Below are 115,343 nucleotides of genomic sequence, written 5' to 3' on the forward strand. Positions count from 1 at the left end.
GTACACCTGGCTGCCCTTGAGTGCCTATCTCTCGTTTGAACGTCTACATGAAGAGGTACACCGCTTACTCGGTGGTTACGGAACTGATCACGCGATTAATTTTGAATAGGCACTTAGAGAAGACGAATAATATCCTGCATGGCTATAAGCTGCAGTATAAGAAAGGCGATTTCTCGGGAGAAAAATGGCTTCCGTTATTTCAAGACTCGCTTGAGCAACTAAGTAAAGCTGCAAGCGATTTTGAGAAGCAAGTTCAGGAAATTGCGAAAAAAACATAACAAGGCTAGGTACGGCGATAGCTTTACCGTTGCGGCTTCGCCTTCAGGACAAAGCCGCACTTGCTGGCGGCGTTGAGACTGTAGAAAGCCCCCACTGATGCCTAAGTTTTGGTAGGATCGAGAAAAAAGACGAGGAGAGGTCAGCATGCCGCGCTTCAATTTCTATAAACACGATCAGAACGCCATGGTGATGACCCAACTACTAAGATCAGCTCCAACCCGATATCTTTGCGCACAAGATAGACCTATCCGTTTTCAATGCCAAGTGCCGTAACGATGCGACTGCTCGCTGTTTATGATGCAGCTATTTAATAAATCCATTACTCTATAAATTCAGGCTATTAAAGGCGTTCCATCTATATTATGACGAGAAAAACACTAAGTTTAAAGGCGAAAAGAGAATCAGATGCCAAGCCCGCCGACGAGGTTGAAGATCTATTCCCAAATGATCCCGAAAAGCGTTTTTTAAATGGCGTCGCTATTCATCCTTCCCCACGCATTTATTTAGAACCTGGCTCTCAAGAGCGTACTGTGCGGGCGATGGATTTGATTACTCCCATTGGGATGGGGCAGCGTGGGCTGATTGTTGCGCCGCCAGGCTCTGGCAAAACGACGATGTTAAAACATATCTGTCAGGCCGTGGCAGAAGCTCATCCTGACATAAAGCTGTATGCCTTGCTGATTGATGAGCGCCCTGAAGAAGTGACTGACTTTAAGCGCAGTGTGTCGGCAGAAGTACATGCCTCGTCTTCAGACGAAAGCTACACACACCATGTGCATATGGCTAATAAGCTCCTTGAGACGGCGCGTAGGCAAGCAGGCGAGGGGCATGATGTAATGATCGGGATCGATTCTCTTACCAGACTCTCGCGCGTTCATAATGCCGAGCAGCGAGGCAATGGTCGCACTATGTCGGGTGGGCTGGATTCCCGAGCGATGGAAATACCCCGAAAACTATTTGGTGCCGCGAGAAAGATCGAAAACGGCGGATCGCTCACCATTCTGGCCACCGTGCTGGTGGATACGGGAAGCCGTATGGATCAGGTGATTTTCGAGGAGTTCAAGGGCACGGGTAATATGGAACTCGTGTTATCCCGGGATGTGGCCAATCAACGGCTTTTCCCGGCGATCGATATTGCCAAAAGCAGTACCCGCCGCGAAGAGCTTTTGATTGATGTAAAAGATATTGAAAAAGTAAGGGCATTGCGTAGAGGTTTGACAACGCTTAAGCCAGTAGAAGGCGCGCAAAAGTTGCTTGCGTTGTTGGATAAATATCCCACTAATGCCGAGCTATTAGATGTGTTTTTACCAGATTCGTGAAGTGCCTATAATAAAGAAGCTCACCTTTTTTAAGAGGTGAGCTTCTTGGGTAAATTTTAACGATTACTTTGTTTATTATAATTTAAGTTTGACTCGGGTACTGCTTTTCGAACAGGGAAGCCTGCAATCTCTTTGCGCTCAATAATGCTTTTTAAACGCCGTTCAATGGCACAAAGATTTTTAAAGTCACTCATGTCGACTAACGAGATGGCTTCACCTGAGGCGCCCGCGCGGCCGGTTCGGCCAATGCGGTGGATGTATTCTTCTGGCTGAAAAGGTAAATCGTAATTCACCACACGACTCAGTTCATCAATATCCAAACCCCGCGCGGCAACCCCCGTGGCGACCAAGTATTTTAGCTCACCAGATTTGAACTGAGCCAAAATCTTTTCACGCATGGCTTGGCTTCTATCGCCATGAATGGAATCCGCTGTGATGCCGCGTTTTTCCAGTTGAGCAACAAGCTTGGCCGCATTGTGTTTTTTCTCGGTAAAAATAAGCGCCTGATCCCACTTTTGTTCGTTAATTAAGTGACTCAACAAGGCTGACTTAGTGTCTTTGTCGACGGTGATTAGCCACTGTTTGACATTAGCGGCGGCGCGGATGTTGGGAGAAATGGATATTTCAGCCGCCAGATCGGTCATCTGGCGATCTGAAAAATCGTAGGCGAGGGCGCGAACGTCGTCTGTGATGGTGGCCGAAAACAGTAGGTTCTGACGGTTTTCAGGTAGGCGTTCTATGATTTTACGGATATCGTCGGCAAAACCCATGTCGACCATTCTGTCCGCTTCGTCCAATACCATGACTTTAAGTTCATCAAAATGCAGCGCACGCTGATGCGCCAAATCAAGCAATCTGCCCGGCGTGGCGACCAGAATATCAACGCCTGCGATTAGGCGCGCTTTTTGAGCTTCCGTATCCACACCGCCATACATCGCCATCGAGGTTAAGTGTGTGTGTTTAGCGTATTGAGCCACATTGGCTTCGACCTGAACCGCTAACTCACGGGTCGGCACGAGAATCAGCGCACGTATGCGTTTTCCGCGTAACGTTCCCGCGTTACTGAATCGTTCTAGCAGAGGCAGAACAAAGGCAGCGGTTTTGCCTGTGCCCGTTTGTGCGGTGGCGATTAAGTCCTTACCCGAAAGAATGGCAGGAATCGCTTGTTCCTGGATGGGCGTTGGCGTTTGGTAACCTAGTTCGGTAATCGCTTGAACAAGAGAAGGGGATAATCCTAGTTTTGCAAATGGCATAAGGCGCCCTGACAGATTGTCGTAAGGTGTGTCGAAAATAAAAGATGAGGCAGTATAAAGTAAAAGCAGTCGTTCGATGCAGGAGAGGCTGATTGAGGCGCTAGAAGCCAATACTTGGCGTCACAATTCTAACATCAACCATCATCAGGCGGTTTGTGTACGTTAAATGGTCTAACAATCCAACCCAGCCCGCTGCTCAGCCTGATCTAAAAGCACTGGCCCGCTACCGAGCTCAGCCAGTTTGTCATCCGGGTTATAGAGCGGGCAATTGGTCATGCTTAGGCAACCACAGCCGATACAGCCTGCCAGGTTATCACGCAGCTTTTGCAGGTAAGCTATACGGCCATCAAGCATTTGCTGCCAGTTTTTTGAAAGATGCTGCCAGTCTTCCACCGTCGGTGTGCGGTTATTGGGCAGTGATTCAAAGGCTCGTTTGATCTCTTCCAAGCTAACGCCGACTTTCTGCGCGGCTTTAATCACTGAAATGCGCCTTAGCACTTCTGGTTTATAACGGCGCTGGTTGCCCGCATTGCGCCAGCTTTGAATTAGCCCCTGCTGCTCGTAAAAGTGCAGGGTGCTGACGTTGATACCGCAGCGCTTGGCCACCTTGCCAACACTCCAAATTGCCTCTGCCATCACGCACTCCTGAATCTTTTTTGCCATTTTTTCCAAAAACAGCTTTACCTCAAGTGAAGTTGAGGTTTTATCCTGCCATTTCACTTAATGCAAGGAGACACTTATGTACTTGGAACACGTGAATCTGGTCGTTGATGATATGGATGCCATGTTGGATTTTTATCGCGCCGTATTCCCGCATTGGCGGGTACGCGATGAAGGCCATGGCGAGTGGTATGGCAAACCGCGTAAATGGGTGCACTTTGGTGACGATGAGCATTACCTGGCATTAAGCGATCACGGCGAAGGGGCCAACCGCGACCTGAAAGGTCACAGCGTTGGGCTGGCCCATTTTGCCTATGTGACCGATAACCTGGATGCCGTGGTTGCCCGGTTAAATAACGCGGGCTATGCCATCGCCAAACCAGGCGCGACGGAGCCATTTCGCAAAAATGTCTATTTTGTCGATCCGGCCGGTTTTGAGGTGGAGTTTGTCGAGTATCTAAGTGACATCCCGGCCGAGCGGAATTTAAACCGCGATGCTCAGTAATAAGCAGGTCAGCGCCCTCCAGGGTGCTGGCTTCTTATGAGCAATTTAGATTTTCCGCGCCTAAAAATATTGTTGAATAATCTGGTAAAATTCCTTTTTGCTTTCGGAAGAAATTGTAGGAAGATACTTCATTTTCTTGAAGAATCAGATTTACCTTAAGGAAGGCAACGTATTTCCGCCTTATTTTATGAAGCTGCCTAGCCCTGGTATCGGTGCAAACCTATCCAGGGCTAGGCAGCTTTTCAGTAACGCCTTTGGCGCCGATGACCATCATTAGGAACATCTAGATGATTCGTGAATACCGAGAGGCGGATATTGAGCACATTTTGGATATCTGGCTTTCAGCCTCGATTAAAGCTCACTCCTTTGCTGGGTCAGAATACTGGCAGTCCAAAGTTAGTGAAATGCGTGATGTGTACATCCCCGCATCGGAGACCTTTGTCTATGAAGCGGGTGAGCAGATAGCAGGGTTTTACTGCCTCTATGGAGATACGCTGGCAGCCGTTTTTGTGTCACCAAGCTTGCAGGGCAATGGTATAGGGTCAGCGTTGATTGAGGATGCCAAGAGCAGAAGGTCGTGTTTGCAGCTCAGTGTCTACAGCCAGAATGCGCCCAGTATCAGCTTCTATAAACAGCATGGCTTCATTTCAATCGGTGAGCAGATTGATGAGCAAACGGGTCAACCTGAATTCATCATGGAGCATTACTGTTAATAGCGGTAAGCGGTCTGGTCTTGCTACAAAAACCGAAAAATGAACGTCCGTAGTGCTATCCGCAACGGGTATAATGTCACCGGCCACGGTGAGTTGGCGGTTCCACAAACGTTGTTTTTAGCAGGTTTTTTACTTGTTACTGATTTTAATAGAGAAAAGGTAGCCGTTCATGATTAACACCAAAATATACAAAGCGGTTTACGAACTCGCTGAAAAGCTCATGAAGGCTGCTGATAAAGAGGATAGAGAGGCGTTTGACGCGCTTTATGCGCAGTTGGAAGCGATCTGCACCGAGAACGAAAACACCGATAAGGACCATCCAGAGCAGTGGGAAACGCTGGCTGACTTCACGGAAGAACTGGATGAGGCGTTGGCTGTCTACGAAAAAGCCTTTGAGAAAGCCGTTGCAGTTAACTCGAAAGACCATATGTCATCCATCGCCTTTTCCATGGCGAAGCTGCAGGTGGAGTTGGGCCAGGCTGACGCTGCGATCAACAATCTTAAAAAGGCCCAAATTACCGCCAACAAGATTGAAGATGGCGAGCTTAAAGACGAAATTGATGAGTTGCTTGGAAAGCTGACAACAGGTTAGTTGTTAAGCTGCTGATGTTAGTGGTATTCACGATAAACGTAGATGCACATAAAGCCTGATTGTGCTGGTTTTGCCTAAGACTAGGGATACAATTTTGACCAATAACGATATTTTCCGCCGCATACGTTACGCCTTTGACTTAAAAGACAGCACCATCGTGGATATTTTCGCCTTGGCAGAGGTCAGCGTGGCTCAGGAGCAGGTAACTGCCTGGTTGAAAAAGGATGAAGACGACGCCTTTGTGACGATGAAAAATAGAGAGCTGGCAGCGTTTCTGAACGGCTTTATAAGCTTCAAGCGTGGTAAGCGCGAAGGCCCGCAGCCAGCGCCAGAAACGCAGTTGAACAACAACATGGTGTTCCAGAAGCTGCGCATTGCCTTAAACCTAAAGGCTGACGATATTCTGGCTATTTTTGAGCTGGCAGGCTTCCGTATCAGCAATCATGAATTAAGCGCTTTTTTCCGTAAGCCAAGCCACAAGAATTATCGCGAGTGTAAAGATCAGGTGCTGCGTAACTTTTTACTCGGCGTTCAGCGCCAACTTCGGCCCAGCTCTAACGATTCAGATTCAGAAGCCTAAATCGTTAGGACAGAAGGTTAGCGCCGATGCGCTTTCAAGCGTTAACGCTTCACACAGACAAAAATCGCATTGCCCGAGACGTTATCCCACGGGGTAATCGTCTCGTAGTTATGCTCAAACACGTGCACCTCGAAGTAAGGCGTCAGCAGGGCGATGAGCTCATTAAAACTCACTGCCACCATAGAGTGCTCGTCATTCCAAACCTGCTTTTCTTCTGCGTTGGTTTTCTCGATGCTTAGCCTAAGCGACTGCTTTTCACCCTGCCCACTGTAGTGCCAGCCTGAGCGGAACGTGAATAAATCGTCTGCTTGTTTGGCGCTGTGTTTTACCGATAAGCCGTTATCGATTTTGTCTTTATCGACTGCGTTAAAACAGAAAATTCCGCCAGGCTTGAGCGCGCGATGAGCGCTTGAAATACATCCATCTAGCTTCTCGATCCCGTCGCTGTAATGAATCGAGTATAAAAAACAGGTGATTAAATCCAGCGGCTCGCTGACGTCAAAGCTACTCATATCCTGCAACGAAAAGTGTGCTTCTGGGCAGCGTGTGGCGGCGATATCCAGCATCGGCTGGTTGATATCCAGCCCGCCGCTGGCGTAGCCAAAATCAATAAAGTGGCGCACGTGGGGGCCTGTGCCGCAGGCTAAATCCAGATGGGCGGTGCCGTCGTTACCGAAAAGCTGATGCAGCCGTCGAATGGCGTTGCTTTGCGCTTGGTAGTCGATATCTACGCACATCAAATCGTAGTAGCCGGAAAGGTCGGTATAGAGTGCGTTGACGGACATGGTCGCCTAAAGGTGAGGGCTGGATAGGTTGGGTGGCGCATAGTAAACGAGCAGGTGGGATTTGAGAAGCGCGGACCACGACAGGTGAATCCCTTTCTATCATTAGTCGCCGTTAGGCGGGATTAACGTTAAAGAAATCCCCCCAGCTTCCGATAATGACTTAAGACGCACGATTAAACCTGGCTGCCACAAGAGTTTGCTATGTCCAAAACAGTGACTTTTATCATTGCTACCGTGCTTCTCGTGCTAACCACGAACGCGTATTCACATACCGATGCGGCTGAAGCGGCAGCGCTGGCGTGGCTAGAAGCCATCGATAGCGGTGAGTATGAGCAAGCGTGGGAGGCATCCTCAACGTTGCTGCAGGTGCCGCTCTCTTCCAATATGCTGGCCCGTACCATCAACGCTGCCCGGCGTGATTTTGGGGCGGTTGAGTCCAGGCGGCGAATACGTGTTATCCGTGAAACATCCATGCCTGGCGCGCCTGTTGGTGATTATGCGGTGTTTACGTTCCAGACCCGTTTTGAAAATAAGCCTCAGATTACCGAAACTATCACGCCTCACCTAGAAGGCGGCGATTGGAAGGTAAGCGGCTATTACGTCAACTAACCAACTCCCAACCAACTCCCTCGAACGTCCTTCCAGCCATCGCTATTGCTTAGAATAACTTCCTGCGGTTAGGCGTTATCACGCTTAACCGCCCGCTATCATATTGTTCATGACTAAGCTCACTGCGGGTGCTACGTTGAGTAGATACCCTTGAGCGTATTGATAGCTGCTGGAGCGGATATGCACTCCCTTTCTCACAAATCGCACTGGCTGTGGCTGTGGCTGTTGGTGGCGGGATTGCTGATGGCGGCGCTGTCGCTCACGTGGCAGGCCAGGTCACAAACCTCGCCCAGCGCTTTAATCCTCAATATTGAAGGCGCTATCGGCCCTGCGACCAAGGATTATTTTGAGCGTGGTCTTCGTAAAGCCCGAGAGCAGGGCAGCGAAGTAGTGATTGTTGAGCTTGATACCCCCGGCGGATTGGTTGATACCACCCGCGATATGATTCGGGAAATGCTCAATTCAGACCTGCCGGTGGTGATGTATGTTTCCCCCAGTGGCGCGCGCGCAGCCAGTGCAGGTACCTATCTGCTTTACGGCAGCCACGTAGCGGCCATGGCGCCTTCTACCCATTTGGGCTCTGCGACACCGGTGCAAATGGACGGTGGCGGACTGACTGGTGATGATGAGGCGGGCGAGGAGTCTGAAGGCGAGCAAGAAGGCAGCGCCATGGAGCGCAAGGTGATTGAAGACGCGGTAAGTTTTATCCGCAGCCTAGCAGAGCGCCACGGCCGCAATGCGGATTGGGCAGAAGAGGCGGTGCGCGATGCGGTCAACCTCACCGAAAGTGAGGCCTTGAAGCAAAATGTCATTGATGTGGTGGCGCGTGACATTAATGACCTGCTCGCTCAGCTTGACGGTATGACCGTGGTGATGGAGCGCGGCGAGGAGTCATTGGCGACGGCGAATCTTGTCATTGAACGTTACGACCCGGACTGGCGTACTCAACTGCTCTCGCTGATCACCAATCCTAACGTTGCCTATTTACTGATGATCATCGGCTTTTACGGGCTGATTTTCGAGCTTTCCAGCCCCGGCAGCCTTTTTCCCGGCACCATTGGGGTAATCTCCCTGCTGCTAGCGCTGTTCGCTTTTCAGGTTCTACCCATTAACTATGCGGGCCTGGCACTGATGGTGGTGGGAATGGCACTGATGGTAGGCGAGGCGTTCATGCCCAGTTTCGGCGTGTTGGGGGCGGGCGGCATTATCGCTTTTGTGCTGGGGTCGGTGATGCTGATGGATGCCGAACATTTGGCTATCTCGTTACCGCTGATTGGCGGGGTGGCCCTGATTTTTGGCGCCTTGATGCTATGGACGTTAACGCGCTTTGCAACGCTGCGGCGGCGTCCGGTGCACAGCGGTGCGGAGCAACTAATTGGTGCAACGGCAGTGGCGCTGGAGGATTTTGAAACCAACGGCCATGTGCGCCTGCATGGCGAGCGCTGGAACGCGGTGAGCGATGCGCCCGTAAAACAGGGTGATGAGCTTGAAGTGGTGCGTCTTGAAGGCTTGACGGTTTATGTGACGCCCCGGTGATGCTCGCAACGGTGGCGTGCTTTCCCCATAACGAACCATCTGCAAAACGAGCCATCTGCAAAACGAGGTGCCCAATGATTATTTCGTATTTAGTCCCTATGGTGCTGGTGGTGATGTTGATTGCTGCCTCCATTCGCATATTGCCGGAGTACAAGCGCGGCGTGGTGTTCTTTCTGGGCCGTTACCAGAAAGTGAAGGGGCCAGGGTTGGTCATTGTGATTCCTGCCATTCAGAAGATGGAGGTGGTGGATTTACGTGTGATCACCATGGACGTACCCGAGCAGGATGTCATTTCCCGGGATAACGTCACCGTCAAGGTCAATGCGGTGCTTTACTTCCGCGTTGTCGACCCTGAAAAGGCGATCATTCAAGTCGAGAATTTCACCCAGGCGACCAGTCAGTTGGCGCAGACCACGCTGCGTTCCGTGCTGGGCAAGCATGACCTGGATGAGATGCTTTCCGAGCGGGATAAACTCAACGACGATATCCAGGAAATCATTGATACCCAAACCGAAGCCTGGGGTATCAAAGTGGCCAATGTTGAAATCAAACATGTGGATCTGGATGAGAGCATGATTCGCGCCATTGCCCGCCAAGCCGAAGCGGAGCGCGAGCGTCGCGCCAAGGTGATCCACGCCGAAGGGGAGCTCCAAGCATCCAAAAAGCTGGTGGAGGCCGCCAACGTGATGCAGGAGAATTCTACCGCGCTACAGCTTCGCTATCTGCAAACCATGAGCGACATGAGCAACAAAAATGCCTCGACGATTGTGTTCCCGCTACCCATGGACATCATGGAGGCCTTCAAAGATATGAAAGCCAAGCATACTGCAGCAACGCCTGGTAAGACGCAGGATGATGTGTAAGCCAATGCCAAACGCGCATTGTTAAGGTGGGGTTGTGGATGTTTCAACAGCGCCAGTTAAGCAATCAGCCCCGCCAAAGCCTGCATTCCCAGCGCCACCACCAGTACCACTACACCCGCCACCAAGCTGGTTGCTAGGGCTTGTTGCTTCCACAACATCAACACCCGGCTTCCAAAGCGGTGAACGAGCCAGGCCAGCCCGAAGTAACGCAGGCCGCGGGCAATTAAGGCCGCTAGCGCAAAGAGTAGGACCGGATAGCCGGAAAGGCCTGCAGTAATCATCGCGACCTGAAAGGGAATGGGCAGAATGCCAATGGCTAAAATCGCAGCAAAACCATACTGGTCGAAGAAGGTTTGGAACGACTGATAGCTCTGTTCCATACCCATAAACTCAATAAACCAAGTACCTATCGACTGAAAAAGCAGCATGCCAACGCCATAGCCGACCAGCGATGCAATTAAGCAACCTGCGGTAGTGACCGTCGCTAAAAGCCAGATACGGTGTTTATTAGCCGCCATCAGCGGGATCAGCACCAGCTCAAGCGGAATGGGCAGAATAATCGTTTCTAAAAAGGAGAGGGTGCCGAGTAACCACAGCATGTTCTTTGAGCCGTTAATACGCTCAAACCACTGCTTGGTTCGCTTTGTTGTATTGGCCATTAGGGGTCGCTACATCTCTGGATTAATGCGACGATAAATAGCCGCTAATAGGCTGTATAGGCCAAACGCGAAGAGTCCTATAGCGACAACGGCCAGCAACCATTGACCGTATGCTTGGCTGCGCAGCGTACTAAATACTTCAGCCGTACCGCCTGCCTGGTCGGGATTAAACTGATAAGCGGCAATCAGAAAGAAACTACCCACGATGACAAATACAATCCCGCGAATGATTAAGCCAAAACGGCATATGGGATAAGCCCATTTTTGGGTTTGAGGTGGCATCGCGAAGTGTTTGTGAAACTTAGCCTTGTAGCCTTTAAACGCATGGGCGATGCCTACGCCAATCATAACCAAGCCAACAGCCCCTACCAGCCAGCGGCCAAAAGGCTGCTGCATCAACCAGCCTGCCACGCCCTGTGAGCCTCCGCCTGAACCCCCGGAAGAGCCCGTAAACTGGAAGATGAGCGTGGCGGCAAAAAAGGCCAATAACGTATGGGTAATCGCACTCGCTAATAAGCCCGCACGAATAGCTAAGCCTTTAGCACCGTTGCCGTGACGGTCGGCGTCTTTGACCGCTTGAATGGTGCGCCACATGGCGTAGCCAACCAAGCCCACTGCGATGACACCTAATAGTATTTTTCCAAAAGGGGCGATGAGGACTCTTTCCAATGCACCGCGGCTACCTTCTGTTTGGCCACCTTGACCAAAGGCTGCCAGCGCGGCAAGGCCACCCACTAAAACATACACGATGCCGCGGGAGGCGTAGCCCATGCGGGCGAAAAGCGTAATCGCATCACGGTGATCGGGGTTTTTCATACTATTAGCCATGGTGTCCTCCTGACTTGATATGGCGTTGCGATATGTCCGTATTTGGCCGCCTGCCTATACTGTGGGAGTGACTTACTATTGTCTAGCGTAGGAAAAGGGGCGGAGGTGCGTACTTTAATGCCCAAACACCGACCAGCCTGTGCGCTGCACAAACATTTCGAGCGCTTGGGTGCCTAACAGGCTGTTGCCGTAGGCATCTAACCCCGGTGACCAAACGGCAATCGCGCCGTGGCCTGGGGCGATGGCCAGTATGCCGCCGCCCACGCCACTTTTGCCGGGCAGGCCCACCCGAAAGGCGAACTCCCCTGAAGCGTCGTAGTGCCCACACATCATCATCAATGAATTGATACGCCGTGCCCGCTGAGGGGCGACGACTCGAATGCCGCTGGGTTTGTTGACGCCATCCGAAGCCAGGAACAGGCCGGCATGAGCGAGCTGTTCGCAGCTCATCGCAATAGCACACTGATGAAAGTAGGTGCCCAGTACCTTATCGACATCGTGGCGAAGATGACCAAAGGCTTTCATGAAATGCGCTAATGAAGCATTGCGGTCGCGGTGCGCCATTTCGGAGGCGGCTACCGCATGGTCAAAGCAAATGCTGTCGTCATCGGCGATATAACGCACAAAACTGAGAATTTCACCCAGCGTCTCTTTGGGTTCATGGCCCATCATGATCGCATCGACTACCGCAATGGCTCCGGCGTTGATAAACGGGTTACGCGGTTTGCCGCTTTCGTGTTCAAGCTGCACGATAGAATTGAAAGGGTCGCCCGAGGGTTCACGGCCCACTTTTGTCCAGAGTGAGTCGCCCATTTGGCCTAGCGCGATCGTTAGCGTAAAAACTTTGGAAATGCTTTGGATTGAGAAAGGGGTGGTCGCGCAGCCCGCCGAATATACCTGGCCATCGACGGTGGCGAGGGTAATGGCAAATTGTTGTGGGTCAACATGGCCAAGTTCGGGAATATAGTCTGCGACCTTGCCACGCTCCTCTGCTTTCGCCATGGCTGCGGCAATGTCATCAATTAAGTCTTGCATGGGCTTAGTGTGCACTGTCAATGGAGGCGGGGCCTCACCCTAGCGGAAAACAAGTAGATTGTCTTTTTTGCATCACCGAAACAATAACGCTAAAACAGTGGGTGTTTGCCCACAACGCATTGAGCAAGATACGGGTCGGCAACGGGGCCTTGAGCGCTTAGTCTGCCATGATAAGCCCATAAGTAGCCTGAAACGAAACGGCTAGAGAGATAAACATGAACGATTATGCGCGTATCGAAAAAGCCATGACCTACATGGTTGCCAATGCCACTGAGCAGCCTGATTTGGAAACAGTGGCCGCTCACGTTCATATTAGCGCCTTCCATTTCCAGCGGCTGTTTTGTCGTTATGTGGGGATTAGCCCTAAACGATTTTTACAGGCGCTAACGCTGGAGCGGGGTAAGCAGTTGATGCACTCCTCTACTTCGTTGCTGGATATTGCTCATACCCTGGGGCTTAGCGGCGGATCACGGCTTTATGATCACTTTGTTCAGCTAGAGGCCGTTACGCCTGGGGAGTATAAGCGCCAGGGTGAGGGCGTTGAGATTACTTATGGGGTTCATGACACGCCTCTTGGCAGCATGTTTGTGGCAATGACGCCCCGTGGTATTTGTCGCATGGGCTTTATCGATACCACCAGTGAAGAAGAACTGCTAAAAAGACTAGCCATGGAGTGGCCGCGCAGCACCTTCCACCCTAACCGAGTTGCCACGCGCTATGCGGTGGAGGCGATTTTTGCCAAGTCAGAAGAGGCGCCGGCTGCTTTGTCATTGCACGTGACGGGCACCAATTTTCAAATTGCCGTGTGGCGGGCACTACTCACTATTCCCGAAGGCCAGCTGGCCAGTTATTCGCATATCGCTAAGGCATTAGGCACGCCAAAATCCTCCCGTGCAGTAGGCAATGCCGTGGGCGCTAATCCGATCGCGCTGTGGATTCCCTGCCACCGGGTGATTCAGCAAAGCGGTGCGCTTGGCGGCTACCGGTGGGGTGTTGAGAAAAAGCGGATGGTGCAAGCCTGGGAGCTGGCGCAATTGAGTGCTTCAACCCCTGAAGTTGAACTGTCTCTATAAAGCAGTCGCGAAGTAAAGATGAAGTAAAGAAGGAGGTTTTGTATGAACATCAACGCCGTTCAAGCGGATATAACACGCCTGAAGGTCGATGCGATTGTGAACGCCGCGAACACCTCACTACTTGGGGGCGGCGGTGTTGACGGCGCCATCCATCGCGCTGCGGGGCCTGAACTACTGAAAGCCTGCAAGGAACTAGGCGGCTGCGCGACAGGAGAAGCCAAGCTGACGGATGGTTTCGAGTTACCGGCCCGCTATGTCATTCATACGGTTGGCCCGGTGTGGAAGGGCGGAGAACAAGGCGAGGAGGTGCTGCTTGCCTCCTGCTATCGGCAGTCTTTAGCGTTGGCGGCTACGGTCAGTGCTGACACAGTGGCTTTCCCAAGTATCAGCACCGGCGTGTACCGTTTTCCCATCCAGCAGGCCGCAGCGATAGCCGTCTCAACGGTTAAAGCGGTATTGAAGGAGTACCCAAGCGTTGAGTCGGTGACATTCTGCTGTTTTTCGGCTGATGATTTGGCGGTTTATCACGCGTGTCTTAATCAATTAACCGATTAGGGTCGTAAAAAGGAAAAGGGCATGGGTAGAGGTAGATAGTGGTCGTACGATAATCGATATGTCTGAAAATGGTTAGACGCATTGCGCCGTTTACCACCTCCCGCTACAGTCTCGCCCTTGTTCACCTGGGCGGGATAACGTGATGGCTTCACTGATGATTCAAGGCACCACCTCGGATGCAGGTAAAAGCACTGTGGTGGCTGCGCTATGCCGTGCACTGGCAAGGCGTGGCATCTCAGTGGCGCCGTTTAAACCCCAAAACATGGCGCTGAATAGCGCTGTGACCAGCGATGGTGGGGAGATTGGTCGCTCCACGGCGCTGCAGGCCCAGGCATGTTATCTGGCCCCCCACAGCGATATGAACCCGGTACTGCTAAAGCCGGAAACGGATCGTGGCGCCCAGGTGATTTTGCGCGGCAAGGTGCATGGCCATATGGATGCGCTGGATTACCATGCCTATAAACGCACTGCAAAGGCGAGCGTAATGGCGGCTTGGCAGGCACTGGAAAGCCGCTTCGATGTGATTATTGCCGAAGGCGCGGGTAGCCCTGCAGAAATTAATCTTCGCGAAGGCGATATTGCCAATATGGGTTTTGCCGAAGCCGCCGACTGCCCGGTACTGCTGGTGGGCGATATTGACCGTGGCGGCGTGTTTGCTCAGCTGGTCGGCACGCTGGCGCTGCTAAGTGAGAGCGAGCAGGCGCGCACCAAAGGTTTTATTATTAACCGCTTTCGAGGAGATATTGCGCTGCTGGAACCGGGGCTTGATTGGTTGGAAGCGCGTACGGGTAAACCGGTACTGGGCACGCTGCCCTATCTGCAAGGGCTGGTGCTTGATTCTGAAGATAGCATTGGGGTGACCCAGGCCGAGAAGCAGAGCAAGGTGCTTACTATCGTCGTGCCAGCACTTTCACGCATCAGTAACCACACTGATTTCGACCCGCTGCGCTTGCACCCTCAGGTGGCGCTGACCTTTGTGGGGCCCGAGCAGCCGATTCCTGCTGCTGACGTGATTATCCTGCCTGGTAGTAAAAGCACTGCGAGCGATCTTGCCTGGTTACGGCGCCAGGGCTGGGATAAAGCCATTCAGCGCCACCTGCGTTACGGCGGTAAGGTGTTAGGTATTTGCGGTGGCTTTCAAATGCTGGGCGAGTGGGTGGATGACCCTGATGGGCTGGAGGGCCAGCCGGGGAAAGAAGCAGGATTGGGACTGCTGCCGCTCACAACGCGTATGGTGGCGGGCAAACAGCTGCGAAATGTGAGCGGCATAACGGTAACTGAAGGCGCGACAGTCACCGGCTATGAAATCCATAATGGCGTGAGCGAAGGGGCGGCCTTGAATTCCCCCTTATTTACTGTGGATGGTCGCCCGGAAGGTGCCGTTAGCGGTGATGGACAGATTCTAGGAACCTACCTGCATGGCTTGTTTGACCATCCCGACGGCTGCCAGGCACTGCTGAAACAGTTAGGTTTGGTTAACGGTGAACAGAGCGATTATCAAGCCCACCGAGAGCGTGAGCTTGATCGCTTGGCCGATATGCTGGAAGCCCACGTCGATATTGAGGCGGTTATTGCGCTGATTGATGCTGGCGCTTCGCCATCACGGTGATTTCAACATTGCTACCGCCGCATATATGGGGGGATTCGGTACAGGTGCGCGCCGGGTAGCGACCGGGTTCAAAATACTCGGCGTAAACACCATCCATGTCTTGAATAGCGTGTAAGTCAGTAAGGTGGATATCCACGCGCACTACATCGGCAAAGCTACCGCCTTCCATTTCAAGCATGCGCAAAAGTGCGCGCATCACAAGGCGCGTCTCTTCTTTAATGTTTCCCCGTGCGGCGTGGCCGTTGGAGAGGTCGGCGACGGTTAGCCCTGAAATAAACACATAATGATCGTCTATGACCATGTGGCTGCCGGGGAAACTCGGGGTGGGCATGGTGGGGTCATTCGTAAAGGTGGTCATGTTAGCTCCTTCTAAGTCAATGTTCACATTTACAGTGACTGACGACAGCCTGTTGGCAGTCGTGTTCAGTATCAGTATAAATGAATGGGTCTATCGCGTGGCACAAGGCACTGTCCAAACGACGGTGATTGCTCTAGGCTTGCGGCTTTTCAGTCGGCGAGGTTGATTCCAATGAAGGTCGTACACGTTAACGCAGAGGCCCAGCGCAATGCCTGTCTGGCGCGTTTATGCGCTGAAGTTTACGGACAAGATGCCGGTCTAACGCCGCTTGTCGTGTTTACCGGCGCCTGCAGTGTGTTCTTTCCACAAGAAGCTGCACGATTATTTGCTGCCGTTGACGCCCAGGGTAAGCCTCAAGCGTTGGCACTACTAGTGCTTGACGAAGAAGGCGTGGGCATGACGGTTACCCACGCCTGCTCGCTTGACCAAGCAGACGCCCAGCAGCGCTTGATTAGTGAACTTACCTTGAAAGCCCCTTTGCGCGTCGATGTGGATAGCGCCGAGCAGGAAGCGTTCTACCAGAAGAGTGGTATCAAGCGTTGGTTCGGCGGGGCTGGGGGTAAACGCATTGGTTTAGGCGCGCGCCACCCCGCCAAAAGCGTCAATGAGCTGGCACCTACCCTTAGCTTGGATGAAGCGCTGATTCTGCGTCGTTTTAAACACGACCCAAAGGCATTTGAGCAGGCGAAGCAGGCATTTTTAACCGGACTTGATAACTTTCCTACTGCCTTATAGGGCGCTGTATTGCGTAACAGCTGGCTACTTTTTCGCCAGTTCGCGCATGGCGGTTTCTAACCCTTCAAGCGTCATGGGATACATACGATCTTCGATAATCTCGCGAATGAGTTTGGTCGAATAGGTGTACTCCCAGGCGCGGGGCGGCAAAGGGTTAAGCCATGCCAAGCGCGGAAACGTGTCACATAGGCGCTTCAGCCACATGCCGCCCGGTTCGTCATTAAAATGCTCAACGCTACCGCCTGGATGGGAAACTTCGTAGGGTGACATGGCAGCGTCACCCACAATCACTACTTGGTAATCCGCGCCATAGGTGTGCAATACATCCATGGTCGGAATGCGCTCGTTGCCCCGGCGCAGGTTATTTTTCCATACGCCTTCATACAGGCAGTTATGGAAGTAGTAGTGCTCCAGGTGCTTGAACTCGGAGCGGGCCGCCGAGAACAGCTCTTCACACACGCGAATATGGTCATCCATCGATCCTCCCACGTCCAAAAACAGCAGCACTTTAACGGCGTTGTGGCGCTCTGGGCGCATCTGCACATTGAGTAGCCCGGCATCTTTGGCGGTTTCGCGGATGGTGCTATCCACATCGAACTCGTCCTGCGCGCCCTGGCGGGCAAACTTGCGCAGCCGCCGCAGCGCCATTTTAATATTGCGGGTGCCGAGCTCCAGTGAGTCATCGTAATCCCGAAAGCGTCGCTCGTCCCACACCTTGGTGGCACGACGGTGACGCGAGCCATCCTGGCCAATACGAATGCCTTCCGGGTTGTAGCCATAGGCGCCAAAGGGGCTAGTGCCGCCGGTACCGATCCACTTGTTGCCGCCTGCGTGGCGCTCTTTCTGCTCTTCCAGGCGTTTTTTAAACGTCTCGATGAGCTCTTCGAGGCCGCCCAGGGATTCGATCTTGGCTTTTTCTTCATCGGTGAGCTGTTTTTCAAACTCGCGGCGCAGCCAGTCATCGGGGATCAGCGCCTCAATGGCGGCGTCCATGTCCTCAAGGCCTTTAAACCAGGCGGCGAAGGCGCGATCAAAACGGTCGAAGTGGCGCTCATCTTTGACCATCACCGTGCGCGCTACCTGATAAAACGCCTCCATATCGGCGAACACCACGCCGCGCTCCACTACGGCATGAAGGTCTAAAAGCTCGCGCAGTGAGACGGGCACGCCCGCGCGCTTTAACGTTTCAAATAGGCCAATAAACATGGCTTAGCGCCCTGTGTTCTTCTGGCGACGCATCATGAATGCCAAGCGCTCGAGCAACTGGGTGTCCTGCTCATTCTTGACCAAGGCGCCAGCCATGGGCGGCAAGGCCTTTGCTGGGTCGCGGTTATAGAGTGCTTCTTGCGCCAGCTCGTCGGCCATCAGCAGTTTGAGCCAGTCGACCAGCTCGGAGGTGGAGGGTTTTTTCTTGAGTCCGGGCGCCTTGCGAAGCTCGAAAAACACTTCTAACGCTTCGCTGACCAGCTTAGGGGCGATATCTGGAAAGTGAACATCGACAATCGCCTGCATGGTCTCGCGGTCGGGGAATTCGATGTAATGGAAAAAGCAGCGGCGCAGAAAAGCATCCGGCAGCTCTTTTTCGTTGTTGGAAGTGATAACGATGATCGGGCGCTGCTCGGCGCGGATGGTTTCCCCAGTTTCGTAAACGTGAAATTCCATACGATCCAGTTCCTGGAGCAGGTCGTTGGGAAATTCGATATCCGCCTTGTCTATTTCGTCGATCAGCAGCACCACACGCTCGCCAGCGGTAAAGGCATCCCAGAGTTTACCGGGCTTGATGTAGTTAGCGACGTTCTCGACACCTTCCACGCCCAGCTGTGAATCCCGCAGACGGCTTACCGCATCGTACTCATACAGCCCCTGGGCCGCCTTGGTGCTGGATTTGATGTGCCAGGTGATCAACTGAGTATCGAGAGATTCAGCCAACTCTTCAGCCAGCAGTGTTTTGCCAGTGCCCGGCTCGCCTTTGATGAGAAGTGGCCGCTCAAGCACCACGGCGGCATTTACCGCCTGCTTGAGTGCATCGGTTGCGATATACGAAGAGGTGGAGTCAAATGCCATAACGGGCCTCGGCTTGTCGGAAGCATAATAGAAATAAGATTCAAACAAGTGTACGTGAGGCTGGCCGCCCAGGCCAAGCGGTAGGGCTGTCAGTCGTCAGGCCTTATTTGGCGGCACGATGCCCTGGCGCTGCATTTGCCGATACACCGTTGGCCGTGAAACGCCCAGTTCGCGGGCAACGGCGCTGATATTCCACTGATGCTGCTGAAGCTGTGTGATGAGATGACTATCGGCGGTTTCCCTCGCAGGGGTGGTTAGCGAAGGCGTGTGGGTAATGCGCTGGCTCAGGCACTGTTCGGGCAAGTCGTAAACGGTGATTTCATCGCTCTCGGCAGTCACTAAGGCAAACGCCAGGGCGTTTTTAAGCTGACGAATATTGCCGGGCCAGGCGTAGGCGAGCAGGGCGCTGATGGCATCGGCCCGTAGACGGGGCGATTGGCTGCCGCCGCGCTCGCTGACCACATCGTTAAACACCTGACGAATCACGTAGAGCTTGTCGGCGCGTTCACGCAGTGGTGGCAAGCGCAGCTGGGCGCCGTTTAATCGGTAGTAGAGGTCTTCGCGGAAGGCTCCCTCCTCAATCAACTTGTCGATATGGCGATGGGTGGCAGTGATCACGCGGAGGTCGACCTTGACGGGTTTGTTCGCCCCCAGCGGCATCACTTCACGCTCGGCGAGTACCCGCAGCAGGCGGGTTTGCAGGGCCAGCGGCATATCGCCAATCTCATCTAAGAATAGCGTGCCGCCATGGGCTTGAGGGATGAGCCCGCGCATGCCTTTGGCACGTCCGCCGGTAAATGCGCCGGGTTCATAGCCGAATAGCTCGCTCTCAATCAGCGCTTCGGGAATGGCAGCACAGTTCACCGCAATAAAAGGCCCTTTTGCTCGGTTGCCGCTGTCGTGCAGGGCGCGGGCGACGACCTCTTTACCTGTACCGGTTTCACCGCTGATCAGCACGTTGACACTGGCTTCGTTACGCAGCCGTTCGGCCAGTTTTTGCAGCTTGCGTATGGCGGGGTCGTCAGCACCTAGCCGTGCTAGCGGCTTGGGCTGCGTGGAAGTTGTCTTATTCGGTGGGGCAGTGCGCGGCCTGCGGGGCTCCAGAAGGCTAATAAAGTAGATGGCGTTGCTGGCGCGGGCACGGAACGCACGAAGCTGGTCATCAGTGGCGCTATTAATACTCAATACATCGGTAATCTCGCATTCAAACAACTCGCTGAGCATGGTCGCGTGTTGTGCAGCCCAAGGCGGCCAGCGGCGCTGATGGTCGGCGATCAGTTCACGGCCAACGGCATTGGCGGCGATCACTTGGCCGTTCTCCTCAATGGCGATCAGGCCGCGGCCATTCACATGGACAAACTCTCGGGAGGTGTCCAGGCGCACCATCAAACAGTCGCGGTAACGCTGAAGGAAGTAGGCGTCTTCGATCATGCGGGCGTAAAGCGTGACCAGCGATAGGCTGAAATTCTGGCTTTCATGCTGGGCAGGCGATTGCAGCGCCGAGATATCCAGCACGGCCATCACGTTGCCCTGCGGGTCGGCAATGGGGGCGGCGGTGCAGGTGAGCGAAATATGCGTAGCGTCGAAGTGCTCCTGACGGTGGCAAATGATCGCTTGGCGGTCGTAAAGGCAGGTGCCTACTGCGCAGGTCCCCGCGAAGCGCTCGTCCCAATCGGCACCTAAATAGAGGCCCGCTTTGCGCAGCTGCTGGTCTTGATTTGGGTTGCCGCGAAACTCGACGGTAATGCCGCGATGGTCGGTGAGCAGCAGCACGTAGCCCAGTTGGGCGATTTGCCCGTAAAGCTGCTCGACCCCGGCGCGGGCAACGTGCAGCAGCTCATCGACGGATTCACGATGTTCTATGAGTGTTTGCTGAGGCACCACGCGGGCAGGGCGTGGCTGCGTAGGGTCGAGCTGGTATTCGTTCAGGCAGCGCAGCCAAGAGCGCCGAATCATGGGTTGAGCCGGTAGTTGTGGTATTTCCAAGCCTTCGCCGAGCTGGAAAATATGCTCGATATGCTGGCGCTGAACGGATTGAAGCCGTGCAGGTGGCGACTGAGTGGGCATGGCGTTTTACGCTCTGGGGCTTGTTGTTGTTCTTCAAGCCTATGCGCTCTGAGGGTGGTGTCAACGTGCGTGTATTACGCCGTTAGTCGTGCGTTACACCTGTAACGTTTTACTGTAAACGGTGTGACAGGTGTACGTGTTTTACAACGCCTTAGCGAAAGCAGATTAAACTACATTGTTTTTACTTTTCAATTGCTTATTGATAGTTTGGCGTATTTGGCACGGCGGGTGCTTAGGGTTGGATGTCTTATCGACAATTCAACAACAACAACGACCTTGGAGTACCCGCGATGACTGACACACAAGTACGCACACCACAAAACGCTACCAGCACCGTCAACGCATGGCTGCATGATTTTGATGAGGCGCTGCAAGCGCAGGATATTCAGCGTGTGCTATCGCTGTTTAACGACGAGTGCTATTGGCGTGACTTTCTTACCTTTACCTGGAATTTAAAAACCTGCGAAGGCAAAGATGATATCCAGGCGATGCTCGATGCCACGCTGGCCCATACCCAGCCCACCCAGTGGCAGCTGGAAGGGGAGGCTAGCGAAAACGGCGATACCGTTGAGGGGTGGTTCATCTTTAAAACAGCCGTGGCTAGCGGCAAGGGTTACTTGCGCCTGAAGAACGGCAAGTGCTGGACACTGCTCACCACCATGCAGGCGCTGGATGATTTTCCAGAGCCGCGCAATCACCACCGGCCAAAAGGGGCAGAGCACGGTGCCAACAAACAGCGGGAAACCTGGCTGGAAGCGCGGGAGCGCGAGGAAGCCGAGCTGGGCTACAAACAGAAGCCTTACTGCGTGATTATCGGTGGCGGCCAGGGTGGAATTGGCCTTGGGGCGCGGCTGAAACAGATGGGCGTGCCGACCATTATCATCGAGCGCAACGAGCGCGCGGGGGACTCCTGGCGCAACCGCTATAAATCGCTCTGCCTGCACGATCCAGTGTGGTACGACCACCTGCCCTATATTCCCTTCCCCGAGAACTGGCCGGTGTTTGCCCCGAAAGACAAGGTGGGCGATTGGCTGGAAATGTACACAAACGTGATGGAGCTCAATTATTGGAGTGCCACCGAGTGTCAGAATGCACGCTTCGATGAAGCCGCAGGCGAGTGGATCGTGAACGTGAAGCGTCACGGCGAGGAGATCACGCTACGCCCGAAACAGCTGGTGATGGCCACCGGTATGTCCGGGGTGCCTAACGTGCCTCAGTTCCCAGGGGCGGAGAGCTTTAAAGGCGAGCAGCAGCACTCCAGCCAGCACCCAGGGCCGGATGCTTACACGGGCAAAAAGTGTGTGATCGTGGGCTCGAATAATTCTGCCCACGATATTGCCGCGGCACTCTGGGAGCACGATGCCGATGTGACCATGCTGCAGCGCTCGTCGACCCACATCGTCAAGTCGGATTCATTGATGGAAGAAGTGCTGGGGCCACTCTACTCGGAGGAGGCGGTGGCCAGTGGGCTGACCCATGACAAAGCCGATCTGATTTTTGCCTCGATTCCTTACAAAGTACTACCGGACTTCCAGCGCCCGGCGTTTGATGCCATTAAACAACGCGACGCTGAGTTCTATCAAAAGCTGGAAGACGCGGGCTTTATGCTCGATTTTGGCGACGATGAATCCGGTCTGTTCTTGAAGTACCTGCGCCGTGGTTCGGGTTACTACATCGATGTCGGCGCCTGTGACTTGGTGGCCAATGGCGATATCAAGCTACGTAGCGGCCTAGGGATCGAACGAATCAATCCACACTCCATCACTCTTACCGATGGCAGTGAGTTAGAGGCAGATTTAATCGTTTATGCCACTGGCTACGGTTCCATGAACGGCTGGGCGGCGCGGCTTATCTCTCAGGAAGTGGCGGATAAAGTGGGCAAGTGCTGGGGCTTGGGCTCCGACACCACCAAAGACCCCGGCCCCTGGGAAGGCGAGCTACGCAATATGTGGAAGCCCACCCAGCAGGAAGCGCTTTGGTTCCATGGCGGCAACCTGCACCAGTCCCGGCACTACTCGCACTATTTGGCGCTGCAGTTAAAGGCTCGTATGGAGGGGCTGGAAACGCCCGTCTATGGGCTGCAGCCGGTTCACCATACGTCGTAACAGGAAGCGTAAGCCATGAGTCAGACAAGCATGCAGGCAGCGGTTTGGTATGCCGCCAAAGATTTACGCGTTGAGCAAGTCTCGGTTCCCACCATCAGCGATCCCCATGAAGTGAAGGTGAAAGTGGCTGCCTGTGGTATTTGTGGCAGCGACTTGCATGAGTATGCCGCCGGGCCGATTTTTATCCCGGTGGGCAAGCCGCACCCTATTAGCGGCGAACAGGCGCCGATCATCATGGGCCATGAGTTCGCTGGGGAAGTGGTAGAAATTGGCGAGAAAGTAACGCGGGTGAAGGTAGGCGACCGTGTGGCGATTGAGCCGATTCTCTCCCCCAATAAGGATGGCGCTTATCAGATGGAGCGCTACAACCTCACGCCCTTGCTGGGCTTTCACGGCCTCTCGGGTGGTGGCGGCGGCTTTTCCGAGTTCACCGTGATGGGCGAGCACATGGTACACAAGCTGCCGGATGATCTCAGCTTCGAGCAGGGCGCGCTGGTAGAGCCAGCCGCCGTGGCGCTACATGCGGTGCGCCAAAGCTGCCTAAAAGCCGGGGATAGTGCGGCGGTGTTTGGTGCTGGGCCGATTGGTTTGATGACCATCGAAGCGCTAAAAGCTGCAGGGGCCGCGCAGATTTATGCGGTGGAAGTGGCGCCATCTCGCAAGGCCAAAGCTGAAGCGTTAGGTACCACTGTGGTTGATCCGCAGCAAGACGATGTGGTGGAGAAACTGCAAGCCTTAAGCGGTGGCGGGGTGGACGTGGCGTTCGAAGTCACCGGTATTCCTGCCGTGCTCAACCAAGCGCTGCACAGCACCCACGAAGGGGGCGAAGTAGTGGTGGTGAGTATTTGGGAAGGGGAAGCCAGCTTTCATCCCAATGATTTGGTGATTAAAGAGCGCACCATGAAGGGCATTATTGCCTATCGTCATGTGTATCCTGCGGTGATGGCACTGATGCAGCGGGGCTACTTTCGCGCTGAAGATATGGTCACTCAGCGCATTCCACTGGCGGACATTGTGGAGGAGGGCTTTGAAGCGCTGCTAAACGATAAGGCCCAGGTGAAAATTATCGTCACGCCTTAGGGTTACCTTCCGGCATAGCGTAAGGCCATCTTCGGATGGCCTTTTTTGATGCGGCTGTGTCGCTACTCGGCATAAATCATTTTGCGCGTCATACCGCCATCGGCCACAAAATTTTGTCCGGTGATAAAGCCTGCCTCTGTTGAGAGCAAAAAGCGAGTCAGCGCGGCAATATCGTAGGGTGTGCCGACGCGGCCTGCGGGGTGCTGCTCGCGGTCTACCGCGCGATGTTCGACCGGCTGCTGGCGGCTGGGTTTTTGCCAGTCACCGACTTCAATCCAGCCAGGGCTGATCGCGTTGACGCGAATCTCAGGACCGAGGCTGACCGCTAGCGCATGGGTGAGGGCGACAATGCCGCCTTTGCTGGCCGCGTAGGCCTCGGTATCCGGCTCCGATTGAAGGGCGCGGGAAGATGCCATCAGCACAATGCTGCCACCGTGAGGGCGTAAATACGCGGCTCCGTGTTTGGCACACAAAAAAGCGCCGGTGAGGTTGGTGTTTAAGTAAGCTTGCCATGTCTCCAGTGAAAGCTGCTCCACCGGGCCATGGAAGGGGTCTGCGATGCCTGCGTTATGCACGATGCCGTTTAGCTGGCCAAAGTGGTTTACCGTTTTTTCAAGGCTATGCACCACCTGCGCCTCATTGCTGGCATCCGCCATAAGTGTTAGCAGGTTTTCACGGCGGGGCAGCCGCTCAGCGGCCTCACTTAGGGCTTCTTCGTCGATATCAGTGATGGCAACGCGGTAACCGCCGGTGAGCAGTGTGTGGGCGATACCGAGGCCAATTCCCTGGGCACCGCCAGTGATATAGATAGTTTGAGGTGTGGTCATCACTGTTTTCCATAGTAGGTGGAGCGGCTGAAAGTGGCAGCCGTTTGAATGTGAAATATCGATACAACCAGCGACAGCCGACGAATTAATGCATACATTTAGACTAATTAAATAAGCTTAGCTGCACAATTCCCGATAGATTATATGTGCCGTCACCTAACCCGCGGGGTTTGAATATAAAAGCGACACCATCAACGAAATTACTCGTGCCAACCGGCAGCAGTACACAGTAGTGGTAGCGATGATAGATATTGACCATTTCAAAAAAGTTAACGATACGTACGGTCATGCGGTAGGCGATGTCGTAATTGCTTCTGTTGCCACACTCCTGCGCCAGCGTTTGCGTCAAACGGACATCATAGGTCGCTATGGGGGCGAGGAATTTTTGGTCGTTCTTCCATATTGTGAAGCAGAGGATGGGTGGAAAAAGCTGGAAAATATACGGGAATATTTTTCACGTTTGCGCTTTAGACAAGGCGACATTGAGTTTGCCTGTACGCTTTCAGCGGGGATGGTATGTAGTGCCGATGTGCTAGATGAGGAACGGGAAAGGCTGCTTGTGACAGCAGACGAAGCGCTATACCGCGCTAAACGTGGTGGTCGAAACCAAGTTTGCCAGTAACCCTGACTCGTTTTGAGGCAATCAGCCAGTAAAATGCGCGTTGTTGGTGCGCTTTGCAGTGTGTGAAAGCGCTATTTAAATGTTGAATTGCCATTAAATTTTATAAGTAATTGTTTTATATATATTAAAAATATAGTGGCACGCCGTTCGCAATATAAAGAGTAAGCAGCAAATGAATAGAGCGACCTATGATTGAGCTGGTGCTTTCCCTTCTTTGCTACATCGTTGCGGTTTAGCCGCACGATACATCGAGTGAGCTGGCGTGCTCCACCTGGGTCCCCTTCGGGGGACTTTTTTTTATGCCTGAATTTTATGTACAGAAAAACGATCAGGGGCTAATTTACTTATATTAATATTTCACAAGATATTTGGAAACACTGTTTTTATACTATATACTGTATAGGAAGTTGGATAGCAAGAATCGCAATCCCTAAGCGCAAGGAACTGCGCGCTGCATAATGAGGACGACCCTGATGAGTAATATGAAACTGATTTCTGCCGCTGTAATCACTGCTGGTTTCACTCTGGCAAGCTCTGCAGCTCTTGCTTATAACGCTGGCGATGTATTTGTCCGTGGCGGCGTTGCCCAGACGGATACGGGTTCAGATAATGGCAATGTAGCCGGTGATTCATTAAGTGTTGATGAAGCGCGCGGACTAACCTATGGCGTGGGTTACCTGTTTACCGATAAGGTCGGTGTTGAGCTGAACAGCTCCGAAGAATTCGAGCACGACTTGAGTGTAGCCGATGTGGGAGCGGGCAGTATTGATCGCTTGCCGGTTAACCTGCTGGTTAACTACTACCCGCTGGGCGGCTTGGATTCACGCGTGCAGCCTTACGTAGGTGCTGGTCTTAACTACACACATTTCTCCAGCGAGCCGAGCGGCTTGAGCGTTGATGAAAGCTACGGCGCCATTGGTCAGGTGGGTATTGATCTGGCCGTGACTGATAACATCATGCTGAATGGCTACGCAAGCTACGCGGATGTGAACGCCGATATCAACGTTGGCGGTGAAGTCGACATTGAACCGGTTACTATTGGCGGCGGTGTTACTTACCGCTTCTAATCGAGTACTGACATGTTTTGTGGTTATCCAACGCCCGGCCTTGTGCCGGGCGTTGCTCGTTTAGGGAGCGGAAAAATAGCGCATTACGTTAGATTATCAAAACCGCTTTCTGTGACCGCGATGTTATCTTCAATGCGGATGCCGCCACAGGGTGAGAGCTGATCAATTAGTAGCCAGTTAATGGGCAGTGATGTGCTACGCAGAGGGGCGAGCAGCATAGTGATAAAATAGAGACCTGGCTCTATGGTCACAACCATACCTGGACGCAGCGTACGCGTTAGCCGCAGCGCTGGGTGCTTTTCTGGGGCTGGTGCTGGCGTGCCGTCTGGGTGACGCAATCCAGCGACATCGTGTACTTGCAGGCCCAGCGAATGACCTAACCCATGAGGGCAGAAGGCTCGTGTTACCCCTTCAGCAACCGCTTGCTCTGCGGTGCCTTTGAATAGACCGTGGGCCACCAATATCTCAGCTAGCTGTTGATGCATTTGCTCATGTAGGGCAATAAAGCTAACGCCTGGCGCAACGCCTTTCACAAGCTCATCTTTCAAATCATGCATGGCTGTGACCAATTCGCCAAACGCAGCGGGTGCATCGGGGCCAGCGTAGGCGCGAGTAATATCAGCGCAGTAACCTCGAAACCGACGACCAGCATCTACTAACAGGCTGTAACGCCGTTTAGGCGCATTCAGGTCGTAATGCTGGTAATGCAGTACCCCTGCGTGTTCATTTAAGCCGATGATGTTTTGGTAAGGTACGTTTGATTCGCGCTGACGACTGGCGCCTAAGTAAGCCAATTGAATATCCAGTTCACCGGAGGCGCCAATAAACGCTGCTTGCGCTGCTTGATGGCCCGCTATCGCTAGGCGGTTGGCTTCACGAATACAGGCAATCTCATAGGGCGTTTTAAATAGCCGTAATTCATCCAGTGAATTCACCAGCTGCTCAGGCTGACGTTCGGCTTTCATCGTCTGCTGATGACTGGCTGAGAGTTGGTCAGTATCGCCGATAATGGCCGCATTACCGATCAAGGGCGGTGTGATTTTGTCGCTGCAAAAGTGAACATCGAAGGCGGTCACCCAAGGCTCTTCGGGAAGATGAGTGGGTAAATGCCAAAAATCGGCGGGTGCATACAAGTATAGCTGTGGGCGTTTTTCTGGCTGAATAATCAGCCAGCTATGCTGTACATCGGCTAAGCCCACCCAGTGTATGAAATGGCCGTAAGTCTGAAAGGGGGGCGTATGATCGTCAGCAAAATGCACGCTTGCATGACCACTGTAAATCGCTAGGCTATCAAATCCATGCTCGGTCAACATCGACGCATAGGCGCGCTGAAGGTGGGCTATGTGATCGAGTTGCAAGTTAAAAAGAGTGCTCGACATGCAAACCGTGTCCTTTCTCAAGTAAGCTTTCTCGAAGACGGCTTCAAGTGCGTGGAGTGGCGAGTTCACTCCAGAAACCGTCGAGTTCAGCGTGGTGGTGGCTTTGATGGCGATAGAGCCGTAGTTCCATCGGCACATCCCAACGGCTATCGCCCGCTCTTACCAGCGTACCTTGAGCAAGCTCTGCGGCCACGTTGCGCTCTGGCAACCAGCTCATGCCGTAGCCAAGCAGCACCAGCTCTTTAATGCCCGCCGCGTAGAGATTTTCACTCTGCGCAGTTAAGTAAGTGCTTTGTGGCAACCTAGCCAAATGGGCTTTAACCGCTGAGCCAAGCAAGCCGCGCTTTGGGTAAGCAAGCCAAGGCGCTGGTTGATGGCGCGACCCTGGTAGCAACGCACAGGGCTCTCCCTCTGCATTTAACCCAGTCACCGGAATCAGCCTTTCATGACCGATTACCCGGTAGTTGCAGGCACTGGTATCAATATCCAGGTCGCAGCGCCCAATCGGCCAGTAGCAGATGGCAAGGTCGCACTCGGCCCGCGCTAACGCTTGAAAATAGTCATTAGCTACCCAGCCAGTCGCCCGCAAATAGGGCTGTACGCGGTCTTGCCAGCCTGTAGAGGCAAGCCATTCAGGCAAAAAATGCGGCAACAGGCTCTGCGGCGCCGCCACCATAATACGCCGCTGCTGGCCAGCATTGATTTCACGCACCCGGTCTCGCGTAAGCCGCACTCGCTCGGTCACCTGTTCGCACAGGGTTAAAAACTCCTCACCAGCAGGAGTGAGCGAAAGGGGTAGCGTTTGACGATTAATCAGCGTTACGCCCATCTCCTCCTCAAGCAACTTAATCCGCCGAGAGAAGGTGGGCTGGGTAACGTGTTGATCATCTGCTGCGCGGGAGAAGTGCCGCGTTCTGGCCAGGGCAATAAAATCTTCTAGCCAGCGAATTTCCATGCTCTACCTCTCAGCGACTTGGCTCGCTGTATTGTAAAGGGGGGCCTACTCATAGGCGCCCCTCTTCAACAGCGTGGCATGCGACACGGGTTCCGTCATCCTGTGTTTGCAAAAGGGGAATCTCTTGCTTACAGCGTGAATTGGCATGCGGGCAGCGGCCATGAAACACGCAGCCGCTGGGTAAATTAACCGGGGTCGGCACTTCACCGGATAGGCGAATATGCTGAGGGCGGTCATCCTTTAAGCGTGGGATCGCCGAGAGTAGCGCCTGGGTGTAAGGATGGCGCGGCTTTTCAAACAGCGTGGCCGTCGTGGCAATTTCACACACTGTACCCAAGTACATCACCGCCACACGGGTGCCAAAATGCTCGACCACGGCTAAATCGTGGGTGATGAAGAGATAAGTCAGGTTCCGCTCTTGCTGGGCTTCCATCAGCAGGTTGAGCACCTGGGCTTGAATCGAGACGTCGAGGGCAGAAATAGGCTCATCGGCGACGATGAATTCCGGATCCACGGCCAGGGCACGCGCAATCGCGATACGCTGACGTTGCCCCCCCGAGAACTCGTGACCAAAACGCTTGCCCCAGTCGGGATCGATACCCACTGAGTGCATTACTTCTTCAACCTTTTCGAGGATTTTTGGCCGCTTCCAGTCAGGATGATGCAGGCGCAGCGGCTCTTCCAAGGTTTGCTGAATGGTCATGCGTGGGTTAAGCGATGCATAAGGGTTCTGGAAAATCATCTGCATACGCTTGCGATACGGCAGCAACTGACGCGAGCTTAAATTATCGATACGTTGGCCATCGTAGCGAATCTCGCCTTCAGAGGGTGTCAAAAGCCCCATCACCGTACGTGCCACGGTGGACTTACCGCAGCCAGATTCGCCCACCACACACAGTGCTTCACCGCGTTTGATATCCAGGTTCACGCCGTTAATAGCATGGACGTGCTCTTGATGACGCACCAGCTTGCCGCCCTTGAAGCGCAGCTGATCAAGAAAATCACCCGAGAGAGAGAAGCGCTTTTTCAAATCGCGGATCTGCAGCAGCGAATCAGCACTCTCTTCGTTCTGACGAGGAGTAGGCATAGGGTTTTCCGTTATGGCCTCAGCGTGCGCACTCATGAGATTTCCTCCTTCAAACGGCGATCTTCAAGCATTTCAGCCACCATATGGCACGCCACGCGGCAGTTGCCGGAGTCGACAAACTCGGGCACTTGCTGGGTGCAGGCGGGGCGGGGCTGGCCATCGGCGCGATTGATAAAATCGCAGCGCGGGTGAAACGCGCAGCCGCTTGGCAGGTTAGAAAGCGACGGCATACTGCCACGAATCTGATTGAGCTTTTCGCCCGGCGTTGCCATCTGTGGCAAGGCGTTGATTAGCCCTTGGGTATAGGGGTGTTGCGGGTCATTAATGATTTCCCGTGTCGGCCCTTGCTCAATCACTCGGCCAGCGTACATGACCAGAATGCGCTGAGTGACCTGGCTGACCACGCCCAAATCGTGGGTGATCAGAATAAGCCCAACATTGTGTTGCTCGCAGAGTTCAAGCAGCAGCGCCATGATTTCGGCTTGAATCGTCACGTCAAGCGCCGTGGTCGGCTCGTCGGCAATGATAATGTCCGGGTCGAGCAGCAGCGCAATGGCGATAATAATCCGCTGGCGCATACCGCCGGATAGCTCGTGAGGATACTGATCCAAACGCGTTTCCGGTGAGGGAATTTGCACCTGTTGCAGCTTATCCAAGGCAATCGCGCGGGCTTCTTTGGAGGAAATACGCCGGTGCGCTTTCAAACACTCAACCATTTGCTCGCCAATGGAGAGCACTGGGTTGAGCGTCATCATCGGATCTTGGAAGATCATCGAGATGCGATTGCCGCGCACTTTGCGCAGGCCGCGCTCAGACATGCGGTTGAGCACTTGGCCGTCAAAGTTGACGGTACCGCCCGCAATAAAGCCTGGCTTAGCGATTAAATTGAGTAGCGAAAAAGCCGCGACGGATTTACCTGCGCCAGATTCACCGACAATGCCCAAACGCTCACCGCGCTCAAGGCTGAAACAAATGTCCCGCAAGGCGTGGACTTCACCCTGGCGCAGCGCAAAGCGGACATCAAGATTATTGACTTCAAGTAGTGCCATGGTGTCCTCAGCCTTTGTAGAGTCGTGGGTTCATGACATCGCGCAGCCAGTCACCGAGTAGATTGATCGACAGCACCAGCACCACCAGTACCGCACCTGGAATTAAGGTAATCCACCAGGAGCCGGACTGAATATAGTCAAAGCCTGATTTAATCAACGAGCCCAGAGATGGATGCGTTTCCGGCATCCCAAGCCCCAGAAACGACAGCGCCGCTTCTGAAATAATCGCGTTGGCAATCTGTACGGTCGAGATAACGAAGATCGGCGACATGGTGTTGGGCAGCACGTGGCGGAACATAATGCGCTTGCTGCGAAGCCCCATTACACGGGCAGCATCTACGTACTCTTTGTTTTTCTCTGCCAGCACCGAGGCGCGCACGGTGCGGGCATACTGCGGCCATTCGGCCAGGCCGATAATCAGGATCAGCATCATTACTGCGTATTGGCTATAGAAGGCGCTGCCCATGGTCGCTTTGACCAAAGCGCCTACCACGATAGCGACCATTAGCGTCGAGAAAGAGAGCTGAATATCCGCTAGCCACATCAATAGGGTGTCGACACGCCCGCCAAGATAGCCCGCCATCAGGCCGAAAGTGACCCCTAGCAGCGCTTGCAAAATGACCGCGCCAAAGCCGATCAGTAGCGAGACGCGTGTGCCATACAGCACAATCGACCATAAATCGCGGCCCTGGGCATCAGTGCCTAAGGAGTAGCGCTCATCGGCCCCCTCAATCCAGAAGGGTGGCAGCTCTGAGGCCATAATATCGATCTGAGCGAGGTCGTAAGGGTCTGTCGGCGCCAACAGCGGTGAAGCAAAGGCGGCGATAACCATACAAATAAACACGGCCAGGCAGAGCTGTGCGGTGCGGTCATGCTTGAAGCTGTACCACATATAGGAGTCACGCATGCGCTCCCAGCGGCCGGGTGAAGCGCTCGCTTGTGAAGAATTACTTGTGGTGCTCATGCGGGCTTCCCAGTCAGTTTAACGGTGGGGTTCACCAGACCGTAGATCAGATCCACAATCGTATTGGTGACGACAAAAATAACGCCGACAATCATCAGGTAGGTCACGATTAGCGGTATATCAGCGCGGTTGATCGCATCCAAAAACATCAGGCCCATGCCCGGCCATTGGAAAACGGTCTCGGTCAGAATGGTGTAGGCCACCATCGTGCCGATCTGTACACCGCCGACGGTAATCACCGGTAGCATGGTGTTTTTAAGCGCGTGAACAAAATACACGCGGCGCATAGAGATACCTTTGGCGCGGGCGTATTTAACGTACTCCGACTGCAGGACTTCCATCATTTCGGCGCGGATAAGTCGAATAAACAGCGGCAGCATGATAGAGGCCAATGAGACGGCCGGTAATACTAGATGCTGTAAGCCGTTCCAGGTGGCTAAATTGGTATCCCAGTTACCCACCACATTCACCAGATCATAGCCACGGCCAAAGGACGGCATATTGCCTTCGGTAGAGAAGAAGGCGTTTAGCCAAGCACCCCAGCCGGTATTTTCTGGGAATAGCGTCACGGTAACGCCAATCGCGAAAATTTGAATAAGCACGATCGCGGTAAGAAACACGGGGATTGAAATACCGATAATCGATACACCCATGAATAGTCGCGAAATCGGCGAGCGGGGTTTGATCGCGCTGTAGACGCCGATAGGTACTGAAAACAGCACAATTATCAACGTCGCCGCAAATACCAGCTCTAGGGTGGCGGGTAAGTGGCGGGCGATGACTTCTAAGGCCGGTTCGCGGTAAAAATACGAGTAGCCAAAATCACCTTGAACGGCATTTTTAGCAAAGCGCGCGTATTGCACCAGGAAGGGGTCATTCAGGCCTAAACGCTCACGAATTTCTTCGCGTTCGCTTTCCGGCACTGACTGGCCGACCATCTGCTGTACGGGGTCACCCAGGTTGTCCTGAATGGCGAAGGCCAGCACGCTGATGACAAACATCACCAAAATTGCGTGCATCAGCCGCTTGATTAAAAAGGCAATCATGGCGTACGCCACCTATGTGAAGGGTTCATCAAAGAAAGTAGGGGCATGGTTATTCAAAGTGTTTGCAGGTTCGAGCCGCCAAACAAAAGGCTTCGCTCCCTAAACACATAGGGAGCGAAGCATACTGGCAGTTAATATTGCAGTAACTCTTTTGGCACTATGCAATTAATGCGCGATGGACATGATTAGTCGTCGCTGCTTTTAACGACCAAGTCACCCAGGTAAGGGAAGTCGATAGCGTTCACCACCGGCTCAGCCTCAACACCATCCGCCGCGGCGTAGGCAAGGTTCTGCCAGTGCAGCATGATGAAACCGACGTCTTCGTAAAGCATGGCTTCGGCTTCACGCAGCATTTCGTTGCGTTTTTCCAGATCCGTTTCGCTATCCGCTTCGGTTACCAGTGCATCAATCTCTTCGTTGCAGTAGCTGCCGTAGTTGTACTGACCCGCGCCGGTTTCTTCATCGATACAGAAGGTGAGGTACTGGAAGAAGTTAGCGCTGTCTTCCGTATCGGCGTGCCAGCCGATCATTGCCATATCAGATTCACGGGTATCGTACTCAGGCCAGTACTGGGCGAGCGGCATGGTGCGTAGATCAACTTTAATGTTGATTTGCGCCAGCATGTTGGCCACTGCTTGGGCGATCTGAGCATCGTTCACGTAGCGGTTATTGGGGGCGATCATTTCAACGCTGAAGCCCTCTTCATATCCCGCTTCCGCCATTAGCTCTTTGGCGCGTTCGATATCGTAGCGTGGTGTTAAATCAGGGTTGTGGCCTGAGTAACCCTCTGGGGAGAACTGGCCAGCCGGGTTAGCAAAGCCACGCATCAAACGGTCAGCAATGCCTTCTTGATTAATGGCCAGATCAACTGCTTGACGAACGCGGGCGTCTTGGAAGGCTTCTACGCGCTCTTCGTTCATTTGGAAGCCAATGATGCGGGTACCGTCGATCTCAATCAGATTGACGCCATCTGCTTCACGGACACGGTCTAAATCGTTGGGCGGAACGGCATCAATAAAGTCAACGCCGCCAGAAAGCAGTGCTGCAACGCGAGAGGCGTTTTCAGCGATAGGCGTCATGATGATGTTGGATACGTTGCCTTCGCTCTCAGTATCCCAGTAATCTTCGAAACGTTCGAAATCAACCCGAACGCCTTGGCGACGGTCGGTCACGATGAACGGGCCGGTGCCTGAAACGTTGCGTGAAGCGAAGGAGTTGCCCGCTTTGACGATTTCAGCTTTGTCGCTACCGTCGTCGGTTTCACCCGTATAGAACTCGCTATCCATCGGGAAGATGTACGTAGCAAGGTTGAGCAGCAGCGGGTAAGGTTCAGTGGTAACGATCTCAACGGTGTAGTCGTCAACCGCTTCGGCACTGGCAACGGGTTCAAAAATAGCGCGGTAGTCAGGGCTTTCTTTCAGGCGTTCAATAGTCCATACCACATCTTTAGCGGTGAATTCGTTACCGGAGTGGAAGGTAACGCCTTCGCGCAGCGTCATGCGCATAGTGGTTTCGTCTACTTGTTCCCACTCGGTGGCTAAGCGCGGCTCAAACTGGAAGTCTTTGGTCCAGCGTACGAGCGGATCGAACGCGAGGTGAGAGAAACGCAGCACGCCACCAGAGAGTTGTTCATGTAAATCGAGCGTTTCAGGGTCGGCAGAGTAACCAATACGAAGGGTTTCAGCACTTGCCGTCATCGGCAGCAATGTCGTACCTGCAACCACTGCACCAATAACAGAAGCCAGTAGGGTTTTCTTGAACGTCATAATTGTTCCCTTGGGTCATTGTTTATTGTTCGTTTTACAGATGCTTTCCCTCGCTAAAGAGCGGAAATACCCGTAAAACAGACACGGTCAGCTTTAAAGCTATCTTAATAACATAGGCTAACAACATAGAGACTGCCTGTTGCGTCATACAATCGAAATAATGACAGGCATCATTCATCTGCTACATGACGTGGCTAGTAGCGGCACATTGCATGTTTGTAATTAGACGAAAGTGGTAAGAAAAAAGATAGGTCCGAATAGGCGGAGAAGCCGTATGTGGAAAAAAATCGTCGTGGCAGCCATGGCTTGGTACCTTCCCACCTTAGCTGTCGCCGTTGAACCAACGCCTGGAACCAATGCAGAGCAGGGCTCTGAGCATGATTTGCCACCCAACTCGGAAACGGCGGCTCAGATCAAAGGCTTGTTAGATGGTGAATTACGAGAATGGTTTATTTTGAGCCATGGCTATGATTCAAACGCATCATTTATTGAGTCAGGTGATGACCATATCACTATCGATATTACGGGATTTGTTGATGATGAGGCCTGGGAGACTCAAGAAGCGCTGTCTATTAGCCTGACGATAAACGAAGGGGAGCTGATCAGCGCCGTGGTGTTACACCCGCTGGGGGACTCGACCTCACCGCCGCTCTATACCTCTGAAGGGGGCGATGTAGAAGTAACGCTGACGCACTATGAGCGGGCCAGTCAACGAGTTCACGTGGCTGGCAAGATACAGGGCGTACTGGCGCTACAAATACAGCTGGATGAGCCTCCGAGTCAGGAAGAGACCATTGAGATTGATGTGGCGTTTGATGTGGAGGCGCAAAAAATAGAGTTTTGATATACCCGAAACTGGCATCTGCCCGTTTCGGGTAATACATGACGGTATAGCGTCGTTAGTTAGCCAAACTGCTTATGTAACCAGGCATTGATCGTGTCAGATTCGTACATCCATTCTTCCCGGCCATCGTCATGGATAATTTTGAGGCAGGGCACTTTAACTTTCCCCCCGCCTTCCAAGAGCGCCTGCTTATGGTCAGGGTCAAGCTGGACATCGCGCAGTTCAATGTTCAACCCCAGCCGCGCTATCTCTTTGCGTACCTTGATGCAAAACGGGCAGGTGCGAAATTGATACAGGGCTAGCCGCTGGCATGTCTGATCAATAGTGGCTTGCTCTTCAGGCGAGCGTTCAACTGACTTAGGCGTAGAGAGCTTTTCAGAAATCAGCATAAACGGGGCAAGCACTAAGCGAACGCCACGAAAGAAATAGCGGATTAAAATGCGCATCTAAAGGCTCCTTTCGCTGATGATTAGGCTCATATCAGCGTGCCGAGTGGAAAGAGAGTGATGGTTAACATTGATAAACAGTGGCCGCATCCTGCAACAACTGAAAGGATTTGTCACTTGAAGGGTGTTTTGACCCCGTTAATCGCGGTTTATAGTGATGAGTAGATGAGCAAATTGAGTCAGCATGCTAGGCTATTTGGTTATTTTTACGCCATATTTTGGCTTTTTAATTAAACGTCTTTGCGAATAGTTTATTGGCGAATAACGGGGCGAAAGCCATGCATCTGCATATTATTGGTATCTGCGGCACCTTTATGGGAAGCCTAGCGCTGCTGGCGCGTGAGTTAGGTCATCAGGTAAGTGGCTCTGACCAGCATGTCTATCCGCCCATGAGTACCCAATTGGTTGATGCGGGTATTATTTTGAAAGAGGGTTACCACGCGGATAATCTCTCGCTAGCACCGGGTATTGTGCCCGACCTTGTGATAGTCGGTAACGCGATGTCGCGCGGTAATGAAGAGGTGGAGGCACTACTTAATAGTGGCCTGCCATATACCTCCGGCGCGCAGTGGTTGGCAGAGCACGTATTGCCTGGTCGACGAGTGATTGCGGTAGCAGGTACCCATGGAAAGACGACCACTGCGAGCATACTGGCGTGGTTATTGGAAAGCGGCGGATTAATACCAGGGTTTTTGATCGGCGGCGTACCGCGTAATTTTGGTGTATCGGCGCGTTTAGGCGATCCGCGGGCGCCGTTTGTAGTGGAAGCTGACGAGTACGACACGGCCTTCTTCGATAAGCGGTCCAAGTTCGTTCATTACCGCCCGCATATCGCGATACTCAATAACCTTGAGTTTGATCACGCGGATATCTTCCCTGACTTGGCTGCCATTGAGCGCCAGTTCCATCATTTAGTGCGTACCGTGCCAAGCCAAGGCCAACTCTTAGTGGCTGATGAGCAGCCCGCTCTAGAGCGTGTGCTTGCCCAGGGCGCTTGGACCCCGGTCGCCCATTTTGGTGATCAAGCCACGAGTGAATGGCAGCTTACCCTTGAGCGTGACGATGCCAGCCGTTTCCAGGTGCTTCATTGTGGTGGCGAGCCAGGCCAAGATAGCCATTCTCAAAATAACAAGGGCCAAGACGAAGATGGTGTCGTTGAATGGGCGCTTACCGGTGAGCATAACGCTCGTAATGCGTTGGCAGCGTTGGCGGCAGCCAACGTGTGTGGGGTTGATTTAGTCCGTGGCTGTGCAGCGCTGGCGCGTTTTGAAACCCCCAGAAGGCGGCAGGAAGTGCGCGGTGAAATCAATGGTATTCAGGTCATTGATGATTTTGCCCATCACCCCACGGCGATTGCCGCCACGCTTAAAGGGCTGCGCGCGGCGACCACCAAGGGGCGGCTGCTGGCAGTGATTGAGCCGCGCTCCAACACGATGCGCTTGGGCGCGCTGCGCGAACGCTTGGTTGAGAGCGTGGCTGACGCTGATAGTGTGTTTTGGTTTCAGCCCACTGGGCTGGATTGGTCAATGGAGGAGCTGGTAGCCACTCAGGGGGCGCGTGCGCAGCTGCATAATGACATCGATAAATTGGTGGCGGCTGTGGTCATGCAAGCGTCACCATTGGACCGTATTGTAGTGATGTCTAATGGTGGTTTTGAGGGCGTGCATGAGCGCTTGCTGGCCGCTTTGACGACTGCCCAAAAAGCCGCCGCCAGCGAGGGGCATGTGTGACCAATCAAACTCAACCGCTATTCAAAAAGCCAGTTACCGTCGCACTTACCGGTGCCTCTGGGGCGCAGTACGGCCTACGTCTGATTGATGTGCTGGTCGCAGCGGGGCATGAAGTGTGGGTGATGATTTCCAAAGCTGCACACATGGTGATTGCCACCGAAACGGATATCGAACTGCCAGCGCAGCCTCAGCGGTTAGCTCAGGCGTTAAGTGAACGTAGCGGTGCCCAGCCTGGGCAGATTCGCTGCTTTGGGCGCGAAGATTGGATGGCGCCAGTGGCTTCAGGCTCCGGTGCGCCATCGGCAATGGTGGTGTGCCCGTGCTCAACGGGAACACTGTCGGCGGTAGCCACCGGAGCAAGCAATAATCTGATTGAGCGGGCGGCCGATGTTGCGATTAAGGAGCGTCGTACGCTGGTGTTAGTGCCTCGTGAAAGTCCGTTTTCCCCCATTCATCTTGAGCACATGCTGGCGTTAAGCCGCCTGGGCGTGGTCATTTTACCAGCGGCGCCGGGGTTTTATCATCGCCCACAAAGTATTGAGGATCTAATCGATTTTATTGTGGCGCGTATCCTAAACCAGTTGGGAATCGAGCATTCGCTGGTGCCTCGCTGGGGTGAGGTAGAAAGCACTGCTAACCCCTCATCAACTAAGGATAACTAATCTATGATCTCGTGGGCGACGCTCTCGGTTTTTGTACCAACGTTTTTGTTTGTCTCACTTACCCCAGGCATGTGCATGACACTTGCGATGGTGCTGGGTATGACCCAGGGCGTTAAGCGTACGCTGTGGATGATGATTGGCGAGCTGCTCGGTGTCGGCTTAGTCGCGGCAGCGGCGGGTGCTGGGGTGGCGGCGCTAATGCTACGTCAGCCAGAACTGTTTGTGTTGTTCAAATGGGTGGGCGGCGCCTATTTAGGCTATTTGGGCATTATGATGTGGCGTTCCCGTGGGCGAATGGCAATACCTAGCGAGCTGGATACTGGCCCACCAGCCAGTCGGTTACAGCTAGCGACGCAAGGCTTTGTGACCGCGGTAGCAAACCCCAAGGGGTGGGCGTTTTTTATGGTACTGCTGCCACCTTTTCTAGACAGTAATCGCCCATTGCCAGGCCAGCTCAGCCTGCTGATTGCGGTCATTTTAACCATCGAGCTCGCTAGCATGCTGGTCTACGCCACTGGGGGTAAAACGCTACGTAATGTGCTCGGCAAGAGCGGCAATGTGCGCTTACTTAACCGAATCGCTGGCACGTTGATGATAGGGGTTGGGCTCTGGCTTGCCCTTGGTTGAACAAAACGGTGTTAGTGCTTTAAACCGGCGGCAAAAACCCGACGCGGGCGCTGAGAAGTACCAATGATGCCACGCTGAGTAGAGGCCAGGGGCATGGCCGTAGGCTTGGCCGGGGCTGCTGCTGCCAATGCAGCAGGGTTAGTGCGCAGACAACTAAGCCTAACAGCGCGCCTCCCACCAGATCGCTAAACCAGTGCACGCCCACCACCAGTCTCGATAATGCCATAGGCAGTGCAAGCGCAAGCGCACACCAATAGGCCAAAAAGCGCTTATGGCGAGGCATTTCGGCTGCAATAAACGCTGCTGTCAGACCAAATAGCACCACAGCGGTGGATGTATGCGCGCTTGGGTAGGAAAAAGAGCCCATCAGGTAGTCCGGTGTGTCAGGGCGGGCACGTCCAAACAACCCTTTACCAATAATGTTAAGCAGTGCGACCCCTGCAAAGGCGCCGCCCCAGTGCCGTAGGGCATCCCAGCGTTTGCCTAACAGTAACCATACCGCCCACGGCAGTGCGAACGCGATAATGCCAAAGGTGTCGCCAATTTTTGCAAAAATATTCCCTACGCTGTAAACAATATCGCCGTGCAGCCCTGTAAACAGCCGATGAATAAAAATATCCATATCCAGTGGGCCGTTTTCGCCGATAACCATTAGCGTCCAGCCCGAGAGGCTACCAAGTGCTATGACCAGCAGTAGCAGGGAGGCTAATGGGACATCTCCAGATTGGCTCATTGCAAGCCAGGGGCGCCGTAGCAGTGGCAGCCGGCGAGCAGTACCGGCGATCATCCGGTAAAGTCGCCCATGCCGTGTGGCTTGATGGCGGCCCCATGAAAAAATAACCGCGAGAGCGACAACAATAACGGCCAGTATCAGTAAAGCGGCTTCAAGGCCTGGAGGTAGATTCAAATGGTGCTGCCAAGTGCGGCCTAGTAAGTAGCCGGGCAGAATATAAGCAGGTGCCCACAGGGCCGCCGAGGTTAGGTTGGCCCAAATAAAAGTGTGCGGCGGCATGCGCATCATGCCTGCCACTAAAGGGATAATGGGTCTTACAGGGCCTACAAAGCGGCCGATAAAAACCGACCATATACCGTAGCGCTCAAAGAAGCGTGACCCTCTTCCCAGCCACTCGGGATGCTGAGACAGTGGCCACCGCTGGGTAACGTGTTCGCGATGCCTGTAGCCGAGCAAAAAGCTGATGCCGTCACCTATTACAGCCCCGATAAAGGCCGCACCAATCAGCCATGCCAAGGTAATATCCTGATGTCCTGCCATAGAAGCCGTTGAGGTAATTAACACTACGCCAGGTACTAGCAAGCCCACAAGTGCAAGCGATTCCACTAATGAAATGACCAGCACCAGGCAAAGTAGTAGTAGGGGCGATGGCGCTAATGAGAGGAGCATATCGGCTAGCGGCACATACTTCTCCGGCGATAAATGAGGTGGGGGTTAACAATAACTTAAACGTTGGCGAGTGAGGCGCCGCGTGTCTCCAGGCGCTTTAAATAGCGCTCGAAGCTTTCTGCTCGACTGGGTAAGCAGGCCGCAATACGCGCTTCAAGCTGGCCAGTTTCCACTAGCACGCGCTCAGAAAGAGCTCGCTGTAAGCGCTCGCGAACCAATAGTGCGCCGCTTTCACTAGTATCTGGGAGAACCAACCAAAACGTAGCGTTATCGGCGCGGCCCAGGACATCATGATCACGACAGCGGCTATTCACTTCACTACATAGTGCGCCTAATAGAGCCGTCTGCGCGCGATGGCCAAATTGCTCTGCGGCCATATCCAGCTGCGGCAAGTGCACTACTAACACCGCTAGCTGTTGATTGAGCATGGCCGCACGCTGAAATTCGCTATTTAAGCGCTCTTTTAACGTATCAATGTGATAGGCGTTGCAGTCGCTATCGTTAGGGTCAGTCGCCCGAAGCAGTGCGCGGCGACGGGCGTGTTCCCAGCGAGGTAGCGCAAGGAGCAGCGTTAAGGCGGCATAGCCGACAATAATCGCTGGTGGCGCAGCGGCGACGGTGGGAAGCAGCCACCATAAGGGGCCGATAGCGATATTGACCAGTAACGCAGCCCACAACGGTAATAGTAAAAAAGTGGCGGTAATGGGCAGGCCAAGCCAAATGGGCGATGCCCCGGGGTGGTAGTAAAAAGCGCTAAGCACCACTGAGTAAGTGCAACAAAGCAATATGATGCGTGGTAGATAACTTTTCAGCCCTTGCCCGATATGCATGAGTACCGCTGACATGAGCAGCAGGGTCATGAACGTAGGGATCAGCAGGTCTCGGTAGTCACCCATGGCATATAGCCAAAGCGCATAACCCGCCATTAGCGTAATGCTGGAGGCGTAGGCGAGCGTCATCAACCGCTTGGGAATATGGTACTCGGTCATATCGTCTCTCGTACCCGCTCAGTCGGTAACTTACTCATCTCACATACCGATAGGGTTGCCGGTTCGATATCAATTAATTCAAGGTATTCACTCGTGATATTGTCGGGTAGATCGGCGAGCAGCAAGCTGCGTCGTTGAGCAGCTTCTTTCGGTGAGCGTGCGAGAAGGAGGGTGACCAGCGCCGTACTGCTTAAGCGGTATACATTTTCAAAATCATGCGTTAATTCACACAGTTTTTGTGCGGTTGGCCAAAGTTGATGACGCTTGACGTGCAGTATAAATACTTCTGCATGAATGCCTTCACGCTCACAGCGCGTTTGTTCGCGGGCAATGTCGCGCAGTAATTGTTCACCGGCCCATAAATTGAGCCCTGGAATCAAGCGTAAGCGCTGGCGAATAGAGCCGTTCATATCAATAAGCTGCTGTGCTCTGGAGAGGGCCAGCAAGCCAAGCACCAACAGGCAGCAGAGCAGCAGGATAAATTCAGGCTTTTCCAGTTGGGGTGCCACCATGACCGAGCTAACCAATGCGGCGCTGAGATGAAACGCCGCTACCCAATTATTTTGTGGCAGCATCAGCATGGCGGCCCAGGCCCAAATCAAAATGCTGTGCCGTTCAGGAGCGGCCGCAATTAACGCGACCAGCAGCACACCCGGCACAAGCTGCCATGGCAACCCTCGTGAGCGTCGGTGACTGAAGTCGAGCATTAGAGCGGTAATAAATAGCCAGCCGACTGAAAGCCACAGCACGAGTGCTGCGGCGGGCGGCGTAGCGGGCGTCCATAGCGCCAAAGCAACGGCTGCCGCTAAAAGATTGGCACGTAGTAGGCGTATTTTGTACTTGCTTTGCATGGTGACTTACTATTCGTCCTGAATAACCAGAAGTATCTGAGCAAGTGGGTGAGCGCATTATGAAAAACGTACGCGACACACATTAGCGCCTTAAGCATCCTCAGTATAACGTCGAAATGGCGTAACATAAGCACAAACGTAGAAACGGCTGCAAGATTATGTCATTCAAAGATATTGGGTTTATCATTTCATAACCACTGAACAACGTACCCTGGCCCTGCTTAGGGCATTATTCACTTTAGATTTTAATCTTAGTAGTTATTCTGAGCACTCAGTCTGGGTGATTCACCCGATTGCTTCAACATGGGCGCTTGGCTTGAATACATGGCTTGAGTACTGGAATTTCATATTTACACTTAGCACGCACGATGCCGCATGGAGACACTATGAGCGTTTCAACACCGTTCCAAGACGAGGCCCATCAGTACCTAGCGTCCGGAGACGTGCCCGCCTATATGCAGGCGTTGGGGCAGGCGGCACGCCGCGCAGCCAGTGAGCTACGCCGGGCGGATACGGGATTGAAAAACAGTGCCCTGATGGCAATGGCGCAGCGTTTGGCAGAAGCGCGCGGCCGCATTCTAGACGCCAATGCTGAGGATTTGCAGCGTGGCCGCCAGAGCGGCTTAGAGAGCGCGCTGTTAGACCGCTTAGCGCTAAACGATACTCGAATCGACGCCATGATTGAAGGGCTTCAGCAAGTGGCGAACTTGCCAGACCCAGTGGGCGAGATTAGTGATATGCGTTACCGGCCCAGCGGGATTCAGGTTGGCAAAATGCGCGTGCCACTAGGCGTTATTGGCATTATTTATGAGTCGCGCCCTAATGTGACGCTGGAAGCCGCTAGCCTTTGTCTAAAATCGGGTAATGTCTGTATTTTGCGTGGTGGTTCAGAAGCCAGCGCCTCAAATGCTGCGATTAGCGCCTGTATTCAAGCAGGGCTTGCGGATGTAGGGCTGCCAGCGGGTAGTGTTCAGGTGGTAGCAACCACCGACCGAGCGGCAGTGGGCGCAATGATTAGCATGCCGGAATATGTCGATGTCATTATTCCCCGTGGTGGCAAATCGCTAATTGAGCGTATTACCCGTGAGTCGCGCGTGCCGGTCATCAAACACCTTGACGGGGTTTGTCATGTTTACATCGATACTACTGCTGACCCTGCCAAGGCCTTAGCCATCGCCGTCAATGCGAAAACCCATCGCTACGGCACTTGTAACACCATGGAGACACTGCTGGTCGATGCGCCGATTGCTGACTTACTGTTACCCGAGCTGGCACGTGCCTATGCTGAACATGAGGTGGAGCTGCGTGGGTGTGAGCGTACTCAGGCACTGTTACCTCAGGCTATCGCAGCCGATGAGGCGGACTGGTACGCCGAGTACTTAGCCCCGGTGCTGGCGATTAAAGTGGTCGATGGTGTTGATGAGGCGATCGCCCATATCGAGCAGTATGGCTCACACCACACCGATGCGATTGTGACCCAAGATTATTCACTGGCGCGACGCTTTATGGCTGAAGTGGATTCGAGCTCGGTCATCGTTAATGCCTCGACTCGCTTTGCCGACGGTTTTGAGTATGGCTTGGGCGCTGAGATTGGAATTTCAACCGACAAGCTGCATGCCCGCGGGCCGGTAGGGTTAGAGGGCTTAACCACCCAGAAGTACGTCGTATTCGGTGATGGCCAAGTGCGTGAATAAGGGGGTGGTGTGAGTCTAAAGTTTCAGCGTATTGGAATGTTGGGGGGCACTTTTGACCCCATTCACTTGGGGCATTTACGCAGTGCTGTGGAGTTGCATGAGGCGCTGTCGCTTGATCAGCTACATATGATACCTGCTCAGCAGCCCCCCTTGCGGGATCAGCCGCAGGTGTCAGCGCGGCAGCGGTTGGCGCTCTTAAAGGCGGGTATCGGTGACACGCCTGGCTTGTTGGCTGATGATCGTGAGCTTCTGCGTGACGGCCCCTCCTACAGCACCGATACGCTTGCCGAGCTGCGTGCGGAGTATGGTGAGAATACGCGTCTGGTCATGGTGATTGGTTTCGATGCATTTTTGCGGCTTACACAATGGCATCAACCGGCGCGCATATTTGAGTTTGCCCATTTGGTGGTTATTGCTCGACCAGGCTATGGCGATCCATTGCCAGCGCCATTAATGGAACTGGTAGAGCATCGGGTAGTCGATAGCGTAGAGGAATTAATGCAGCGGTCATGTGGGGGCTTTTTGTCGCTTGAATTGCCATCCTTAATGGCCATTTCAGCGACCTATATTCGAAAGCGGCTGAAAGCGGGTAAAAGCGTGCGCTATTTGGTGCCACCCCCCGTTGAACAGGCTATTGCGCGCTACGGACTTTACCAGCAGTGTGAATAGCGCTGGCAGTCGTCAAATAAGCCGTTACAATGGCCGGCTTTATTGACCGATTACCCCATGAGGTTGTCTTTAGGAGTCATGCACATCGATACATTGAAAAATCTAGCGGTTGACGCGCTAGAAGAACTGAAAGCACGCGACATTACGCAGTTAGATGTTGCTAAATTAACCGAGGTCACCGACCTCATGTTGATTGCCAGTGGTACGTCGACCCGTCACGTCGCTGCTCTGGCGCAAAACGTAGTGGAAAAAGCCAAGGCAGCAGGGCTAGGTCCTCTGGGCGTAGAAGGTGGTGATAACGCCGACTGGGTGCTGGTCGACCTGGGTGACATTGTGGTTCATGTCATGATGCCTGAGGCGCGCACGCTCTATGATTTGGAGCGGCTATGGGCCGATCTGCCGACGGATTCGGGCGCGATTGGTGAGTCGCTTGAACGCTTTCAAGAGCGAGCTGGCATGTCATGAAAATCCGGCTGTTAGCGGTGGGAAGTAAAATGCCTGGGTGGGTAGAAGAGGGCGTGGAGACTTACCGTAAGCGGCTTCCGAGAGATTTCAATCTCGAGATCGAAGAAATTACCCTCGGCCAGCGTGGCAAAAATGCAGATATCGCGAAAGCGCGCGCCCAGGAGGCGCAGCGTATTCGCGATAAGTTGCGTGGCGACGAATACGTGGTAGCACTGGAAGTGAAAGGTAAACCATGGACCACCGAGCAGTTGGCACAAGAAGCTGATGTTTGGCGCATGGGCGGGCGGGATATTGCTCTGCTTGTAGGTGGTCCAGACGGGCTTGAGCCTTCGCTCTCAGCCGCAGCCGACAAAACCTGGTCAATCTCACCACTGACGCTACCACATCCACTGGTAAGAATTATGCTGGCCGAGCAGCTCTACCGTGCCTGGACACTATTAGTGGGTCACCCTTATCACCGTTAACGGCTGAATGGTAAGCCATTACTGTTTGTGTCCTGTTGCGCCTTTTGTTTGATTTGAGAGTCTTCGTTGCCATGCTCAAGCGCCCCAACACGCTAAAAAACTCCGAGCAAGAACTGCGTATTTTTCGTGTTAGAGCGCTGCTCGCCGTGTTGGTGGTATTGACTCTTGCCAGCTTGCTAACAGGGCGGCTTATTTATTTACAGATCGTCCAGCACGACATGTATAGCACGCGCTCTGAAAATAACCGGGTTCGCGTCGAACCGCTGCCGCCTAACCGGGGGTTAATTTACGATCGTAATGGCGTCCTGTTAGCCGAAAACCGTCCAACCTATAACCTGACCCTCGTTCGCGAGCGCGTCGATAATCTGGATGAAACGCTGGCGTTGCTGGTAGAGCTTCTTGAACTGCCTGAGGAAGAGATTGAAGCGTTTAACGTGCGCTCACGCCAGCGCCAACGACCTTTTCAACCAGCGCTGCTTACCAGTGATCTAAGCGAAGACCAAATTGCCCGTTTGGCAGTTAACCGCCACCGATTGCCAGGGGTGGAGATAGAGGCACAGCCGCTGCGGTTTTATCCTGATGCCGAAATAATGGCCCATGCGCTAGGTTACGTTGGCCGTATTAATGCTGAAGAGATGGAAACGCTGGATGCAGGTCGTTACGCGGGTACTCACTTTATTGGTAAAACCGGTATTGAGCGTTTTTACGAAGAAGAGCTGCATGGTGAGGCGGGTTTACGCAAAGTGGAAACCAACGCCCGCGGAAGAGTGTTACGAGAGCTAGGGCGCACTGACCCGGTACCTGGGAAGAATTTAACATTAACGTTGGATAAGTCGCTCCAGATGCTGGCTTATGAATTGTTAGATGGTCGTCGCGGTTCTATCGTGGCTATCGTGCCAGGCACAGGTGAGATTCTTGCGATGGTCTCAACACCGGGTTTTGACAGTAATCAGTTCGTCACCGGCATTGATGTGGCTTCTTATCGTGGTTTGCAGGAAGATCTCGATTTACCGCTTTTTAACCGCGCTATCCGTGGTCATTATCCTCCTGGCTCTACCATTAAACCTTTTCTAGCGCTGGCCGGGTTGGTGGAAGGGGTTATTACCCCTGATAGCACGATTAATGATCCCGGTTATTATCAGTTACCTAACGACTCCCGTCGTTACCGCAACTGGTTGCGCTGGGGGCATGGTCGTGTCGATATGGAGCGTTCCCTAGCCGTTTCTAATAACACTTACTACTACACCTTGGCACATGATTTAGGTATCGATAATCTCCATGAGCAGATGAGTAATTTTGGCTTTGGTCAGCGTGTCGCCCATGACGTGCAAGGAGAAAGCAGCGCTTTGATGCCCTCGCGTGATTGGAAACGAGGACGCTTTAACCAGCCCTGGTATCCCGGTGAGACCCTGTCCGTGGGGATTGGGCAAGGCTACTGGCAGGTGACGCCTTTGCAGCTAGCCAGCGCCACTGCAACGCTGGCCAATCGCGGCCACTGGGTGAAGCCGCGCTTGGCGCGTCAGATTGGCGATACCCCTGTCCCCCGTGACCTGCCCGACACCTTGGATGACATTCAGTTAGCTAATGACAACTGGTGGAATCGGGTATTCAGCGGTATGGAGAAGGTGATTAGTGGCACCGAAGGAACAGCGCGTCGAACTGGAGTGGGCCTTGAGTATCGCATGGGCGGTAAGTCAGGCACTGCACAGGTGTTTTCGCTGGGCCAGGACCAACGCTATAACGCTGATGAGTTAGCGGAGCGGCTCCGTGACCACGCGCTGTTTATGGCCTTTGCACCGCTGGAAGACCCTCAGATTGCGGTATCCGTTATTGTTGAAAACGCAGGCGGAGGCAGTACACACGCGGCTCATTTGGCGCGTGCTATGACGGATGCCTGGTTACTTGAGGATGAAGCGCCGGACGTAGAAGAAGTACGCGAAGTGTTAGAAGAAGATAACGCCAATGTGGAGGGGAACTAACCCATGCCTTGGCATTATCTAGCGCGTTCTATGCGTGGTTACCCTGTTCGCCCGCCCGAAAGCGGCATCGCCCGGCGTAAAAGTATTTGGGAGCGAATCCATCTAGACCCCTGGCTGCTTGGCTTGCTACTGGTATTGATGGGCAGTGGTTTAATCGTTCTTTATAGCGCTTCTGGACAATCCATTGATGCCGTGATTGCTCAGAGCATACGGTTTTGCATCGCCCTGGTGGTGATGGTAATCATTGCCCAGTTTTCACCTTCTACTTTTTTGCGCTTCGCGCCGCTAGCCTATGGGGTCGGGGTTGCCATGCTGGTTGCTGTTGATGTAGTGGGTGATGTGGGGATGGGCGCTAAGCGCTGGTTAGTTATTCCTGGTGTCATACGCTTTCAACCCTCGGAAATGATGAAACTGGCAGCCCCGTTAATGGTGGCGGCCTATCTTAATCGCTGTGAATTGCCGCCGCGTCTGCGCGATATACTAGTGTGTGGCGTTATCATCGGCGTGCCCGTCGTGCTGACGGCTATTCAGCCTGACTTGGGAACCTCGTTGCTGGTAGCCAGTGCTGCTCTTATCGTGGTTCTGCTAGCAGGTTTGTCGTGGCGGTTGATCGGATTTATTGCGGCGTTGGGGGCCGCCGGGGTGCCGGTATTATGGATGAATATGCATAACTACCAGCGTCAGCGCGTGTTGACTTTTTTGAACCCAGAAAGCGACCCGCTGGGCTCTGGCTGGAATATCATTCAGTCAACCACCGCCATAGGTAGCGGTGGGTTGTGGGGCAAAGGGTGGCTGCAGGGTACCCAGTCCCAGTTAGAGTTTTTGCCAGAGCGGCATACGGATTTCATTATTGCCGTCCTAGGCGAAGAGTTTGGTTTAGTGGGTATGCTGGTGCTGTTGTGCCTGTATCTATTAATCGTGAGCCGTGGTGTATGGATGGCAAGCGCTGCCCAGGATACCTTTGGCCGCTTAGTCGCAGGCAGTATCATCCTCACCTTTTTTATCTATGTATTTGTCAATATGGGCATGGTGAGTGGCATTCTGCCTGTCGTTGGTGTGCCGCTACCGTTGGTTAGCTTTGGCGGCACCTCAAGCGTGACCTTGTTGGCGGGTTTCGGTATTCTCATGTCCATACATGCTCATCGTCGGCTGCTGTCGCGCTAGCAAAGTTGCCCAGCCCAAACATATAGTTCAGACGCCTGTGTTACTCGGCAATGGAAAACTCAGGAATAGATGGTTCTGGAATTAATCGTTCTGGGATAAAGAGCTCAGGAGTGGAGAGTTAATGAACAAGGTTCAAGGGAAGACGAGCCGCTATTTTTTGGCAGCCATGATGTGCTGGGTAACGCCCATAGCAATTGCTGAGGAGCCTTCTCAGGGTGAACAGCAAGCTGCCCCTCAGCACTTTGCGCCTCAGCAAAATGCTGACAGCCAAGCGCTGATGGAAGAGCTAGTTGAGCAAGGGGTCCCTCAAGCGTGGCTAGAAGAGGCGCTCGGACAGGCTAATTATACCCAAAGTGTACTGGACGCCATGGAAGGGGCCGCCGAGCGACGTCTAAAGTGGCATGAGTATCGCGCCATTTTCATGACTCAGCAGCGCATTGAAGAGGGCGTTGAATTTATTGATAAGCATGCTGACGCCTTGGCGCGAGCCGAAAGTACCTATGGCGTTCCTGCTGAAATAATTACCGCTATTATTGGCGTTGAAACTTACTACGGCCGTCATAAAGGCCAGCACCGTGTATTGGATTCGCTAGCCACGCTGGCGTTTCTTCACCCGGCGAGAGGCGCTTTTTTTCGCGGTGAGCTGGCAGCGTTTTTACGTATAGCGTACGAGCAGCAGGTCGACCCTACTGGGCTGCGCGGCTCTTATGCAGGCGCTATGGGCTATCCGCAATTTATCCCCACCAGTTACCAAGCCTATGCGGTAGATTTTGATGATGATGGCCGCCGCGATTTGTGGGAAAACCCAGTCGATGCGATTGGTAGTGTCGCTAATTACTTTGCCGAGCATAACTGGAAACCAGGGGCTGATATTTATCACCAGGCCACTGGGCCAGACGAATTGTCAAGCGAGCTATTACAGGAACTCTCGTTTAACCAAACGTCGCCTCCTGCAGTGAGTGTCGCTCAACTGGCCGAGCAAGGGCTGACGCCTGAGGATTCTCTAGATAGTGAATTGTTGGTCGCGCCGTTGGCGCTTGAGTTCGCTGATGGCGAGACCCACTATCGGTTCGGCGAGTATAATTTTTATGTGATTACTCGCTATAACCATAGTCACCTGTATGCCATGGCTGTAGCCGAGTTGGCGGAAGAGATCGCCGCATTGCACGATAAGCTGCATGAGGACGAGGCATGAATAGCAAACTGACGATAACCAGGCGTGCTGGCGGGGTAATCGCCTTGCTGGCGCTGGTCAGTGGTTGTGCTAGCAATGATACCCAGCGTATTGATGTGCCTAGCTCGGCCAATCAAGCAGCTGCCCCTAGTTCGTCGGCCGCTACGAGTGACGGTCGTTACGCCATGAGCGGAGATGCCTACCCACTTGAACCGCCGGATGTTACCAAAGTGCCCGATGCAGAGCCGCGCGTTGAGCAGCCCTCCCGAGGTGGCAACCGCTCAACCTATGAGGTGTGGGGAAAAACCTACCATGTGCTGCCTGATGCCACAGACTACGAAAAACGCGGTACGGCCTCTTGGTATGGTGAAAAATTCCACGGCTATGCGACCTCAAACGGCGAAATTTACGATATGTATAAAATGTCGGCAGCTCACCGTTCGTTGCCCTTACCCACGTTTGCTCGGGTAACCAGCTTGGATAACGGGCAATCGGTGATTGTCAGGGTAAATGATCGCGGCCCGTTTCATAGTGACCGTGAAATAGATCTCTCGTATGCGGCAGCGGCACGATTGGGTTTTCTCGACAATGGCACCGGCTCCGTTAAAGTTGAAGCAATCAACCCTGAACAGTGGCTAGCCGAGCGTGGTCGAGGGGGGAGTGGTTCTTCCCAACAAGCAAGCGCTCCAGAGAGGCAAGTTGTTTCAAACGCTCCGTCGGCGGTTGCCCGGCAAGCGGCGTCTAATGTTTCAGTATCAAATTCTTCAGTGCCTACTGCTTCAGCGCCTGCTGCACCCTCACAAGCATCGATATCTCAGCCATCGCCAAACCAAGGCGGGACAGGTGACGCCGTTTACCTACAAATTGCTGCTCTCGGTAACCCTGAAGGCGCGCAGCAGTTGCAGCAGCGGCTGCAGGTTGAACAGCCCCATGACGTACGTATTATGAGTGATGCCGACGTCTATCGTGTGCAGATAGGCCCCATTAGGCCGGGGCAGGAGACTCAAGCACGTGAAACGCTGCGTCAAGCAGGGTTCCCCCAGGTCTTTGTTGTGCGATAATTAGCACCCTATTTATTTCTTGTGGCGCGTTTTACGCGCCGCCTTGTTTTTAAAAAAAGCTTTACAAGTAAGCTTTCAAGTAAGTGAGACTGACGTTATGAACGTGTTTACATCCATTGGCCGCTCTGCACGCCTATGCCTTTTTGCTGCAATGGCGACGGTTGCTGTGCCTGCCAGTGCACAGCAAGTTCCTCAACCGGTAATTCCGCAGCCGCAAACCATTATTCCTGCGGCCCCTCAGTTAGCGGCGAGTTCGTGGATACTCATGGATGCCAACAGTGGTCGCATTTTGGCGGAGCATAATTCGGATGAACGCCTTCCGCCGGCCAGTTTGACCAAGTTGATGACAGCCTATTTGGTTGAGCGTGAGCTTGATCGCGGCACTATTAATCTGACTGACATGATTAATATTAGTGAGAACGCGTGGCGTACCGGCGGCTCTAAAATGTTTATCGAGGTGGGTGATCAAGTTTCAGTAGATGACCTTCTTCATGGAATTATTATTGTGTCGGGCAACGATGCCAGTGTCGCCATGGCCGAGCATTTAGCCGGTGGAGAAACGCCCTTTGCGGACCTAATGAATCAGCATGCCACTCGGCTGGGCATGAATAATACAAATTTCCAAAATGCCACGGGCTTGCCGGGCGAGCAGCACTACTCAACTGCCCATGATATGGCACGCTTATCGCAGCACATTATTAATGATTATCCCGAACATTATGAAATTTACTCCCAGCGTACCTTCTCTTATGGCGGCATCGACCAGCCCAACCGCAACCGTTTGCTGTGGCGTGACCCTTCGGTCGACGGCCTAAAAACCGGCTGGACCACAGAGGCTGGTTTTTGCCTTGTATCGTCGGCTAAGCGTGACGATATGCGCTTGATTTCCGTTGTGATGGGGACCACCTCCGATGAGGCGCGTGCTCAGGAAACGCAAAAGCTACTCAGCTATGGTTTCCGCTTTTTCGAGACCATGAAGCTTTACGAGCGTGGTGCTGTTTTGGCCACGCCGCGTGTGTGGGGTGGCGATATTAACGAATTACGCGTGGGGGTCGATGAAGAGGTCTTTATGACCTTGCCGCGTAACCGTAATGAAGAACTGCGCGCGCGCCTTAATCTGAACCCGGATCTTCAGGCCCCGATTGCTATTGGTGATGAGGTCGGCACCCTTGAGGTTCATCTGGGCGACGAGGTGGTCGGTGAGCGTCGCTTGGTGGCCTTGGAAAACATTGAAGAGGGCGGTCTCTTCAAGCGTTTGTTTGATCAGGTGCAGCGCTTCTTTAGTGGCCTAATCAGCAACTTTACCGACTAAAGTTTGATTAGGTTTAAGCCGTTGGTTTTGTTTTTTGCAATGATGGGGTTGCTATGAAAAAAGGTACGCCACAAGGACTGCGTGATTTGCGCCAACCGGCGGTTCAAGAGCCGCCTAAAATCACTTTTCCTTGTGATTACTCGTTAAAGGTCGTAGGCGATGCCGCCGAAGACTTTCCTGCCTGTGTATGCCAAGTCATTGTGCGCCATGCGCCTGATTTCGACGCCACGACAATGCAGGTAGTTGATAGCCGTAATGGTCGTTTCCAATCGGTTCGTGTGGTGATTAGAGCGACCGGAGAGCAGCACATTAAAGAGCTGTTTGAGGCGCTAAAAGCCACCGGCCGTGTCCATATGGTGGTGTAAGCGTGAGCGACGCCGTGCCAATCAGGCTGCATCACTTGGGGCGCCAACCCTATCTTCCTGTTTGGGAAGCCATGCGCTCGCTGACTGATACCCGCGATGCCAATACCCTTGATCAGTTCTGGTTGGTCGAGCACGATCCTGTATTTACTCAAGGGCAGGCTGGCAAGCCGGAGCATTTACTTCTACCCGGGGATATTCCGGTAGTGCATACAGATAGGGGTGGGCAGGTTACCTATCACGGGCCTGGTCAGGTGGTGCTATATCCGTTACTGGATGTGCGGCGTGGAAAAATTGGCGTACGTGATTTAGTCACTGCATTGGAGAATGCGGTGATTGATGTATTAAGCAGTTACGGTGTAAGCGCGCGTGCACGGCCTGATGCGCCCGGTGTGTATGTAATGACCGACGCTGGTGAGGCTAAAATTGCTTCGTTAGGCTTGCGAATTAGGCGTGGGGCAAGTTTTCATGGCGTAGCGTTAAACGTCGATGGTGACCTAACGCCTTTTTTACGGATTAATCCCTGCGGCTATGCCGGCATGCCCATGGTGAGGTTGGCCGACTTTGCATCGCTACCAAGCAATCATCAGGTCGGGGAGCAGTTGGCGAAAGCGCTAGCCAAACGGCTAAATCGTGAATTGGTCAGTGTAGGTAGCTCGCCGCTGTAAAAGGGAGCCGGTGGCTCCCTTTTTTCAGCTAGCTCTATATAGCGGTAAAGTTAGGCTTATCCTACGTTTAACGCTGGAATAATATTGGGGTTCGCTTCTTGTTCCTGACCAGGAATGGCGGCGGGTGAGGCGAGCCCCAGGTTGTTCTTTTCAAACACACGATCAGCGCGATAGCTGGAACGCACCAGCGGGCCAGAAGGCACTTCCATGAAGCCCTTCTCCAAGCCGATTACACGGTAGCGGTCAAACTCTTCTGGCGTTACCCAGCGCTCTACCGCCAAGTGATTTTTGGTTGGGCGCAAATATTGACCAAGCGTGACGATATCGACACCGATTTCACGCAGATCATCAAAAGCCCGCAAAATCTCTTCGTCAGTTTCCCCTAACCCCAGCATCAAACTGGTTTTGGTGATGATGTCAGGACGGTAGCGTTTGGCATGGGCAAGCACGTCAAGCGTTTTACGATAACCCGCTCGCCGATCACGTACACGGCCTGTTAATCGTTCAACGGTTTCAACGTTTTGGGCAAATACTTGTAACCCAGAATCAACAACGCGCTCAATAGCACTCAGCTCGCCATCGAAGTCAGGTGTTAAGGCTTCCACGACAACTTCAGGCGTGCGCGCTTTAATGGCACTAATACAGTTGGCATAGTGCGATGCACCGCCGTCGTCGAGGTCGTCACGGTCTACCGAGGTGAGCACGATGTAACGAAGGCCCATTAACTCCACTGACTTCGCGGTGTTTTCAGGTTCTTCGTGATCAAGCCAGCCTTGTGGGTTGCCGGTATCTACCGCGCAGAATCGACAAGCGCGGGTGCATACTGATCCCATAAGCATGATGGTCGCCGTGCCGTTGCTCCAGCACTCGCCCATATTGGGGCAATGAGATTCAGCACAAACGGTGCTTAGTCGATGGGTAGCAACGTTCTTTTTGACCGCTTCAAAACGCTCCCCTCCAGGGATCTGTGCGCGCAGCCACTTGGGCTTGCGTTCAAGAGAAGGGGCTTCTGCCTGCGCTTTGCGCTGCTTCATGCCATCCTTTATCACCGACATGCCATGTTCATTACGGAATTTTTCACCGCTAGACACGCGTTGCGGAGGGATATTGCTCATAGGGACAGAGCCTCTCTTTTGTGCGGTAGGCCGAGTACGTTTGCAGGCGTTAAGCCCTTACAAGACCTGCCAATTGGTACCTGATTAATTAATACGAAGTGCATCCGATATTTCATCGTGCTAATAACTACTAATGTAACATATCTCACTGTCAACAGGACACCGCATGGCCCTAGGGGGCAAGCATTGGCAGGCAAGCGACGCCGTGGCTCGGTAACGGGCTTGAAGGTGCTTGAAAGTGGCGGCGATAATCGGGTAAGTGCTCACGGATAAAGCTTAAGAAAAGCTCTGCCACCGGTGTGGGAAAACGCTCCCGCGCATACACCGTGCACCAGGAGCGGTGGATCGGGAAATCGGGAAGCCCAAGCTCAAAAAGTAACCCTTGCTCAAGCTCAAGCTGTACCGCCAGGCGGGGGAGAACGGCAACGCCTAAGTGAGCCATTACTCCGCCTTTAATGGCTTCATTGGTGCCAAGCTCAATACAGTGGGGAAGGGCGACCTGCTGATTGGCGGCCATTTGTTCAAAGGCATTGCGCACGCCAGAGCCCGGCTCACGCATCAACACGTAATGGCGTGCGAAGTCTGCCAGAGAGGGCTCCGGCATGGAAAGCAGGGGGTGTTCCGGCCAAACCACCGCGATTAATTCGTTATCAAGAATTGGCATCACTACTAAACGATCATCCTCTGGCACCATCGCCATAATAACGAGATCGTCCTGCTGTTCAGTCAACCGCTCTAGGGCTTGGCTGCGGTTGCATACCTTTAAGCGAACGTGCACCTCTGGGTAGTGAGCACGGAAACGGGCGAGTAAGTAAGGCACCACATATTGGGCCGAGGATACTGCCGCAATATTAAGTTCGCCGCTTATTTTGCCGTTAATGTCTGATAGGTTCATTTCCAGACGTGAAAGCTGACCAAAAATTTCTCGTGTCGAATGGGCGAGCGTATCGGCGGCGGGAAGCGTGTGGAGCGTTTTACCCGCGTAGTTAAAGAGTGGCTGACCCAAAGCCAGCTCAAGCTGGCGTATTTGTGCGCTCACCGCGGGCTGGGTAAGACCCAACTGCTCAGCTGCGCGAGAATAAGAGCGTTGCCGGTGCACCGCCTGGAAGACCTGTAGTTGCCGAAATGTAAGGCGATTGAGCAGAGTAGGGGATGACATAGCAACCTCGTAGTGAACACCCTTTATTTGTCGCTAGGACTAATGCCAAATACAGGCTTTATCGTCAGCGCAACGCATGCTAACACTGAATCTTTGGCGCTGCTTAAAGAGTGCTTTGTGGCTCCATTAGTCGAAATTACTAGGAGTAAAGATCGACGTTGCGAACGTAGTGGCCTAAACTATATTGCATTGCAGCATCCTCATTGCTGCCCGGTTTGATGCCGGCGCATCGACCCAATGGGAGAACCTATGAACTTTCTCGCCAATCCTTTGCTAACCGCCAGCGCTTTTACTGACGCTTGGCTAAAGCAGCAAAGTGGTTCCACAGTGGTACCAAGTAGTGAAACGATCGCTTCCTTATTCGACCCATTTGGGGTTGGGCGTGCGGCTTTTGATTACTGGCGCGATAGCATGGAGCGTAGCGTTCTGTATTTAGATGTGATGCGTGAGCGTGGTAATCAATACCTTGAGCACATGGAACAAACCAAACCCAACGTATTGGGTTTTGATACTGAAGTGCTAATGGATGGCCGGACGCTGCCGCGACCAACCAACTATGAGTTGTTACGCGTACTACCTCATGAAGGGACTGAGATTGATCTACAAAAACGTCCTTTTGTAGTGATCGACCCGCGTGCGGGGCATGGGCCAGGGATTGGCGGGTTTAAGCCAGACAGCGAGTTGGGGGTGGCGCTAAAAGCGGGGCATCCCTGCTACTTTATTGGTTTTTTGCCATTTCCTGAGCCGGGTCAAACCGTCGAAGATGTAGTTGATTCAGAAATTGCGTTTCTACGCCATGTCATCGAGCTTCACCCCGAAACCACCGAAAAGCCAATGGTGGTGGGCAATTGCCAAGCAGGCTGGCAAATCATGATGGCGGCCGCACTAGAGCCAGATGTGTTTGGCCCGATTCTTATTGCTGGCGCGCCTCTCTCTTATTGGGCGGGCGAGCATGGCAAAGCGCCTATGCGCTATACCGGTGGTATGACGGGAGGAAGTTGGGTTACTGCGCTCGCCAGCGACATGGGTAATGGGCTCTTTGATGGCGCATTACTGGTGCAGAACTTTGAGCGTCTCAATCCAGCCAATACCTACTGGAAAAAGCAGTATCACCTTTATGACAATATCGATACGGAAGCGGGCCGCTACCTTGAATTCGAACGCTGGTGGGGTGGCCACGTCGTATTAGGTGGTGAAGAGATTCAATATATCGTCGACAACCTGTTCATTGGTAATCGACTCTCTACCGCGCAACTGGTGACTAGTGATGGTCGCCGTATCGATCTGCGCAATGTACGTTCGCCCGTCGTGGTCTTTTGTTCACGAGGGGACGATATCACTCCGCCTCCTCAGGCGCTGGGCTGGATTCGTGATTTATACGAAGATGTAGACGACATCATCGCTCATGAACAGACCATCGTATATTGTCAGCACGATACTACCGGGCACCTGGGTATTTTTGTATCTGGTAGCGTATCGCGTAAAGAGCATACCGAGTTCACGGCGAACATGGATTACATCGATGTGTTACCGCCAGGGTTATATGAAACCACGGTAACACCAGCAGAAGAGGGTGAAGACGCTGAGTTATTCGAGCGTGATTACTTACTTGAGTTCATGCCTCGTGACTTTGAAGAGCTAGATCAAGCTGTAAAGCACAAACCTGAGGATGACCGTCGCTTTGCAACGGTGGCTCGTATCTCGGAAATTAACCTGGGTATGTATCGGCTCTTTATACAACCCTGGCTAAAAGCCATAATGACACCCGAGGCGGCGCGCTTGATTCGCCGTATGCAACCTATTCGGTTGGGTTATAAGCTACTGTCTGACCGCAATCCGTTGTCGGTACCATTACCGGTCTTGGCAGATGCGGTACGCAAAAATCGTCATCCAGTATCCCAGGACAATCTGTTTAAAGCGTTTGAGACCATGGGCTCTGATCAACTGGTTGCTAGCCTGAATGCGATGCGTGATCTGCGCGACAGCAGTACCGAAAAAATGTTTATGGAAATCTACGGTCAGCCGCTTTTGCAGGCCGCCGTTGGTCTCTATGGTGATGCCCATGTGCACCGCCGCCGCCCAGGCGCTGAGCCCGAGCATCGCCGCTTTCTCCAGGAGCGCCAGGAAGCGTTGCGCGAGAAAATTGCCCACGGTGGTGCCCATGAAGCGGTTATGCGTTCGCTTATCTATGTGGTGGGCGGTGCTCCAGCCACGGACGAACGTAACTTTAAACGGCTACGCGCCTCGCGTGCTGAGCTTGAGCCAGGTACTGAGTTAAGTGAATTTAAGCGCTTAGTGCGCGAGCAATTCTTTATCTTGAAGCTGGATCGTGAGCAAGCACTGAATTCACTGCCTATTTTGCTCAAGGGTGATAGCAACGAGGATATTGATGGCTATATTAGCCACCTTGAACACGTGTTTGCCGCTAGTGGCGAGCTTTCAGAGCATGCTGCTAAACGCTTTGATCAGATAAAAGCGCTTTTTGATCAGGCACGGCCTAGCAAAAAGGAAGCACCTGCTACTCCTAATGCTGCCAAGGCAAAGGCGAAAACACCAGCAAAGTCAAAAACCGCTAAGGCTGGCGTGGTTGGTAAAGCTGATAAAAAAGTTATTGAGCCAGAAGCTACCAAACCGGAAGCTGCTAAATCAGAAACTATCAAACCCAAGCAAGAAGCTGTTAAATCGGAAGGAATTAGTCAGGCAAAAGATAATACAGGAGAAGCTAAGCCAAAAGCAGCTAAGCTAACATCTGTTGAGCCCTCGGCTGCGCCTGAAGAAACAGAGGAAAAAGCCACTAAACTCTCTGCCACCGATGAGGAAAGCACTAAGCCATCAGTGAAACCTGGCAGCACTAGCGGAGGTGAGAATCCGTCTAACAATCGCTAAAACAGTGTGTTAGCTCACAGCGCCCCCGCCTATATGGTGGGGGCGCTTTGTTTGTCTGTGTGCCTTTTGGGTTGCCGTAATGCCAGTGGCAGTCTAGTGTCTAGCTACTATTTATCTGAAATATAACCTTGGTTGCCTGAAATCTACGTATTTTCCCTGCGCGTTGGTTGCTACTGGCGCTTAGCTAAGGGCTGGGGTAGGGTAGGCGCATTTTTTCATCCGTATCTTTGTTAGCGGGCGGTTTCATCCCGGCGATACGGCACCGAATTTAGAGCACGTGCTAGACAGTCCGTGCATTAGGAAAGTGGAGCACTATGGGCAAGTCACTGGTCATCGTCGAGTCGCCGGCTAAAGCGAAGACGATTAACAAATATCTCGGCAACGATTTCATCGTGAAGTCGAGCGTGGGTCACATTCGTGACCTGCCGACCAGCGGCTCAGGTAAGGCAGCCTCCGATCCTAAGGAGCGCGCACGCCAGGCCGCAGCGACACGCAAGATGTCGGCGGAAGAGAAGGTGGAATATAAGAAGCGTAAAAGCCAAGATCAGCTGATTCGGCGGATGGGGATTGACCCCAACAATGGCTGGGAGGCGCGCTATGAGGTGCTGCCAGGCAAAGAGAAAGTGGTGGCTGAGCTGAAAAAATTGGCTGAGAAAGCCGACGCTGTCTATCTCGCAACGGATTTGGACCGCGAAGGGGAGGCCATTGCCTGGCACCTGCGTGAGACTATCGGTGGAGACGACAGCCGCTATAAGCGCGTGGTGTTTAATGAAATCACCAAAAATGCCATACAGGACGCGTTCAAAGCTCCGGGCGCGCTAAATATTCCCCGGGTGGAAGCACAGCAAGCTAGGCGTTTCCTGGATCGCGTGGTGGGCTTTATGCTTTCACCTTTGCTGTGGGCGAAAGTGGCGCGTGGGCTTTCGGCTGGCCGTGTACAGTCCGTCGCGGTGCGTCTAATTGTTGAACGCGAGCGCGAAATTCGTGCCTTTATTCCTGAAGAGTTTTGGGATGTGCACGCGGATTTGGCCTCTCCCGAGGGTGAGCTGGTGCGTTTTGCCCTGGTTCGTCAAGATGGCAAAGCCTTTAAGCCCACCTCTGAAAAAGACACCCTGGCGCGTATTGAGCAGCTTAGAAAAGCCAAACTTGCGATTACTTCGCGGGAAGATAAGCCCACCAGCTCCAAGCCGACAGCGCCCTTTATTACCTCTACGCTACAGCAGGCCGCGAGTGGCCGGTTAGGATTTTCTGTTAAGAAGACCATGACCATGGCCCAGCGTCTGTATGAAGCGGGCTATATCACCTATATGCGTACTGACTCCACCAATCTTTCAAAAGATGCAGTGGAAGGCGTGCGCAGTTATATCGGCGAAGAGTTTGGCGAGCGCTATCTGCCTGAAGCGCCTAATCGTTACAGCAGTAAAGAGAGTGCTCAAGAAGCCCACGAGGCGATTCGCCCCTCCAGCGTTGAACGTAAAGCATCAGACCTGTCCGGCATGGAGCGCGATGCAGAGCGTCTTTACGAGCTGATATGGCGTCAGTTTGTGGCTTGCCAGATGACGCCTGCTGAGTACCTGTCCAGCACGCTTAGCGTTGAGGTTGATGGGTATGAGCTGCGTGCTAAAGGGCGCGTGCTTAAATTTGATGGCTATACACGGGTGATGAAGCCAAGCGGTAAAAATGAAGATCAGAGCCTGCCTGACTTGCCTAAAGGCACGCCGATGGCGTTGGAAGCGCTTGATCCTCAGCAGCACTTTACCAAGCCTGCACCGCGTTACACCGAAGCAAGCCTGGTGAAAGAGCTCGAGAAGCAGGGGATTGGTCGTCCTTCTACCTATGCATCGATTATCTCCACGATTCAGGATCGCGGCTATGTGAAGCTTGAAAACCGCCGCTTTTATGCCGAGAAGCTTGGCGATATCGTTACCGAGCGGCTGAAAGAGTCCTTCCCTGATTTGATGGATTTCTCATTCACTGCGCGCATGGAAGATAGCCTTGATGAAGTCGCCGAAGGCGAGCGTAACTGGCAGGCTTTGCTAGATGCTTTCTACGGTGAGTTTCGTGAAGAGTTAGCCAAGGCGGAGAGCGAAGATGGTATGCGGCCCAATCAGCCGGTGCCCACTAATATTGACTGCCCGAAATGTGGCCGCCATATGCAAATTCGCACCGCTTCCACAGGCGTGTTCCTGGGCTGTAGCGGCTACAACTTGCCGCCAAAAGAGCGCTGCAAGACCACCATCGACCTGATTCCAGGTGAAGAAGCAGTAGCGGAGGATGCGGGTGAAGAGGCTGAAACTAATGCACTGCGTGCTAAGCGTCGCTGCACCAAGTGTGGCACGGCAATGGACAACTACCTAATTGATGAAACGCGCAAATTGCACATTTGTGGCAACAGCCCTGATTGTGATGGGTATGAGGTGGAAAGCGGTAAATTCAAGATTAAAGGCTATGACGGGCCTGTAATCGAGTGCGATAAGTGTGGCGCTGAGATGCAGTTGAAATCAGGTCGCTTTGGTAAGTATTTTGGCTGCACCAATAGCGAGTGTAAAAACACTCGCAAATTATTGAAGAGTGGCGAAGTGGCACCGCCAAAAATGGATCCAATTCCGATGCCGGAGCTGGCGTGTCAAAAAGTGGATGACCATTACGTGCTGCGCGATGGCGCGAGTGGCCTATTTTTGGCGGCGAGCAAATTTCCTAAAAATCGCGAAACGAGGCCGCCGCTGGTGAAAGAGCTAAAAGCGCATGCCGAAGAGTTGCCTGAGAAGTACCATTTTATTCTCAAAGCACCTAGTGAAGACCCCGATGGTCGTCCCGCTCAAATCCGTTATTCGCGTAAGACGAAAGAGCAGTTTGTAATGACTGACGAAGAGGGCAAAGCCACCGGCTGGAAGGCCATGTTTGAGGCTGGTAAATGGCACGTGGAGGATAAGCGCAAGTGAATGCACGCTCGCGAACCAATCAGTTACTCTACCAAGCGGAGCTGTTAGCCATTATGCCAGCGGGGGAGGGTGAGCATTCCCCTTCGCGGCAGATGGCGCTGGAGGAGAGCGCGTTGGCGCTCTTTGAGCTGGCGTTAGAGTCGCTTCTACGTGAAGTTACTGAGCACGCGCGCTTGCCAGAGCATCGCTGGCGTGTATTGTTATCTCAGCAAGGTCCGGCTTTGGCAGAGCTACAGCGTCTGCGCGACTTAAACGCTCAGCCGGAAAGTTGGTTGAATTGGCTGACAGGTCAGCTTGAACGCCTGCATAGCGATGAAGGGGCTGCGCGGCGTACTACTCATAATCCCGCTATGATTAAGGTGGATAGTCAAGCGAGTTTGCCTCAGCAATTGCTGGATAATCTTCAGGCGGCAAAGCGCGAAATAGCTGCTCTGCGTGAAACCAGCCTGGAGTGGTAAAAGGCTCGATTTTATCCGCTGGTCAAGTAAGCACCACGAAAAGGAGATCATGATGCGCTATAACCAAGTTAAAGATTTAGTCGAATGGGCGGCAGGCTTTCACGCGCGAATGGCGCGTCAATACAGCGAGGCCGCCGATAAAGCCGACAATGAACGCTTAAAAATGGGATTAGATTATCTCGCCAGCCGTGAATTGAAGATGAAAACGGGTCTTGAAGACTTGTTTCATGACGGTACGGATCATTCTGAGGTGCTGGAGACGTGGTTCGACGAGTCGAGCGAATTCCCTGAGCCACCAGAACTGGATCGAATTGCGGATCAAACCGTTACAGGCTCCATAGAAGATGCCATGAAAACAGCCACAACTGCCCATGAGCGTTTGCAGGCGTTGTATAAGCATCGTGCCGCACGTTCGAGAATTGAACCCGAAGCAGAGTTCTTTGATTCGCTAGCGGAAGGGCATAATTCTGAAATACGCCATATGATGGCGAGTATGGAAGAGTTGCAGGGCGTTTAATGCGTATGTGCCACTGGCGAGTGCATCATCGCTTCGGGACGACCCAAAGCGGTGCTATGACGAAATTACTAACGGCGGATGCGGGAATAAGGTATAACAGCCACCCTATGCGTTTAGTTGGTCAACCACAGGCTACTATGTTTCGAGAGCTGTTATGTTTTTAATCAATCGCCGTCGGTTTTTAGCTATGGCGCTGAGCTTGCCAGCGGTTGCTAGCGCTGCTGTCACTGCACCTAACCAGGCTGCTCCCTCTGACCTTATCGAAACAATGCTTACGCGCGCCCATGTGCCGCGCCATAGCAATGAGCTGTGGGTACTGATTGATGATCAAGAGGCTACACTCAGTGTGTTCCGTGGTAACACGCTTTTAGAGCGCTATGCACCCATATCCCTGGGGCGTGCAGGGGCGAAGACTCAGCGCGTTCGTGGCGATAACGTGACTCCTAAGGGTGAGTTTCGTATCAATCGTTTTAATTACGAAAGCCAGTGGCGTACCTTCATGGGGATTGATTTCCCAACGCCAGCCCATGCACGCATGGCGCTTGAAAAAGGGATTTATTCCCAAACCGATTATGAAGATTACTTCGACTACTACCGACGTAACGGTCATCCACCGCAAAATACTGCTCTGGGTGGGGCGATTGGGATTCATGGCTTGGGTAGCGCGGACCCCGATATTCATGGTCGCTATCATTGGACCCAAGGCTGTGTAGCCGTTACCAACGCACAAATTGATCGCTTGGCAGAATTAGTGGGTGTTGGCACCCGTGTAGTGATCCGTTAAGCTAGTGACGTTGAAGGAAGTTCGAGGTTTTAAACAAGTGGCTATAGACAACCGTTGTAGTCTATTATAAAACAGCGTTTGACTTGCGAGCATCGCAAAACAAGTCACTGTAAAGAACCTGCACCGCAGGTAGACAAATTTAAGCTAAGTACGTCAGAAAAGTGCGTAGCCTTATTTTTGTCATACCCTTAATGTAGTACCCAAGGACGACTCAAGGAGAACATTATGACTTTGAAAACTACTCTGAAGATGACTGCTGCTGCCGCTTCTCTGGCAATTCTTGCTGGTTGTGCTTCTACCAGCGCGCTGGAAGAAGTTCGCATGACTGCAGAATCTGCACAGGCTGACGCTGCAGAAGCACGTAGCATGGCTTCACAAGCTATGAACACTGCAAACCAAGCCCAGCGCGATGCGCAGGCTGCTCTGCAGATGTCTGAGCAGAACCGTGAAGAAATGAACCGCATGTTCCAGCGTTCCATGCAGAAGTAATTCTGCTTGGAGCTGCTGGGGAGCCACTAGGCTCTTTCAGCGGTTGCTGTATGCAAGTCGTAGTTGGTAAAGATGTTAGGTAAGCAGTTTTTGCCGCTAGCTACGCAAAAAACCCCGCCTCGGCGGGGTTTTTTGTTACTGCAGTATCAGCATATTAAGTTTCTTCTTCGCCACTAGTTGTAGCGCTGAGCTCAACTTCGTTAATCAGCTCAACAGGTTCTGGCTCAGGCTCCGGTGCCGGCGCTTGTGGGCCATGCAGGGCAATAAAGCGGCCATCGGGGGCTTCAACGGCCCGCTGTATCTGTTCGGCATCTATTTCGATGTCGTTGTCAGTCAGCTCAGTAACGCGCTCTACGGCATTTAGCAGAGGCTCAAAGCCTTCCACGTTCTCTTCCAACTGCGGAAACGACTGTACAAACAGCGTGCCGTCGGAAGCCCAGCCTGCTTTAAATGGCGCATCCATTAAATTAACCTGTGTACCGCTCGGTAAGCGCTCGTAAAGCGATTTGATATCCTCAGGGTACATACGGATGCAGCCGCGGCTAACGCGCATACCGACGCCGTCAGGGCGGTTGGTGCCGTGTATTAGATAGCTCGGCATGGCGAGTAGAATTGCATGCTCGCCCAGTGGATTGTCAGGACCTGGTGGCACCACGGAAGGCGCTGGTTCACCACGTTCAGCTGCTTCACGACGCATGGAGGAGGGGGGCGCCCAGGCAGGGTCTTTAACTTTAACGGTGGTGCGGGTAATGCCCACTGGCGTTGCGAACTCTTCACGCCCTACGCTGACCGGGTACGTTTCAACGATGCCGGGCTTGTCAGCAGGGTAGTAGTAGAGACGTAGCTCTGAAAGGTTAACCACCACCCCTTCGCGTGGGGCAGGCGGCAAAATGTACTGAGCGGGGATCACTACCTCGGTACCCACGCCAGGCACCCATAAGCTGACATCTGGGTTGGCCATGCGAATTTCTTCATAGCCAATGTTATGGCGACGGGCGATATCAATTAGCGTCTGCTTGGGGTCTTCGACCACAACCGTGTAGCTCTCACCAATAATGTCACCGCTTTCGGGTAGGCGGAAGTGACCACGAGGCAGTTCATCTTGGTCAGCAACCTGAGCGGCGCTGTCGACAGCGTCTATGCTGATTTCCTGTTGCTGCTCTTGGTTTTGCTCCTGCTCCTGCTCTTGAGCTAGCTCTTGGGGTTGGCTGTCGGCCTGCTCAGCAGCTGATTGCGCAAAAGCAGGGCTCGCCAAGCTCGCGGCTAATAGCACTGCCAAGCTGGTGGGGCCCCAGAGGGTAAAAGTGTCGCGAATGTTCATGATCATTCCTAATATGTTAATTCACTGCTGATGCGCGTCGTTGGGCCACTGATGCTAATCCACGAGGTGGGTTAACTAGGGCATGGCTACTGTCAAGTTTGCCCCAAGCGTCACGCCGCCGCTACTTTTTGATTAAGCGTACTAAGTAGGTTTTCAAGCTGTTGAAAGCGTTTGTCGACGCTTTCCATTGGCAATTCAAATCTTAATGTGTCCGAACCGTCCAAACGGTAGTGCTTCGGAGAGGTCTGAATGAGCGTCACCAGGGTCAGAGGATCTACTTGAGTTGAACCATCAAACAGTACACGTCCGCGGCTCTCGCCCGCTTCAATCTTGCTGATACCTAGCTGTTCTGCACGATGGCGAAGCTTGGTCTGACGGATAAGATTCTTAAGGGGTGCAGGCAGTAAACCGAAACGGTCAATAAGCTCAACCTGTAGCTCTCGGAGCTCGCCATCGCTCTGAGTGTTGGCAATTCGCTTATATATCACCAGACGTTGCTGCACATCATGAATATAGTCATTGGGGATCAATGCAGGCAGGTTAAGGCTAATTTCCACGCCGGTATTGAAGGGCGCATCAATATTGGGTGTTTTACCCGCACGAATGGCCTTCACTGCCCGGTCAAGCATCTCCATATAAAGTGTATAGCCAATGGTCTCCATCTGGCCACTCTGTTCATCACCCAGTAGTTCGCCCGCCCCACGTATTTCCATGTCGTGGCTGGCCAGGGTGAAGCCAGCACCTAGATCGTCCGAAGCGCTAATGGCTTCCAGGCGTTTGATGGCATCACGGGTCATCGCTTTAGGGGGCGGTGTCAGCAGGTAAGCATAAGCCTGATGGTGGCTACGGCCAACTCGGCCCCGCAACTGGTGAAGCTGTGCCAAGCCAAACTTATCGGCGCGCTCGATAATAATGGTATTGGCGCTAGGCACATCAATACCGGTTTCAATAATGGTCGAGCATACAAGCACGTTAAAACGGCGATGATAGAAATCCGACATGATGCGTTCGAGGCTGCGCTCAGGCAGTTGGCCGTGGGCAACCGCCACCCGCGCTTCAGGAATCAGTTCACGGATTTTTTCGGCACTGTTCTCAATGGTTTTGACTTCATTATGTAGTACGTAGACCTGACCACCGCGCAGTATCTCACGCAGCAGAGCTTCTTTAATGATGCTGGCATCGTGCTGCTGAACAAAGGTTTTGACCGACAGGCGGCGAGCGGGCGGGGTGGCGATAATCGACAAATCGCGGATGCCGCTCATGGCCATATTTAGCGTGCGCGGAATAGGCGTCGCGGTCAGGGTCAAAATATCGACTTCTGCGCGCAGCGTTTTGAGCTTCTCTTTTTGTGCTACCCCAAAGCGGTGCTCCTCATCGATGATGAGGAGTCCCATTTTGGGTAGCTCAACGCTTTTAGAGAGCAGTTTATGGGTGCCAATCACGATATCGGTTTGGCCGCTTTTCACACTCTCTAATGTTTGGGTAACCTCTTTGCCGCTGGTAAAGCGCGATATCAAGCCGATATTAACGGCGGTGTCGGCAAAACGGTCGCGGAAATTTTCAAAGTGTTGACGCGCCAGTAGCGTGGTAGGCACCAGGACCACAACTTGGCGACCTGATTGCACGGCGATAAACGCCGCGCGCATGGCCACTTCGGTTTTGCCGAAGCCTACGTCACCACATACCACGCGATCCATGGGCTGCGGTGACGTCATGTCGCTGATCACCGCTTCAATGGCTGCGTGCTGGTCGGGAGTCTCCTCGAATGGAAAGTTGCTCGCAAAGCGAACATACTCATCGCCTGGCGCTTCGTAGACCACGCCCTGTTGAGCTTCCCTGCGAGCGTAAACATCCAAAAGTTCCGCGGCGGTATCACGAATCTTCTCGGCGGCTTTGCGGCGGGCTTTTTCCCACTGATCGGAACCCAGCTTATGTAGTGGTGCTAATTCGTCACCGGCACCGCTGTAGCGGGAGATCATATGCAGGCTGTCGACCGGCACATAAAGTTTGGCGCCATCGGCGTAGGAAAGCGCCAAAAACTCATTTGCCTGCCCACCGGCCTCCAATGTTTCCAGCCCCATGTAGCGGCCAACGCCATGCGCCTGGTGAACCACCGGCGCGCCTTCGTGTAGTTCTGACAGATGGCGGACCGCAAGCTCGTTATCATCGGTAGCTTTTTCACGCCGCCTGCTCTGTCGTACCACATCGCCAAATAGCTCTGTCTCGCTGATCACTGCAACGCTTGGGTTGTTCAGCCACAGGCCGCTGTCCACCAAACCTTCGGTAATGGCGTAGGTGTAATCGCTGGCGAGAAAGTCGTGAAAGCTGTCGGTATGCGGGAGCGAGAGCTTAAGCGGCGCTAATATCTCTTCCAGCGCTTCGCGGCGGCCCCGTGATTCCGCTACAAACAGCACTCGGGTGTCGGCATGAGACTTCAAAAACGCCGTAAGCTCGCCAAGTGGCTGCTTGGCGCGGGCATTAATCGACAGCGTAGGCAATGGTGCTGCTTCAGGCAGATGCGCATGGCGCTGCTCGCTGTCTTCAGTGAGTTCAATGCGCGGTTGTGCTTTTATAGCCGAAAAAACATCACTAACTGGGAAAAACGCCCGGTGAGGTGGCAGCAGTGGCCGTGTAGGGTCAACACCCAGGTTAACGTAGCGTGCATCAATAGACTGCCAGTGCTGTTCGGCCGCATGAAGCACACCCGGCAGTAGGGCGACCCGGGTGTCGTCGGTTAGGTGCTCAAACAGCGAAGCGGTCTGCTCAAAAAACAGCGGCAGATAGTGCTCAAGCCCCGGTGAAGGAATGCCCTTTAATGCGTCGTTATAAAGGGGACACTGGCGCGGGTCGACATCAAAGAGGGTTTCAAATTGCTCACGAAAACAGGCGATGGCACTTCGGCTCAACGAGTACTCGTGGGCGGGTAGCAACTCTAGCGATTCAAGTTTATCGGTTGAGCGCTGGCTGCCGGGGTCGAAGTGACGCAGTGTGTCGATCTCATCGTCAAACAGGTCGATGCGAATCGGTTCGTCCATGCCCATCGCAAACAGGTCGATCAACGCGCCACGCATGGCGTATTCGCCGGGTTCATACACCGTTTCCACGGCGCGATAACCCGCCCGCGAAAGCGATTCCCGGAACGCTTCGCGATTCAAGCGCTCACCGGTTTTGAGCGTCATTACCCGCCCGGCGATGTACTCAACCGGCGGTAAGCGCTGCATCAGCGTATTGATTGGCACCAATACGATGCCACGAACGCCATCCTGAAGCTGGCGCAGGGTGCGCAGCCTCGCTGAGACAATGTCCTGGTGGGGCGAAAAGCTATCGTAGGGCAGCGTTTCCCAATCGGGGAAAGGCAGTACGGGTACATCGCTATAAAAGTTAAGATCTTGTTCCAGGCGCTGCGCACTAGCCGTATTGGGGGTAATTACCAATAGTGGGGCGTGCTTGGCTACGCGTGAAAGAGCCAGAGCAGTCGCGCTGCCCGGTGGCGATGACCAGTAGAGCGTATCGCGAGTCCCTTGGGGCTGGGGCGGTTCGAGCAGAGAGAAAGTCGGCATAAGCAAGATATCGTTTTGCGCTGAAACGGAAAACAGATCATACACGATCACCCGTTTCAGTTAGAGTGCCGCGGCTTAAGGTAGCGGGTTAATCTGTTGTGAAAGTGGTTTTGTAGTGAGATTGGCATTTCTGTAATACCCCTACATGTTGTGCGACTATCCTTTCATTGCGACGACTGCGCTTGCCCCGGATAATGTGTCTGAAATATTGTCCATTACCTGATGAGGCCGCACGTGAGTCAGCAAGCGCTCGAAAACGTTTTTCAAGAATGGCAAGGCAACGAAGCCTTGGCGGAGCAGATGATCCCATTGGTAGGGCAGCTCTATCGTCAGAATAATGTTGTTGCCACCATGTTCGGACGCTCGCTCATCAAACGGTCAGTCATCCGTATTCTCAAAGACCACCGCTTTGTACGCAAACTGGAGGGAACCGAACTCTCCGTTGAAGATACCTATCCGATTCTTAAAGGCATGGTAGAGTTGAATCTTGGCCCTGCGCATGTCGATGTGGGCAAGTTGGGGGTAATGTTTAAGCGCCAGGGCGGGGGCGATGTTGAAGCCTTTCTGCGCAAAGAGCTGCAAGAAATTATTGATGGTTATCAGCCAGGCGCTAGCACCGGTGAGCCACAAGATGTGGTGCTTTATGGTTTTGGCCGTATTGGCCGGTTATTGGCTCGGGTGATGGTTGAAAAAGCCGGTGGTGGCAACCTGCTACGCCTGCGCGCTATTGTTGTACGTGGCCGTGGCGATGTGGCAAAGGACCTTGAAAAGCGCGCCAGTCTGCTGCGACGCGATTCCGTACACGGCCCCTTTGACGGCACCATCATGGTCGATGCAGAAGCGCGCACGCTAACCGTCAATGGCAATGTCATTCAGGTAATCTATGCCGATTCACCGAGTGAAATCGACTACACCACCTACGATATCAACAACGCCGTTATCGTTGATAATACTGGAATTTGGCGTGACGAAGAGGGTCTGGGCCAGCACCTGAAGTGTAAAGGGGCTGCCAAAGCGCTGCTGACCGCGCCGGGTAAAGGCGATATCAAAAATATCGTTTATGGTATTAATCACGAATCGATTGGCGACGATGATCTTATTGTTTCTGCCGCGTCGTGCACCACTAACGCGATCGTGCCGGTGTTGAAGGTGCTTAACGATGAGTATGGTGTGGTCAACGGTCACGTTGAGACCGTGCATGCTTACACTAATGACCAAAACCTGATCGATAACTACCACAAAGGCGATCGTCGTGGCCGCAGTGCGGCGTTGAACATGGTATTAACCGAGACGGGCGCGGCTAAAGCTGTCTCTAAAGCACTGCCAGAGCTTGAGGGTAAGCTGACTGGTAACGCGATTCGCGTACCCATCCCGAATGTCTCCATGGCCATTCTTAACCTGACACTGGACAAAACGACTGATGCGGCTGCGCTAAACGATTACTTGCGCCGCATGTCAATTGATTCTGCTTACCAAAAGCAAATTGACTTCGTTGACTCGGCAGAAGTGGTCTCGTCGGACTTTGTAGGCAATCGTCATGCTGGCATTGTTGACGCCAAAGCGACTATCGCCAACGGTCATCATGCGGTTGTCTATATGTGGTACGACAACGAATTTGGTTATAGCTGCCAAGTCGTGCGTATTTTACAACAGATGTCTAATGTGCGGTTTTTAAAGTTGCCGCGCTAATAAATAGCTAAATAATAATATTGCTAAATTAGCTTCTCCGCGGGGCTATCAGGCGAAATAATGATGCAGCGCCACCTTCGGGTGGCGTTTTTTTGTCTCTATGCCTTCCTTTTGTCAATGTATATAGCACTTTTGGAGATCATCAGGGATGTGGTCATTGGACGCGCTTATCTTTATAATACGATGGATTTTTCGGGGTGGTTCAAGTGCTGCTTGGGCCGGACTGGTAACAATCTGAGCAGAAAATAACAATTCGCTGAGCAGAAAATAAGCATTCGAACCCCATACCTTCGTATATCCGATCCAACAACTGGGCGAGACTATGATCGAAGTCAAAAAAGGCCTGGATCTCCCCATCGCGGGAGCGCCCGAGCAGCGTATTGAAGATGCGCGGCCTGTGCGCCACGTGGCAATCCTGGGTACCGACTACGTTGGCATGAAGCCGACGATGGAAGTCCAGGAAGGGGATAAGGTCAAACTAGGCCAATTGCTCTTCACCGACAAGAAAATTGATGGTGTGCGCTATACAGCGCCCGCTGCCGGTGAAGTGCTTGCAATAAACCGTGGCGAAAAACGTCGTTTACTATCTGTTGTGATCAAAGTCGACGAGACTGAGGAAGCGGTTGAATTCGCTGCTCATGATCGTAATGCCTTAACGCAGCTTGAACGTCAGGTCGTTGTTGACCAACTGGTAGAGTCGGGACTCTGGACGGCGTTACGCACGCGTCCTTTCTCGCGCACACCGGCAATCGATAGCACCCCGGCCGATATTTTTGTAACAGCCGTAGATACCCATCCTTTAAGCCCTGATCCTGCACTGATCATTAATGAGCAGCCGCAAGCATTTGAAGATGGCCTCAAGGTGTTAGCGCGCCTGACCGAGGGCAACGTCTTTCTTTGTACAGGGGAAAATGCCTCAATTCCGGGCGGTGAGGTGGAAGGTGTTAAAACCGAAAGCTTTACGGGTCCGCACCCAGCTGGGCTAGTGGGCACCCATATTCATTACCTTTCTCCCGTCGCCCTGCATAAACAGGTTTGGCACATCGGCTATCAGGACGTTATCGCGTTCGGTAAGTTCTTTGTAGAAGGGAAGCTGGATATGAGCCGCGTGGTTGCCATTGGTGGCCCACGTGCTGAAAATCCTCGCTTGGTGCGTACCCGTATCGGCGCTAGCACGGATGAACTCCTGGCAGAAGAAGTCATCAAACCCGACGACACCCGTGTCATTTCTGGTTCTGTATTTTCTGGCTTTACTGCAGAAGGCAAACTTACCTATCTGGGACGCTTTAGCAATCAAATTAGCCTGATTGAAGAAGGCAATAAGCGCATCTTACTTGGGTGGCTATCACTGGGCGCAGATCGACATTCTGTCCTGGGGATCTATCTTTCCAGAATTAAAGGCTTGCGTAACTACGCACCCACCACATCAACCAATGGCTCAGAGCGCGCGATGGTGCCCGTTGGCTCATATGAAACGGTGATGCCGCTGGATATCATGCCAACTCAGTTACTGCGTTCGCTGATCGTGGGCGACATTGAGGTTGCCATGCAGCTTGGGTGTTTGGAGCTGGACGAAGAGGACCTGGCGCTGTGTACGTACGTTTGCCCCGGCAAATACGAATATGGCCCCATCCTGCGTGACAATCTCACCATGATCGAGAAAGAGGCCTGATGATGGGTATTCAACAGACACTCCAAAATATCGAGCCGCATTTCCACAAAGGCGGAAAGTACGAAAAGTTCTATCCGCTCTTTGAAGCGGTAGATACCATTTTTTACTCACCGCCAAGCGTTACTAAAACTACCGCCCACGTGCGTGACGGTATCGACCTTAAGCGCATCATGATTACCGTGTGGCTGTGTACCTTCCCAGCAATGTTCTTTGGTATGTGGAACGCAGGCTGGCAAGCAAACACGGCTATTGATGCAGGCTACGCTTCTATGGGTGGCTGGCGCGAAGCGATTATGACGACCTTGGCGTCAGGTCATGATGCCAGCAGCTTATGGGCTAACTTTGTCCTTGGCGCGACTTACTTCTTGCCAATCTACTTAGTCACTTTTGTGGTGGGTGGTTTCTGGGAAGTTTTGTTTGCCATCAAGCGTGGTCACGAAGTTAACGAAGGTTTCTTCGTTACCTCCGTGCTATTCGCATTGATACTGCCCGCGACCATTCCGTTGTGGCAAGTTGCGCTGGGTATTACCTTTGGTGTGGTAATCGGTAAAGAGATCTTCGGTGGTACGGGTAAGAATTTCTTGAACCCAGCGCTTACCGGCCGTGCTTTCCTCTACTTTGCCTACCCCGCGCAGATTTCGGGCGATGCGGTATGGGTTGCTGCAGATGGTTACACTGGTGCGACGGCGCTTTCGCTGGCATTCCAAGATGGTATGTCGGCGTTGACCGACACCTTTAGTTGGTGGGATGCCTTCCTAGGCTTCATCCCCGGTTCTGTGGGTGAAGTGTCGACTCTAGCGATCTTTATTGGTGCTGCAGTACTGCTGTGGACGCGGATTGCCTCGTGGCGAATCATGCTTGGCGTATTTTTGGGCATGGTGGCTACCAGCACGCTCTTTAATCTCATCGGCTCCGACTCCAATGCGATGTTTGCCATGCCGTGGTACTGGCATCTGGTAATCGGTGGTTTCGCTTTTGGTATGGTGTTCATGGCCACTGACCCGGTGTCAGCATCGATGACCAACCAAGGCCGTTTGATATTTGGTGCGCTGATTGGTGTGATGACCGTATTGATTCGCGTTGTGAACCCGGCTTTCCCGGAAGGCATCATGTTGGCTATCTTGTTTGCTAACCTGTTTGCACCGCTGATTGACCATTTCTTCGTCCAGGCCAACATCAAGCGTCGCGTTAAGCGTACCGGCGTACCGGCCGAGGAGACTGCCTAATGGCACAAGGTAACAACTCCATCAAGAAAGTCCTGATCGTGGCGTTTGCACTTTGTATCGTGTGCTCCGTCATTGTCTCGACTGCGGCGGTCGCATTGCGACCCGCACAACAGCTCAACCAGGAGCTTGATCGTAAAACCAACATCTTGAACGTCGCCAAACTGTATGAGCCTGGCATGGACGTTGAAGAGGTGTTTAGCGAAGAGATCACCGCTCGGGTCGTTGACTTGGATACCGGTGAGTATTCTGATGAGTTTGATCCTGATACCTACGATAGCTTTGAAGCTGCCCGTGACCCTGCATCGGGTCGCACGCTATCCGGTGACCAGGACATCGCAGGTCTATCGCGAGTCGAAAACTACGCCACCGTATACTTGATTGGTGGCGAAGATAATCCGGAGCAGATCGTACTCCCTATTCGTGGTCAAGGTCTGTGGGGCTTAATGCGCGGTTTCCTGGCAGTAGAGGGTGATGGCAATACGATTGTTAGTATCACCTACTATGAGCACAGTGAAACGCCAGGCCTGGGTGCTGAAGTAAACAATCCTCGCTGGCAGGCTCAGTGGGAAGGGAAAAAGATTTACGATGAAGAGGGCGACCTCTCACCGGAGATCCACCTGACCAAGGGCGGCGCTAGCGGCGAATACGAAGTAGACGCACTATCTGGTGCTACGCTAACCAGTAACGGCGTGACTAACATGCTGCAGTTCTGGTTAAGCGAAGAAGCTTTCGGTCCCTATTTGGCTAAATTCCGCAGCGGTACTGAGCCGGAAGACGCCGAAGAGACCGATACCGACTTCGAAGACGTTGAGGGGGCCTGATCATGGCGGACGTAAATGCAAAAGGTGTTTTAACAGCGCCGATTTTCCATAATAACCCTATTGCGTTGCAGATCCTTGGGATTTGCTCGGCACTAGCGGTAACGACCAGCATGAGTGTGTCGCTGGTGATGGCATTGGCGGTTATTTTTGTAACGTCGTTTTCAAACCTGTTCGTATCGTTGATTAGGAATCATATTCCTTCCTCGATTCGTATCATCGTGCAGATGACCATTATTGCCTCGCTGGTAATCGTGGTAGATCAGATTTTGAAAGCGTATGCCTATGAGATGTCTAAGCAGCTTTCCGTATTCGTTGGTTTGATCATTACTAACTGTATCGTCATGGGACGTGCAGAAGGTTTTGCGATGTCCAACACGCCGGGCATGTCATTTTTAGACGGTGTTGGCAACGGCCTTGGGTATGGTTTCGTGCTTATGGTGGTTGGCTTCTTCCGTGAGCTACTCGGTTCAGGCAGCATTTTTGGTATCACTATCCTCCAGACCGTTCAAAATGGTGGTTGGTACGTTCCCAATGGCTTGCTGTTATTGCCGCCTTCAGCGTTCTTTATTATTGGTCTACTAATTTGGGTAATGCGTGCCGTTAACCCGGAACAGGTAGAAGATAATGAGTTCAAAATGAAGGAAAACACCAAGCCCAAGGAGGCCGTGTAACATGGAACATTATCTGAGTCTTTTTGTTGCTTCGGTGTTTGTTGAAAACATGGCGCTGGCCTTCTTTTTGGGGATGTGTACTTTCTTGGCAGTGTCCAAAAAAGTCTCCTCAGCGATTGGCCTGGGTATCGCGGTAATCGTTGTATTAACCGTAACGGTGCCGGTCAATAATTTAGTATTCACCTACTTGCTACAAGAAGGTGCGCTAACGTGGACTGGCATCAGTGGTGCTGAAAACATTGATTTGTCTTTCCTTGGGCTGCTCTCCTACATCGGTGTTATTGCTGCGTTAGTACAAATCATGGAGATGTTCCTTGATAAGTACGTGCCGTCGCTCTACAACGCGCTAGGGGTATTCCTGCCGCTGATTACCGTTAACTGCGCCATCCTGGGTGGCGTACTGTTCATGGTAGAGCGTAGCTATAACTTTGGTGAGGCTGTGGTCTATGGCTTTGGTGCAGGCACCGGCTGGGCGTTGGCCATTGCCGCCCTGGCGGGTATCCGTGAAAGGCTGAAGTACAGCGATGTGCCGAGTGGCCTTCAAGGGCTGGGCATTACTTTCATCACCGTGGGGCTAATGTCGTTGGGCTTTATGTCCTTCTCGGGCATTCAGCTTTAATCGGAGCCGGTTTTTCCCAGCGGTGTCAAACACCGCTGGGTAATAGAAACCTTCAGCAATAGGAAACCGACATGGTTGATACAACAGTCATCTTGCTCGGTGTTGTCATGTTCACGGTCATCGTTATTAGCTTAACGGCGATCATTCTGGCAGCGCGCAGCAAGCTTGTGAGTAGCGGGGACGTGACCATTGAGGTCAACGGCGACCCCGAGCACACTTTGAAAACCCAGGCCGGTGGCAAACTGCTTAATACGCTTGCTGCTAACGGTATTTTTCTCTCTTCCGCCTGTGGTGGCGGTGGTTCTTGTGCCCAGTGTAAGTGCCGTGTAGAAGAGGGCGGTGGCTCTATTCTGCCGACTGAAGAGTCGCATTTCACCATGCGTGAGAAGAAAGAGGGCTGGCGCCTGTCTTGTCAGGTACCTGTAAAGCAGGACATGAAAGTTGAAGTGCCTGAAGAAGTGTTTGGGGTGAAAAAGTGGGAATGTGAAGTTATTGCCAACCCCAACGTTGCCACCTTTATCAAAGAGCTGAACTTGAAACTACCCGAGGGCGAAGAAGTTGCCTTCCGCGCCGGTGGTTACGTACAGCTTGTGGCACCGCCGTACGACATCAAGTTCTCTGACTTCGATATTGAAGAAGAGTACCGTGGTGATTGGGAAAAATTTGATATGTTCAAAATTTCCCATAAGAACAATGAGGAAGTGATTCGCGCATACTCCATGGCGAACTACCCGGATGAGAAGGGTATCCTCAAGTTCAACATTCGTATTGCGACGCCGCCTCCTGGCACTAACCATCCGCCCGGCCTGATGTCTACCTACGTCTTCAATCTTAAAGAAGGTGACAAGGTGACCGTGATGGGGCCGTTTGGTGAGTTCTTTGCTCGCGATACTGACGCCGAAATGATCTTTATCGGTGGTGGTGCGGGTATGGCGCCAATGCGTAGTCATATCTTTGATCAGTTGAAGCGCTTGAAGTCTAAGCGCAAGATTACCTTCTGGTACGGTGCGCGCTCTTGGCGTGAGACCTTCTATAACGAAGAGTATGATCAGTTAGCCGAAGAGTTCCCGAACTTCGAGTGGCACTTGGCGCTTTCTGATCCACAGCCGGAAGATAACTGGGAAGGGCCGACAGGCTTTATCCATAACGTTCTGTACGAAAACTATCTGAAGGACCATCCGGCACCTGAAGATTGCGAGTACTACATGTGTGGTCCGCCGATGATGAACGCCTCGGTCATTAAGCTGTTGCTTGATATGGGCGTTGAGCCAGAAAATATCCTATTGGATGATTTCGGTGGCTAATCAATCGTCATAATCGCAATGGTTATGAAGAAAGATTACTGCGGTAACAATGAGCGGGGCTGGCCTTTTGGTCAGCCCCGTTTGTGTTACTGATAGGTATTTTAATGAGAAGTGCGCCGCGCTGATAACAACAGCCCACTGAGGTACAATAGGCTTAACAAACAAAGATTGTGAGGCACTAATCGGCCTGAGTGTTGTAGATAGAGGTGATGGCCGATTAGGTAAATAATAGAAAGTTAAGCAGTGACATGCTGGGAGGTTAATATGGCGATTTGGTTACTGGTATTCGGCTTTATGGCACTGATTATGGGTGTCATGGCGGTGGGTGTCATCATGGGGCGTAAACCTATTGCAGGTTCATGCGGTGGTTTGAATCAAATAGGCATGAAAGACGGCTGTGATATTTGTGGCGGTAAAGACGAAGTGTGCGAAGAAGAGAACCGCAAGCGTGGCAGTGAGCGGCGTCGTAGTGACGAAAGTCGCGGCGCTGACTTAGGCTATGACGCCACCCGCCGTTAATAAGGCACATAGATAACGAAAAGGCGCATGTTCATATGAACTGCGCCTTCTTAACGTTTATGCCACAAGTGTCTGTTTGTCTTGGACTGTCTGCCTTGGGCCGTTTGCCTGGGACTGTTTGCCTGGGACTATCAGCCTTAGATCGTTTGTCGGCGATCTTTTGACGAGAATGGGTTAACCCGAATAGGAAGGAGACGCAGAGAGTATGGCGGTTCACAATTACGATGTCGTGGTAATCGGTACAGGGCCTGCGGGTGAAAGCGCGGCCATTAACGCTGCCAAGCATGGCAAACGCGTAGCGATTATTGAAAAGCAGGCTCAAGTAGGCGGTAACTGTACTCACTGGGGCACCATTCCCTCCAAAGCATTGCGTCATCAAGTCAAACAGATCATGGCGTTCAATACTAACCGTATGTTTCGCGATATCGGTGAGCCGCGCTGGTTCTCCTTTCCGAAAGTGATGGAACGTTCACGTGGCACCATCGACAAGCAGGTAGAGATGCGCACGACATTTTATGCGCGTAACCGGATTGATCTCTTCCACGGCGTTGCCCGCTTTAAAGATGAACATACGCTGATAGTTCATGACCGCCAAGAAGGCATGGAAGAGCTGGTGGCCAAAAAAATCGTCATTGGTACCGGTTCACGCCCTTATCGCCCGGCGGACATTAACTTCCGGCATCCGCGTATTTACTGCTCCGACACCATTCTGAGCCTTTCGCATACGCCACGCACCCTAGTGATTTTCGGGGCAGGGGTGATCGGCTGTGAGTACGCGTCAATCTTTTCTGGGTTAGGCGTCAAGGTTGATTTAATCAATAACCGTGACAGCCTACTGTCATTCCTGGACGATGAAATCAGCGATGCGCTCTCCTATCACCTTCGTAAGCACGGTGTATTGGTTCGCCATAATGAAGAGTATGAGAGTGTTGAGGGCGATGAAGCAGGTGTCGTAGTACGCCTAAAGTCAGGCAAGAAAATTCGCGCTGATGCATTTTTGTGGGCCAATGGGCGGACAGGCAATACCGATAGTCTAGGGCTCGAAAACATTGGCTTGAAGGCCAATGGCCGGGGCCAGCTCAGTGTTGATGAGCACTACCGCACCGAGGTTCCCCATATTTATGCAGCAGGCGACGTGATCGGTTGGCCAAGTCTGGCGAGTGCCGCCTACGATCAAGGCCTTAATTCATGCAACGAGCTGCTCGATAAAGAGTATCGCTTTGTTAGCGATGTACCCACCGGAATTTATACCATCCCTGAGATCAGCTCGTTTGGCCCCAACGAGCGTGAGTTGACCGAAGCAAAAGTGCCCTACGAAGTTGGCAAAGCTTTCTTCAAAGATACTGCACGTGCGCAGATTACCGGTGATACCGTGGGGATGCTTAAAATACTTTTCCACCAGGACACTCTGGAAATACTCGGGATTCACTGTTTTGGTGATCAGGCTTCTGAGATTCTGCATATCGGTCAAGCGATCATGCAACAGAAGGGTGATGCCAATACGCTAAAGTATTTCGTTAACACTACTTTCAATTATCCCACCATGGCAGAAGCGTATCGGGTGGCCGCTCAAAATGGCTTGAATCGTGTTTTTTAACCTCAGCTTTCATTGCTTTCTAGTTAAGTAATACGCTTTTAGCTGATGAGAGAATGGATATAGTTTTTTGCTTTTTCAGCGTTTTCTGAAGCCTTGGCGATGGGTGGTAACAAGCTTTCAACACGGTTGCGACCCAGCGACTTGGCTTGGTAGAGCGCTTTATCGGCAAATGAATATAGCTGCTCAAACGTAAGCGAGCCGCCATAACCCGTCGTTACGCCAATGCTAATGGTCGGGTTGGCATGTAAATTTAGGCCACCCAACTCGCTAACTTCAATCTCTCGGCGTAGCCTATCCGCCACCTGCAGCGCGTCAGGGGTGGATGTGTTGGGCATTAACAAACAAAATTCTTCGCCACCAATTCTCGCTAATGTATCGGATGGGCGACTTAGTTGACGCAGTTTTTTGCTTACCTGACGCAGCACCTCATCGCCGGTAGGATGCCCATAGGTGTCGTTTATTTGCTTGAAGTGATCCAGGTCTAACAACAGCAGGCTAAGCGGCGTTTTATCACGCTGCGCTTGAGTCAGCACTGCGAAGGCTACATTGACCAAATGGCGCCGGTTATACAGCCCAGTTAATTCATCGGTGAGCATTAACTGATGCATTACGTTGCGCTGACGGTGCAGGCGGATAACTGCCATGCTAAGCGTGATCGCCGCGCCGATTATGACTACCAGTAGCACATTGATAGCGATTGAGAGCCGCTGCATCACCAAGCTTTGTTGCGAAGACATTGTGTAGACTTCTTCCAATAGTTTGTCATAAAGCCATGCCAAGGAACCGCCAACTTTCATTGCTCCACGCTGCAACGGTTCAATAAGCTCTGGATGCTGATGGACTTCACGGGCCTGCTGGTTCAGGTCAGAAAGACGGTTATCAAGCTCGCTAAAATGATTAATAAGGTAGTTAACGTTAGAAGTGAGAAAGCGATCACGCTCAATATTGGTCTGTATGTTATTTAAATGCTGCTTGGAAGTTGCAATAAAGTGATCAATGTATTCAATATGTTTGTTGTTAGGCTGACGGCTACTTCCTTCTTCCAGCGCTTCACGTAATTGTGGTGCCGCTTGCTGGGCCAGCATAATATCACTAACCAGTTTGGTGTAGTTGGCACTGGCTTTTTGACAAGCGCTGTATACGTAGCTGCCCATGACTGCCGACAAGGTGCAGAAAATGACGGCGAAAAGGAATGCCAAACATCCGCGAGGCTGGCGCAAATGATGAAGAATCGTCATGACGCAATCAACGAGCTGTTAGTGACGATGTCTCTCTTTGCAAAATGCCGCAAAAGAGCCAGCTCGTATGGCACATATGCGCGATTATTGACAGAGCACTTATTAAAAAAGCACTTATTAAAAGAGTGCTTATTAACAGAGCTCTTGATAAAACAATGCTTGTTAAAAGAGCACTTACGTTGCAAAGGACAGTTCTGCATGGCACCTCTCCCTTCAATGGCTAGGTAGTCCAATGAACAACTTGAAGACTTATCCTTATGTAACTTAAGCACTCACTCGCAATGTACGCTATCCAACAACTTTACTAATTGCAGGATCATACTTGTGCTCGTTATTATTAGTAAATTTTATAGGTCTTTGATATTTACTGGGTATTCATGCTTTCTATGGCTAAGCGGGCTTTTTCCTGCCAGCTACCCGCCAGCGAGGCGGCCTGCTCTAACGCTTTTCGAGCGGCGACGGGTTCTTCTTGTTGAAGCAGTAAAAGGCCTAGATTTAGCCAGGCAGCGCCCATGCTTGCATCAAGCTCTGCTGCTCGTTCAAAGGCTTTTCGAGCTTCCTCCGGTTGTTGGTCAGCGTACAGCGCGTTGCCTAGCGCAAATTGTCCGATAGCATTGGTAGGGTGGTGCTCGCTAAATGATTGCCAGCTTGATAATGCAGCACGAGGGCCGTTCGTTTCTTCGTAGGCACTGATGGCTTCAAGGGCATTACGGGCGGTGATACCCGCAGGTAGCGTGCCGGGCTCGGCAACGACAAATCCCCAGCGTTCAGTGCGCGCCCAGGTGGCGTCGAAACGGCTAAACGACATCGTATGGCGTTCAATTTCCCCACTGCGGAGAATCAGCGTTTCACTGGGCAGGTCGTAGCCAATGGCCACCGCGTAGTGCCACATTGGGTAGATAGGGAGCGATAAATTTTGCATCACCGCTACCGGATCGCCTGCTGCCAAATGGCCTAACAGCGCATCCATGGTGCCTCGAATGGGATAAGCGAGTTGATCATAGCGTCGCACCGTCGCCAGCATTTCTGGCTGTACACTGCCGTCGCGCTCAGGTAAGAACACCTGGGGAATCAGTTGCTCAACGTCTGTTTCGACATCCTGATGGTTGAGTACCATCGCCAGTGTGGCAGGGCCGCACTGAAACTCCGTTTGGGCGTAAAACGGTACGCTAGTGATTTCTGCATGGGGAGGCAGCGTTTGATAGGTACTTTGTAGCAGTACCGGGTTTCGTGCGCAGCCGCTCAGCAGTAGTAGCATAATAAAAACGCCCGCGAAGCGGGCGTTAGAAAACGTGCTATTCAAAAACACACTATTCAAAGACTTAGTGGTCATGAGCTGCCTATCAACGCGTAAACGGATAAACGTCGGTCAGGCCGAGAATATCGGTAATCAACAGAATGATAAAGACGGCGAAGAGGGCACCGATAACGCCACCACCGGCACCGGCAGGCATCATCTCGAGCTGGTCAGCCATTTGCTTTGCTTCAGAATCGCTTAAGGCAGCAACGCGGGCATCTACTTCGTCCAGGTCAACACCCTGTTTTAGCAGTTGATCCTGCACGTCGGCACGGGCCAGGACCTCATTAATGCGCTCACGGTCAGCGCCAGCACGATCAGCTGACAAAACAGATTGGGTAGAGACTAAATCAATAGTTTGAGGCGCAGTGGGAGCAGCTGCAACAGGCAAACTGGTAATAACGAGCGCCGCAATTAGCAGGGTGGAGAGGTATGCACGCAATGTTTTCATCGTCTTCTTCCTTATAGACTAGTCGGGGAAGGACAAGCATTTTTTAGCTTGACCACTATTTACACGCACTATGAGTATAGAAACAAATGGTTTGATTTTTAAGCTTAATATGCAAAGTACTAATTATTTGCACTAATGCGATAGGTCCAGGCGGATTCAGAAAGCAGCCCACGACCACCGGCCATGGTCATTGCCAAATCATGTAGGCCTGGCCACAGCGGTACTGTTGCCGCGCCTTTAACGGCTAAATCGAGCCGCTGGGCCATTAACAGCAATTTATGCAGACGCTTCATTGGCAAGCGGCCAATCGCTTTTTGGTAGGCTGGGCGTCGCTTATCAAAAATCATTGGTTTTTGGCTTTTGCAGGCATGTTCAAAGCTTTGCCCTTGATCCAGATGCTGATGCAGCGAGAGGAGAGTGCGCAGCTCCCGGGTTAGTGCCCAAAGCACAATGGGAGCCTCGACACCTTCACTGCGCAATCCATTGACGATACGCGATGCGCGGCTAGGTTCGCCTTTTAGGCAGGCATCGGCCAAATTGAAAACATCAAAGCGTGTGCTGTCTTCAACGCCTTGGGCAATGCTCTCGACGTTCAAGCGCGTGCCCTGGGGGTGAATCAGCGCTAGTTTCTGCAGCTCCTGGTCGGCGGCCAGCAGGTTGCCCTCGGTTCGCTCACCCAGCAGGCGAGCTGCATCCAGGTCAATTTGTATGCCGTGAAGTGACGCGCGATCCCGCAGCCAGTAACCCAACCGCGAAACATCGACTGGCCAGACCGGTACGAATAACCCTTGCTTATCCAGCGTTTTGAACCAGGCACTTTTCTGCTGCTTGGCATCTAATTTGCCCATACTGATAAGCAAGATATCATCACTGTTATCCAGTGTTTCGCCGTACTGCGCCAGTGCTTTACTGCCTTCCTGCCCTAGCTTGTGATTGCCCAAACGCAATTCCAACAGCTTGCTGGTCGCAAACAACGATAGGTTGCTGGACATCTCCATCAACCGACCCCAAGCAAAGTTGGGCTCTACATCGAGTACTTCACGCTCTTCAACGCCTGCTTGGCGAGCCGCTTTCCTTACCGCATCGCAGGCATCGCGATGCTGTAAGGGCTCATCCCCCGCCACAATCACTACGCGGGGAAGCTTTTTTGCTAACGCAGCGGGAAGCTGATCAGCAAATACCTTCACTGCATGCCCTCAATGTAAGCAAGGCGTTCGATGATTTGCTGAGACAATTGTCGAGCAAGCGTTTGCTCGGCTTCCATCATCAGCGTTTCACGGTTGAGTAGATCATCATCACTAACGCGAATACGCGTGCTCGTCGTCAGAGTTGCGTTATTGATGTGATAGGCATTGGATGCCCGCTCTTGTACTGAAAGCGAAGTGCTTAGCGTCAGCTCATGTTCACGACTTGCGCGGCCATCACCTCCCAATCGCCGCTCAATTAAAGCAGGCGTACCCAGGGTGACCCGCCATGGGGCATCAGCCGTTACCTGAGTGCCTAGCTGTTGAAGTCGCGCAGCGACCTGTTGTGCAACGGCGCTGTTGGTGTCGCCCTCTAAGGAAAGGGGAGGCAGCGTCGGCAGTGAATCGGTGCCACGCAGCCGAAACCCGCAAGCGCTGAGCAGCACCGCCGCTGAAGCGGCGATGCTGGCGGTTAAAAATGTGCGTCGATTCATCCGCTCACCACGATGTTGACCAGTTTACCGGGCACCACGATCACTTTACGCACGGTGTTACCTTCAAGATAGCGCTGCACGTTTTCGTGTTCCATGGCGAGTTTTTCGATAGATGCCTTATCGGCGCTTGCGGGCACATCAAGGCGCGCACGCAATTTGCCGTTAACTTGCACCACCAGCTCAATGCTATCGCGGGTAAGCGCTGTTTCATCCAGGGTAGGCCATGTTGCTTCAATGGCCGGGCCTGTATGGCCAAGGGCTTCCCACAGGCTATGGCACATGTGCGGGGTAATCGGCGAGAGCAGCAATACACCGGCTTCCAACGCTTCACGGCTAACCGCTAGACCAAGTTCAGAGGTGTCGTCGAACTTGCCGATCGCGTTGGAAAGCTCCATGACAGCTGCGATCGCCGTATTGAAGGTGGTGCGGCGGCCAATGTCGTCGCTGGCCTTCTTGATGGTCTCATGAGTTTTACGCCGCAGTGCCTTCTGGTCATCATTGAGCGCGTCAATGTTGAGCGGCCCAGGCGTACCAGCCGCCAAGTGCTCATTAACCTGACGCCAAAGGCGCTTCAAGAAGCGGTGGGCACCTTCAACGCCGGAATCCGACCACTCCAACGACTGCTCGGGCGGTGCGGCAAACATCATAAACAGGCGCACGGTATCGGCGCCGAACTTGTCGATCATCGACTGCGGATCAACGCCATTGTTTTTTGACTTGGACATCTTCTCGATGCCACCCATCTCCACCGGCTCGCCGTCGCTCATCAAAATAGCGCTGAGCGGGCGACCTTTCTCGTCGCGCTTCACTTCCACATCGGCAGGGTTAAACCACTGCTTGCCGCCGTTTTCGGTAGGGCGGTAGAAGGTTTCGGCGATGACCATGCCTTGAGTCAGCAACTGCTGGAACGGCTCATCGGAATCGACCAAGCCGAAATCGCGCATCAGCTTGTGGAAGAAGCGGGCATACAGCAGGTGAAGAATGGCGTGCTCGATACCGCCGATGTAAAGATCCACCGGCAGCCAATAGTTGGCGCGCTCGTCCAGCATGGCTTCCGTGTTATCGGCACAGCAGAAGCGCGCGTAGTACCAGGACGACTCCATGAAGGTGTCGAAGGTGTCGGTTTCGCGGGTCCAGCCATCGCCCAGGTCAGAGAACGCGGGCATCTTCTTCAGCGGCGAGCCAGAGGCATCGACGGTGACTTCCATCGGCAGGGACACCGGCAGTTCGTCATCGGTTAGCGGTACGGTTTGACCTTCTGGACCGTATTTGACCGGAATCGGCGCGCCCCAGTAGCGTTGACGGGCAACGCCCCAATCGCGTAGGCGGTAGTTGGTTTTGACTTCGCCACGGCCAAGTTCAGCCAGTTTGACAGCAATGGCATCAAAGGCCTGTTCAAAGCCCAGCCCATCAAACTCACCTGAATTTACCACCGTGCCGTATTCGGCGTAGGCCGCTTCAGAAACGTCGGCGGGTTGGCCGCTTTCATCGGCGATGACCGGTTTGATCGCAATCCCGTACTTGGTGGCAAACTCCCAGTCACGCTGGTCGTGGCCGGGCACTGCCATCACCGCGCCGGTGCCAAATTCCATCAGCACGAAATTAGCCACGTAAACGGGCACTTCATCGCCCGTCAGCGGGTGAACCGCCCTATGGCCGGTGAGCATGCCTTTTTTCTCTTTGGTAGCCATTTCGGCTTCTGAGGTGCCGCCTTTGGCGCACTCATCGCAGAAGGCTGCCAGCTCAGCGTTTTGCTCAGCCGCCTGCTTGGCCAGCGGGTGACCAGCGGCAACTGCGACATAGGTCACGCCTAACAGCGTATCCGGGCGCGTGGTGTACACTGCCAGTGGATCGCAGGTGCTGCCGTCTTTAGCCTTGATATCAAAAGTGAGCTCAACGCCACGGGATTTACCAATCCAGTTGCGCTGCATGGTTTTGACCTGCTCAGGCCACTCAACCTTATCCAGGTCGGCCAGCAGTTCATCGGCGTAATCGGTAATTTTCAAGAACCACAGCGGGATCTCTTTGCGCTCAACCAATGCACCAGAACGCCAACCGCGGCCATCAATGACCTGTTCATTGGCGAGAACGGTTTGATCCACCGGGTCCCAGTTGACCGTCGACATCTTCTTATACACCAAGCCTTTTTCGACCAGCTTGGTGAAGAACCACTGTTCCCAGCGGTAGTAGCTGGTATCGCAGGTGGCGAATTCGCGGCTCCAGTCGTAGGCAAAGCCCAGTGCCTTCAACTGATTGCGCATGTAGTCGATGTTTTGGTAGGTCCACTTGGCGGGCGGCACCTGGTTCTGTATCGCCGCGTTTTCTGCGGGCATACCGAAGGCATCCCAGCCCATGGGCTGCATGACATTTTTGCCCTGCATGCGCTGGTAACGCGACACCACGTCGCCGATAGTATAATTACGCACATGTCCCATATGCAGCTTGCCGCTGGGGTAGGGGAACATGGAGAGGCAGTAGTACTTCTCGCGGTTCGCGTCCTCTACGGCTTTGAAGCACTGATGTTTGTCCCAGTACTGCTGGGCGTCGCGTTCGATATCACGAGGGCTATAGTGTGCGTCCATCGGTTTATTAATGCCTTGGCGTATTCGCCCAAAAGGGGCGCAAAGTGAATGTGAGATGACATCTGTCAGATAAGTGAGGTCGATTGTATCCTATGCGGGTGTATCCTTGAACGGTAAGCCGATGATAGGAAACCGCATGCGTCGACAAAAGGAGAGGCACCATGAGTGAAAAACAGAATGACAATCGCCTGCGCGAAGGTTACGAACGTTTGTTGGAGCGGATGCAGGGGGGCGCCAATGAGCTTACCTGGGAGAATTTACAGAAGGATCTGGACGACGCGGTTGAGTTTGAATCGGAGCTTGAAGAGTACACCAAAGACGAGCTAGCGCTGCTGCGCGCCTGGGTAGAGCGTGACCTGAAAGACATGCGCTACTTCATGGCGGACACCGGTAAACAGGTAGCCAGCTGGCTAGGCATCGACATAGACGGGCTCTCCCGCCGCGTGGCGGAATCGTTGCTTTCGATTGCCGACCGTAGCGTAGTGGAACGCGAACGCTTTGAGGAAGACCTGGAAGCCGCCCGCGCCGACTACTGCGAAGGCGAAATGGCCGCGCCTGGGTTAATGGCCTGCACCCACTGCGATGCCCAGGTAATGCTACCCACCGTTGCGCGCCTAGAACCTTGCCATCAGTGCGGCCATCGCTACTTCTACCGGTTTCCAAATAAAATCATTGAGACCTGATTCACTAGGCCACCAGCAAACTGACGCCTGCGATCGCCCCCAGCGAAAGCAGGCTCATCACCGCCGCATACAGCAGGTTATTCTTCATCATGCGATAGCCGCTGACCCCGTAGCGCCCCTGCAATGAAAGATTAATGCCGGAAAGCGGCCCGACGCTGGTGCCCACCGCCCATGAGCTTAATGCCACAAACGCAAATAGCGTTTGCTCCCCGTTTTGCAGATTAAGTACTGACGCCAACACCGACACGCCAATAATCGGGTGTAGGCCCGCCAACGCACTTAGCGTAATGGCTGCAAAACTGATCATCGCCTGGGTTGTGCCAAAGCGAGTGAACAGCGTCCAGTCGCTACCGGCGGCAGCCGTGACCAGTGTCGAAAGGCCAATCGTCAGAAGCCCAGCTGCCAGAAACAGTGAAATCTCCCCACGCATGGCGGGTAAGCGCGTCGTGGTGTGTTGACGAATTCGCCGTAGGGTAAAGCGTGGCCCGTGATGCAAGTTACTCAGCATGGCAACGCTAGGCAGTAGAAAGGTGATAATGCTGACAATGGTCAGGGTAGGGGTGAGCACAAAGTGAAACAGCATCACCAGCGCGGCCATACCTACCGGCATAAACAGGCTACGCGGCGCCAGTGAGTAGCCATCGACTTCGCGAAGATCAAACCGGCGACGCAGCTCCAGCGTGGTCAACAGCCCCGATAGCATCGCGATGGGAAAGCCCACCACGGCGATTTGCGCATACTCCACCTCCGGCACCAGCGCGATCACCACGCCCATGGAAGCAAAAAACGGCGACCATAAAGCCGCGCTGGAAAGCCCGCGGTTAAGCGCCAATAGTTGCGGCGTCGTCAACGGCCCTCGCCGGGCCAGCTTATCGCCCACCATAAACACGGTAGAGAGATTCAAAATCGTACCCAGGAAGTGAACTCCCAACCAGGTACTCATCACACCGCTGGCACCAGTCACACGTTTACCCGTCGCACCTTTATTCCCTTGCTTACCAATCAGCGAGATAAAGCTAACGCCGACCAGCATCGCCGCCACAAACGAATTGCCCTGCAACATCGCGGGCCAATCCACCTCAGCGCCATACACAAACCGCGCCACCAGCAGCATGCCCGCGCCCAGCGCAATCAACACACCCGCTTGAATCCGCGATCGTTTAGGAATATCCCGCCACAGCAATACAACCGCCGCCCACAGTAAATAGCTCACCGCATGCGCGGTGCTCAACCAGCCGGTGAAACCAATAATTTGCGCGATCAAACCAAGCAGAATCAGCACGCCCGCCAAGCGCTGCCGAGGAGTCGTCTCTTGCATGCCAAACCCTTAATAGTGAATTAGCAGGCTAATCGGATTTGCGGAGGAAGGCTAGCGGAAAGCTAAGAATTAGGAGTAGGGGCTTTTCGTAGCGCGTGGTAACGCGCGAAGCGAGGCACCCGCGAAAGTACCGCGCCGCGGTACTATTTGGCAAGGGCAATCAAGAAGTCTAATCAGCGTAGCAAGGACATTGGGTTGCGGCTTAGCATTCATTACAAAGCCGCGCGTTCTGCGGGCGTTAAGGCTTTAGAAAAACCTCACTGACGGCTACGCTTTGGTAGGATCGAGCAAACAGATAAGAAGTGGTCAGCATGCTGCGCTTCAAGGGTAATTGGTCCTCAAAACCCCATAACCGATGCGTGGAAAAACGCACTGGTACATTTCTTCGGAGGCATTCCCTTGACCAATGCTCCATTACATTTGTGGGAAGGTTTTTCTGGTGCCACTGTGCAACCCAATGGCGTGCTGTTTGCAGGCCTCGACCGTAAGCTGTCGCCGCTGCCTGAAAGCACAGATGCACCGGTACATAACCCGTCGCTCAATCTGGCAATGCGCTTTCAGGTCTCCGGTGACTTTGAGATCAATATCACCGCTACGCTAACCGCCGCCAACTCCACCTACTTCCTGTTCCACGGGGTTATCCCGATGGTGCAGGATGAGTGGTACTACGCGCAGAGCACTTTCAAGGCCCAGATCGTCAATGGAGACTGGTGTTACTGGACAATGTATCACCCTGACAATACCGAGTCGGGAAATGCTGCTGCTAGTGTCGGCACCAATGTGGTTTACACCTTCAAGCGTGAGGGCACCGAGCTTGTGTTCCTGACCAATGGTGTGGAAGTAACCCGTCAGTCGGATATGTGTCTGTTTGCCGATGGGGTGGTGTATCTAAGCCTGGATGAAGCCAATGTGGGTGCAACGTTCCTTGTCACTCAGATCACCACGACCGGTACCGTGGAAGAGACGCCAGTGCGTAGCGTGCCTAAGACATCGGGCACCTTGCGTGACAAGGCCGGTAAGTTCCGTATCGGTACTGCGGTGGCCACCTACCCGATGGTGTTCGATGAGCAGTACCGCACGATTCTGGGCAATGAGTTTAACCAGATCACCCCTGAGAACTGCATGAAGTTCCAGTTCATCCAGCCTGCCCGTGGCGTCTACGACTTCTATGAGTCGGACAAGCTGATCGACTACGCCGAACGTAATGGCATGGAGGTGCATGGCCACACGGTGGCATGGAACGAAGCGACCCCGCAGTGGCTGTGGGATGGCTGGCTCGATGGGTCCATCACCGCTAGCGAAGTAGGGGAGATCCTCGACGAGCATATCGAGAGGTTGTTCGGTCGCTATAAGGGCCGCATGGTGTCGTTCGATTTGATCAACGAGCCGTTTCTGGACTGGACAGACCAGCTCCGTGATTCCGTCTGGTACCAGGCATTAGGACGTGGATACATTGAACGGGCCTTACGTAAAGCCCATGAAGTGGATCCGGATGTACTGCTGTTCATTAATGAGTGGGGGTGTGAAGAGGCGGGTGACAAACAGGACTTCCTGTTCAACCTGGTGGTCGAGTTGCAAACCGCCGGCGTGCCCATTCATGGCGTTGGTTTGCAGATGCACGAGGACGTGAACGCTGAGTACCAGAGGAGCTGGCGACCAAATACGCCGTCCGTGACGAAGGCACACTTGAAGTCGGCCATTGCCCGCTTCAAGTCGCTGGGTATCGAGGTACGGGTGTCGGAGCTGGACATAAACCAGTATCAGAACTATGCCGATACCCCAAAGGCCGTAGCCGATTGGTATGCCCAGTACTTGGAAGCGTGCATCGAAGAGGGTGCGCACTCGTTTACCATGTGGGGTTTCACTGATCGCTGGTCGTCACTAAATGAATGGTACGACTATTACACCCATGGTAACGGGCTGATTTACGATGCCCAGTATCAACCCAAACTGTCCTACCGAGCGCTTTCCAATAAATTGGACGAGATGGCACGTTCTCTTAGCTCCCTTTGACAGGAATGATTTTATGAGCATCGGTATCGGCACCGTATAGAGGCGGCACAAAGCGGTAGGCCATGCTTATCGTTCTGGCTAAACGGGTCAGGATAAGCATGGCGGAAAATATGTGTTCGAGTAATTCCACGGCAGGTTTCGCATCATCATGCGCTACCTTGAGAACGGCTCACATAAATGTCCAGGCCAATATCCTCGTCACCTTATTTCCCTGCTTCATCTCTATTTCCCGACTATCAACGGCACCTAGCTTACTAATCAGCTTCTTGGCAGGCTTAACATTCTCGCCTTTTGAAACCAGGCTGCTAAACCAGCGGCATTGAGTTGAATATATCTGGCTTTCTCTTATTAGCTTTTTAAGAAACAGGTGTTCGCCGCCCTTACACCAAAGCTCTGCTCCCAGTCCGCCAAAATTCAGAACGGGCGATTGGATGTTTGCTTTTTGTTCACCACGACTACGCGCAAGGTTATTGCGTTTAAGCTGGCTACCTTTAAGTGCTTCATCGAGCGAAGCATGGAAGGGTGGGTTGCATACGCTGACGTCAAAGAACTCCCCAGCTTGAATAATCCCTTCAAAAATGTGGTTTTTATCGGGCTGCGTGCGCAGCGTGAAGCGGTCATGAAGCGTGGGGTTGTTGGCGATAATCGTGGCGACGTTCTCAAGCGACTGAGCGTTAATGTCACTACCCACACACTGCCAGCCGTAAATTTGGCAGGCCAGTAGCGGGTAGATGCCATTGGCTCCCGTCCCTACATCGAGCAGCTTGATATTGGGCTGTTCACGTTCAAGCCCAATTAAGTCCGCTATGTGATGGATATAGTCGGCTCTGCCTGGGATGGGAGGGCAAAGCGCGCCCTCTGGAATATCCCAATCGACAATATTATAGAATCGGTTTAATAACGCGGCGTTGAGCGTTTTGACGGCCAATGGATCTGCGAAGTCGATGGAAAGTTGGCCATAAGCGTTCGGTTTTACATGGGGGGCTAGCGCTGGGTGGCTTTTTACGAGAGCAGGAAAGTCATAGCCTTGGTTGTGTAGATTCTTGGGGTGCAGGCCTTTGCGAACAGACCTAGCGCGGCTTTTTTCACTTCCATTGGGGGTGTTCACAGTCATAGACCTGGGGCTTGGCGTTCATTAGTAAAGTGGGTTTGGCTTAGTCTGTGATTGTAACCTTAATGGTTGTGTTGGGCTTACTCGGTACGCGCATATGATGAGTACATAATTCTGCGCTAGGGTCAGTAGGCTTTAAGCCCCCATCTTTTGTACTAACAAATGCGGAGAGCATGAGCGGGAATATTGAGTCGCCTGCCCACGCGAAGAAGGAAGTACGTTCCATTCAGGCCATAGGCGGCCTGAATGGATGCTGGCGGTCTTAGTTGGTTGCTTGGTTGGTTATGCCGACTTTTTCTTGTTCGCGCATTTGGTAGCTTTCGATGTCGTTATCCATCTCGTTATACGTGTCGTTCTCTATTGTCAGCGTTGGCTGCTGGAAGTGGCGCAGCTGGCGCTTTAGGTAGCTGGTGTAGAGGTATCGGTTGTAAACCGCCCAGAAGTGAAAGGTTAGGAAGGTGACGACAAAGCCGATTAATACCACCTTGATCATGACCGAGGAATAGAGCTGTTCCACAATCGCTTCTTCCACGATGAAGAACATATACATCCTGGTTATTACCAACATCCACAGCACGAGGGTGGCGAGAGTGATTAAGATATCGCGTGTCCGATAGCCCCAGCCTTTTTGGCAAGGGTTATCGATGATGACGGGCACCAGTTTATTGTTCATTGAATTGCTCCCCTCGGTCAGGACTAGTCCATGTGGCGAGCCTTCCTTTTTGGCGCAGCATAGCTTTCGGGAAGGCAATTACAACGGTCGCCATATTGAGAATCCAATAGGCGAACGGGTACCAGATACTCCAGTAAACGCAGCGGAATATCTCTTTGTCGTAGCGACTGTCGATATAGAAGCTGACGGTGAACTGGATGAAGCTAATAGCGATGAGGATGCTGCCAAAATAAGAAAGCAGCGTAGCGGTGATAGGCCACGACATGGGCACAAAGAACTGAGAAACCAGCCAAGCAAAAAGCAAAGTAATCACTGAGTAACACCACACCACGCTGACGATGTACTCCAGCATCAGCAGCCAGAAGCGGCGGTTTTTCCAACGAATGGTTTGCGTGAAGTAGCGCAGAAACACTTCGCCGCCACCTTGCGCCCAACGCAGCCGCTGCTTGAAAAGCCCGCGTAGCGTTTCCGGCATCAGTACCCAGCACATGGCCCTGGGTTCATAGCGAACTTGGCCACCTGCCAGCTGACATCGATGTCCTCGGTGATCATGTCGGTATTCCAGCCACCGACCTCTTCCAGCGCTTTGCGCCGGAACGCGCAGATGACGCCTGAAATGGTGAACACCATTCCATAGATGCGCTGGGCGCGTTTGATCAGGCCGATGATGGCGGAGAACTCGCCGGTCTGGATCTTGCCAATAGCGGTCGAGCGGGTCCTGACCCGTGGGTTGCCGGTAACCCCACTGACCTTTGGGCTACTGAGAAAGTGACTGACCATATAGCCAATCGCATCGTAGTCGAGTATCGCATCGCCATCGATGCCCACGATGATATCGCCGGTGGCTTGGCTCAAACCGTTGTTCATGGCGCTGGCCTTGCCTTGGTTAGCTTGATGCAGCACCTTTAGGGCGGGGTATTGAAGCACTAAGGCGTCAAGCCGACTGGCAGTGTCATCTTTGCTGCCATCGTTAATGGCGATAACTTCCATGAACGGGTAATTCTGTTTAAAGAGGTGATAAATGGTCTCATCCACATTGGCCCCTTCGTTATAGCAGGGCAACAGCACAGTTACCTTCGGGGCATTTTCATCCCACGTGAAGGTGGTGGGCCAGGGCTGCTTGCGCTCCCAGTGAACGTAAAAGTAGATGCCCCCGCATATCCATATGGTTGCCATCAGGCTGGGGTAGCCGAGGGTAAAGATGGCTAGGTGGTCGAGTATGTTCATTGGATGGCCCTGAATCGACGTCCGATGGAAAATACCGGTCTCATCACATTGATATCAGGATGGTTTTGATGAAAATCATCCGGATAGTAGCCAATGTTTTTAATGCCTTCTTCGCGCAGTATGCGTACCCACTGGGCTATCTCTGCACTGGGAATGGGGGTTTGGGTGTGCCAATCCTGAGCTTGTAGCTCGAACACCAGTTGGTCAGCGCTAACCTGTTCCAGCGAACGCCGGGCTAGGCTTCTCAGCCACTGGTTGGGGTTCTCGGCTTTTTCCATATAGGGCATGGCCATCACGGCAACGAAGTCATAAGCCGAGGCGAAATTCTGCATGTCTTGGGCAAACCAACGCTTGCTGCGCGGCTCCATCACCGTGACGGCATACAGGTTGCGAGCGGTCGTGAATACCTTGTTGTCGCGCTGGCGATAGTAGTTAGCTGCTTTCTCCAGCTCTAGTGTGAAATCGGTCAGGTGTTCTCCCTTAAAGCGGGCCCAGGTGGCCATCAAGTTTTCGTCGTTACGAATGGCGTTAATATCGCGGGGTAACGACGCCCGCTCATAGGCGTCCAATGCCGCGGGGCTAGCATCTTCAAAGTCGGTAAAGAAGGCGTCATCGTGAAACAGCAAGCCGTCGAACTTGGTTAGTCGGCCAAGATCGAGATAGATTTCACGAATGGTGTTGCGGTTTTCTTGTACGTAAGGAGAAAGCCGACGATATTGATCGGGCGACTCCTGGCCCGTTCTTACATCGGTGACGTATTGATAACCAGAGCCAAGATCAAAAGATAGTACCGGCATCCATGCGTAAACCTTCACATTGGCACGTTTCTTTAACTGCCAAGCAACCCGATTAAAAAGGTCGGCTCTGACAGGTAAATGGCGGTTGGGAAAGTAAAGTGCATCGGCTACGCCGTCGCCATCCGGGTCTGCATAGGCCTGAAGGTAAACGGTGCTAACGCCGTAGCGAGAAATGCGCTCAATCAATCGGTCAAGGTTTTGCTCCTGTTGAATGGGATCTGGGTCAAATACGTAATCCAAGTCAACGTGCACGATACGCAGATCGTCATTATCCCAAACGCGGTTAGAGAGAATCTCCTCAATTGTTTCCAAGGTGGTTTCCTGGTCAATCAGGTAGCGGTTAATGCTGCGCATGGGGTCATTAAGCTGGTTGGGCTCACCGAGTAGGCTGAAGGTGTACTTCATGCCATATTCGGAGGCGATATTGAGCGTCGCTTCACTGTAAGCGCCGTAGGGCCATACCATCACGCGCGGACTCTTGCCTATTTTTTCTTGGAATTGCTGCTGTGTCCGTGCCATATCATTGCGTATGCGTTCGATGTAGTCCGCTTCGCTTTCATAACCATTGCCCGCGTTCCAAATGCTAGTCACCGCAGCTGCTTGCTCATTGCCCATCGGGTTACCGATAGCGCCGTAGTGAAGGTTGTAAGTGTGGGAGGCAATTTCTACCAGCGGTGATTCATCCAAGGTTTTAACTTGTTCCCAGGATAGAAAGCGTTCGCGGGGGAGGGTGATTTTGCCGTAGGGCACTCGTCCGCCTGCTGGCACATCCAGCCAACTGCCTACCACTGCCTGCACCGCAGGGAAGTCGTATAGCTTGAGCAGCGGGAAAACAATATCGTAGAAGCTGCGATAACCGTCATCGAACGTCAGCAGTACCGCTTTGTCAGGCAGGGGTTGCCCGCCCGCTTTGGCATCGATGATCTGCTGTAGGCTCACTGGTTGATAGCCGCCTAAGGCAATCAGGTTGAAGTGTTCGACTAGTCGGCCACGCGTAATCGTCTGTGAATAAATATCTAGATCGGGCGTGACCGTGGAGTCCACGACATCGTGGTAGCTGATCACCACATAATCATCCGCTGAGCGTGCGGCTTGAGCCTGCTGAATATTGACGATAACAAGCAGAACCGCGCTCATCATAATGACGCGCCAGAGTGTCATAGGAATCTCCATACAAAACCGGCTGAAATAACGTTGTCGTATTCAGGAACGCCGTCGTAGACGGCTCTTTCGCGGGCGATGCCGTATTCAAAGTTCACGTTGGGGGCTAACTCCCAGCTATGTTGGTAACCAATTGACCAGGTGTTTTCGCTGTCGAAGTCTTCTTGCCAGTAGCGGCCTGAACCTAGGGAAACGGTTTGGATAAAGGACTGCCGGTAATCGATCGGGATCTCATAATTAACTGACAGGACGCCTGCTAAACTGGCATCGCGCTCTGGATTGTAATAGCTGGCTTCAACGTCATCGTTGCGTGATGCAGAAGCTTGAACCCCGCCATTAACCTGCCAGCGGTCCAGGTGGTAGAGCGTTTGGTTCCAGTAGCCGAAAACGGATTGCCGAAGGTTGCTATCGTCGAAATCCGTGGCCATGACGCCGAGCGCACCTGCGCCGCGCTCATCTTTTCGATAGGCCACTTCAGCCCGGTAGCGGTCGGCATTGATACCGTCCCGCAGCGCCCGCAGCGGTGTATCAGTGGTGTTGATTTCGACACCCAGCGTCGTGGTGATGTGATCCGTTGGGGCGTACTGCAGTTCGGCAAGCGCCAGGAAGTCCTCGTTAAGCTGAGACCCATGGCCTGCCGCCAGCGTTACCGTGGCGGGGTGCAGGTTCCATTCGTAACCCGCCACGTTGTAAGAAGCATAAAGATCCTCATCTTCAAACTCCCCATACTGGCCAATGCGTTGAGCAAAAGGGCGGGAACCGTTGTCATTACGAGGTCCTTCCAAAAGTACTTCATAGCGCCACTCACGAGATGCCTGCGTGCCGCTACCTTGGCCTTTGCTACGCTCGACGGTGGAGCTTAGTTGCGGTGCACGCTGTTCTCGCCACTCGCGGGCCATATCGTCCCGTGATGCGCTTGGTCGTGCGGTTGCAATTTCTGTTGCTATCTCGCTGGTCGTGCCTTTCCATTGGCCACGCTGTAACCGCGAAAGCAAGACACCATGTTCGGCGACTTCTTGCTGATCAGGAGGCAATAAGGGCATCGCTTGCTGATAAGACTCCTCGGCTTTTCGTGGCCAGCCTCTGGAGCGTTCGATATCGCCTTTGATGATCCATAAGTAAGGGTCAGCTGGCGCTTGAGCCTGATACGCGGCAAGGCGTTCGCTGGCCTCAGCTTCACGGCCGCGCCAGGCATCAAGTAGCACTTCTAACAGTAATACTTTCTGGTAGTTGGGGTTTTCGATACGAACGGTTTGAGTGAAGTCCAAGCGTTGCTCGGGCTCACTGGCACGCCACTGTTCTAGCAACTTATCCGCATCACGAAAGCGCTGGGCGTCGGTATAGCTGTAGAACAACCCTTCATTAAGCGGGTCGTCAGGGTTTGTGGCCTGCTTGGGAGATTGCCGAATCAGGTTTTCATAAAGCGTGATGGCCTCTTCTGGGCGGCCCATCCCATTAAGCGCATGGGCTCTGGCACGAGCAACGTAGCTGGGTAGCTGGCCGTGTTGATTCTCTAGTCTCACCGCCAGCGCTTCAGCTTCAGAGAAGCGCCTTAATTCAGCTAGAGCCACTACCTTGTCGTATTCGGCAATGGTAATGAGTTCCTGGGGGGCATCCGGTGCGCTCAGAACACTATTCAGCTGCTCTAGGCCACTGCGGGTTCTTGAGGGTTGGTCGGTGTGAATACCCAGGCGTATATCGGTTACCCCTTCATAATAAGTAAGCCATAGGCGGTCACTATCGCTGAAAACCTCGGGGTTCATTTCCATAATACGGCGTGCTGCAGAGCTAGCACCCAAGCCTACCGCCAGCCGATAAAGGGCTTGTAGCTCACTCGTGTTACTGGGGTCTTCCGCGATCAACGATTGGCGGGCATCCAGTTCTTGTGTGGCATTGGCGGTTTTTGCTGCTAAATAGCCCCTTGCCTCAAGGCCCGCCGTCGTTGTACCCGCTACTTGGTTGTATTGCTGTAGAGAGATATCCGCCAAGGTATAATTTTCCATATCCGTATGGACTAACGCCTGCCCTAGCCATCCCTGAGCGTTGGAAGGATCACGGTAGGTAAGCGCTCGAAACAGTTCCAGCGCCTGATCGTAATCACCTGCACTGCGTGCCGCCCCTGCTAGGTTGGCGAGTTCTGAATCGCTGTAATTTTCTGTTAGGCACCAATCGCAAACGGCGAGTGCTTCCTGGTGGCGTCCGGCTCGCACCAGCAGTGCTACCAAATCCTCACGAACACGAATATCGCGTGTTTGGTAATAAAGCGTTTTTAAACCGTCGATTGATGTTTCCAGAGCTCCCTGGCGTGCTTGGATAACTAATGCTTCGCGTTGCGCATCGGTCGTCGTTTGCCCATACGCTACGCCCGATGTTAAGCAGGCGAGCAGGCAAATCGGCAGTAGGGAGCTAGGACGATTTTGCATGGTGATACTCCTACCCAGAAAGCTAATGACCACAGGTTTGTAATCAAATGTATATTTCTAGTGTATAGGAGTGGCTTTAAGTAAATATTAGAATAAAACGTGAACTTGAAGAGGGATATCATCAGCCAAACAGCTGAGATAATTCATCACACCCCCATGAGAGCGGCCCTATAGGGGTGATTAAAGAGGTTGATACCTTTCTCTAAAAGATTTTTTTGGTTCTTAAAATAGTGCCAGTCACTTTTAGGCTATCTTGTGGTGATGAGTTTTCAGACAGTTTATTCATCAGAAAATTCTATTTTAATTACACAATGTTACAAATTTAGAAGGAGTCGTGATAATGGCTATTTCTCATCAGGGAACTTGTCTCTGCGGCACTGTTAGCGTCACTGTTACCACCAAAAGCAACCATGTCGGCGTTTGTCACTGCTTGATGTGTCGAAAGTGGGGAGGTGGCCCGATGTTTGCCGTTGACTTTGCAGAGGATGTGGATTTTAAAGGCGCAGAGCACATAGCGACGTTCAGTTCATCAGATTGGGCTGAGCGTGGTTTTTGTCGGCAGTGCGGTACGCACCTGTTTTATCGGTTAAAGCAGAATGGGCACTACGCGCTTCCCGTGGGCCTTCTGGATAGCACTGATGCGTGGAAAATAACCGAGCAGATATTTATAGAGCAAAAACCTGCTTACTACTCTTTGGCGGAAAAAACCAAGCAGCTAACCGGTAAAGAAGCATTTGCGCAGTACGACCAGCAATAACTTTGGTTGAGGCAGTAACCTTTGATGAATAAGGCGCTTTATTGAGCCTCTTTGTTCTCCCGTGCTGCCTCTAGCTGCTCAATCATGCGACGCGCTGCGTTGGAAAGCGTCCGGTTGGTATGCACCAAATACCCCAACGGGCGTTGGATAGGGGCAGTATCGACGTTAAGCTCTACTAGCTCACTATCGACCATCTTTTCCGGTAGTAGGCTCCAGCCCAAACCAACGCTGCACATCATCTTGAGTGTTTCTAAATAGTTGGTTGCCATGCTAACCGGGAGCTGTAAGCCTGCTTCCGCAAAGCGTTGGGCAATGAGCGAACCGGTAAAGGTTTTGGCGCCGGGCATGACGCAATTAAAGTCACACAGGGCGGCAAGCGATAGCATGTTTTGGCTCTTCTGTGCTTGGGTTTTGGCATGCGAGGCAAGTGGATGGTCAGCCGCGCAGGTAAAGCAGAGCCGATCACGCCATAGCTCGACGACTTGCAGCTGTTCGTGAGGCTGCGGTGCTAGGGTTACCACCGCCATTTCCAACGTGCCATCCAGCACACCCTGGTAAGCCTGCTCAGAATCCAGAAAGTGCAGGTCGAGCTCGACTTCTGGGTGGCGCTGGGTGTACTGCTTTAAGAGCGGTGGTAAACGGTGCAGGCCAATATGGTGGCTGGTGGCCAGGGTTAATTTACCGCCAACTTGGCCCGAAAGATTCGCCAGGGCGCGGCGGCTATCTTCCACGGTCAACAGAATGCGCCGCGCTTGGGGTAGCAGAACATTACCGGCTTCGGTTAGAGCGATGCGCCGACCAATGCGATCAAACAGCCGAGTGCCCACCTGGGATTCCAGAGTAGCAATGCGTTTGCTGATGGCCGGCTGGGTAAGGTGAAGCTGCTCCGCGGCACGTGAGAAGCTTTGGGTATCGGCCACGGCCATAAATGCTTGGAGGCTTTGAGTATCCACTGAGGCTCTCTGATCAGGTATTCCAATATGGAATCTAAACTATGAATAACATGAATTGCTTTTATGCGCGAGTCGCGTGACACTCTTGCTATCGCCATATAAGCAGCACACAGAGGCTGCCATACCGAACTAGCAGGGCACTGCCCGGGAGAGCCACATGTCAGGTCAAACTCTTTACGACAAGCTTTGGAATCAGCACTTGGTGAAACAGCGCGATGACGGCACCGCGTTAATCTACATTGATCGCCAATTGCTTCATGAAGTGACTTCGCCCCAGGCGTTTGAAGGGCTTCGCCTGGCAAACCGTAAGCCGTGGCGCCTGGATGCCAACTTGGCAACACCAGACCACAATGTGCCCACTACGGTTAAAGAGCGCGCTGAAGGCAACAGCGGCATCAAAGATTCGGTATCGCTGATTCAGGTACAGACCCTGGACGACAACTGCCTTGAGTACGGCATTGAAGAGTTCAAAATCAACGACCCGCGCCAGGGCATTGTGCACGTGGTGGGCCCCGAGCAGGGTGCAACACTGCCGGGCATGACCGTAGTGTGCGGCGACTCCCACACCGCGACTCACGGTGCCTTTGGCGCTTTGGCCCACGGTATCGGCACCTCGGAAGTCGAGCACGTCATGGCGACCCAATGCCTGTTGGCGCAAAAAATGAAGAATATGCAGGTACGTGTGGAAGGCGAGCTAGGCCTCGGTGTGACGGCCAAAGATGTGGTGCTGGCGATTATCGGCAAGATTGGCACCGCTGGCGGCACCGGCTACGCCATTGAGTTTGCCGGCAGCGCAATTGCCTCGCTCTCCATGGAAGGCCGCATGACAGTGTGCAACATGGCTATCGAAGCAGGTGCTCGGGTAGGTTTGATTGCCGTGGACGACACCACCATTGATTACCTTGGCAAGCGCCCCTTCGCGCCGACTGCTGAGCAGTGGGAAGCCGCCGTGGCAGACTGGCGCAATCTGGTGTCTGACGACGATGCGCAGTTCGATAAAGTGGTTACTTTGCAGGCTGAAGAGATCGAGCCGCAGGTTAGTTGGGGCACCAGCCCAGAAATGGTCACCGGTATCTCAGGCCAAGTGCCTGATCCGCTCGCAGCGCTGGATGAAACCGTGCAGCGCAGTCATACCCGCGCGCTGGAATATATGGGTCTTCAGGCCAACCAGAAAATCACCGATATCAAGCTGGATAAAATCTTTATCGGCTCTTGCACTAACTCGCGTATCGAAGATTTGCGTGAAGCCGCCAAAGTCGCCAAGGGCAATAAAGTGGCTGATTCGATCAAGCTGGCCATGGTGGTGCCGGGTTCTGGCTTGGTGAAACGTCAGGCGGAAGCGGAAGGTTTGGATAAAATTTTCATTGAAGCAGGTTTTGAGTGGCGTGAGCCGGGCTGCTCGATGTGTTTGGCCATGAACGCGGATAAGTTGGGCGCGGGTGAACACTGCGCCTCTACTTCCAACCGCAACTTTGAAGGGCGCCAGGGCTATGGCGGCCGCACGCACTTGGTCAGCCCCGCCATGGCAGCGGCAGCGGCGATCGCCGGTCACTTTGTTGACGTTCGCAGCTTACCCGCTAACGATGCCACTCACGCTCAGGAGGCCTAAGCCATGAAAAAGTTTGAACGTTTTGAAGGCGTGGTAGCGCCCCTTGATCGCGCTAACGTCGACACCGATTTGATTATCCCCAAGCAGTTTTTGAAGTCGATCAAGCGTACCGGCTTTGGCGTTAATCTGTTTGACGAACTGCGCTATTTGGATGAAGGTCAGCCGGGCCAGGACTGCTCGCAGCGTCCGCTGAACCCAGATTTCGTCTTGAATCAGCCGCGCTTTAAAGGCGCTGAAGTATTGCTGGCGCGGCGCAATTTTGGTTGCGGTAGCTCTCGTGAACACGCGCCGTGGGCGCTGGAAGATTTCGGTTTCAAAGTGGTGATTGCCCCCAGCTTTGCCGATATCTTCTACAACAACTCATTCAAAAACGGCATTCTGCTAATCACCTTCCCAGAAGACGTGGTGGATCGCCTGTTCACCGAGGTGGACGCCAGCGAAGGCTACCAGTTGGATGTGGATCTAGAGAATCAGCGGGTGATTACTCCCAGCGGCGAGATTTTAGAGTTTGACGTGGATGAGTTCCGCAAACACTGCTTGTTGGAAGGGCTGGACGATATTGGCCTGACGCTGAAAGACGAAGACGCCATCCGTGCTTTTGAGCAGAAGCATAAAGCGGCGCGTCCGTGGTTGTTTCGTCAGTCTGCGTAAGCCAGCCTTCTATCATTAAACGCTAAGGATTCAGCATGACCCATAAAGTATTGCTTCTGCCGGGCGACGGTATTGGCCCCGAGATTGCGGCCCAGGCGGCACGCTTGTTAAAAGCTTGCCAAGAAGCGGGCTTGGATATTGAAGTAGAAGAGGGCTTGGTGGGTGGTTCTGCCTATGATGTCCATGGGGAGCCGCTGCCCGCGGAAACACTGGAAAAAGCCAAAGCAGCCAGCGCTATTTTGCTGGGTGCGGTAGGTGGCCCCAAGTGGGATAAAATCGAAAATCTTGCCAAGCGTCCTGAAAAAGGGCTGTTGGGCTTGCGTAAAAACCTGGGGTTATTTGGGAACCTGCGCCCGGCAATGCTCTATCCGCAGCTCGCCAGCGCCTCCAGCCTCAAGCCTGAACTAGTTGCCGGGCTGGATATTATGATCGTTCGCGAGCTGACGGGCGGGATCTACTTCGGCCAACCCCGCGGCATTGAAGTCCGTAATGGCGAGCGCGTAGGTTTTAACACCTATATTTATTCTGAAAGCGAAATTGAACGCATTGGCCGTGTTGCGTTTGAAATGGCTCAGAAGCGTGGCAAGAAGCTTTGTTCTGTCGATAAAGCTAACGTGCTGGAAGTCACCATTCTATGGCGGGAAGTCATGGAGCGTTTGGCACCGGAGTATCCGGACGTAGAGCTTACCCACATGTATGTGGATAACGCCGCCATGCAGCTGGTGCGTGCACCGAAGCAGTTTGACGTGGTGGTCACCGGTAATATGTTTGGCGATATTCTCTCTGATGCCGCCGCTATGCTCACCGGCTCTATCGGCATGCTGCCTTCAGCTTCCCTAAATGAAAGTGGTCAGGGCATGTATGAGCCGTGCCACGGCAGCGCGCCGGATATCGCGGGTCAGAATGTAGCAAACCCTTTAGCCATGATGCTTTCAGTGGCCATGATGTTGCGCTACTCACTGAATGAGAATGCTCTGGCGGAGCGTATTGAAGCCGCGGTGGGCAGCGTATTGGATGATGGCCTGCGCACTGCGGATATCGCCTCAGAAGGCATGCAGACCATCGGCACCGATGCCATGGGTGATGCAGTGTTGGCGGCGTTTGCTAAGCAGTAAGTGACGTTGGCTGGGCTATCCCGGCGATAGGCCTACGAGGGGGCGCTGTGAACCCCTCCATGGGCGCTACATTTGCCATCCATGGCAAATGACCCCCTCTACGACCTATCCCCGGCGCCCTGGATTACGCAGTCGTTATTACACCACTGGTCAATGTGGTTTCAAAAATCAGCGTAAAGAAGTGTGTATAATATAGAGACTCATTCTTTGCAGGAGGACTTCATATGTTGAAAGTCGGTTTCGTGGGATGGCGCGGTATGGTGGGCTCTGTACTTATGCAGCGCATGCTGGACGATGGTGATTTTAACGGCATTGAGCCGGTGTTCTTCACCACCTCCCAGGTTGGCCAGCCCGGCCCCGATATCGGTGTGGATGTGCCTCCGCTTAAAGACGCCTTCGATATTGAAGCGCTCAAAGCGCTGGATGTCATCGTCACTTGCCAGGGCGGTGATTACACCAAGCCTGTCTACAAAGATCTGCGCAGTGCAGGCTGGAAAGGCTACTGGATTGACGCCGCCAGCACCCTGCGCATGGAAGATGAAGCGACGATCGTGCTGGACCCGGTTAACCGCAAGGTTATCGATGACCAGCTGGCTAAAGGTGCCAAAACATTTGTTGGCGGGAACTGTACTGTAAGCCTGATGTTGATGGGCTTGGGCGGTTTGTTTGAAGCCGATATGGTTGAATGGATGACCTCCATGACCTATCAGGCGGCTTCTGGCTCAGGCGCTAAGCACATGCGCGAGCTGCTCAACCAAATGGGGCAGTTACACGACAGTGTTGGTGAAGAGCTGAAGGACACCTCCAGTGCGATTCTGGATATCGATCGCAAGGTAACCGCCGCAATGCGTGGTGGCGATTTCCCGATCGATAACTTCGCCGCACCATTGGCAGGTAGTCTGCTACCGTGGATCGATAGCAAGCTGGAAAGCGGTCAGAGTCGTGAAGAGTGGAAGGCCAGTGTTGAGACCAACAAAATTCTTGGCCTCGGCAACAATCCTATCCCCATCGATGGTCTTTGTGTTCGTATCGGTGCCATGCGCTCGCACAGCCAGGCGTTCACCATCAAGCTGAAGCACGATGTACCGCTGGATGAGATCGAAGATCGCATTGCCAAGCACAACGAATGGGTCAAGCTGATCCCGAACGACAAGGATGCGACCATTGCTGGCCTAACACCTGCCGTTGCCACTGGTACGCTACAGGTGCCGGTTGGCCGCCTGCGTAAGCTGCAAATGGGGGGTGAATACCTCTCCGCGTTTAGCGTCGGTGACCAACTGCTTTGGGGCGCAGCAGAGCCTCTTAAGCGGATGCTGAAGATCCTGCGCGAGCAGTAATTGTTCGCTGTAATACGCTAGTCGAAAACGGGAAGCTGTTTGCAGCTTCCCGTTTTTTTACGCTGCTATTAATCACAGTAGTGGGAAATACGGCTTTATTTCGTTAAGTTATGATAAAAAAGACGTAATACAATAAGCTTGCATCCATGGTAAAAAAGTAAGTAGGCGATCAGGGATCATTCATGAAAAAGACACTGACATGGATTACATGGCTCTCATTGAGTGCAGTGAGTCCTTTTGCACTAGCCGTTGGGCTGGGGCAGGCGAGTGTCAGCTCGTATCTGAATGCGCCTCTAAATGCTTCCCTTCCATTGCTGGAAAGCAGTGACTACGCCCTTGACGATATCCAGGTCAGCGTCGCCGAACCGGCAGATTTTGCCGCCGCGGGTCTTGAGTGGACGCCCCTTGCCGCCAGTGTTAGTGCCCAGATTGTAGAGCAGCAAGGACAACGACAAGTGCGTTTAAGCTCCGGTCAAACGATGCAGGAGCCTTGGCTTGACTTGCTGCTGGCGGTTGAGTTTCCGGGCGGCCAACAATTTCGTGACATCACCTTGCTGTTCGATCCCCAGGGCTATTCCCAGCAAGGGCAGGGCCAAGGCACTGCTCCCAACGCTGTGCCAACAACGAGTGACGCAGCGACTCCTCCGGTAGTTGAAGCCAGATCAGCGGCACCACCCGTGGTAAGCGAGCGTGGCAATGGCAGCAGCGCGTATGTGGGTAGCGGCGATACGCTATGGGGCATCGCAGAGCGCGTTAAACCCCCTCAAGCTAGCGTTCAGCAGATGATGGTGGCGCTACTGGAAGTCAATCCAGACGTTTTTCCTAGCGGCAATATAAATGATATGCGTGCAGGCCAAACGCTGAGTGTCCCTGATACTGAGCGAATTTTAGCGCGCTCCCATCTTGATGCTGATGCCGCTATGAAAGCGATGAATGAAGCCTGGCGCGCTCGCCGCAACGGCTCATTGGAGGCAGTGTCGTTACCTGAAGTTGAAGCCGACACAGTTTCAAACATCGCTATAGCCGCTGCCCAAACCCTTGAGGCTTCTGGCGTAACTGAGCCAGACAGCGCGCTTGCCGCGGGTGGCGCTGAACAAAATGAGCGAGAAGCAAACGAGCCCGCAGTAAACGACCCCGCAGTAAATGACCAAGCTGCACTGGAAGAGGCTGCCGACGAGCCCGAGGCGCTAACCCGGGCAGAATTAACCGAGCAGCTGCGCCTAAGCCAAGCGACGCTTCAGCAGGTAATGGAAGAGCGCGCGTTAATGCGCGCCGAGCTTAATGCGCTGCGTAGCGAAGTGGCCTCGCTAACTCAGGCATTGAGCGATGCGTTGGCTGCTCAAGAGCAGTCACCAGAGCCACTCATTGCCAGCATGGACGAGATGGGTAGCCCGGGAGTAGCTGCCTTAGTTGAGCGTTATCAGTGGCCGCTCGCGTTAGCTGCCATCGCGCTGCTTCTGGGGGTGTTGGTATGGCTGCGCAAGCGACGTGAAGAGGCCTGGGAAGATGTCCCGCTCGCTGAGCCAGTAACAAAGCCAACAGTCGCGCCTAGTACTGCACCTAAAGCAGCCGCTAAGACAGCGCCGATGCCTGAGGGTGTTCCTGTTGCGTACCCAATCCATTCGAATGATGACGACGTAGAAGAGCCGCATCATCAAAGCGAGCCACAGGTCGCCATCGAAGATGAGCCCGAGATTTCTTACGCCAGCGCAGCGTCAACGGCGAACTCCGATCAGTGGTTAATTAATGAGCAAGCGCAAGCGCCCGAGCAAGATGACACGCTTCGCTATGAAAACAGCTATGAAACAAACAATGAGAATAGTTATGAGAATAGCTATGAAAAAAGCCAGGCATCCGGGTTGGCTGAGCAGGGGCGCCAGCGTCGCTTAGGTCTGCATGTTGCCTCCGATAACGGTTTTGATCACTTGTCATTAGCGCCGCCGCTAAGCCCAGCGCCCATGCGTTTGTTGCTGGCTTCTCTCAGTGGTGATTTAAAATCGGCTGAGCCAGCGGCGCCTGCTGATCATGTACAGCCAACCGAACGCGCCCTCAAAGAGTCTGAGGATGCCGAGCATCGCTTTATCGATTACCACCCGCCCACTTTAATGAACACGCCAAGTAGCCAAGAAGGCCCGCGCACAGAAACCCCAATGCAGCCTACGGTAGAGTTCTCCAGTCAGCATGACGCCGAACCTGTTTCTCCTGCGAAACAACCGCGTCTGCCAATTGAAGAGGAGTGGGAAATTGAAGAGGTAGCATTCAAGCCGCGAGGTCTGGATAATAGCTAACCTTCAAAATCTTCAAAATGATGTGGCTTGATGACGCTGTTCTATCACTTCGATGAGAAAATTCCGCTTACGGGGCGTTTGGCAATGGGTATCGAGTATGACGGTACCCATTACTGCGGCTTTCAGCGCCTTAAGCACGCCGCATCTGTTCAGGCTTCGCTAGAGGCTGCGCTGGCCAAGGTAGCTAATGAACCTATTAGAGTGCACGCTAGCGGACGCACCGACTCTGGGGTGCACGCCACTCGGCAAATTATCCATTTTGATCCGCCAGTAGGGCGCTCCGAAAAAGCCTGGATATTTGGTGCCAACACCCATTTGCCCCGTGATGTGGCCGTGCGCTGGGTGAAACCAGTGGGCGACGACTTTCATTCACGCCTGTGCGCCCTGGGGCGACGCTACCGCTACGTGCTGCTGAACCAGATTAGCCGCCCCGTATTGGAACGCGCTAATGTCACCTGGTGTCGTGACCCGCTAGATGCCGATGCCATGCATCGAGCCGCTCAGGCGCTGGTAGGGGAACATGATTTTTCGAGCTTCCGTGCCGCTGGCTGTCAATCAAAAACCCCCTGGCGGCATATGCACTTTGTCGACGTAAAGCGCTACGGCCAGCTAGTCATGATTGATATTCAAGGCAATGCGTTTCTACACCATATGATCCGCAATATTGCCGGTGCGCTGGTGAGCGTTGGCCGCGGTGCTCAAAAAGAAGCCTATATTGGTGAACTTTTAGCGCTTCAAAACCGTCGCAAAGGCGATGTCACGGCGCCCGCCTGCGGGCTGCATTTTGTTGATTCGGTATACGATGAGCGCTTTGATCTGCCCAAAGAGCCGTTAGGGCCGCAACTACTCGCGTTTACTGGCGAGTGGACAGGTGAGCGCGAGCTCCCAGATACGCCCCGGGTCGCCTATCGTCGCAACCGTTCACTAAGCAATACGGCCATTAACCCTGAACAGGAGGCGCCTTTATGAGTACGTTGCCGTTTCTCCGTACGCGCATTAAGTTCTGTGGTTTCACCCACGGTGAGGATATTGATCGTGCCGTGGCGCTAGGGGTGGATGCCTTAGGCTTTGTGATGTGGCCGAACAGTGCCCGTAGTGTGGATATCGAACAACTGGCGGTGCTTTCAGCGCGCGTGCCAGCATTTGTGACCCGCGTAGGGCTGTTTGTAGATCAGTCTGATGAGTTGATTGAGCGCTGTCTGCCCTATTTAGATATGCTCCAGTTTCATGGTAGCGAAACACCTGATGCCTGCCAGCGCTATTCGCTACCCTGGATGAAAGCGCTACGCATGCGCGATGAAATAGATTTAGCACATGAAGCTGAACGCTATCATGGGGCTCAGGCGTTGCTGTTAGATGCTTACCGGCCGGGAGTGCCGGGCGGCACAGGGGAGACCTTTGATTGGTCGAGAATCCCCGCAAATCTAGCAAAACCTGTTATCCTCGCCGGTGGGTTGAGTGCTGATAATATCGCTGACGCAGTGCGCCAGGTAGCGCCTTATGCGGTGGATGTATCCGGCGGTATTGAAGCCTCCCACGGCTGTAAAGATGCCGAGAAGATGGCGTCTTTCGTTCGTCATGTGGCGTTAGCCGACGCCCGTTAGCGCTCTTTGCACACGTTTAGATAGACGCAGTTCATGTATGTTGCCTATGGGTATTTTATCGAGCTACGTTGTTAAGTTGATTCATTTATTGGTTGCCTGTTCTGGCGATCTTGTGAGGTGTCTCTGTGACCGCTTCTGAAACCGTTTCTAACACTGTACTGAAAACAAAGTTCAGTGACCTGACCCGAATGCCGGATGCCCGTGGTCATTTTGGCCCCTACGGCGGTCGGTTTGTGTCAGAAACCCTCAGCTTTGCTTTGGAAGAGCTGGAAAAAACATATTTCAGCTTACGTGATGACCCCGACTTCCAAGCTGAGTTTGACTATGATCTTGCCCACTATGTGGGGCGCCCGTCGCCGCTTTATCATGCCAAACGCTGGTCGGAAAGCCTTGGTGGCGCACAGATTTGGCTGAAGCGGGAAGACCTGAATCACACCGGCGCTCATAAGGTCAACAACACCATCGGCCAGGCGCTACTGGCAAAGAAAACCGGTAAGCCGCGCATTATTGCTGAAACGGGGGCGGGCCAGCATGGCGTTGCCTCCGCTACTGTTGCTGCTCGCCTTGGGCTTGAGTGCGATATTTATATGGGGGCGGAAGACGTCCAACGCCAGAAGCTAAACGTCTATCGTATGCGCTTACTGGGGGCACGGGTTATTCCGGTAGAGTCCGGTACGCGTACGCTTAAAGATGCCATGAACGAAGCGCTGCGTGACTGGGTCACCAACGTTGATAACACTTTCTATATCATCGGTACCGTGGCTGGCCCACACCCTTATCCGCTGCTCGTACGTGATTTTAACGCGGTCGTAGGCCGTGAAGCGCGTCGCCAGTCGTTGGAGCAGATCGGCCGTTTGCCAGATGCGCTGATTGCCTGTGTTGGGGGCGGCTCGAATGCCCTGGGGCTGTTCTATCCGTTCGTTGAAGATGATGACGTTGCTATGTACGGCGTAGAAGCCGGTGGCGATGGGGTTGAAACGGGCCGCCACGCGGCACCGCTGGCGTCCAACGCCCCGCGCGGTGTGCTACACGGTAACCGCACCTATTTAATGTCCGATGAAGCGGGTCAGGTGTCAGACACACACTCCATTTCAGCCGGCCTGGATTACCCGGGCGTAGGTCCGGAGCACGCCCTGTGGAAGGATGTTGGCCGTGTTAAATATGTGGTGGCTAACGACAACGAAGTGCTGGAAGCGTTTCGTGAGTTGACGCATATGGAAGGCATAATGCCTGCTCTTGAGTCGGCTCATGCGCTGGCCCATGCCAAGGTATTGGCGCCGACCATGCGACCTGACCAACATATCGTGGTCAACCTTTCTGGGCGTGGCGACAAAGACATCATGACCGTTGCTAAGATTGATGGCATCGAATTTTAAGGTCAGCTTTTTTAAGGGCGAGCATGAACCGTATTGATCAGCGTTTCAGTGAACTTAAACAGCAGGGCCGCAAGGCTCTGATCCCTTACATCACCGCGGGGGACCCAGCACCGCAGTATACGGTGGGCTTTATGCACGCACTGGTAGACGCTGGTGCCGATGTCATTGAACTTGGCGTGCCTTTTTCCGACCCAATGGCCGATGGCCCAGTGATTCAGAAAGCCTGTGAACGTGCGTTAAAGCAGGGCACTCGGCTGGTTGACCTGATGCAAATGGTCAAAGAGTTTCGCCAAACCGATACCACGACGCCGGTCGTGTTAATGGGATATTTAAATCCTATTGAGCGGATTGGTTACGAGAACTTTGCTGACCAAGCTGCCAGTGTCGGCGTCGACGGCGTGTTGATTGTCGATATGCCGCCGGAAGAAGCCGATGAAATTGGCCCATTGCTGAAATCTCGTGATTTAGCGGCGATTTTTCTCGTTGCGCCTACCACTTCTAACGAGCGTGCCGCTACAATATGCGCCCATGGCGAGGGCTACTTATACTATGTTTCGCTGAAAGGCGTGACAGGCGCTGCCACCCTGAATGCCGAAGACGTAGCCGAGCACTTGGCTCCACTGCGTGGGATGACCGATTTGCCGCTTTGCGTTGGTTTTGGCATTCGTGATGGCGTTACGGCCGCGGAAGTGGCTAAAGTCGCCGATGGTGTAATTGTAGGTAGCGCCTTGGTTAACCGTATCGCCGAAAGCTTGGATGCGCCGGAAACCATTGCGGGCCAGTTGAAAAGTGTATTAGCAGAAATGCGTACGGCGATGGATGCCTAAAGCTAAATGCTTTATCGCCTATACTTAACAGTTTGACGACACTCATCAAGCCTGGTTTTGCCAGGCGTTGACGTATAACGGAAGCCTTTTTGATATGAGCTGGTTAGACAAGATCGTACCCTCCATGGGTCGTATCCAGCGTAAAGACCGTCGCGCTAGCGTTCCCGACGGCCTCTGGCGTAAATGTCCCAAGTGCGAAGCGGTTCTCTATCTTCCTGAGTTAGAGAAACACAATAGCGTCTGCCCCAAGTGCGATCACCACCTGCGCTTGACGGCGCGTAAACGCTTGGACTGGTTCTTGGATAAAGCTGGACGCGAAGAGATCGCGGCGGAAATCGAACCCAATGATCGATTGAAGTTTCGCGACTCTAAAAAATACAAAGACCGCCTGACTGCAGCGCAAAAAGACACCGGTGAGAAAGACGCATTGGTTGCCATGCGTGGTGAGCTGGACGGTTTGCCTGTAGTAGCGGTTGCCTTTGAGTTCACCTTTATGGGCGGCTCAATGGGGGCGGTGGTAGGCGAGAAGTTTGTGCGTGCCGCTACGCTCGCACTGGAAGAGAATATTCCACTGGTGTGTTTTGCAGCTTCGGGCGGTGCGCGTATGCAGGAAGCGCTCTTCTCGTTGATGCAGATGGCCAAAACTTCTGCGGCGCTTGAGAAGCTCAAGCAGGCGGGAGTGCCGTATATTTCAGTGCTTACTGATCCTGTCTTTGGCGGCGTTTCAGCCTCGTTGGCTATGCTTGGTGATTTAAATATTGCCGAACCCAATGCATTGATTGGCTTCGCTGGCCCACGGGTCATCGAACAAACGGTGCGTGAAACTCTACCAGAAGGGTTCCAGCGCAGTGAGTTTCTGCTTGAGCATGGCACTGTCGATATGATCGTTCATCGTCATGAAATGCGTGCCCGCGTGGGCAGTGTGCTGCGTAAACTGACTCATCACGATGCTACGCCAGTTAGTTCGTTGTCGACTGATGATACGGACGTTTCAGAACCTATCGTTGAAGAGGCAGCGTTAGCGGACACTGCTGACGTCACTTTTGAAAGCATTGAGCCGCCTAAGAAGGACACTTCCTCTACCGCTAAGAGTGACGACCATACACGCAATGCCTGATTCTTTGCAGCCAGACTCTTTGTCGCCCTTGTCTTTAAACCAATGGCTTCAACATTTGGAAACGTTGCACCCGGTCGGAATCGATATGGGCCTGGAGCGGGTTTCCAAAGTGGCAAAGCGTATGAGGCTGCTTTCAAGCCCGATTGCTCCCCGAGTTATTACCGTGGCGGGAACGAATGGCAAGGGCTCAACCCTTGCCATGATCGAGAGCATTGCCCGTGCCCACGGTTGGCGGGTGGGTACCTATACGTCACCCCACTTATTGCGCTACAACGAACGCGTCAAAATCGACGGTCAGGAAGCTGAAGATCAACTGCTCGTAGAAGGTTTTGAGCACGTTGAGCGAGCACGCTTGCAGGATGAGGAAATCAGCCTGACCTATTTTGAGGCGGGCACACTGTGCGGTCTGTGGTGCTTGGCTAACGCAGAACTTGATCTTGCGGTACTTGAAGTAGGTCTTGGCGGTCGACTTGATGCGGTCAATATCATTGATGCAGATGTGGCCATCGTCACCACGATTGCTCAGGATCATGCTAACTTTTTAGGCACCGATCTGGCTCAGATTGGGCGCGAAAAAGCCGGTATCTTCCGTGCTGGCAAGCCAGCCGTATTAGGCAGTCAAGCGTTACCAGTAAGCGTTTTCGAATGCGCACAGTCGTTAGCAGCGCCTAAGTTTGCATTAGGGCAGCAGTTTACCCACCAAACCATGGGTGAAGAGTATTCCAATTGGCGCTGGCAGGGGCAGCAAGCGGACGGCACAAGCATCGTCGTTGACGCGCTTCCTGACCCTGGGCTGCCTATCGATAATGCGGCGACTGCATTACAAGCGCTCGTACTTGCCGGAATGGCGTTGGTGCCCGCTCATGTAAAAGTAGGGCTCGCGACGGTGCAACTGGCTGGGCGGCTACAATGGATTGGTCCATGGTGCCTGGATGTGGGGCATAATCCGCATGCCGCCGAGTACGTCGCTCGCCACTTACCGTCACCGCCCGAAGGGGGCCAGCAGTGGGGCCTTATCGGCATGTTGAATGATAAGGATATTGACGGTGTCATACAGGCATTATCTGCCCGCATCAGCGATTGGGTATGCGTGTCGCTGACAGGCGAACGAGGTTGCCTGGCAAGTGAGTTGTCGCAACGTATTATAGCTCAGGGAGGGCGGGTGCACTTTTGCGCAGAGTCGCCGCACGCTGGCGCCGATTGGCTCGCTAAGGTGTTAACGCCCAATGATCGTGTCTTGGCCACCGGGTCGTTCTTTACTGTAGCGGCACTGCTAGCTCGGCCACTGCCAACAGGCGCCGCGTCGCTTGATGGAGACGGAAATGAAATACGGTAAAACCGAACGCATTAGCGGTATTGTAATTTTGCTCGCGTTGCTGGCGATCTTTGTGCCGTGGCTAATGAGTGACCCGGCACCCAGAGAAGAGCGTCCCCAGCCGAGCTTTGTCATTGAGCAGCCGGTTGAGGTGGAGCGTCGTAATGTACCCGCACCAGAAAGGCCCTCAACCATTGAAGAGCCCGCATTATCTTCAGCACCCAGTGACGATAGTGACGACGGCTCTATCCCTATTGATGCCAACCCGCGAGCGCCGCAAACCGATCAAATCGCTGCTTCAAACCAGTCACCTTCTAGCGCAGAAGCGGCAGGCTCGAGTGAGCCCGACGAGGCGCTATCTACTCCTGATAGCGACCCCATCGCTGATTTAATTGCCACCAATAGTGGCAGTGGTCAAAGCAGCTCTGGAAGCGAGTCACAAAGCGCTTCTAGTCCTTCTTCCAGCGCCCAAGGGGAGTGGGCGGTGCAAGTGGGCAGTTTCGGTGAGCCAGCGAATGCCCAGCGACTCAGCGCACAACTGTCAGAAGAGGGGTTTAGCGTTTATCAACGTGAGCGTGATAACAATATGACCACTGTATTTGTTGGCCCTTATGCCACCTCCGAAGACGGTGAATCCGCCATGTCCTCGATCAAAGAACGCGCCAATGTTCAGGGCCTTCTTGTTCGAGTAAGAGACTAAACCATGGCGTTAACATGGATTGATGCGGTGTTCTTGGCCGTGCTGGCGTTATCGATGCTAGCCGGTTTCGTAAGAGGATTTGTACGCGAAGCATTGGGCTTGGCCGCCTGGGTCGTCGCGTTAATGGTGGCCCGGGTGCTCGCCGAGCCGGTGGCGGAACTGATGAGCGGGTTTATTGAAAGCTTTGATGCCCGCCTGGTGCTCGCTTTCGTGCTGGTGATTTTTGCCGTCATTTTACTCTGTGGCATCGTGATCCGATTGGTGCACGCTGCCGTAGAGTGGGTCGGCATGGGCTTGTTGAACCGCGTGGCGGGGGCCGCTTTCGGTGTTGCCCGCGGGGCGGTTGTTTTGCTTGTGGCGACGGTGCTGATTACGCTCACCCCGTTATCTGAGCTACAGGCGTGGCAACAGGCGGAGCTGCGGCCGACCTTTATCCAACTGCGCGATTGGGCGGTGAGTCAGTTAAACCAGTGGGATCGCGAGCTGCCTGATGCGCCGTCGTCACTACGAGATATTTCTCTGCCTGCGTTGCGCCTGCCTGGTGCAGCGGAACGTGAAGTTATCCCGACAGGTGATTGACCTGTTACTGAAGTCGATTCTACGAACGTACGGGCTTGCTTAGGTAAGTGACTTAGGTAAGCCATGGCATTAAGCGAGGTAACGTGAATGTGCGGTATAGTGGGCCTTCTAGGCAAACAGGCGGTAAATCAGGGAATCTACGATGCCCTGACCGTACTTCAGCATCGTGGCCAGGACGCTGCCGGCATGATGACATGGAGCGAGGGACGCTTCTTACTGCGCAAGAGTAACGGATTGGTTCGTGACGTATTCCACACCCGCCACATGGCTCGCCTGAAAGGCAACCTGGGCATTGGTCATGTACGTTATCCGACGGCAGGCTCATCAAGTGAAGCAGAGTCGCAGCCGTTCTATGTCAACTCGCCTTATGGTATTGCGCTGGCGCATAACGGCAACCTGACCAACTCCGAGCAGTTGAAACAGGAGCTGTTCTCAACCGATTTACGCCACATCAATACCAGTTCCGATTCTGAAGTACTGCTCAACGTCTTTGCCCATGAGCTTGGCAAGCAAGGCTTACACCTGGAAGCGGAAGACATCTTTGACGCCGTGCGTCGCGTTCACCGTCGCTGTAAAGGTGGCTATGCCGCCGTGGCGATTATCAATGGCTTTGGCATGGTGGCGTTCCGCGACCCTTTCGGTATTCGCCCGGTAGTCTTCGGTACCCGCGAAGAGGAAAACGGTCAAGCGGTTATGATCGCCTCCGAATCCGTTGCGTTGGATGTCGGTGGCTTTGAACTTGAGCGTGATCTGTCGCCTGGTGAAGCTATTTTTGTCGATATCGAAGGCAATATTCATACTCAAGTCTGTGCTGATCGTCCGCTGCTTCGCTCGTGCATTTTTGAACATGTTTACTTAGCGCGCCCAGACTCGCTGCTGGACGGTGCCTATGTTTACGGTACCCGGATGCAGATGGGCCGTAAGCTGGGTGATCGAATCCTCAATGAATGGCCGGATCATGATATTGATGTGGTCATTCCTATTCCCGACACGTCGCGCACCTCTGCCCTCGAAATGGCACAGCACCTTGGGGTGACCTATCGCGAAGGGTTTATGAAGAACCGCTACATTGGCCGTACCTTTATTATGCCGGGGCAGACTCAGCGGAAGAAATCGGTACGTCAAAAGCTCAACGCCATCGACGTTGAGTTTAAAGGCAAGAACGTGCTGCTGGTGGATGACTCCATCGTGCGCGGCACGACCTGTAAGCAGATCATCCAGATGGCGCGTGATGCCGGTGCCCGTAAGGTCTATTTTGCCTCGGCGGCGCCGCCGGTTCGCTTCCCCAATGTGTATGGCATCGATATGCCCGCCGCGTCTGAGCTGATTGCCCATGGCCGTAGCGAAGAGGAGGTCGGTGACTTAATTGGGGCTGACCGCATCTTCTATCAAAACCTGGAAGATCTAAAAGCGGCGTGTCGTGAAGTGAATCCTGAAATGGAAGAGTTCGATTGCTCGGTGTTTGACGGCAACTACGTCACCGGCGATATCGACGACGCTTATTTGGCCGCGCTTGAAGCTAGCCGTAATGATTCTGCCAAGGATCAGAGCGCTGGCGATCACGCTCTTGTCGATATGCACAATCAAGACGATGACCTGGACGATTAGGAGTGAAGCCTTATGCATGATGACAATCACCAGGAAGACGGTCACCAGGATGAATGGTCATTAGAGACACTGGCGATCCGGGCAGGCCATCAGCGCACCTTTGAGCAGGAGCACTCGGAGCCTATTTTTCCGACCTCAAGCTTTGTCTATGAAAGCGCTGCAGAAGCGGCGCGTAAGTTCGGTGGCCAAGAGCCGGGTAACGTTTATTCGCGCTTTACCAACCCGACAGTGCATACCTTTGAGCGTCGCCTAGCGGCGCTTGAAGTCGGCGAGCGCTGTGTTGCCACCAGTTCGGGCATGTCGGCCATTCTGTCGACAG

The 115,343-nt window shown here is 53.2% G+C and carries 104 protein-coding genes and 1 pseudogene (1 of these 105 running past the window's edge); 65 read left to right on the forward strand and 40 right to left on the reverse strand.

Going from position 1 to position 115,343, the window contains the following annotated elements; genetic code table 11:
• Positions 1 to 109 (forward strand): annotated as a pseudogene (locus tag HUO07_RS11060) (IS630-like element ISHsp2 family transposase); the annotation flags it as partial.
• Between the two features lie 532 nt (positions 110 to 641).
• A complete protein-coding gene (gene rho, locus HUO07_RS11065; protein ID WP_176303620.1) occupies positions 642 to 1,598 on the forward strand; it encodes a transcription termination factor Rho in 957 nt (318 codons plus the stop codon).
• Positions 1,599 to 1,654: 56 nt separating this feature from the next.
• Here rho and HUO07_RS11070 read toward each other — a convergent pair whose 3' ends face one another.
• Together HUO07_RS11070 and soxR are read right to left on the reverse strand one after the other, a co-directional pair.
• The gene (locus HUO07_RS11070) at positions 1,655 to 2,851 is read right to left on the reverse strand and encodes a DEAD/DEAH box helicase (protein ID WP_176303726.1); all 1,197 of its coding nucleotides are present in this window, start codon (positions 2,849 to 2,851) and stop codon (positions 1,655 to 1,657) included.
• Positions 2,852 to 3,022: 171 nt separating this feature from the next.
• Entirely contained in the window at positions 3,023 to 3,487 is a 465-nt protein-coding gene (gene soxR / locus HUO07_RS11075; RefSeq protein ID WP_176303621.1) for a redox-sensitive transcriptional activator SoxR, read from the reverse strand.
• A 103-nt stretch (positions 3,488 to 3,590) separates the two neighbouring features.
• On the opposite strand from soxR, the gene HUO07_RS11080 reads away from it, so the two are divergent.
• From HUO07_RS11080 to HUO07_RS11095, 4 genes are all read left to right on the forward strand, one after another.
• Positions 3,591 to 4,016, forward strand: coding sequence for a VOC family protein (locus HUO07_RS11080; protein WP_176303622.1), 426 nt, complete (start codon positions 3,591 to 3,593; stop codon positions 4,014 to 4,016).
• Between the two features lie 287 nt (positions 4,017 to 4,303).
• Entirely contained in the window at positions 4,304 to 4,729 is a 426-nt protein-coding gene (locus tag HUO07_RS11085; RefSeq protein ID WP_176303623.1) for an N-acetyltransferase, read from the forward strand.
• Positions 4,730 to 4,898: 169 nt separating this feature from the next.
• Positions 4,899 to 5,321 carry a tetratricopeptide repeat protein gene (locus tag HUO07_RS11090; RefSeq protein ID WP_176303624.1) on the forward strand — a complete coding sequence of 141 codons (423 nt, stop codon included), beginning with the start codon at positions 4,899 to 4,901 and terminating at the stop codon, positions 5,319 to 5,321.
• A gap of 94 nt (positions 5,322 to 5,415) precedes the next feature.
• Positions 5,416 to 5,901 carry a YehS family protein gene (locus HUO07_RS11095; RefSeq protein WP_176303625.1) on the forward strand — a complete coding sequence of 162 codons (486 nt, stop codon included), beginning with the start codon at positions 5,416 to 5,418 and terminating at the stop codon, positions 5,899 to 5,901.
• Positions 5,902 to 5,942: 41 nt separating this feature from the next.
• On the opposite strand, the gene HUO07_RS11100 is transcribed toward HUO07_RS11095, so the two are convergent.
• Positions 5,943 to 6,686: a class I SAM-dependent DNA methyltransferase gene (locus HUO07_RS11100; RefSeq protein ID WP_176303626.1), complete on the reverse strand. Its 744-nt coding sequence runs from the start codon at positions 6,684 to 6,686 to the stop codon at positions 5,943 to 5,945.
• A 201-nt stretch (positions 6,687 to 6,887) separates the two neighbouring features.
• Here HUO07_RS11100 and HUO07_RS11105 point away from each other — a divergent pair, with 201 nt between their 5' ends.
• The 3 genes from HUO07_RS11105 (at position 6,888) to HUO07_RS11115 (ending at position 9,694) form a co-directional block, all read left to right on the forward strand.
• On the forward strand, positions 6,888 to 7,295 hold the full coding sequence (locus HUO07_RS11105; protein ID WP_176303627.1) for a DUF4019 domain-containing protein: 408 nt from the start codon (positions 6,888 to 6,890) through the stop codon (positions 7,293 to 7,295).
• 180 nt (positions 7,296 to 7,475) lie between these two features.
• Positions 7,476 to 8,831, forward strand: coding sequence for an NfeD family protein (locus tag HUO07_RS11110; protein WP_176303628.1), 1,356 nt, complete (start codon positions 7,476 to 7,478; stop codon positions 8,829 to 8,831).
• A 74-nt stretch (positions 8,832 to 8,905) separates the two neighbouring features.
• The gene (locus HUO07_RS11115) at positions 8,906 to 9,694 is read left to right on the forward strand and encodes a slipin family protein (RefSeq protein ID WP_176303629.1); all 789 of its coding nucleotides are present in this window, start codon (positions 8,906 to 8,908) and stop codon (positions 9,692 to 9,694) included.
• 56 nt (positions 9,695 to 9,750) lie between these two features.
• Here the strand turns inward: HUO07_RS11115 and HUO07_RS11120 are convergent, their stop codons facing one another.
• The 3 genes from HUO07_RS11120 to HUO07_RS11130 form a co-directional block, all read right to left on the reverse strand.
• Entirely contained in the window at positions 9,751 to 10,353 is a 603-nt protein-coding gene (locus HUO07_RS11120) for a YqaA family protein (RefSeq protein WP_176303630.1), read from the reverse strand.
• 9 nt (positions 10,354 to 10,362) lie between these two features.
• The gene (locus HUO07_RS11125; RefSeq protein WP_176303631.1) at positions 10,363 to 11,181 is read right to left on the reverse strand and encodes a DUF1206 domain-containing protein; all 819 of its coding nucleotides are present in this window, start codon (positions 11,179 to 11,181) and stop codon (positions 10,363 to 10,365) included.
• A gap of 114 nt (positions 11,182 to 11,295) precedes the next feature.
• On the reverse strand, positions 11,296 to 12,216 hold the full coding sequence (locus tag HUO07_RS11130) for a glutaminase (RefSeq protein WP_176303632.1): 921 nt from the start codon (positions 12,214 to 12,216) through the stop codon (positions 11,296 to 11,298).
• 215 nt (positions 12,217 to 12,431) lie between these two features.
• Between HUO07_RS11130 and HUO07_RS11135 the strand changes: the two genes are divergently transcribed.
• From HUO07_RS11135 to HUO07_RS11145, 3 genes are all read left to right on the forward strand, one after another.
• Entirely contained in the window at positions 12,432 to 13,289 is an 858-nt protein-coding gene (locus HUO07_RS11135; RefSeq protein ID WP_176303633.1) for a bifunctional transcriptional activator/DNA repair enzyme AdaA, read from the forward strand.
• Positions 13,290 to 13,331: 42 nt separating this feature from the next.
• Entirely contained in the window at positions 13,332 to 13,844 is a 513-nt protein-coding gene (locus tag HUO07_RS11140; protein ID WP_176303634.1) for an O-acetyl-ADP-ribose deacetylase, read from the forward strand.
• Positions 13,845 to 13,986: 142 nt separating this feature from the next.
• Positions 13,987 to 15,453 (forward strand): cobyric acid synthase, encoded by a 1,467-nt coding sequence (locus HUO07_RS11145; protein ID WP_176303635.1) that lies wholly within the window; start codon positions 13,987 to 13,989, stop codon positions 15,451 to 15,453.
• Here the strand turns inward: HUO07_RS11145 and HUO07_RS11150 are convergent.
• Positions 15,413 to 15,811 carry a RidA family protein gene (locus HUO07_RS11150; protein WP_176303636.1) on the reverse strand — a complete coding sequence of 133 codons (399 nt, stop codon included), beginning with the start codon at positions 15,809 to 15,811 and terminating at the stop codon, positions 15,413 to 15,415. The two genes, HUO07_RS11145 and HUO07_RS11150, sit on opposite strands and share 41 nt — an antisense overlap.
• Before the next feature lie 171 nt (positions 15,812 to 15,982).
• On the opposite strand from HUO07_RS11150, the gene HUO07_RS11155 reads away from it, so the two are divergent.
• On the forward strand, positions 15,983 to 16,546 hold the full coding sequence (locus HUO07_RS11155; protein ID WP_176303637.1) for a hypothetical protein: 564 nt from the start codon (positions 15,983 to 15,985) through the stop codon (positions 16,544 to 16,546).
• Positions 16,547 to 16,570: 24 nt separating this feature from the next.
• Here the strand turns inward: HUO07_RS11155 and HUO07_RS11160 are convergent, their stop codons facing one another.
• The 3 genes from HUO07_RS11160 to HUO07_RS11170 all read right to left on the reverse strand — a co-directional run bounded on the left by HUO07_RS11160 (position 16,571) and on the right by HUO07_RS11170 (position 20,677).
• Positions 16,571 to 17,752 carry a vWA domain-containing protein gene (locus tag HUO07_RS11160; protein WP_176303638.1) on the reverse strand — a complete coding sequence of 394 codons (1,182 nt, stop codon included), beginning with the start codon at positions 17,750 to 17,752 and terminating at the stop codon, positions 16,571 to 16,573.
• A gap of 3 nt (positions 17,753 to 17,755) precedes the next feature.
• Positions 17,756 to 18,610 carry an AAA family ATPase gene (locus HUO07_RS11165; RefSeq protein ID WP_176303639.1) on the reverse strand — a complete coding sequence of 285 codons (855 nt, stop codon included), beginning with the start codon at positions 18,608 to 18,610 and terminating at the stop codon, positions 17,756 to 17,758.
• A 96-nt stretch (positions 18,611 to 18,706) separates the two neighbouring features.
• Positions 18,707 to 20,677, reverse strand: a complete 1,971-nt coding sequence (locus HUO07_RS11170) for a sigma-54-dependent Fis family transcriptional regulator (RefSeq protein WP_176303640.1) — start codon at positions 20,675 to 20,677, stop codon at positions 18,707 to 18,709.
• 290 nt (positions 20,678 to 20,967) lie between these two features.
• Here HUO07_RS11170 and HUO07_RS11175 point away from each other — a divergent pair, with 290 nt between their 5' ends.
• Both HUO07_RS11175 and HUO07_RS11180 read left to right on the forward strand, forming a co-directional pair.
• Positions 20,968 to 22,782 carry an NAD(P)/FAD-dependent oxidoreductase gene (locus tag HUO07_RS11175; RefSeq protein ID WP_176303641.1) on the forward strand — a complete coding sequence of 605 codons (1,815 nt, stop codon included), beginning with the start codon at positions 20,968 to 20,970 and terminating at the stop codon, positions 22,780 to 22,782.
• Between the two features lie 15 nt (positions 22,783 to 22,797).
• Entirely contained in the window at positions 22,798 to 23,862 is a 1,065-nt protein-coding gene (locus HUO07_RS11180; protein ID WP_281362649.1) for a 2,3-butanediol dehydrogenase, read from the forward strand.
• 62 nt (positions 23,863 to 23,924) lie between these two features.
• On the opposite strand, the gene HUO07_RS11185 is transcribed toward HUO07_RS11180, so the two are convergent.
• A complete protein-coding gene (locus HUO07_RS11185; RefSeq protein WP_176303642.1) occupies positions 23,925 to 24,689 on the reverse strand; it encodes an SDR family oxidoreductase in 765 nt (254 codons plus the stop codon).
• Positions 24,690 to 24,888: 199 nt separating this feature from the next.
• Here HUO07_RS11185 and HUO07_RS11190 point away from each other — a divergent pair, with 199 nt between their 5' ends.
• Both HUO07_RS11190 and HUO07_RS11195 read left to right on the forward strand, forming a co-directional pair.
• Positions 24,889 to 25,311, forward strand: coding sequence for a GGDEF domain-containing protein (locus HUO07_RS11190; RefSeq protein ID WP_340162498.1), 423 nt, complete (start codon positions 24,889 to 24,891; stop codon positions 25,309 to 25,311).
• A 473-nt stretch (positions 25,312 to 25,784) separates the two neighbouring features.
• The gene (locus HUO07_RS11195; RefSeq protein ID WP_176303643.1) at positions 25,785 to 26,378 is read left to right on the forward strand and encodes an OmpW/AlkL family protein; all 594 of its coding nucleotides are present in this window, start codon (positions 25,785 to 25,787) and stop codon (positions 26,376 to 26,378) included.
• Positions 26,379 to 26,461: 83 nt separating this feature from the next.
• On the opposite strand, the gene pepQ is transcribed toward HUO07_RS11195, so the two are convergent.
• The 7 genes from pepQ to HUO07_RS11230 all read right to left on the reverse strand — a co-directional run bounded on the left by pepQ (position 26,462) and on the right by HUO07_RS11230 (position 34,624).
• A complete protein-coding gene (pepQ, locus tag HUO07_RS11200; protein ID WP_176303644.1) occupies positions 26,462 to 27,757 on the reverse strand; it encodes a Xaa-Pro dipeptidase in 1,296 nt (431 codons plus the stop codon).
• 43 nt (positions 27,758 to 27,800) lie between these two features.
• The gene (locus HUO07_RS11205; protein WP_176303645.1) at positions 27,801 to 28,712 is read right to left on the reverse strand and encodes a LysR family transcriptional regulator; all 912 of its coding nucleotides are present in this window, start codon (positions 28,710 to 28,712) and stop codon (positions 27,801 to 27,803) included.
• 49 nt (positions 28,713 to 28,761) lie between these two features.
• Positions 28,762 to 29,835, reverse strand: a complete 1,074-nt coding sequence (locus tag HUO07_RS11210; protein ID WP_422822686.1) for an ABC transporter ATP-binding protein — start codon at positions 29,833 to 29,835, stop codon at positions 28,762 to 28,764.
• Positions 29,832 to 30,848, reverse strand: coding sequence for an ABC transporter ATP-binding protein (locus HUO07_RS11215; protein WP_176303646.1), 1,017 nt, complete (start codon positions 30,846 to 30,848; stop codon positions 29,832 to 29,834). Before HUO07_RS11215 ends, HUO07_RS11210 begins: the two co-directional genes overlap by 4 nt.
• A gap of 7 nt (positions 30,849 to 30,855) precedes the next feature.
• Positions 30,856 to 31,812, reverse strand: a complete 957-nt coding sequence (locus HUO07_RS11220; protein WP_176303647.1) for an ABC transporter permease — start codon at positions 31,810 to 31,812, stop codon at positions 30,856 to 30,858.
• Positions 31,809 to 32,858, reverse strand: a complete 1,050-nt coding sequence (locus HUO07_RS11225) for an ABC transporter permease (protein WP_176303648.1) — start codon at positions 32,856 to 32,858, stop codon at positions 31,809 to 31,811. The genes HUO07_RS11220 and HUO07_RS11225 overlap by 4 nt, the downstream gene beginning before the upstream one ends.
• 185 nt (positions 32,859 to 33,043) lie before the next feature.
• Positions 33,044 to 34,624 carry an ABC transporter substrate-binding protein gene (locus HUO07_RS11230; RefSeq protein WP_176303649.1) on the reverse strand — a complete coding sequence of 527 codons (1,581 nt, stop codon included), beginning with the start codon at positions 34,622 to 34,624 and terminating at the stop codon, positions 33,044 to 33,046.
• Positions 34,625 to 34,898: 274 nt separating this feature from the next.
• On the opposite strand from HUO07_RS11230, the gene HUO07_RS11235 reads away from it, so the two are divergent.
• Positions 34,899 to 35,468, forward strand: a complete 570-nt coding sequence (locus HUO07_RS11235) for a hypothetical protein (protein WP_176303650.1) — start codon at positions 34,899 to 34,901, stop codon at positions 35,466 to 35,468.
• Between the two features lie 59 nt (positions 35,469 to 35,527).
• On the opposite strand, the gene HUO07_RS11240 is transcribed toward HUO07_RS11235, so the two are convergent.
• Positions 35,528 to 35,914: a glutaredoxin family protein gene (locus tag HUO07_RS11240; protein ID WP_176303651.1), complete on the reverse strand. Its 387-nt coding sequence runs from the start codon at positions 35,912 to 35,914 to the stop codon at positions 35,528 to 35,530.
• A gap of 278 nt (positions 35,915 to 36,192) precedes the next feature.
• Between HUO07_RS11240 and mpl the strand changes: the two genes are divergently transcribed.
• From mpl to HUO07_RS11255, 3 genes are read left to right on the forward strand one after another with little or no spacing between them, the layout of a single operon-like run.
• Positions 36,193 to 37,644 carry a UDP-N-acetylmuramate:L-alanyl-gamma-D-glutamyl-meso-diaminopimelate ligase gene (mpl, locus tag HUO07_RS11245; protein ID WP_176303652.1) on the forward strand — a complete coding sequence of 484 codons (1,452 nt, stop codon included), beginning with the start codon at positions 36,193 to 36,195 and terminating at the stop codon, positions 37,642 to 37,644.
• The gene (locus tag HUO07_RS11250) at positions 37,641 to 38,306 is read left to right on the forward strand and encodes a UbiX family flavin prenyltransferase (RefSeq protein WP_176303653.1); all 666 of its coding nucleotides are present in this window, start codon (positions 37,641 to 37,643) and stop codon (positions 38,304 to 38,306) included. The genes mpl and HUO07_RS11250 overlap by 4 nt, the downstream gene beginning before the upstream one ends.
• Positions 38,307 to 38,309: 3 nt before the next feature.
• Entirely contained in the window at positions 38,310 to 38,933 is a 624-nt protein-coding gene (locus HUO07_RS11255) for a LysE family translocator (RefSeq protein WP_176303654.1), read from the forward strand.
• A gap of 19 nt (positions 38,934 to 38,952) precedes the next feature.
• Here HUO07_RS11255 and HUO07_RS11260 read toward each other — a convergent pair whose 3' ends face one another.
• From HUO07_RS11260 to HUO07_RS11270, 3 genes are read right to left on the reverse strand one after another with little or no spacing between them, the layout of a single operon-like run.
• Complete coding sequence (locus HUO07_RS11260) at positions 38,953 to 40,350, reverse strand: VTT domain-containing protein (protein ID WP_176303655.1); 1,398 nt, start codon at positions 40,348 to 40,350, stop codon at positions 38,953 to 38,955.
• 41 nt (positions 40,351 to 40,391) lie between these two features.
• Positions 40,392 to 41,324 carry a diguanylate cyclase domain-containing protein gene (locus HUO07_RS11265; protein WP_176303656.1) on the reverse strand — a complete coding sequence of 311 codons (933 nt, stop codon included), beginning with the start codon at positions 41,322 to 41,324 and terminating at the stop codon, positions 40,392 to 40,394.
• On the reverse strand, positions 41,321 to 42,175 hold the full coding sequence (locus HUO07_RS11270; RefSeq protein WP_176303657.1) for a hypothetical protein: 855 nt from the start codon (positions 42,173 to 42,175) through the stop codon (positions 41,321 to 41,323). Before HUO07_RS11270 ends, HUO07_RS11265 begins: the two co-directional genes overlap by 4 nt.
• 386 nt (positions 42,176 to 42,561) lie before the next feature.
• Between HUO07_RS11270 and HUO07_RS11275 the strand changes: the two genes are divergently transcribed.
• From HUO07_RS11275 to lipB, 11 genes are all read left to right on the forward strand, one after another.
• Positions 42,562 to 43,869, forward strand: coding sequence for a glutamate-5-semialdehyde dehydrogenase (locus tag HUO07_RS11275; protein ID WP_176303658.1), 1,308 nt, complete (start codon positions 42,562 to 42,564; stop codon positions 43,867 to 43,869).
• A gap of 9 nt (positions 43,870 to 43,878) precedes the next feature.
• Positions 43,879 to 44,538: a nicotinate-nucleotide adenylyltransferase gene (gene nadD / locus HUO07_RS11280; RefSeq protein WP_176303659.1), complete on the forward strand. Its 660-nt coding sequence runs from the start codon at positions 43,879 to 43,881 to the stop codon at positions 44,536 to 44,538.
• Positions 44,539 to 44,616: 78 nt separating this feature from the next.
• Positions 44,617 to 45,003, forward strand: coding sequence for a ribosome silencing factor (rsfS, locus tag HUO07_RS11285; protein WP_035557221.1), 387 nt, complete (start codon positions 44,617 to 44,619; stop codon positions 45,001 to 45,003).
• Positions 45,000 to 45,467 (forward strand): 23S rRNA (pseudouridine(1915)-N(3))-methyltransferase RlmH, encoded by a 468-nt coding sequence (gene rlmH / locus HUO07_RS11290; RefSeq protein WP_176303660.1) that lies wholly within the window; start codon positions 45,000 to 45,002, stop codon positions 45,465 to 45,467. The genes rsfS and rlmH overlap by 4 nt, the downstream gene beginning before the upstream one ends.
• A gap of 71 nt (positions 45,468 to 45,538) precedes the next feature.
• Positions 45,539 to 47,446 (forward strand): penicillin-binding protein 2, encoded by a 1,908-nt coding sequence (gene mrdA / locus HUO07_RS11295; RefSeq protein ID WP_176303661.1) that lies wholly within the window; start codon positions 45,539 to 45,541, stop codon positions 47,444 to 47,446.
• A 3-nt stretch (positions 47,447 to 47,449) separates the two neighbouring features.
• On the forward strand, positions 47,450 to 48,610 hold the full coding sequence (rodA, locus tag HUO07_RS11300) for a rod shape-determining protein RodA (protein ID WP_176303662.1): 1,161 nt from the start codon (positions 47,450 to 47,452) through the stop codon (positions 48,608 to 48,610).
• Between the two features lie 121 nt (positions 48,611 to 48,731).
• Complete coding sequence (gene mltB, locus HUO07_RS11305; protein WP_176303663.1) at positions 48,732 to 49,805, forward strand: lytic murein transglycosylase B; 1,074 nt, start codon at positions 48,732 to 48,734, stop codon at positions 49,803 to 49,805.
• Entirely contained in the window at positions 49,802 to 50,845 is a 1,044-nt protein-coding gene (locus HUO07_RS11310) for a septal ring lytic transglycosylase RlpA family protein (protein ID WP_176303664.1), read from the forward strand. The genes mltB and HUO07_RS11310 overlap by 4 nt, the downstream gene beginning before the upstream one ends.
• A 97-nt stretch (positions 50,846 to 50,942) precedes the next feature.
• A complete protein-coding gene (locus tag HUO07_RS11315) occupies positions 50,943 to 52,157 on the forward strand; it encodes a D-alanyl-D-alanine carboxypeptidase family protein (RefSeq protein WP_035557236.1) in 1,215 nt (404 codons plus the stop codon).
• A gap of 53 nt (positions 52,158 to 52,210) precedes the next feature.
• On the forward strand, positions 52,211 to 52,522 hold the full coding sequence (locus tag HUO07_RS11320) for an HP0495 family protein (RefSeq protein WP_035557238.1): 312 nt from the start codon (positions 52,211 to 52,213) through the stop codon (positions 52,520 to 52,522).
• 2 nt (positions 52,523 to 52,524) lie between these two features.
• Positions 52,525 to 53,187 (forward strand): lipoyl(octanoyl) transferase LipB, encoded by a 663-nt coding sequence (lipB, locus tag HUO07_RS11325; RefSeq protein WP_176303665.1) that lies wholly within the window; start codon positions 52,525 to 52,527, stop codon positions 53,185 to 53,187.
• 56 nt (positions 53,188 to 53,243) lie between these two features.
• Here the strand turns inward: lipB and lipA are convergent, their stop codons facing one another.
• Complete coding sequence (gene lipA, locus HUO07_RS11330) at positions 53,244 to 54,302, reverse strand: lipoyl synthase (protein WP_176303666.1); 1,059 nt, start codon at positions 54,300 to 54,302, stop codon at positions 53,244 to 53,246.
• 172 nt (positions 54,303 to 54,474) lie between these two features.
• Complete coding sequence (locus HUO07_RS11335; RefSeq protein WP_035557245.1) at positions 54,475 to 55,461, reverse strand: LysR family transcriptional regulator; 987 nt, start codon at positions 55,459 to 55,461, stop codon at positions 54,475 to 54,477.
• Between the two features lie 249 nt (positions 55,462 to 55,710).
• Between HUO07_RS11335 and HUO07_RS11340 the strand changes: the two genes are divergently transcribed.
• From HUO07_RS11340 to HUO07_RS11365, 6 genes are all read left to right on the forward strand, one after another.
• Positions 55,711 to 58,347, forward strand: a complete 2,637-nt coding sequence (locus HUO07_RS11340; protein WP_176303667.1) for a DUF3141 domain-containing protein — start codon at positions 55,711 to 55,713, stop codon at positions 58,345 to 58,347.
• A gap of 314 nt (positions 58,348 to 58,661) precedes the next feature.
• Positions 58,662 to 61,289, forward strand: a complete 2,628-nt coding sequence (gene topA / locus HUO07_RS11345) for a type I DNA topoisomerase (RefSeq protein ID WP_176303668.1) — start codon at positions 58,662 to 58,664, stop codon at positions 61,287 to 61,289.
• Positions 61,286 to 61,747, forward strand: a complete 462-nt coding sequence (locus HUO07_RS11350; RefSeq protein ID WP_176303669.1) for a DUF6586 family protein — start codon at positions 61,286 to 61,288, stop codon at positions 61,745 to 61,747. Before topA ends, HUO07_RS11350 begins: the two co-directional genes overlap by 4 nt.
• 52 nt (positions 61,748 to 61,799) lie before the next feature.
• On the forward strand, positions 61,800 to 62,264 hold the full coding sequence (locus tag HUO07_RS11355) for a ferritin family protein (RefSeq protein WP_176303730.1): 465 nt from the start codon (positions 61,800 to 61,802) through the stop codon (positions 62,262 to 62,264).
• A 154-nt stretch (positions 62,265 to 62,418) separates the two neighbouring features.
• Positions 62,419 to 63,048: a L,D-transpeptidase family protein gene (locus tag HUO07_RS11360; RefSeq protein WP_176303670.1), complete on the forward strand. Its 630-nt coding sequence runs from the start codon at positions 62,419 to 62,421 to the stop codon at positions 63,046 to 63,048.
• Between the two features lie 225 nt (positions 63,049 to 63,273).
• Entirely contained in the window at positions 63,274 to 63,537 is a 264-nt protein-coding gene (locus HUO07_RS11365) for an Lpp/OprI family alanine-zipper lipoprotein (protein ID WP_022523170.1), read from the forward strand.
• A 154-nt stretch (positions 63,538 to 63,691) separates the two neighbouring features.
• Here the strand turns inward: HUO07_RS11365 and HUO07_RS11370 are convergent, their stop codons facing one another.
• Positions 63,692 to 64,858 carry a L,D-transpeptidase family protein gene (locus HUO07_RS11370; protein WP_176303671.1) on the reverse strand — a complete coding sequence of 389 codons (1,167 nt, stop codon included), beginning with the start codon at positions 64,856 to 64,858 and terminating at the stop codon, positions 63,692 to 63,694.
• 110 nt (positions 64,859 to 64,968) lie between these two features.
• On the reverse strand, positions 64,969 to 68,418 hold the full coding sequence (mfd, locus tag HUO07_RS11375) for a transcription-repair coupling factor (RefSeq protein ID WP_176303672.1): 3,450 nt from the start codon (positions 68,416 to 68,418) through the stop codon (positions 64,969 to 64,971).
• Positions 68,419 to 68,652: 234 nt separating this feature from the next.
• On the opposite strand from mfd, the gene HUO07_RS11380 reads away from it, so the two are divergent.
• The 9 genes from HUO07_RS11380 to sthA all read left to right on the forward strand — a co-directional run bounded on the left by HUO07_RS11380 (position 68,653) and on the right by sthA (position 78,536).
• Positions 68,653 to 70,107, forward strand: a complete 1,455-nt coding sequence (locus tag HUO07_RS11380; protein ID WP_176303673.1) for a glyceraldehyde-3-phosphate dehydrogenase — start codon at positions 68,653 to 68,655, stop codon at positions 70,105 to 70,107.
• 322 nt (positions 70,108 to 70,429) lie between these two features.
• On the forward strand, positions 70,430 to 71,779 hold the full coding sequence (locus HUO07_RS11385) for a Na(+)-translocating NADH-quinone reductase subunit A (protein WP_176303674.1): 1,350 nt from the start codon (positions 70,430 to 70,432) through the stop codon (positions 71,777 to 71,779).
• Positions 71,779 to 73,005 (forward strand): NADH:ubiquinone reductase (Na(+)-transporting) subunit B, encoded by a 1,227-nt coding sequence (locus HUO07_RS11390; RefSeq protein ID WP_176303675.1) that lies wholly within the window; start codon positions 71,779 to 71,781, stop codon positions 73,003 to 73,005. The genes HUO07_RS11385 and HUO07_RS11390 overlap by 1 nt, the downstream gene beginning before the upstream one ends.
• Positions 73,005 to 73,826 (forward strand): Na(+)-translocating NADH-quinone reductase subunit C, encoded by an 822-nt coding sequence (locus HUO07_RS11395; RefSeq protein ID WP_176303676.1) that lies wholly within the window; start codon positions 73,005 to 73,007, stop codon positions 73,824 to 73,826. The genes HUO07_RS11390 and HUO07_RS11395 overlap by 1 nt, the downstream gene beginning before the upstream one ends.
• A 2-nt stretch (positions 73,827 to 73,828) precedes the next feature.
• Positions 73,829 to 74,497: an NADH:ubiquinone reductase (Na(+)-transporting) subunit D gene (locus HUO07_RS11400; protein ID WP_008956591.1), complete on the forward strand. Its 669-nt coding sequence runs from the start codon at positions 73,829 to 73,831 to the stop codon at positions 74,495 to 74,497.
• Between the two features lies 1 nt (position 74,498).
• Positions 74,499 to 75,116 carry an NADH:ubiquinone reductase (Na(+)-transporting) subunit E gene (gene nqrE / locus HUO07_RS11405; protein ID WP_008956590.1) on the forward strand — a complete coding sequence of 206 codons (618 nt, stop codon included), beginning with the start codon at positions 74,499 to 74,501 and terminating at the stop codon, positions 75,114 to 75,116.
• 71 nt (positions 75,117 to 75,187) lie between these two features.
• Complete coding sequence (gene nqrF, locus HUO07_RS11410; RefSeq protein ID WP_176303677.1) at positions 75,188 to 76,420, forward strand: NADH:ubiquinone reductase (Na(+)-transporting) subunit F; 1,233 nt, start codon at positions 75,188 to 75,190, stop codon at positions 76,418 to 76,420.
• 264 nt (positions 76,421 to 76,684) lie between these two features.
• Positions 76,685 to 76,939 (forward strand): (Na+)-NQR maturation NqrM, encoded by a 255-nt coding sequence (nqrM, locus tag HUO07_RS11415; protein WP_008956588.1) that lies wholly within the window; start codon positions 76,685 to 76,687, stop codon positions 76,937 to 76,939.
• A gap of 205 nt (positions 76,940 to 77,144) precedes the next feature.
• On the forward strand, positions 77,145 to 78,536 hold the full coding sequence (sthA, locus tag HUO07_RS11420; RefSeq protein ID WP_176303678.1) for a Si-specific NAD(P)(+) transhydrogenase: 1,392 nt from the start codon (positions 77,145 to 77,147) through the stop codon (positions 78,534 to 78,536).
• A 38-nt stretch (positions 78,537 to 78,574) separates the two neighbouring features.
• On the opposite strand, the gene HUO07_RS11425 is transcribed toward sthA, so the two are convergent.
• From HUO07_RS11425 to leuS, 6 genes are all read right to left on the reverse strand, one after another.
• A complete protein-coding gene (locus tag HUO07_RS11425; protein ID WP_176303679.1) occupies positions 78,575 to 79,774 on the reverse strand; it encodes a GGDEF domain-containing protein in 1,200 nt (399 codons plus the stop codon).
• Between the two features lie 364 nt (positions 79,775 to 80,138).
• The gene (locus HUO07_RS11430; protein WP_176303680.1) at positions 80,139 to 81,107 is read right to left on the reverse strand and encodes a PA2778 family cysteine peptidase; all 969 of its coding nucleotides are present in this window, start codon (positions 81,105 to 81,107) and stop codon (positions 80,139 to 80,141) included.
• A 10-nt stretch (positions 81,108 to 81,117) separates the two neighbouring features.
• Entirely contained in the window at positions 81,118 to 81,522 is a 405-nt protein-coding gene (locus HUO07_RS11435) for a PA2779 family protein (RefSeq protein ID WP_176303681.1), read from the reverse strand.
• Between the two features lie 119 nt (positions 81,523 to 81,641).
• Positions 81,642 to 82,709: a DNA polymerase III subunit delta gene (gene holA / locus HUO07_RS11440; RefSeq protein WP_176303682.1), complete on the reverse strand. Its 1,068-nt coding sequence runs from the start codon at positions 82,707 to 82,709 to the stop codon at positions 81,642 to 81,644.
• Complete coding sequence (locus tag HUO07_RS11445) at positions 82,706 to 83,200, reverse strand: LPS-assembly lipoprotein LptE (protein WP_176303683.1); 495 nt, start codon at positions 83,198 to 83,200, stop codon at positions 82,706 to 82,708. The genes holA and HUO07_RS11445 overlap by 4 nt, the downstream gene beginning before the upstream one ends.
• Positions 83,197 to 85,782: a leucine--tRNA ligase gene (leuS, locus tag HUO07_RS11450; RefSeq protein WP_176303684.1), complete on the reverse strand. Its 2,586-nt coding sequence runs from the start codon at positions 85,780 to 85,782 to the stop codon at positions 83,197 to 83,199. The genes HUO07_RS11445 and leuS overlap by 4 nt, the downstream gene beginning before the upstream one ends.
• Before the next feature lie 161 nt (positions 85,783 to 85,943).
• Here leuS and HUO07_RS11455 point away from each other — a divergent pair, with 161 nt between their 5' ends.
• On the forward strand, positions 85,944 to 86,465 hold the full coding sequence (locus HUO07_RS11455) for a zinc ribbon-containing protein (RefSeq protein ID WP_176303685.1): 522 nt from the start codon (positions 85,944 to 85,946) through the stop codon (positions 86,463 to 86,465).
• 4 nt (positions 86,466 to 86,469) lie between these two features.
• Here the strand turns inward: HUO07_RS11455 and HUO07_RS11460 are convergent, their stop codons facing one another.
• A complete protein-coding gene (locus tag HUO07_RS11460) occupies positions 86,470 to 87,783 on the reverse strand; it encodes a hypothetical protein (protein WP_176303686.1) in 1,314 nt (437 codons plus the stop codon).
• A 399-nt stretch (positions 87,784 to 88,182) separates the two neighbouring features.
• Between HUO07_RS11460 and HUO07_RS11465 the strand changes: the two genes are divergently transcribed.
• On the forward strand, positions 88,183 to 89,796 hold the full coding sequence (locus HUO07_RS11465) for an endo-1,4-beta-xylanase (RefSeq protein WP_176303687.1): 1,614 nt from the start codon (positions 88,183 to 88,185) through the stop codon (positions 89,794 to 89,796).
• 169 nt (positions 89,797 to 89,965) lie between these two features.
• Here HUO07_RS11465 and rlmF read toward each other — a convergent pair whose 3' ends face one another.
• From rlmF to pgaA, 6 genes are all read right to left on the reverse strand, one after another.
• The gene (rlmF, locus tag HUO07_RS11470; RefSeq protein ID WP_176303688.1) at positions 89,966 to 90,910 is read right to left on the reverse strand and encodes a 23S rRNA (adenine(1618)-N(6))-methyltransferase RlmF; all 945 of its coding nucleotides are present in this window, start codon (positions 90,908 to 90,910) and stop codon (positions 89,966 to 89,968) included.
• Positions 90,911 to 91,169: 259 nt separating this feature from the next.
• Complete coding sequence (locus HUO07_RS11475) at positions 91,170 to 91,580, reverse strand: hypothetical protein (protein WP_176303689.1); 411 nt, start codon at positions 91,578 to 91,580, stop codon at positions 91,170 to 91,172.
• Positions 91,570 to 92,070 (reverse strand): hypothetical protein, encoded by a 501-nt coding sequence (locus tag HUO07_RS22215; protein ID WP_422822687.1) that lies wholly within the window; start codon positions 92,068 to 92,070, stop codon positions 91,570 to 91,572. Before HUO07_RS22215 ends, HUO07_RS11475 begins: the two co-directional genes overlap by 11 nt.
• Positions 92,055 to 92,807: a glycosyltransferase family 2 protein gene (locus HUO07_RS22220; protein ID WP_422822688.1), complete on the reverse strand. Its 753-nt coding sequence runs from the start codon at positions 92,805 to 92,807 to the stop codon at positions 92,055 to 92,057. Before HUO07_RS22220 ends, HUO07_RS22215 begins: the two co-directional genes overlap by 16 nt.
• Positions 92,804 to 94,765, reverse strand: a complete 1,962-nt coding sequence (pgaB, locus tag HUO07_RS11485) for a poly-beta-1,6-N-acetyl-D-glucosamine N-deacetylase PgaB (RefSeq protein ID WP_176303690.1) — start codon at positions 94,763 to 94,765, stop codon at positions 92,804 to 92,806. Before pgaB ends, HUO07_RS22220 begins: the two co-directional genes overlap by 4 nt.
• Positions 94,762 to 97,188 carry a poly-beta-1,6 N-acetyl-D-glucosamine export porin PgaA gene (gene pgaA / locus HUO07_RS11490; protein WP_176303691.1) on the reverse strand — a complete coding sequence of 809 codons (2,427 nt, stop codon included), beginning with the start codon at positions 97,186 to 97,188 and terminating at the stop codon, positions 94,762 to 94,764. The genes pgaB and pgaA overlap by 4 nt, the downstream gene beginning before the upstream one ends.
• Positions 97,189 to 97,528: 340 nt before the next feature.
• Between pgaA and HUO07_RS11495 the strand changes: the two genes are divergently transcribed.
• Positions 97,529 to 97,945, forward strand: a complete 417-nt coding sequence (locus tag HUO07_RS11495; RefSeq protein WP_176303692.1) for a GFA family protein — start codon at positions 97,529 to 97,531, stop codon at positions 97,943 to 97,945.
• A gap of 38 nt (positions 97,946 to 97,983) precedes the next feature.
• On the opposite strand, the gene HUO07_RS11500 is transcribed toward HUO07_RS11495, so the two are convergent.
• On the reverse strand, positions 97,984 to 98,898 hold the full coding sequence (locus HUO07_RS11500; protein WP_176303693.1) for a LysR substrate-binding domain-containing protein: 915 nt from the start codon (positions 98,896 to 98,898) through the stop codon (positions 97,984 to 97,986).
• A gap of 157 nt (positions 98,899 to 99,055) precedes the next feature.
• Between HUO07_RS11500 and leuC the strand changes: the two genes are divergently transcribed.
• From leuC to HUO07_RS11575, 15 genes are all read left to right on the forward strand, one after another.
• On the forward strand, positions 99,056 to 100,507 hold the full coding sequence (gene leuC, locus HUO07_RS11505; protein ID WP_176303694.1) for a 3-isopropylmalate dehydratase large subunit: 1,452 nt from the start codon (positions 99,056 to 99,058) through the stop codon (positions 100,505 to 100,507).
• Positions 100,508 to 100,510: 3 nt separating this feature from the next.
• Positions 100,511 to 101,158, forward strand: coding sequence for a 3-isopropylmalate dehydratase small subunit (leuD, locus tag HUO07_RS11510; RefSeq protein ID WP_176303695.1), 648 nt, complete (start codon positions 100,511 to 100,513; stop codon positions 101,156 to 101,158).
• 35 nt (positions 101,159 to 101,193) lie between these two features.
• A complete protein-coding gene (leuB, locus tag HUO07_RS11515; protein ID WP_176303696.1) occupies positions 101,194 to 102,273 on the forward strand; it encodes a 3-isopropylmalate dehydrogenase in 1,080 nt (359 codons plus the stop codon).
• Positions 102,274 to 102,497: 224 nt separating this feature from the next.
• Positions 102,498 to 103,610, forward strand: coding sequence for an aspartate-semialdehyde dehydrogenase (gene asd / locus HUO07_RS11520; protein ID WP_101145452.1), 1,113 nt, complete (start codon positions 102,498 to 102,500; stop codon positions 103,608 to 103,610).
• A gap of 182 nt (positions 103,611 to 103,792) precedes the next feature.
• A complete protein-coding gene (locus HUO07_RS11525) occupies positions 103,793 to 105,898 on the forward strand; it encodes a type IV pilus assembly protein FimV (protein ID WP_176303697.1) in 2,106 nt (701 codons plus the stop codon).
• Positions 105,899 to 105,928: 30 nt separating this feature from the next.
• Positions 105,929 to 106,867, forward strand: a complete 939-nt coding sequence (gene truA / locus HUO07_RS11530) for a tRNA pseudouridine(38-40) synthase TruA (protein ID WP_176303698.1) — start codon at positions 105,929 to 105,931, stop codon at positions 106,865 to 106,867.
• On the forward strand, positions 106,864 to 107,502 hold the full coding sequence (locus HUO07_RS11535) for a phosphoribosylanthranilate isomerase (protein ID WP_176303699.1): 639 nt from the start codon (positions 106,864 to 106,866) through the stop codon (positions 107,500 to 107,502). Before truA ends, HUO07_RS11535 begins: the two co-directional genes overlap by 4 nt.
• Before the next feature lie 188 nt (positions 107,503 to 107,690).
• Positions 107,691 to 108,878 (forward strand): tryptophan synthase subunit beta, encoded by a 1,188-nt coding sequence (gene trpB, locus HUO07_RS11540; RefSeq protein ID WP_045812255.1) that lies wholly within the window; start codon positions 107,691 to 107,693, stop codon positions 108,876 to 108,878.
• A 23-nt stretch (positions 108,879 to 108,901) separates the two neighbouring features.
• Positions 108,902 to 109,705, forward strand: coding sequence for a tryptophan synthase subunit alpha (gene trpA, locus HUO07_RS11545; protein WP_101145448.1), 804 nt, complete (start codon positions 108,902 to 108,904; stop codon positions 109,703 to 109,705).
• Positions 109,706 to 109,799: 94 nt separating this feature from the next.
• Positions 109,800 to 110,822, forward strand: a complete 1,023-nt coding sequence (accD, locus tag HUO07_RS11550; protein ID WP_176303700.1) for an acetyl-CoA carboxylase, carboxyltransferase subunit beta — start codon at positions 109,800 to 109,802, stop codon at positions 110,820 to 110,822.
• Positions 110,815 to 112,158 carry a bifunctional tetrahydrofolate synthase/dihydrofolate synthase gene (folC, locus tag HUO07_RS11555; protein WP_176303701.1) on the forward strand — a complete coding sequence of 448 codons (1,344 nt, stop codon included), beginning with the start codon at positions 110,815 to 110,817 and terminating at the stop codon, positions 112,156 to 112,158. The genes accD and folC overlap by 8 nt, the downstream gene beginning before the upstream one ends.
• A complete protein-coding gene (locus HUO07_RS11560; protein WP_176303702.1) occupies positions 112,145 to 112,837 on the forward strand; it encodes an SPOR domain-containing protein in 693 nt (230 codons plus the stop codon). The genes folC and HUO07_RS11560 overlap by 14 nt, the downstream gene beginning before the upstream one ends.
• Before the next feature lie 3 nt (positions 112,838 to 112,840).
• A complete protein-coding gene (locus HUO07_RS11565; protein WP_008956201.1) occupies positions 112,841 to 113,416 on the forward strand; it encodes a CvpA family protein in 576 nt (191 codons plus the stop codon).
• Positions 113,417 to 113,503: 87 nt separating this feature from the next.
• A complete protein-coding gene (purF, locus tag HUO07_RS11570; RefSeq protein WP_008956202.1) occupies positions 113,504 to 115,024 on the forward strand; it encodes an amidophosphoribosyltransferase in 1,521 nt (506 codons plus the stop codon).
• A gap of 12 nt (positions 115,025 to 115,036) precedes the next feature.
• Positions 115,037 to 115,343, forward strand: partial view of an O-succinylhomoserine sulfhydrylase gene (locus HUO07_RS11575; protein WP_176303703.1) — the 5' portion only. It continues 908 nt past the right edge of the window; 307 of the gene's 1,215 nt are visible here — the first part of the coding sequence; the start codon lies at positions 115,037 to 115,039; its stop codon lies off the right edge, out of view.

The sequence above is a fragment of the Vreelandella maris genome (genome assembly GCF_013371085.1).
GTDB lineage: Bacteria > Pseudomonadota > Gammaproteobacteria > Pseudomonadales > Halomonadaceae > Vreelandella > Vreelandella maris.

Excerpts from the sequence above, each read along its gene's own strand:
- HUO07_RS11205 (WP_176303645.1), bottom strand. The coding sequence starts at position 28,712 with ATGGAAATTCGCTGGCTAGAAGATTTTATTGCCCTGGCCAGAACGCGG.
- HUO07_RS11275 (WP_176303658.1), top strand. The coding sequence starts at position 42,562 with ATGAGCGTTTCAACACCGTTCCAAGACGAGGCCCATCAGTACCTAGCG.
- HUO07_RS11365 (WP_022523170.1), top strand. The coding sequence starts at position 63,274 with ATGACTTTGAAAACTACTCTGAAGATGACTGCTGCTGCCGCTTCTCTG.
- HUO07_RS11525 (WP_176303697.1), top strand. The coding sequence starts at position 103,793 with ATGAAAAAGACACTGACATGGATTACATGGCTCTCATTGAGTGCAGTG.
- HUO07_RS11145 (WP_176303635.1), top strand. The coding sequence starts at position 13,987 with ATGGCTTCACTGATGATTCAAGGCACCACCTCGGATGCAGGTAAAAGC.
- rlmF (WP_176303688.1), bottom strand. The coding sequence starts at position 90,910 with ATGACTGTGAACACCCCCAATGGAAGTGAAAAAAGCCGCGCTAGGTCT.
- HUO07_RS11385 (WP_176303674.1), top strand. The coding sequence starts at position 70,430 with ATGATCGAAGTCAAAAAAGGCCTGGATCTCCCCATCGCGGGAGCGCCC.
- HUO07_RS11070 (WP_176303726.1), bottom strand. The coding sequence starts at position 2,851 with ATGCCATTTGCAAAACTAGGATTATCCCCTTCTCTTGTTCAAGCGATT.
- folC (WP_176303701.1), top strand. The coding sequence starts at position 110,815 with ATGCCTGATTCTTTGCAGCCAGACTCTTTGTCGCCCTTGTCTTTAAAC.
- HUO07_RS11310 (WP_176303664.1), top strand. The coding sequence starts at position 49,802 with ATGAATAGCAAACTGACGATAACCAGGCGTGCTGGCGGGGTAATCGCC.
- HUO07_RS11265 (WP_176303656.1), bottom strand. The coding sequence starts at position 41,324 with ATGACCGAGTACCATATTCCCAAGCGGTTGATGACGCTCGCCTACGCC.
- HUO07_RS11165 (WP_176303639.1), bottom strand. The coding sequence starts at position 18,610 with ATGGCATTTGACTCCACCTCTTCGTATATCGCAACCGATGCACTCAAG.
- HUO07_RS11140 (WP_176303634.1), top strand. The coding sequence starts at position 13,332 with ATGAACATCAACGCCGTTCAAGCGGATATAACACGCCTGAAGGTCGAT.
- HUO07_RS11565 (WP_008956201.1), top strand. The coding sequence starts at position 112,841 with ATGGCGTTAACATGGATTGATGCGGTGTTCTTGGCCGTGCTGGCGTTA.
- HUO07_RS11110 (WP_176303628.1), top strand. The coding sequence starts at position 7,476 with ATGCACTCCCTTTCTCACAAATCGCACTGGCTGTGGCTGTGGCTGTTG.
- HUO07_RS11210 (WP_422822686.1), bottom strand. The coding sequence starts at position 29,835 with ATGAGTGCGCACGCTGAGGCCATAACGGAAAACCCTATGCCTACTCCT.
- trpB (WP_045812255.1), top strand. The coding sequence starts at position 107,691 with ATGCCGGATGCCCGTGGTCATTTTGGCCCCTACGGCGGTCGGTTTGTG.
- trpA (WP_101145448.1), top strand. The coding sequence starts at position 108,902 with ATGAACCGTATTGATCAGCGTTTCAGTGAACTTAAACAGCAGGGCCGC.
- HUO07_RS11120 (WP_176303630.1), bottom strand. The coding sequence starts at position 10,353 with ATGGCCAATACAACAAAGCGAACCAAGCAGTGGTTTGAGCGTATTAAC.
- nqrE (WP_008956590.1), top strand. The coding sequence starts at position 74,499 with ATGGAACATTATCTGAGTCTTTTTGTTGCTTCGGTGTTTGTTGAAAAC.
- HUO07_RS11080 (WP_176303622.1), top strand. The coding sequence starts at position 3,591 with ATGTACTTGGAACACGTGAATCTGGTCGTTGATGATATGGATGCCATG.
- HUO07_RS11155 (WP_176303637.1), top strand. The coding sequence starts at position 15,983 with ATGAAGGTCGTACACGTTAACGCAGAGGCCCAGCGCAATGCCTGTCTG.
- purF (WP_008956202.1), top strand. The coding sequence starts at position 113,504 with ATGTGCGGTATAGTGGGCCTTCTAGGCAAACAGGCGGTAAATCAGGGA.
- HUO07_RS11560 (WP_176303702.1), top strand. The coding sequence starts at position 112,145 with ATGAAATACGGTAAAACCGAACGCATTAGCGGTATTGTAATTTTGCTC.
- HUO07_RS11360 (WP_176303670.1), top strand. The coding sequence starts at position 62,419 with ATGTTTTTAATCAATCGCCGTCGGTTTTTAGCTATGGCGCTGAGCTTG.
- HUO07_RS11230 (WP_176303649.1), bottom strand. The coding sequence starts at position 34,624 with ATGACGTTCAAGAAAACCCTACTGGCTTCTGTTATTGGTGCAGTGGTT.
- rho (WP_176303620.1), top strand. The coding sequence starts at position 642 with ATGACGAGAAAAACACTAAGTTTAAAGGCGAAAAGAGAATCAGATGCC.
- HUO07_RS11270 (WP_176303657.1), bottom strand. The coding sequence starts at position 42,175 with ATGCAAAGCAAGTACAAAATACGCCTACTACGTGCCAATCTTTTAGCG.
- rsfS (WP_035557221.1), top strand. The coding sequence starts at position 44,617 with ATGCACATCGATACATTGAAAAATCTAGCGGTTGACGCGCTAGAAGAA.
- HUO07_RS11170 (WP_176303640.1), bottom strand. The coding sequence starts at position 20,677 with ATGCCCACTCAGTCGCCACCTGCACGGCTTCAATCCGTTCAGCGCCAG.
- HUO07_RS22215 (WP_422822687.1), bottom strand. The coding sequence starts at position 92,070 with ATGTGCTGGGTACTGATGCCGGAAACGCTACGCGGGCTTTTCAAGCAG.
- HUO07_RS11340 (WP_176303667.1), top strand. The coding sequence starts at position 55,711 with ATGAACTTTCTCGCCAATCCTTTGCTAACCGCCAGCGCTTTTACTGAC.
- asd (WP_101145452.1), top strand. The coding sequence starts at position 102,498 with ATGTTGAAAGTCGGTTTCGTGGGATGGCGCGGTATGGTGGGCTCTGTA.
- HUO07_RS11445 (WP_176303683.1), bottom strand. The coding sequence starts at position 83,200 with ATGAATCGACGCACATTTTTAACCGCCAGCATCGCCGCTTCAGCGGCG.
- topA (WP_176303668.1), top strand. The coding sequence starts at position 58,662 with ATGGGCAAGTCACTGGTCATCGTCGAGTCGCCGGCTAAAGCGAAGACG.
- HUO07_RS11320 (WP_035557238.1), top strand. The coding sequence starts at position 52,211 with ATGAAAAAAGGTACGCCACAAGGACTGCGTGATTTGCGCCAACCGGCG.
- HUO07_RS11195 (WP_176303643.1), top strand. The coding sequence starts at position 25,785 with ATGAGTAATATGAAACTGATTTCTGCCGCTGTAATCACTGCTGGTTTC.
- mfd (WP_176303672.1), bottom strand. The coding sequence starts at position 68,418 with ATGCCGACTTTCTCTCTGCTCGAACCGCCCCAGCCCCAAGGGACTCGC.
- mpl (WP_176303652.1), top strand. The coding sequence starts at position 36,193 with ATGCATCTGCATATTATTGGTATCTGCGGCACCTTTATGGGAAGCCTA.
- HUO07_RS11390 (WP_176303675.1), top strand. The coding sequence starts at position 71,779 with ATGATGGGTATTCAACAGACACTCCAAAATATCGAGCCGCATTTCCAC.
- accD (WP_176303700.1), top strand. The coding sequence starts at position 109,800 with ATGAGCTGGTTAGACAAGATCGTACCCTCCATGGGTCGTATCCAGCGT.
- HUO07_RS22220 (WP_422822688.1), bottom strand. The coding sequence starts at position 92,807 with ATGAACATACTCGACCACCTAGCCATCTTTACCCTCGGCTACCCCAGC.
- leuB (WP_176303696.1), top strand. The coding sequence starts at position 101,194 with ATGACCCATAAAGTATTGCTTCTGCCGGGCGACGGTATTGGCCCCGAG.
- HUO07_RS11125 (WP_176303631.1), bottom strand. The coding sequence starts at position 11,181 with ATGGCTAATAGTATGAAAAACCCCGATCACCGTGATGCGATTACGCTT.
- HUO07_RS11215 (WP_176303646.1), bottom strand. The coding sequence starts at position 30,848 with ATGGCACTACTTGAAGTCAATAATCTTGATGTCCGCTTTGCGCTGCGC.
- HUO07_RS11180 (WP_281362649.1), top strand. The coding sequence starts at position 22,798 with ATGAGTCAGACAAGCATGCAGGCAGCGGTTTGGTATGCCGCCAAAGAT.
- HUO07_RS11495 (WP_176303692.1), top strand. The coding sequence starts at position 97,529 with ATGGCTATTTCTCATCAGGGAACTTGTCTCTGCGGCACTGTTAGCGTC.
- HUO07_RS11425 (WP_176303679.1), bottom strand. The coding sequence starts at position 79,774 with ATGACGATTCTTCATCATTTGCGCCAGCCTCGCGGATGTTTGGCATTC.
- HUO07_RS11395 (WP_176303676.1), top strand. The coding sequence starts at position 73,005 with ATGGCACAAGGTAACAACTCCATCAAGAAAGTCCTGATCGTGGCGTTT.
- mltB (WP_176303663.1), top strand. The coding sequence starts at position 48,732 with ATGAACAAGGTTCAAGGGAAGACGAGCCGCTATTTTTTGGCAGCCATG.
- HUO07_RS11100 (WP_176303626.1), bottom strand. The coding sequence starts at position 6,686 with ATGTCCGTCAACGCACTCTATACCGACCTTTCCGGCTACTACGATTTG.
- HUO07_RS11225 (WP_176303648.1), bottom strand. The coding sequence starts at position 32,858 with ATGATTGCCTTTTTAATCAAGCGGCTGATGCACGCAATTTTGGTGATG.
- HUO07_RS11430 (WP_176303680.1), bottom strand. The coding sequence starts at position 81,107 with ATGACCACTAAGTCTTTGAATAGTGTGTTTTTGAATAGCACGTTTTCT.
- HUO07_RS11455 (WP_176303685.1), top strand. The coding sequence starts at position 85,944 with ATGAGTGAAAAACAGAATGACAATCGCCTGCGCGAAGGTTACGAACGT.
- sthA (WP_176303678.1), top strand. The coding sequence starts at position 77,145 with ATGGCGGTTCACAATTACGATGTCGTGGTAATCGGTACAGGGCCTGCG.
- rodA (WP_176303662.1), top strand. The coding sequence starts at position 47,450 with ATGCCTTGGCATTATCTAGCGCGTTCTATGCGTGGTTACCCTGTTCGC.
- HUO07_RS11175 (WP_176303641.1), top strand. The coding sequence starts at position 20,968 with ATGACTGACACACAAGTACGCACACCACAAAACGCTACCAGCACCGTC.
- leuD (WP_176303695.1), top strand. The coding sequence starts at position 100,511 with ATGAAAAAGTTTGAACGTTTTGAAGGCGTGGTAGCGCCCCTTGATCGC.
- HUO07_RS11150 (WP_176303636.1), bottom strand. The coding sequence starts at position 15,811 with ATGACCACCTTTACGAATGACCCCACCATGCCCACCCCGAGTTTCCCC.
- pgaA (WP_176303691.1), bottom strand. The coding sequence starts at position 97,188 with ATGCAAAATCGTCCTAGCTCCCTACTGCCGATTTGCCTGCTCGCCTGC.
- HUO07_RS11115 (WP_176303629.1), top strand. The coding sequence starts at position 8,906 with ATGATTATTTCGTATTTAGTCCCTATGGTGCTGGTGGTGATGTTGATT.
- soxR (WP_176303621.1), bottom strand. The coding sequence starts at position 3,487 with ATGGCAGAGGCAATTTGGAGTGTTGGCAAGGTGGCCAAGCGCTGCGGT.
- HUO07_RS11105 (WP_176303627.1), top strand. The coding sequence starts at position 6,888 with ATGTCCAAAACAGTGACTTTTATCATTGCTACCGTGCTTCTCGTGCTA.
- HUO07_RS11355 (WP_176303730.1), top strand. The coding sequence starts at position 61,800 with ATGCGCTATAACCAAGTTAAAGATTTAGTCGAATGGGCGGCAGGCTTT.
- leuC (WP_176303694.1), top strand. The coding sequence starts at position 99,056 with ATGTCAGGTCAAACTCTTTACGACAAGCTTTGGAATCAGCACTTGGTG.
- HUO07_RS11475 (WP_176303689.1), bottom strand. The coding sequence starts at position 91,580 with ATGAACAATAAACTGGTGCCCGTCATCATCGATAACCCTTGCCAAAAA.
- HUO07_RS11220 (WP_176303647.1), bottom strand. The coding sequence starts at position 31,812 with ATGAGCACCACAAGTAATTCTTCACAAGCGAGCGCTTCACCCGGCCGC.
- HUO07_RS11160 (WP_176303638.1), bottom strand. The coding sequence starts at position 17,752 with ATGTTTATTGGCCTATTTGAAACGTTAAAGCGCGCGGGCGTGCCCGTC.
- HUO07_RS11400 (WP_008956591.1), top strand. The coding sequence starts at position 73,829 with ATGGCGGACGTAAATGCAAAAGGTGTTTTAACAGCGCCGATTTTCCAT.
- HUO07_RS11370 (WP_176303671.1), bottom strand. The coding sequence starts at position 64,858 with ATGAACATTCGCGACACTTTTACCCTCTGGGGCCCCACCAGCTTGGCA.
- HUO07_RS11130 (WP_176303632.1), bottom strand. The coding sequence starts at position 12,216 with ATGCAAGACTTAATTGATGACATTGCCGCAGCCATGGCGAAAGCAGAG.
- nqrM (WP_008956588.1), top strand. The coding sequence starts at position 76,685 with ATGGCGATTTGGTTACTGGTATTCGGCTTTATGGCACTGATTATGGGT.
- HUO07_RS11135 (WP_176303633.1), top strand. The coding sequence starts at position 12,432 with ATGAACGATTATGCGCGTATCGAAAAAGCCATGACCTACATGGTTGCC.
- truA (WP_176303698.1), top strand. The coding sequence starts at position 105,929 with ATGACGCTGTTCTATCACTTCGATGAGAAAATTCCGCTTACGGGGCGT.
- HUO07_RS11255 (WP_176303654.1), top strand. The coding sequence starts at position 38,310 with ATGATCTCGTGGGCGACGCTCTCGGTTTTTGTACCAACGTTTTTGTTT.
- lipA (WP_176303666.1), bottom strand. The coding sequence starts at position 54,302 with ATGAGCAATATCCCTCCGCAACGCGTGTCTAGCGGTGAAAAATTCCGT.
- HUO07_RS11185 (WP_176303642.1), bottom strand. The coding sequence starts at position 24,689 with ATGACCACACCTCAAACTATCTATATCACTGGCGGTGCCCAGGGAATT.
- HUO07_RS11240 (WP_176303651.1), bottom strand. The coding sequence starts at position 35,914 with ATGCGCATTTTAATCCGCTATTTCTTTCGTGGCGTTCGCTTAGTGCTT.
- HUO07_RS11335 (WP_035557245.1), bottom strand. The coding sequence starts at position 55,461 with ATGTCATCCCCTACTCTGCTCAATCGCCTTACATTTCGGCAACTACAG.
- HUO07_RS11235 (WP_176303650.1), top strand. The coding sequence starts at position 34,899 with ATGTGGAAAAAAATCGTCGTGGCAGCCATGGCTTGGTACCTTCCCACC.
- HUO07_RS11090 (WP_176303624.1), top strand. The coding sequence starts at position 4,899 with ATGATTAACACCAAAATATACAAAGCGGTTTACGAACTCGCTGAAAAG.
- nqrF (WP_176303677.1), top strand. The coding sequence starts at position 75,188 with ATGGTTGATACAACAGTCATCTTGCTCGGTGTTGTCATGTTCACGGTC.
- HUO07_RS11085 (WP_176303623.1), top strand. The coding sequence starts at position 4,304 with ATGATTCGTGAATACCGAGAGGCGGATATTGAGCACATTTTGGATATC.
- HUO07_RS11435 (WP_176303681.1), bottom strand. The coding sequence starts at position 81,522 with ATGAAAACATTGCGTGCATACCTCTCCACCCTGCTAATTGCGGCGCTC.
- rlmH (WP_176303660.1), top strand. The coding sequence starts at position 45,000 with ATGAAAATCCGGCTGTTAGCGGTGGGAAGTAAAATGCCTGGGTGGGTA.
- pepQ (WP_176303644.1), bottom strand. The coding sequence starts at position 27,757 with ATGTCGAGCACTCTTTTTAACTTGCAACTCGATCACATAGCCCACCTT.
- leuS (WP_176303684.1), bottom strand. The coding sequence starts at position 85,782 with ATGGACGCACACTATAGCCCTCGTGATATCGAACGCGACGCCCAGCAG.
- HUO07_RS11535 (WP_176303699.1), top strand. The coding sequence starts at position 106,864 with ATGAGTACGTTGCCGTTTCTCCGTACGCGCATTAAGTTCTGTGGTTTC.
- HUO07_RS11460 (WP_176303686.1), bottom strand. The coding sequence starts at position 87,783 with ATGCAAGAGACGACTCCTCGGCAGCGCTTGGCGGGCGTGCTGATTCTG.
- mrdA (WP_176303661.1), top strand. The coding sequence starts at position 45,539 with ATGCTCAAGCGCCCCAACACGCTAAAAAACTCCGAGCAAGAACTGCGT.
- HUO07_RS11315 (WP_035557236.1), top strand. The coding sequence starts at position 50,943 with ATGAACGTGTTTACATCCATTGGCCGCTCTGCACGCCTATGCCTTTTT.
- pgaB (WP_176303690.1), bottom strand. The coding sequence starts at position 94,765 with ATGACACTCTGGCGCGTCATTATGATGAGCGCGGTTCTGCTTGTTATC.